Here is a 115,343-nt window from a genome sequence, read left to right on the forward strand (position 1 = left end):
GCTTTTTCTCAAGGCGACTGGAAGACACGTGTCACGGCTTTTCAGAATCGTATCGAGGATATGATCGTTTATACGGGAGCATCTCCTAACGGTACTTATCGAAATATAGATGAGGCTAGAATTCGTGGCCTTGAGCTCAGCGGCGGCTGGCATGGAGAGCGGTTGGTAACACAGCTTTCGATTACGTTTCAGGATCCCGAAGTACGGAGCTGGTCGGATAATTATGCCGGCATTTCAGTAGGGGACCGCTTGCTGAATCGTTCGGAGCACTATGCGCGTTTGGACACGGATTACAAAATTAATAATGAATGGAGTGTTGGCTCCACCCTTTGGGCCTTCAGCGAACGAACTTCTTATGGTGGTCAGGAAGTAGGCGGCTACGGCGTCGTCGATCTGCGTACCGCCTGGCAGGTCACGTCGATGGTCGAGCTGTCAGCCAAGGTCGAGAACGCCTTCGACAAGGAATACCAATTGGTCGACGGCTACAACACCCAGGATCGCTACGTGGAAGGCGGTGTGACGCTGCGCTTCTGATTCGTCTTTCCTACGCTGCACACCGCATGGCGCCCTGCCCCTTTATGGGGTGGGGCGTTATGCTGTATGACCCTTTACAGGAGAACGCCCATGACACTCAGCAAGACGCAAAGCAGCTTCTATCGTCGCTTATACGTCGCACACCTGATCGCCGGTGGCACGGCCAGCATCCCGGCACTGATCGAGGCCACGGGTATGCCACGCCGAACCGCCCAGGATACCGTCAACGCGCTGATCGAGTTGGATATTCACTGCGAATTCGAACAGCAGGCCGGTGCCCGGCATCATATCGGGCGTTACGTCATCCGCGACTGGGGGCCCATCGACCCGACGTGGGTCGCCGCGCATGCCGAACGCTTGCGCGATGCCCTGGGCTATCCGCCAGGCTGACACCTCGCCAGCCGGGTTGAACCCACCTAAATGACGCCTATACTGTTTATATATACAGTCAAGGCATTGCATGATGACGACGCCCAGAGACCGCTCCCTCGCCCGCAAGGGCCGAGGCGCAACCTTCGACCCTCACAATCGTTTTTCACCCACGGTCAGTGAAGCCGTCGACGATGGCTGGTGGCAGGAAGAAACGCCCGCACGGTTGGCGACGCAAGTGCGTGACGAGCCCGCCAAGAGTGCGCTGTCCTGGAACCACTCGCCGGATTTGTCCTTCGATCGCTCGTTGAATCCCTATCGCGGTTGCGAGCACGGCTGCATCTACTGTTACGCACGTCCCAGCCATGCCTACTGGGACATGTCACCGGGGCTCGACTTCGAAACCAAGCTGATCGCGCGCACCGGCATGGTCGAGCGACTGCGCGATGAACTCGACAAACCCGGCTATGTCTGTCGGCCGATCAACCTGTCGGGCAACACCGATTGCTATCAGCCGTTGGAAGCGGAACGCGGCACGACGCGAGCCCTGCTGGAATTGCTGCTGGATACCCGCCATCCCGTCACGCTGGTCACCAAGAGCGCCTTGATCCTGCGTGACAAGGCCTTGCTCGCCGAGATGGCCGAGCACCGGCTGGTGCGTGTGTTCGTCAGCCTGACCAGCCTCGATGATGACCTCAAGCGGACGCTGGAACCACGCACGGCAGCACCGCGCACGCGCCTCAAGGTCATCCGCGAACTCAGCGAAGCCGGCATCCCCGTGGGCACCTTGATTTCGCCGGTGATTCCGGGGCTGACCGATCACGAACTCGAGTCCTTACTAGAGGCCGGACACGGCGCCGGCGCGCGCACCGCCGCCTGGATGCTGCTGCGCCTGCCGCATGAGGTCGCGCCACTTTTCGAAACCTGGCTAAACGAGCACTACCCGTTGCGTGCCGACAAGGTCATGAGCCTGATCCGCCAGTGCCGTGGCGGCGAGGACTACGATGCCCGCTTCGGCCATCGCATGCGCGGCGAAGGTGTGTTCGCGGAACTGCTGGCACAGCGCTTTCGCACGACCTGCCAGCGTTTGGGCATCGGTAACCGTACCGAGATGGGACTCGACACCAGTGCATTTCGCGCGCCCCATGCCCAAGGCGACCTATTCGACTGAGGTGGCCGCCTGCATCGCATCACGCGATTCAGGAAGCCTCGTGGAAGACCATCGCCACTCCGGCGCCGTACAACAGCACCAGCGCCACGCTCTCGAAGCCGATGCGTGCCGGGCCGTGTTTCTCGCGACGCACCAGCCCCAGCAGCAATACTGCCGTCATCAGAACCGATAGCGCGATCCACAGTAATGTCTGATCGGAAACGGCGTGATAGATCGAACCGTCGCGATAGGCGATATCCGAGGCGGCGGCGAACAGCGTGTCGAAGGCGTTACCGCCGATGATCCCGCCTACGGCCAGAGTCAGTGCCCCGCGACGTACGGCCGCCACGGCGGTCACCAGCTCGGGCAAAGAGGTCGCTACCGAGGTCAACAATATGCCTACGGCGGTCTGGCTCATGCCCGTTTCCGTCGCCAGCGTCGTCGCCGCTTTCTCCATCACCCAGCCGGATACGCCCAGCAACAAGGCCAGAGCGGCGAACGCGCCCCACAGCCGGGTCAAGGAATAGCGCTGGGCTTCGTCATCCGGGGCATCCTCGCGGGTCTCACGCGTACGTCGCGGCATCCACATCGGCTGGCTACGCACTTCATCGATGATGCGCAGCCCATACACATAGCCCAGAAACAGAAGCGGCGTGACCGGGTGAATACCCCACAACGTCCATTCCGGCGAATAGCGCGCCACCAGCAACATGCCTAGCAGGCACATCAACAACGTGCCCTGCGCCAGATTGCCGATGGAAGCCGCCGCATGCTCAAGATTGACACGTCGTAGCGCCGCATCGGCGAAGGTGAGAAACAGCGTCTGTGCAGCGATACCGCCCACGGCGTTGCTCATCGCCAGTTCGGGCTGACCCTTCCAGGCCGCCGTCACCGACAGCACGATGCCGGATAACGAGGTCGCCATACCCATCAGCACCGCCCCGGCAATGGCCTCCCCGATACCAGTACGATCGGCCAGCGTGTCCACCACGCCGGTCAGGCGCGTCCCGACCACGCCAATGACCAGTGCGCATCCGGCGAATAGCGCCACGCTCAGCATCAAACTCATATTACTCGTCCTTGAGAGGGGGTTTACAAAATAGGCGAGCGACGTCAAGACAAGGCAAAATCGGACGAAAACACGGAGTTTACGTGGGGTAAATGAGTATTTTAAGGCCGATATTAACGCCGAATTGTCGAGCGCAGTCCTTTTGTAAACACTCTCTGCGACATGTGCGCCCTACCCTAGAGAAGCACCGCCCGGGTTGCGAGCCTGGTTGTCAACGTTTTGGGTGACGTGCCACCACGACGGCAATAACGCCTGAATGCGGGGCTCGGCGAAGCGGTCATCGATCAGATGAATCGTGCCTCGGTCCTCGTGTCCACGAATCACACGCCCGGCCGCCTGAATCACCTTCTGCACGCCAGGATAAACGTAAGCATAGTCGTAGCCAGCGCCGAACATCGCCTGTAGATAGCGTCGACGCTGCTCGTTGACCGGATTGACCTGCGGCAGCCCCAGGGTGGCGATGAAGGCGCCGATCAGTCGCTCCCCTGGAAGATCGATGCCCTCGCCGAAGGCCCCACCGAGTACCGCGAACCCGACTCCGCACCCGTCCGACGTGAAACGCGCCAGGAAATCCGTCCGTGCCTTTTCGTCCATGCCCCGCCCCTGCTGCCATTGCGGCACCTCGGGGTGCGCCTCGCGCAAACGCGTGGCGACATCCTCCAGATAAGCGAAGCTGCTGAAGAAGGCCAGATAATTACCCGGCCTACGCGCATAAGTGGCGGCGATCAAGTCGGCGATAGGTGCCAGCGATGCCTGGCGGTCGCGAAAGCGCGTGGATATGTGCCGGGCGATATGCACGCTGAGCTGTTCCTTGGCGAAGGGCGATGCCACGTCCAGCCACACACTGTCCTCGGGCAGCCCCAGCAGATCGCGCTGATAACGCTCGGGCGTCAGGGTCGCCGAAAACAGCACGCTGGCATGCGCCGCCTTGAAACGCGGGGTCAGCAATGGCGCCGGTACGATGTTGCGTAGACTCAGGCGCGCATGGCGCGTGCCGCGGTGGCCCGGGCGCATGGCGATGTCGCACACGAAGTGACGATCGAAGAGTTCGGCGACGCGTACCATCTTCAAGGCATCGAAATAGAAACGCTGCAAGGCCGGTGACAAGGTATAAGGCGGCTCGGCCGCCACTTGCCCGATCGTTCCTACCAGGCGCTGCAACGCCGCGAGCCACGCCTCGGGCACATTTTCGAGTGCGGTATGCTCGTTGACGCACTCGCGGCCCAGCACGTTCCATTCGCGATTGAGCTGCTTGAGCGCGGCGCTAACGCCGGCAGGTTTCTCGCGTATCAGGGCGCGTAAATCGCCTTGATCGAGGCTCGCGCTGTACATGTCACGCGCGCGTTCGACCAGGTTGTGCGCCTCATCGACCAGCACGCCCAGGCGCCAGTCGTTGGCCTGAGTCAATAAATGCAGCAAGCCGCCGCTGGCGAAGTAATAGTGATAATCGCCCACCGTCACATCGCTCCAGCGCGCCATTTCCTGCCCCAGGTAATACGGGCAGACGCCATGCGCCAAGGCGGCATCGCGCACGTGCGTGCGATCCCAGTCGCCTCCGGCGATCAATGCACGCCGTGCGTCAGGCAGCTTATCGAAAAAGCCCGCCGCCAACGGGCAGGACTCGCCGTGGCAGGCAAGATCGGGATGCTCGCAGGCCTTGTCGCGCGCGGTCAGCTCCAGCACGCGCAGCGGCGTCGTTTCCACCACGGGGCTCAGCGCATCCAGCGCCAGCTGTCGCCCGGGGGTTTTGGCGGCGAGATAGCACAGGCCATCGAGGCGTTGCATGGGCATCGCCTTGAGCATAGGAAAGAGTGTGCCCAGCGTCTTGCCGGTGCCCGTCGGCGCTTGGGCCAGCAACGCGCGCCCGGTACTGGCCGCCTTGTAGACGTTTTCCGCCAGCGTGCGCTGCTCACCCTGCCAGCTCGCATGCGGAAAACGCATCGCGGCAAGCGCCTCATCGCGTGCCGTACGGTGCGCGGTTTCCTGCAATGCCCAATCGAGGAACGCCGCGCATTGCGCTTCGAAGAAATGACGCAAGGTTTCACGGTCCACACGCTCGACGAGCGGCGTCTCGACCTGGCGGGCGATATCGAAATACACCAGCGCCAGCTCGAGTTCGTCGAGGCCTCGCGCCTCGCACAGCAACCAGCCGTAAAGGCGCAGCTGGGCCCAATGCAGATGACGATGATTCTCCGGCTGACGCGTCAGGTCACCGCGATGGGTCTTGATCTCTTCCAAGCGTCCACGTTGCGGATCGAAACCGTCGGCACGCCCACGCACGCGCAAGCCTTGCCCGGCAGCACTCCAGTAGACGCCGCTCAAGGCGACTTCGCGCTCATAATGGGCGTCGCGACGCGAGGCCACTCGGGCATGCCCTTCGATGCCTTCTTCAGCGCTGGGCGACGGCGTGAAACGCAAGTCGAGATCGCCGCGCTTGGCGGTGAAATCGCACAGGCTGCGCACCGCTACCGTATAATCCACTGCCTCGCTCATGACGCCCACGTCACGTGGCAGACATCGAGAGGCATGGCGTGACGCGCGCAAAACGCCAGCCACCGGCGTTGATTGTCCTGCAGACGATCGCCCGGTCCCTTGACCTCGATCATCCGGTAGTCGCCCTGCTCGGGGCGAAATTGGATCAGGTCCGGCATGCCTGCTCGATTGGCACGTACATCGCGCAGCAGACGCTCGAACCACAGCCGCAGATGCGCCGCCGGCAGACACGCCAGCGCCATTTCCAGCAGCGCTTCATCGAGCGCCTCCCACTGCACGAAAGCGGATTCGAGCCCGTGCTTGTCATGATAGGTACGGCGAATCACGGCGCGATAGCCATGCTCGCCCTCGGGCACCTCGAGACGTGCCAAGCACTGTGCGAATAGCGTCTCGCGACGCGACGCGAACTCGGGGCGCAGCAGATCCGCGGGAGCACGCTGGAACGGATGAAAGAAGGCCCCAGCAAGTGGCGCGAACACCGCCTCCCAACACAGCAAACCGAACAGTGCATTGATCAGTGCGTTCTCGACGTAGTAGACCGGCATCGACTCGCACGACAGATGCGCCGCCACGGCGCGTTCCACCGACGCCGTACGGGGTAGCGTCATCTCCAGGCGCGGCGGTACCGGTTCCTCGGTCACGGACGGCGGCGCGAGTGCAAGACGGCGATGCAGACGCGGCAACAGGCGGTCCAACTGCTGACGTTCGGCCTCGCTTTCCGGCGCCGCTGCGGCGTCGTTGGCCAGCGCCAAAGCCTCGGCATGGCAGGTTTGGCGCTCCAGCATGCGCAGGCGGCGCCCACGGGCACCGGGATGAACGCTCTGCGCGTAAAGGCCTGCCGCTGCCTCCAGCGCACCTTCGCGCTCACGCGCCCGAGCCAGCAGAAACAACAGCTTGCCACGCCGGTTTTCCAGCCATGGATTGTCATTCGCCGCCGGCACGTCATGAAGTATGTCGGCAATCGGCTCGCCAGCCTCCAGGCGCTCGCGACAGGCATGCAGATGTACGTAGGTGTGAATGTCTTCGCGGCGCTGAAAGGCCCGCGAGGCAGGACTCAGCGGTACCCGCTCGAAGCGGCGCACGCCAAGATCGGCAAGCACGAACTCGCTCCAGTCCTGATGCAGGTTGCCGAAGAACATCAAGCGCAGCCGCTCACACAGCGCCATGCGCGTCATGCGCACCACCTTGAAGGGAATCTCGGGGCACCATGCGGTCAGCGAATGCTCGCCAAGGTCGGCCTCGGCGAGCACCTCGAGCATGTCCGCCTTGCGCGCGCCACGCGTGAGGCCGTGATCCCGCAACAGCCCGTGCAGATGGCGGCCGATCTCGGCTTTGGTCAGCAAGGACCACAGCGCCGCCAGCGATAGAGGCGGATCGTCCTCCACCCATTCGCATTCGATCAACGCCACCATCGCCGAAGACGACGTTCCGATTTCCGCATAGTCGAGCCGGTCGTCACGAAAAGTATCGCCTTTGCGCATGACCATACGCACCCACAGCGCCTGCGCGGGCTCGGGCAAGGTTTCAAAACGAGTGAGAAAGTCGCGCTCTTCGTCATCGAACAGATCCACGTAGCACGCTTCGATCCAGCGCAAGGCACTGCGGAAGTTATGCAGATAATAAAGCGGATCGTCGAGGGATGCGGGGCGCGGCGGGAGCGGTGTAGCGTTCATGAACGCATGATAGCAACCGCGTCTTGGCGACCCAAGCAGAGCGCACCTAGTCTGGCGATATGTTAGAACGCGACATTGCGCCGCCCCGTATCCGAGCCCTGCTTTGTTATAATCTCGGAACGCATTCAATCGACGAAGAAAGAGCCCGCCGTGAAAGACGCCTCATCCTCGCGCGACACGACGCCGCGACGTGCCAACAAGCTGGGCTGCCTGGGCCTGATCGTCGGCGCTATCGCCTTCATCGTGGCGGTGTACGCCATCATCATCTATTTCATCAGCCAGGGCGCGACCCCGGAAGATGAAGCCGGCGAGGACCGCGGCATCGCGCAATGCTGGCAGTCGATGGCAGCGCCGGAGATGACCGATCGCCAACGGCACACCACCGAGGAACGCTGTCAGGAAATGACCGAGCAGTTCGAGCTCAAGTACGGTCATGCTCCGTCGGTGACTCAGCCGCCATCGTCGTAGCCCCAGCGACGCGTCGCCGTGCACGGCTCGAGGCGCCATTACGCACCGACCAACGCATGATCGGTACCAGCCGATGTACACCCGCCCGCACGGTATGGCGCTGCCAGCGCGGCATGCCGCGGTGAGCCATCTCGGCTGCCCAGGTAGGTAGCAAGTCGACCCCAGCCCGCATCGTCAACGCCACTAGTGGGCGCGCCAACGGGTGGGGGGCCGGCGCCCCGATCAGCAGCCGAAACACCTCTTCAGTACGGTCATCGAAACGAAGCTGCGGACGCATCGCCTCGAGATAGGCATCGGTCTCACCGCGTGTGCGCGGCACATCACGCGCGCCCAACGCCTCGGCGATACGTGCCACTTCAGCGTAGTAACGGTCCTGATCGGCCGCACTCAAGTCAGGGTTGCGATAACGCAGATGCGCGGCGAGAAAGCGACTGACCTCGGCCACATGCACCCAGGTCAGCAAATCCGGATCGTTGGCAGCATAGGGCCGACCGTCGGGGGCGACCCCGATGACATCGTCGTGGATGCGCCGTACCCGGTCGATGAGACGCTCGGCATCCGCCGTGGAGGCGAACGTGGTCGCGGCGATGAACTGGCTGGTGCGCCGTAGCCGACCGAGCATGTCGTCGCGAAAGTTGGAGTGATCCCATACCCCGGCCAGCGCCAGCGGATGCAGCATCTGCAACATCAACGAGCTGATGCCGCCGCAAAGCATCGAGGTGAAATCGCTATGTACGCGCCAGCATACGCTCTGAGGCCCAAACAGGCCGGGGTCGCCCGACGGGTGTTCATAGTCGATATTGCCCAGCGCCATGCCGGTCACGCCCATGATCTGGTTTTCGATACGCCGTCTCAGTATTTCCACCGTCGCCTCCCAAGCGCCACGACTATCCTCCCCTTGATGCCTGACGATCATCACATAATGAAGGGCTATCCATGATACCGCGTTATGTCCTGACGAATCGCTGGCACAATCTTCACTGAAGCGTTTGGCTGACACATGAATGTCACAACTGGCTGTCACCGTGCCCACGCGCCATTGCCCGGGAGAAATCGTGATGAAAATGCTAGCCCTCTACAGTATTAAAGGCGGCGTGGGCAAAACCGCCTCCGCCGTCAACCTGGCCATGCTGGCGAGCGAGGCCGGCTATCGCGTACTGCTCTGGGATCTCGATCCACAAGCGGCTACCACCTTCTATCTACGCGTCAAGCCCAAGGTGCGCGGCGGCGTGGACAAGCTCGTCAAGGGCAAGGCCTCGTTCGACAAGGTCATTCGTACCAGCGAAATCCCCGATCTCGACCTGCTGCCGGCGTCTTTCGGCTCGCGGGAGATGGACCACCTGCTCGAAGGCCGCAAGCTCAGCCGGCTGCGCAAGATACTCAAACCGGTACACGACGATTACGACCTGGTGATACTCGACTGCCCACCGAGCATTTCCACGCTCTCCGAGCATGTTTTCTCGAGCGTCGATGCCCTGTTGGTACCCACCGTGCCGACGACGCTCTCGCTGCGCACCCTGGAGCAACTACGCGAGCATCTCGACGAGGCCGATCATGCCTGCCCGGTGTGGCCTTTCTTTACGCTCGCCGATCGCCGCAAGAAACTCCATCTCGAGGTCATGGCTACCCTCAAACAGGATTGGCCACTGATGCTGACCACGACCATTCCCAACGCCAGTGCGGTCGAACGTATGGGACTTGAGCGCGCGCCGGTCACGCAGTTCGCGCGCTCATCCCCTGCGGCGCGTGCCTATCGTAGCCTGTGGCGAGAACTCGAACAGCGTCTGTAAATCATGCATGTCTACAACGTTGTGGTGCAGGTCCGCGTCGCGTTACGTTGCTTCTTTTACCCGAGAATACGTCATGACCGACCGTCAGTCCCGCCATCGCAACGCCATGCGCAACCTCAAGTCGCATGTCGACGAGAAAGTCGCCGCCGCCACCGAGCAACGCGGCTTGCTGCTCGTCTTCACCGGCAACGGTAAAGGCAAGACCACCGCCGCCTGGGGCACCGTTACCCGCGCCCTCGGCTATGGCTACCGAGCCGGCGTGGTGCAGTTCATCAAGGGCATGTGGGAATGCGGCGAGCGCGAACGCCTCGCAGACGACGCCAACTTGAGCGTGCATATCATGGCCACCGGTTTCACCTGGGAGACGCAGAATCGTGAGTCGGACACCCAGGCCTGCCAAGCCGTATGGGCGGATGCTGCACGCCTGCTGAGCGACCCCGAGGTCTATCTCGTGGTGCTCGACGAAATCACCTATATGCTCAAGTTCGGCTATCTCGACATCGCCACGGTCCGCGAAGCGCTCGCCAACCGACCCGCCGAGCAGACCGTGATCGTCACCGGGCGCAATGCCCATCGTGAACTGCTCGACATGGCCGATACCGTCACCGAGATGCAGGAGGTACGACACGCCTTCAACGCCGGCGTCCAAGCGCGCCGCGGCATTGACTATTGAGTGTCTTGCTCAAGGCGATTGTGACGCCCGCTCGAGGGCCTGGCAGACCTGTTCGATGCCCTCGACGAGGCGTGGACCAGGACGGCTGATGGGATCGGGGTCGAGGGTGTAAAGGTGGCCTTCGCGCACCGCCGGCAACCAGTCTTGGCCTTGCCAAGCGCGCTGCCAATCATCGCTACGCGCGGCCGACAGGATCACCTCGGGACGTGCCTCGATCAACGCTTCGCGCCCGATCTCGGGCACCAGCACCGAGCGATTGGCGAACAGTGGTTTCCCCCCGCAATGGCGGATCGCCTGGGTGATGATATGCTCATCGCCCAGCGTGGTCAGCGGGTTGTGCCCCAATTGATAGAACACGCGCGGCGTCTCTTTGAGCGTTTGCCGCGAGGCAGCGAGGCGCGATTCGAACGCCTCGGCCGCTTGCGCTGACGCCTTCGAGTGGCCGGTTAGGCGCCCCAGGTCACGCAGGTCCTCCGCCACATCGTCGAGATGACGTGGCTCGCTCTCATAGACCGGCACACCGAGAGCGTTGAGACGCTCGACTACGCTGCGTGGCGTGCCGCTGCGCCAGGTCACCACGAGATCTGGCTCACGGGCCATGATGGCCTCCAGCGCGATGCCGCGATAACTGCCCACACGAGATACCTGCTTGGCCGCCTCGGGATAATCGCTGCCCTGCAGCACTCCCACCAGCCGTTCGCCGGCCTCTACCGCATAGAGCATTTCCACGATATGCGGCGCCAGCGCCACGATGCGCTCAGCGGGGGCCTCGAGCGTGACCGTGTTGCCGGCATCATCGGTCACCTCGAGCGCCGCCAGTGCCGTGCCTGGCGATAACAGCGCGACCATCGTCAGCAGATATGCAAGAAACGAGCAAATACGGCGCAACCTCACGACTCCCATAGCCACTTTCGGGCATGCAGGATAGCATGCTCGCATGAGCCGTTGGCTTAGGCGGCGGCTCAGCTTTTCAATGTCGACAGGAGGTTTACATGTTGCGCAAGGATATTCGTCTTCCTTTCATGGCGACGGCGCTGTTCGGCGCCTTGCTGATCGCCGTGCCCCAGGCACAGGCCAAGCCCGGGCCCAAGACCTCGCATGAGCTTCACGTACAGGCACAATCGAGTCTCGACGTGGCGCCTGACATGGCGCGACTCAACGCTCGCTTGTGGGAGCGCACCCCCGCCGTAGCCCGAAGCGAGGCGGACAATGACACTCAGGCCCTCGGCGACGCACGCGACCAACTGGAATCACGTACTGGCGATTTGATTCGCGCCCTGGAAGACGCCGGCGTGGAGAGCCGCGACATTCAAGCCGGCTCACTCAATGTCCGTCCCGAGATCATCTCGCGCTCACAACAGAGCGACGATGCGGAAGATCAGGTGCGGACCCAGGTCGAACGTCCCGTCAGCGTGACGATCCGCGATCTCGAACGTTTGCCGCGCATTCTCGATGCGCTGACCGCCGCTGGCGTGGATGCACTGGATGGCGTCGAATACGACCTGAAGGACCGCGACGCGGCTACCGACAAGGCGCTGTCAAAAGCCCTCGAGCGCGCCAGACACAAGGCAGAACTGATGGCCGACACCCTCGAGGTCAAGCTCGGCGATGTGACCAATGTCGAGGAAACGCAGCCCCCCACCTACACACCGCGTACCATGATGATGCGCGCTGAGTCCGCTGACGCTAAATCAGCGCCGGAATACCGCGCCGGGGAAATCGCCATCGACGCCGGTGTCAACGTCACCTGGGAAATCGTTGACTGACGCTTCACGCTTGTAATCCAAGCGCTTCCCACAACGACGGTGCTCACAACGACAATACCCGGCCAACAAGGCCGGGCATTGTCATCATGCGCCAACGATATGACGTTCGAACGGCGATCAGCCGGTAAACTGGCGTCTCACGCGCGGGCTCAGCATTTCGCCGAGCACGGCAATCACCACCAGCACCGCGAGGAACCACGGCCACTGGCTGCCTATGTCGATGCTCATCACGCCCAGGGCGTCGATGAAGATCAGCACGATCCCCAGCGGACTGACATAACGCACCATCAACAGCCACAAGGCATGCTGACGTTTGGAAAGACGCAGCTCGTCGCGGAAGATCTCATCGCGGAGCAGGAAGCCCGCCATCAGGCAGAGCCCTAGACCGCCTAGCGGCATCATCCAGCGCGAGGTCAGATAATCGAGCCAATCGAAGAAATTCTTGCCGGCGAAGGTCCAATCGGCACCCAGATTGAACGACAGCATGGCCAAGGTGCTCAGCAACCAGAGCACGATGCCACTACTCCAGGCCGCCGCCTTGCGACTCATGCCCTTGCGCTCGGTCAGCCAGGCCACGGTGGCCTCGATCATCGACACTGCCGAGGTCAGTGCCGCCACGCTGAGCATCACGAAGAAGATCACCTGCAGCACGCTACCCAGCGGCATCTGCTGGAAGGCCAGCGGCAGGCTCATGAAGATCAGCCCCGGACCGCTAGCCGGATCCATACCGTTGGCGAAAATCGCCGGAAAGATCGCTAGCCCCGCCATCAACGCGATCAACGTGTCGCAGATCGCCACGGTGAAAGTGGTACGCGCGATGGATTTGTTATCAGGCAGGTAGGCGCCATAGGCCATGATCGCCCCCGCCGACAGCGACAGCGTGAAGAAGGCATGCCCCATCGCCGCCAGCAGGCCCTCACTCGACAGCTTGCCGACCTCGAAGGAAAACAGGAACGTCACCGCCTCGCCGAAGCCGCCAGAGAACATGGCATAGACGATCATCACCAACAGCAACAGCACCATGCCAGGCATCATCCAGCGCATGTTGCGCTCGATGCCTTCCTGCACCCCCTTGCCGACGATGAACATGGTCACCACCGTCACTAGCGTGCTCCACGCCCCCAGCGTCAGCGGGTTGGCGTTATTGGCGCCGAAGATGGCCGCCATGTCGTCGACACTACCGCCTTGCAAGCCACCACTGATCGCCTTCCACAGGTAGGCAAGCGACCAGCCGGCGACGACCACGTAGAAGGACAGGATCATGAAGCCGGCGAGCATCGACATCCAGCCGAAGCCGGACCAGATCTTGCCGCGTCCGGACTCCTGCGCCACGCGCTTGACGGCATCGATGGGACTCCCGCGACCGCGCCGCCCGAATGCGATCTCGGTCATCATCGCGGGGATCCCGATGCACAGAATGCAGGCCAGATAGACGAGCACGAAAGCGCCGCCGCCGTACTCGCCGGTCATGTAGGGAAACTTCCAGATATTGCCAAGGCCCACTGCCGAGCCCGTCGCCGCCAGCACGAAGCCCCAGCGGCCGATCCAAAGATTTTTCGGTTGCTGTCTTGCCGTCATGGTTCACCTGAAGGGTTATTGTTGTGGTTCATGCAGCGCGGCGCGAGCACTTGCCACTGCGTGATTCTACCGTTTTCCACTGGCATTTCGCGAACCGCGTGCCATACCATCGTCGTGCGCTGGAGCCGAGCCTCGGCATATGCGAAGCTGCCCACGAAGCGCCGCCTGCGTGTGGCGGCAATGGGGCGACAGCCAAGGAGGCCGCATGTCACGCCAATTCGCCATTCTCGGGCTCGGCTATTTCGGCAGCACGGTCGCGCGCGAACTCAAGCGCCATGACAATCAGGTACTCGGGGTCGACCGCGATGAGTCACGTGTCGATGCGCTGGCCGAGTGCCTTGATCATGCCGTCATTGCCGATGTCACCGACGAGAAATCCCTCGCCGAGCTTTCCCTCGAGAATTACGACGCCGTGATCATCGACGTCGACGGCAATCTCGAGGCCAGCGTGATCTGCACGGTGCACGCCAAGGAACTCGGAGCACGCGAAATCTGGGCCAAGGCGCATTCCGACGCTCATCACAAACTACTCGACCGCCTCGGCGCAGACCATATCGTCTACCCCGAATACGATAGCGGCATCCGCGTCGCCGAAAGCCTCAATTATCATGCCATGGTCGATTTCATTCGTCTCGGCGAACGCGAATTCATCGTCGAAATCGAAACCACCGAGCGCCTCACCGAGCAGTGCGAGACTGTCGCCAATCTGGGGATCGATGAACGCGCGCTCCAGCTAGTGGCCATCAAGCGAGGCGACGAGGTGATCCGTGCACCGGGGCACGACACCGCCCTCGTCTGCGGCGACCACCTCGTGTTGATGGGCGATCTCGCCGCCCTGCGCGAGCTCGGCAACAAATTATGATGGGCGTACCGTCACAGCGTGCCTGGGCGTTCGGCAACCGAGGAGAACGCTGAGCATGCATCTCTGGAAGCGTCTGACGCGTCCGTTCCGGCATGCGCCGCACGGGCGTGTCCTACGACTCTCCCCGCCGGAATCCTTGCTGCTAGGCTTTACCCTATTGTGTCTGCTGGGAAGCGGTTTATTGATGCTACCCGGGGCCGCGACGCAACCGCTTGCCTGGCATCAGGCGCTGTTCACGGCGACCTCGGCGATCACCGTCACCGGCTTGGCCGTCATGGACACCAGCAGTTTTACGACCTTGGGTCAGGTCATCCTACTGGTGCTGATCCAAATCGGTGGGCTCGGTTTCATGACTTTCGGCGCCTTGACGCTGCTCTTGCTGGGCGCGCGCCTTCCCTTGCAGCAACAAACGCTGGTGCGCGAGGCACTCGGCGAAACCTCGTTCGGTGCGCTCTCGCAACTGGTACGCATGGTGGTCACTTTTGCCCTGGTGGTCGAGGCGCTGGGCACCGTATTGCTGGCGCTGCATTGGGTACCGGAGCTTGGCTGGTCACGAGGGCTTTGGGCGAGCCTGTTTCATGCCGTGTCCGCGTTCAACAACGCCGGCTTCTCGCTGTGGCCCGATAGCTTGACGCGTGACGCCGGTAACCCGCTGGTGACGCTTGTCGTCAGCGGGTTGTTCATCGTCGGCGGGCTGGGGTTCGTGGTCATCAGCGATGTGCGTGAGAAGCGTCGATGGGGCCGGTTTTCGATGCAGACCAAGGTGGTGCTTTGCGCCACGCTGGCCGTCAACCTCGTCGCCATGTTGGCGCTGGGATGCCTTGAGTGGCACAACCCCGCCACACTTGGCGGATTGGAAAGTCTCGGCGACAAACTTCAGGCCGCCTGGTTCCAGGCCGTGACGCCGCGCACGGCAGGCTTCAACAGCGTAGACACCGCCGCCATGACCGATGCCTCGTCGCTGCTCACCATGCTATTGATGTTCATCGGCGGCGGCGCGAGCTCTACCGCCAGCGGCATCAAGCTCACCACCTTCATCGTCCTCATCCTGGTGGCCCGAGCCTTCCTGCGCGGCACGCAACCCGCAGCCTTCGGACGCTCCATTTCTCAGCAGACCGTGATGAAGGCCATCGCCGTGGCACTCTCCGGGGTCGCGCTGGTGTTCGTGACGCTGCTGGTGCTCACTATCACCGATAGCCGCCAGACGTTTCTCGATCTGGCCTTCGAGAGCGTCTCGGCATTCGGCACCGTAGGACTGTCACGTGGCATCACCGAGGAGCTCTCAAGCCCCGGACAATGGATGCTGATCCTGACCATGCTACTGGGTCGTGTCGGACCGCTGTCGTTGGGCTACTTCCTCGCCACACGGCGCACTGGCGGCATGCGCTATGCCGAGGGCCATATTCAGATCGGCTGATGGGGTGACTGAGGCCTCCAGCTTGAAGGCTTGATACATTTCGATAATTATTTAAATATAGAACCATCGTAAGCCACTCATCCGCTTCGGACATAGCATGCTACTTGCCCTGCCCATCTTCATCGCCACGCTCATTCTCGTCATCTGGCAGCCACGTGGCCTGGGGATCGGCTGGAGCGCAAGCGCCGGCGCCTTGGTCGCGCTGCTCACCGGCGTCATCCACCCCGCGGACATTCCCGCCGTGTGGTCGATCGTCTGGAACGCCACCTTCACCTTCATTGCCATCATCATCACCAGCCTGCTGCTCGACGAGGCCGGCTTCTTCGAATGGGCGGCCTTGCATATCGGCCGCTGGGGCAACGGCCGGGGGCGTCGTCTGTTCGTCCTGGTGGTACTGCTCGGAGCCGTGGTCGCGGCGCTGTTTGCCAACGATGGCGCGGCCTTGATCCTCACCCCGATCGTCTTCGAGATGCTCATCGCCCTGGGCTTCAGCGCCGGTGCGACACTGGCGTTCGCGATGGCCGCCGGCTTCATCGCCGATACCGCCAGCCTGCCGCTGGTGATTTCCAACCTGGTCAACATCGTCTCGGCGGACTATTTCGATATCGCCTTCGGCGAGTATGCGGGCGTCATGGTGCTCGTAGATATCGTCTCGGTGCTCGCATCGCTCGGCATGCTGTACCTTTTCTTTCGACGCGCGGTGCCCTCGACCTATGCCCTCGGCGACCTGCGTAAGCCACGTGAGGCGATCCGCGATCCGGCGGTCTTCAAGGCCGGCTGGTGGGTACTGGGGCTCTTGCTGGTGGGATTTTTCGTGGCCGAACCGCTGGGCGTACCGGTCTGCGTGATCGCCGCTCTCGGCACGCTGATCCTGTTCGTGATCGCCCAGCGCGGTCATCACATCCACACCCGCAAGGTGCTCCGCGACGCCCCTTGGAACATTGTGGTGTTTTCACTGGGCATGTATCTGGTGGTGTATGGCCTGCGCAACGCCGGACTCACCGACATGATCGCCGGCGGCCTGGAATGGCTGGGTGGGCATGGCCCGTGGATCGCCACACTGGGCACCGGCTTCATCGCCGCCGGGCTTTCCTCGGTGATGAACAACATGCCAACCGTGCTGGTGGTCGCCTTGTCGATCGACGCCAGTGACGTCACCGACCTGACCCAGCAGGCGATGGTCTACGCCAACGTCATCGGCAGCGACCTGGGACCCAAGATCACGCCCATCGGCAGCCTCGCCACCTTGCTGTGGCTGCACGTCCTGGCACGCAAGGGCATGACCATCAGTTGGGGCTACTATTTCCGCGTGGGCATCGTGCTCACCGTCCCCGTGCTGACGCTCACCTTGCTGGCACTGGCCGCCTGGCTACAGTTGCTCGCGTCCTGAGGCGGCAAGCCCAAGGTCAGCATCGCCCCGCATCGTCCGGCAGACGGCAAAGCTCGGGTTGGTCATCACAACAATGCGCGGTCAGGTAATCCACCAGGCCGCGCATCCGGGAGAAATCGGCGCGGTAATGCACGTGCCGGCCATGTGCCTCGCCATACACCAGACCGGCGTGCGCGAGCTCCTTGAGATGGAAGGAGAGCGTCGAGGGCGAGACCCCGAGGGCCTCGGCGATATCGCCGGCGAAGGCGCCGTCGGGACCGACCCCCACCAGGTGCCGAAAGATCGCCAGTCGCGTGCGCTGCGCCAGCGCCGACAAGGCCTTGAGAGCGTCATTCGTTTCCATATTTGCACAACGATAGAAGTTACGTTGACCCGACTATCCCACACAGGAGTCGTTCATGCACGACCTTCCCAATCTCGACACCACATCTTTCGCCGTTCCCGATGGCGATACGCTGATGGCGCCCCGACTCAGCACGCATCCGCCGCGCATCCTGCTGCTGCATGGCTCGCTGCGTGAACGCTCGTTCAGTCGTCTGGTCAGCGAGGAAGCCGCGCGTTTGCTCGCTGCCATGGGTGCCGAGACACGATGCTTCGATCCGCGTGGCCTGCCCTTGCCGGACAGCGAGGACGCCTCGCACCCCAAGGTCCAAGAGCTCCGCGATCTGGCGCAGTGGGCGGAAGGCATGGTGTGGTGCTCCCCGGAGCGTCACGGCGCGATGACCGGCATCATGAAGGCGCAGATCGACTGGATTCCGCTGGCGCTGGGCGGCGTCCGCCCGACCCAGGGCAAGACCCTGGCGGTCATGCAGGTCTGCGGCGGCTCGCAGTCCTTCAATACGGTCAATCAGCTACGCATTCTCGGTCGCTGGATGCGCATGCTGACCATCCCCAACCAGTCATCGGTGCCCAAGGCGTTCCTGGAGTTCGGCGACGACAACCACATGATGCCCTCGCCGCTCTATGACCGTATCGTCGACGTGATGGAAGAGTTGATGAAATTCACCTTGCTGACGCGCGACCGCAGCGATCTGCTCACCGACCGCTACTCCGAACGCAAAGAGAGTGCCGAAGAGGTATCTCGGCGCGTCAATCAACGTGGCATGTAGAGCCCGGCACGTTCATCGAAATGACATGGATCTCGGGCATATTCGTCTAGCCATATATCCCACGAGGCTGACCCATGAGCAAAAAACGCGTTCTCTTTCTCTGCAATGCCAACTCGGCCCGCTCGTTGATGGCCGAAGCCCTGTTGCGTCACCTGGCCGGACAGCGCTTCGAGGCCTACAGCGCCGGCGTCGAACCCGATGAGCCGCAGCAGGCGGCACTGCAGGCACTCACAGAGTTGGGCATCGATACCACGGGGCTGGCCAGCAAATCGCTGGAGGCCTATGCCGGCGAGCATTTCGACAGTGTGATCATCCTCTGCGAAAAAGCCCAGCAGCGCTGCCGGGACTGGGCAGGCAACACCGACGAGCTGCTGTTCTGGGATATCCTGGATCCGCGCCTCAATCCGCGTGACGGCGCCTATACCCAGACCCTCGAAGAGATTCGTGGCCGTCTGCGGCTATGGTTGAGCGTTCAGTCCCGGGAGGCCTGAGCCAGTGACCACGGCAGTGCTGACCCCGGCGGCCTTGCACCGCTGTCTCGCCGACGAGACGCGCTTGACGCTGACGCTGCTGCTCTGCACCGAACCCGAGCTGTGCGTCTGCGAAATGACCGAGGCCCTGGCGGCCCCGCAGCCCAGGATATCGCGCCATCTGGCCTACCTGCGTCGTGCCGGCCTGCTACGCGGTCGCCGCCGCGGTGCCTGGATCTTCTATCGCCTCGAGCCGACGCTGCCCGAATGGGTCTCGATCATCCTCGAGGCCTCGCGCGACGCCGCGCCAGCGGACTTCGTCGCGGCCCACCGACGACTCGCCGATGCCGGCACCACCCGCCAACGCCAGGCAGCATGCCGCGCCGAGCCCAGGCCGGCCCTCTTTTCCTCCACCTCAGGAGACATCGCATGACATTACGCATCGGCATCAACGGCTTCGGGCGCATCGGCCGTCTTGCCCTGCGCGTCCTGTGGGCGTCGCGCGCGACGCACTCCCTGGAGATCGTTCGCATCAACGATCCCGGCGGCGACGCGGCAACCTTCGCCCATCTGCTGGAATTCGATTCGGTACACGGCCACTGGTCCCCCGGCACGGGCATTCGCGCCGAGGCGGATTCGCTCGTCATTGACGACACCTCGATCATCTTCAGTACCCATCGCGATCTCGCCGACAGCGACTGGTCCCGATGCGACGTGGTGATCGAAGCCTCGGGCGCCATGACCAAGGCCGCCAAGCTGCAGCCCTACCTCGATCAAGGCGTGCCGCGCGTCGTGGTCTCCGCGCCGGTCAAGGACCCCGAGGTGCTCAACGTGGTGATGGGCGTCAACGATGGCGATTTCGCTCCGGAGCGACACCGCATCGTCACCGCGGCCAGTTGCACCACCAACTGTCTGGCACCGGTGGTAAAGGTGATTCACGAAACCTTCGGCATCCGCCATGGCTCGATGACCACGGTGCACGACATCACCAATACCCAGACGATCCTCGATGCGCCGAGCTCTCCCCACAGCCCCGACCTGCGCCGTTCCCGGGCCTGCGGCATGAGCCTGATCCCCACCACCACGGGCTCGGCCAAGGCGATCACGGCGATCTTTCCCGAGCTGGAAGGCAAGCTCAACGGCCACGCCGTGCGCGTGCCGCTGGCCAACGCCTCGCTCACCGACATGGTCTTCGAAGTCGAACGCGCCACCAACGTCGACGAGGTAAACGCCGCCCTGGAACAAGCCGCGAATGGCGATCTGGCCGGCATCCTGGGCTACGAAACCCGCCCGCTTGTCTCCATCGACTATCGCACCGATCCGCGCAGCGCGATCGTCGATGCCCCGTCGACGATGGTAATCAACGAGACCCAAGTAAAACTCTACGCGTGGTACGACAATGAGTGGGGCTATGCCAATCGCACGGTGGAGCTAGCCTTGAAAGTCGGCAACGCTCGGGAACCAGCACGATGACGACCCTGCAACGCCTGCGCGCCCTGCCCTTCGAGATACGCCAGTATCTGCTGGTCACGGGCAACTATTGGGCCTTCACGCTGACCGACGGCGCCTTGCGCATGCTGGTGGTGCTGCATTTCCATCAGCTTGGCTATTCGCCGCTGGAAATCGCCCTGCTGTTTCTGTTCTACGAGGCCTTCGGCGTGGTCACCAACTTCGTCGGTGGCTGGCTCGGCGCCCGCCTGGGGCTCAACCGCACCATGAACCTCGGTCTGGGGCTGCAGCTGGTCGCCCTGGGCATGCTGCTGGTGCCGGCCTCGGCCTTGACGGTGCCCTGGGTCATGGCCGCTCAGGCGCTCTCGGGGGTCGCCAAGGACCTCAACAAGATGAGCGCCAAGAGCGCGGTCAAGGTGCTGGTCCCCAAGGACAGCAGCAATGCCCAGGGCGCGCTGTACCGCTGGGTGGCCATCCTCACGGGGTCCAAGAATGCCCTCAAGGGGGCCGGCTTCTTCGCCGGCGGCCTGTTGCTGACGCTGATCGGTTTCCAGGGCGCGATACTCGCCATGTGGGTGATGCTGGCCGTGGTGCTGGGGCTATCACTATGGCGTTTGCGTGCCGACCTGGGCCGCCAGAAGGCCAAGCCCAGGTTCCGCGAGGTTTTCTCCACGTCGCGTGCGGTCAACGTTCTTGCGGCGGCACGCTTGTGCCTGTTCGCCTCTCGCGACATCTGGTTCGTAGTGGCGCTGCCGGTGTTTCTCTACGATCAACACGGCTGGAACTTCTGGAGCGTCGGCATCCTGATGGCCGTCTGGGTGATCGGCTACGGCGGCGTTCAGACCCAGGCCCCGCGCATCACGCGACATCTGCACGGCGATACGCGCAGCATCACCGTCGTCCTGGCCGCGGTACTCGCCCTGCTCCCGGCCGTGCTCGCCTTCACTCCGCTGGCGACCACCGTCATCTGGCTGATCGTGGGCCTGCTGGCCTTCGGGGCGATCTTTGCCATCAACTCAAGCTGGCATAGCTACTTGATCGTGCGTTTCGCGCGTGCCGAAGGCGTGTCGATGGACGTCGGCTTCTACTACATGGCCAATGCCATGGGGCGCCTTATCGGAACCATTCTATCCGGCTGGGTCTACCAGGTGTACGGCCTGGCAGCATGCCTGGGGCTCTCGGCCGCCCTGGTACTGACGAGCGCTCTGCTCGCGCTAGGCCTGCCGCGGGAGTCTCAATGAACGATATCACGCGCTGAAGCAGCGCAATATGCGGCACATGCGACATCTCGCAGCTACCTTATTTCATAGTTTTGTTTTTATGTGCTTATCCATAAAAACTATCAGCTCGGTAGCGTGCAAACGGTGTCAATGACGTATAATCTTCGTCTAGCCTAAAAGCAGAGCAAAAAGCCCGCATAAGCTTCCCCGCGCACTGGAAGCATGAGCAAGAGGAAGATCAGCAGTGAACGCTCCACTCAAGGAAACCACCACTTCGACCCAGGCGCTTGAACAGCACAAGAGCTATCGATTCGTCGCTGACCTCCTGGCCCGCGCCGACATCCAGATCAACGGCTCGCGCCCTTGGGACATGCAAGTGCATTCGTCCGAAGTCTTCGACCGCGCGCTTGCCGAAGGCAACCTCGGGCTCGGCGAAGCCTACATGGCCGGACAATGGGACGCCGAACGTCTCGACGAGTTCTTCTTTCGCCTACTACGTGCCAAGGTAGACAAGGCCGTACAGCCTTCCAAACTGGTTTTCCATGCCTTGCGCGCCAAATTCACCAACCTGCAAAGCGTGAAACGTGCCTGGAAAGTCGGCGAAGCGCATTACGATCTGGGCAATGACTTCTACGCGACCATGCTCGATAAGCGCATGACCTATACCTGCGGCTACTGGCACGACGCCGAGACCCTGGATGCCGCTCAGGAGGCCAAGCTCGATCTGATCTGCCGCAAGTTGGATCTCAAGCCTGGCATGCGCATTCTGGATATTGGCTGCGGCTGGGGCAGCTTCATGGCCTACGCCGCCGAGCACTATGGCGTGGAATGCGTTGGCCTCACCATCTCGCGCGAGCAGGCCGACTACGGGAAATCCTTGATGAAGAAGGGACTTCCCGTGGAATTTCGGCTTCAGGACTATCGCGAGATCGACGAGCAGTTCGATGCCATCATCAGTATCGGCATGTTCGAGCATGTGGGCCGCAAGAATCACCGCGAGTACATGGAAGTCGCCCATCGCTGCCTCAAGGATGGCGGTCTCTTCATGCTGCACACCATTGGCAAGAATGTCCGGGAAAGCACGCCGGACCCCTGGGTCGATAAGTACATCTTCCCCAACGGTGACCTGCCTTCCATCGGCCAGATCGGTGATGCCGCAGGCGGGCTTTTCGTCACCGAAGACCTACACAACTTCGGCGCCGACTACGACAAGACGTTGATGGCCTGGTGGGAGAACTTCGAAGCCCATTGGCCACAATTCAAGGAACGCTACGGCAACGAGTTCTACCGCATGTGGCGCTATTACTTGCTGTCATGCGCGGCAGCTTTCCGGGCCCGCGATATTCAGCTATGGCAATGGGTACTGGCTAAACCAGGCGTGCTCGGAGGCTATCAACGCATTACGTCGTAACCCCATTCAACTCACCGGAAAAGGAAGCTTAATGGGCTATCGACGCATCATTCTGCAACATTACGGTATCTTGGCCATCGGCTTTCTGGCCGCGTTTTCCGGCAATTTGGGCCAGACCTTTCTGGTGGGGTTCTTCCAACCGGCGATTTCGGCGAGCTTTTCGCTGACCAGCAGCGAATTCGGGATCGCCTATTCGCTGGTTACCCTCATCTCGGGCTGCCTGATCTTCTTCGTCGGCCCCATGCTCGATTGGTGGCCGACTCGTCGTTTCGCGTCCTGCGTCGTCCTCGGTATGGCGCTTGGCATTTTGTTGCTGACGTTATCGCCCTGGGCGATATTGGCCTTGCTCGGCTTCGGCCTGATCCGCTTCTGTGGCCAGGGGTTGTTCGTACACCTTGGCACCACCACGGCTGCGCGACGCATCGTGCAAGCCCGCGGTAGCGCCCTGGCGCTCGTGACACTAGCGATCCCGCTGGGGGAAGCCATTCTTCCCAGCGGGATCGCAAGCGCCCTGCATGTATGGTCATGGCGAGAAATCTGGTGGGGCGCACTGGCGGTTTTATTAATCGTCTGGCTGCCGACGCTCTTGTTCTATCCCGGCTGGCCCCCCGCCACCCGGACACGCACCACGACATCGCGTGATCGAACGCAGCACCAGGCCCCGACACCAACGCCGCGTCCGCTTCGCGAGGCGCGTTTCTGGCGCTTGAGCCTGATGATGCTATCGGTCGCCATCGTCAACACCGGCATCTTCGTGTTTCAGGCCGATATGGTCGACGAATTCAATGCCACATCTGCGACCTTCGCCACCGGTTTCGCCCTGGCGGCAGGGGGGCGCGTCGTGGGGTCTTTGATCGCGGGACGCCTGGTCGACCGCTTGGGCGCGGCCATCATGGGACGATTCTACTTGGTGCCCTTGATCGCCGGACTAGTCATCGCCGTTATCCTGCATAACGCTTGGGGCATCTTGGCCTATATGCTGCTTTCAGGCATCGTGACGGGAATGCAGGAACCAACGGTCACCAGCCTGTTGATCCAGTTCTGGGGCAGCGAGCACCTTGGGCGTCTACGCTCGATCTTCGTGGCGGGCATGGTGTTCGCCTCGGGCTTGGCTCCGGCGACTTTTGGCATCCTGCTCGATCTAGACATCCCCTTCACCAGCATTCTGATCATGATGATCGTCATGGTCTGCATTGGCTTCTTGCTGGCCTGGGGCCCCCTGACACGACAAGTACGCGCACAACGCAAGGAGGCGCGGTCATGAATCACCCTGCTCTCGACATGGCGGTGGTTCGCCATCAGCTAGAAACCAAGCGTCAGCAATTGCTCGATGAAAGCCGGGAAAGCGCGCAAAGCCGGGATGTCGTCGAACTCGATCAGACTACCAATGGACGACTGACGCGCATGGATGCCATGCAGTCCCAAGCCATGGCCAAGGCGACCCAGCAACGCCGCGAGGCAAGCATGCGTTTCATCGATCTCGCCCTCAAACGTATCGACGATGATACGTACGGCGAATGCATAGCATGTGGTGAGCTCATTACACCCAAGCGCCTGACGCTGGATTATGCCACTTTGAAGTGCATCGACTGCGCTCAGTGACAGTCATGCTCATTATCCAAAGCGACCGGTAATGTAGTCTTCGGTCTTGCGTTGGGTAGGCTTGGTGAATATCTGTGTGGTTTCACCATGCTCGACAAGCTCGCCGAGATACATGAAGGCCGTGTAATCTGAAATTCGCGCGGCCTGCTGCATATTGTGGGTCACGATCATCAGCGTGTAATCCTGCTTGAGCTCGTTTACCAAGTCCTCGATATACCCCGTGGAAATCGGGTCGAGCGCCGACGTCGGCTCATCAAGCAAAATGACGTCCGGTTTGGCCGCGATGGTGCGTGCGATGCAAAGCCGTTGTTGCTGCCCCCCCGATAATGCCTGGCCACTGTATTTGAGCTTATCCTTGACCTCGTCCCAAAGGGCCGCCTTGCGCAAGGCCCATTCAACGCGCTCTTGCATCGCATGAGAGGACAAACGTTCATAAAGTTTGACGCCAAATGCGATGTTATCGAACACCGACATGGGAAAAGGTGTCGGCTTCTGAAACACCATACCGATACGTGCTCTTATCAAATTGGCATCAACACTTCGAGCATTGATGTCCTGCCCATCGAGGAATATACGCCCTTCACTGCGCGGGCCGGCGTAAAGGTCGTGAATTCGATTGAAACAACGCAGCAGCGTGGATTTTCCACAGCCCGAGGGCCCAATGAAAGCCGTCACACGGTTAGCAGGCACATCGAGCGAGATATCTTTCAATGCCTGCGTCTTGCCATAGAAGAAATTCAAGTTTTCAACACGCAGCTTGGCCGTCGTGGCGTCGCTCGACGTAGGAGATGTTTTCTCATGTTCTGTGAGCGGGTGCGTGAAACTTTCATTGATTGTCATCGCAATGTCTCTTTGAAAACGGCGTCGAAATTTAGTGCGACTGGCGCGACACGAAGCGCGCGACGATATTGAGTATCAGGATGCCCAGAGTCAGGATCATCGCCCCGGTCCAAGCCAGATTGACGAGGTCGGGAATGAACGAATTTATCGTCATGTTTTGATATAGCGTCATCGGCAGGTTGGGCATCTCTCCCTGCATATCGAAGAAATTCCACTGATTGGAGTTGAGTGACGTGAACAATAACGGCGCCGTTTCACCGCTGATGCGCGCTCCCCCCAGCAGAATACCGGTGACGATGCCCGCCCGTGCGCCGCTATAACAAACCCGACTCACCACCCACCAACGATGCGCTCCTAATGCCGAGGCCGCTTCGCGCAACTCTGTAGGTACCAGATTGAGCATGTCCTCGGTGGAACGAATTACCACCGGTACGATAATGACCGTTAGCGCCGCGATACCAGCCCAGCCAGAGAAATGCCCCATGGGTAGCACCAGCACCGCGTAGACGAAAAGGCCGATGATGATGGAGGGTGCGGAGAGCAGCACGTCATTGATGAAACGCACCGCCCGGGCCAACCGCGACTTGCCGCCATATTCCGCCAGCCACGTACCTGCCGCGACACCGACCAGCGTACCGATTGCCGTGGCCGCAGAGGTGAGTATCAAGGAGCCGAGAATGGCATTGCCCAGGCCACCATCGCGCATACGCGTGCGCTCGAAGAAGACATCCAAGGACAGCGCGGACACCCCCTTGACCATCAAGGTGCCCAGAATCAATACCAACCAAGCGAGCCCGAAAAAAGCGGCCAGTAGGCATAGCACCATGGCACAGCGGTTGACGAAACGTCGGCGCCGATACAGCGCGCTCGTATAGTGACGCAAGATATTCTCCCTGTATCAGGCCGCGCGCCGCTCGATACGATTGAGCATGTATCGCGCGGTTGCCAACACGGCAAAAGTAATCAGAAATAGCACCAGCCCTAGCGCCAGCAAAGCAGAACGCTGTGCGCCATCGGCTTCAGGAAATTGATTGGCGATCAAGGCAGCGATCGAGGTGCCCTGTCCCGTGATGGTGGGATGAAAGAACAAGTTGTTGCCGATGACGAAGGTCACGGCCATGGTCTCGCCCAACGCGCGACCGAGGCCTAAAACGACGCCTCCCATCATGCCGTGACGCACGGTAGGGAAAATCACTCCTCGTACGACTTCCCATGTCGTGCACCCCAGTCCGTAGGCCGACTCCCGCGTTATAGGTGGCACCGTGAGCATCACGTCACGGCTGATGGCGGTAATGAAAGGTATGATCATGATCGCCAGTACCAAGCCGGCTGTGGCCAGCCCCGAGCCAGCCGGAAACAAATCCGGAAAGATGTGGTTGAGAAAAGGCGCCAGCATTTCGACGCCCCACATGCCATAGATGATCGATGGAATTCCCGCCAATAGCTCCACGGTAATGCCCAGCGGACGGCGGAGTATCTCCGGGCACTTTTCGGTCAAAAAGATGGCGATGCCAAACGAGACAGGAACCGCGATCGCCACAGCGATCAAAGATGTCACCAAGGTGCCGTAGATCGCTGGCAAGGCACCGAACATCTCCATGTTGGCAGCCCAACGGTCGCCGGTCAGGAAATCGACCGCATGCGCGGACAACGTATCCCAACTCGAGACGCACAACGAGACAAGTATGGCGCCCAGCAGCAATAACACGGCCAAGGCAAATGCTTGTGTCGAACGCTCGAATGCTCGATCGATCAGCGCATTACGCTTGAGAATGCGTATTTCCTTGTCGCTGGCACCGGGAAACGCAAACCGAGACGAGGCAAGGCGCTTGGTGGAAACGTGCATGATATCTCACCGCGTTGACATAACAGGCACCGGCCGCGGATTGCCCGCGACCGGTTTCGACATGGGAGAGACGGTTCCTGGCTTACGGCCAGATCGACTCACCCTGCGGTCCTTCGATATCACCCCAGCTATCGCGAACCTGATCGGCCACGTTCTCAGGCATGGGGACATAGTCGAGCTCGTTGGCTGCGTCGCCGCCGTTGGCATACGCCCAGTCGAAGAATTCCAGCACGCGCTTGGCTGCGGCCGGATCTTCCACCTGCTTATGCATGAGGATGAAAGACGCGCCGGTAATCGGCCAGCTGTCTGCGCCAACCTGATCGGTCAGCACCAGATAGAACCCGGGCGCGTTGCTCCAATCGGCATTGGCTGCAGCGGCCTTGAAGCTATCGCTGCTGGGCTCGACGTATTCACCGTCATGATTGCGCAAACGGATGTGATCAAGATCGTTCTGCTTGGCATAAGCGAACTCGACATAGCCAATCGCCCCTTCGGTCTCGGCGACTTGCTTGGCGACCCCCGCATTGGCCTTGGCGCCCACGCCAGCCGGCCAAGCCACTGACTTCCCTTCACCGATAGTGTCGGCAAATTCATCGTTCACTTGCGATAAGTAGTGCGTGAACAGGAAGTTGGTACCAGAGCCTTCGGCTCGATACACCGGCGTAATCGCCGTATCGGGTAGATCGACATCGGGATTGAGGTCGGCAATCGCCGCATCGTCCCAATGCGTGATTTTCCCGGCATAGATATCCGCCAGGGTCTCGCCATCGAGTTTCAGTGAATTTTTCTCGGTGCCCGGCAGGTTAAGTACCGGCACGACACCGCCCATGATCATCGGCCACTGCATCAGCCCATGCTCGTCGAGCTCATCTTTCTTGAGGGGGGCATCACTGGCACCGAAGGTCACGGTCTTGGCGGTTATCTGCTTGATGCCACCACCGGAACCGATGGCCTGATAATTGAGGCCGATGCCCTTGGCGTCCTGATAATCGTCCGCCCACTGGGAATATACCGGGTACGGGAACGTAGCGCCGGCGCCCGTCATGGTCTCCTGCGCGCTTGCCTGAATGCCGTGAAGTGCCAATACACCGGCAAGCAATGCTGAACAACTCGTCTTTAACATGGTTACGTCCCATTATTCGTCATGTGAAGGAGTGGTAACGACGTTGCGAAGGTTGCTAACACTCTCAGGGCTTAATGTTAGCCAGGAAATATTTCTCTAAGATGTCATTATTGTGATAACGATCATACGGTCGACCGGTCACATACATGCGCATAAAAAAAGGGCGCCGAAGCGCCCTGCAAAATCACCAGTTTTCAGGCCATTAGCCATAACGACCGGTGATGTAGTCTTCCGCCTTCTTGGTATGTGGGTTGGCGAACATCTGCTTGGTGGCGTTGTATTCGATCATCTCACCAAGGTGGAAAAACGCCGTGTAATCCGCCACGCGCGCCGCCTGCTGCATGTTGTGGGTAACGGTGACGATGGTAAAGTCCTGCTTGAGCTTATCCATCAGGTCTTCAATCGTTGCCGTCGAAATCGGATCGAGCGCCGAGGTCGGTTCGTCCATGAGGATGACGTCAGGACGCACGGCAATCGCACGCGCGATGCATAGACGCTGCTGCTGTCCTCCCGAGAGTGAAGTTCCCGGTTCATATAGCTTGTCCTTGACCTCATTCCATAGACCCGCATCGCGCAACGCGCGCTCCACCAGTTCGTCCTGGTCGGCCTTGCGGCTAACCATGTCGTGCATGCGCGGCGCATACGCGACGTTCTCATAGATCGACTTGGGAAACGGGTTGGGCTTCTGGAACACCATGCCCACACGTCGGCGGAGTGCCACTTCATCCATGCCGCGGGCATTGACGTCGCGGCCATCCATTTCCACCAATCCCTTGATGCTCACGCTGCTGATCAAATCGTTCATGCGATTGAGACAGCGCAGGAAGGTCGACTTGCCGCAGCCCGACGGACCGATCAAGGCCGTGACGGTATTGGCAAATATATCGATGCTGATGTCATCCAGCGCTTGGTGCTCGCCATACCACAGACTGAGATCGCGCACGCGTACGCTCAAATTTTCTTCGACGCTTTCGTTACGTGTTACCGGCTGCCCCTTGTCGGGTGTCGGCGCCTCGCTGTATGGGCCGCGCACGGCACCCTCGGATGCCGTGGACGAGTCTTGCTGGGTCTGAAAGTTTTGCAGGGTCGTATCGTTCATGGCGATGATGTCCTGTCGGAAGTCGCTTACCAGCGACGTTCGAATTTGTTGCGTAACCACACGGCGAGCGCATTGAGAAAGATCAGCACCGCCAGAAGCACCAGAATGCCGCCCGCTGTCTTCTCGGCGAAGGCACTATTCGGCTCACTGGCCCAAGTGAATATCTGCGCCGGCATGACCGTCGAGGCGTTCGTAATCGAGATCGAGGCATCGGGAATGAACGCCACCATACCTACGATGATCAGCGGTGCGGTCTCCCCCATGGCTTGCGCTAGACCAATGATCGAACCGGTCAGTATGCCCGGCAGCGACACCGGCAACACGTGATCGCGCACCACCTGCCAACGTGAACACCCCACGCCAAATGCCGCGTGACGAATACTATCCGGCACACTGCGAAGCGCCGCGCGCGTCGAAATGATAATGACCGGCAGCGTCATCAGTGCCAGGGTCAACCCACCTACCAGCGGCGAGGAGCGAGGCACCCCGAAGAAGCTGATATAAATTGCCAGCCCCAGCAGGCCGAACAGGATGGAAGGGACGGCCGCCAGGTTGTTGATATTGATTTCGATGATCTGAGTCAGCTTGTTGTCGGGGGCGAACTCCTCGAGATACACGGCCGTCATCACGCCGATCGGAAAGCATACCGCCATGGTGACCAGCATGGTCATTACCGTGCCGATAGCCGCCGAAGCAATCCCCGCCAGTTCCGGCATCTTGGAGTCACCGGTGGTAAAGAAGGTGGTATTGAACTTCAGCTCCGCGCGCCCCTCTTCGACCAATGCTTGGAGCGTTTCCTTGTCGGCGGGACGCAAGCGGTCCTCATTGCCCTTGAGATACTGATCGACACGACTATCGGCGATGACCCACTGCGTCTGCGTCGTGCCCATCAGCGCCGGATTGCTTTCCATTTTCCGCGGCAAGGGCCGGAAAAAACCGCGCGAGATCAGCGGGCGCACATCTTCATCGACCGCGGCTAACGGCAACTTCTGGGACTGCTCGTCGTAGCTGACCTCGACCTGTATCTGCGCTTGCTGGAAAGCGGGCCATCCCCGCACCACCATGTCGGAAATGAAGACCACCAGAAACGCCGCCGATAGAATCAAGGCGCCCATGGTCATCCATTTCATGCGCGCCGAACGCCGATGGCGCTTCTTGAGCTGCGCGGAAATTTCTTCGAACGATTGGCTCATGCTCTCGACCTATCGGATTACAGGTTGTTGACGCGATACTTCTCGCGGAAGCGGCGAATCATGAACACCGACACCACATTCAGCGTCAGCGTCACGATGAACAGCACCAGTCCCAGGGCAAAGGCCGAGAGTGTCTGGGCGCTTTCGAATTCTTGATCGCCGGTCAGCGCCGCCACGATACTCACTGTCACGGTCGTCATGTCTTCCAGGGGATTGGCGGTCAGGTTGGGACGCATGCCAGCCGCCATGACCACGATCATGGTTTCCCCCAAGGCCCGAGAGACAGCCAGCAACGAGGCCGATATGATCCCCGGCGCGGCGGCGGGCACGACCACGTTGCGCACCATTTCGGCCTTGGTGATCCCCAGAGCCAAAGCCCCTTCCCGCAGGCTGTTGGGGACCGAGTTGATAACATCGTCGGAAAGCGAGGAGATGAATGGAATGATCATGATGCCCATCACCAAGCCCGGCGCCAGCGCATTGGAATAGGAGGCATCCAGCCCGAACAGCCCTGCGATATCCACCACCAGCGGCGCCACGGTCAAGGCCGCGAAGACGCCATATACCACGGTGGGGATCCCCGCCAGTACTTCGATGACCGGCTTGGCCGCCTTGCGAATGCGCAAGGGCGCGAACTCAACCATGTAGATGGCGGCGCCCAGGCCGAAAGGAATCGCTACCAACATGGCGATCAAGGTGATCATGAAGGTACCGGCAAAGAGCGGAATCGATCCGAACTGCGCGGCACTGCCGCCCTCGTCGCCACGTCCGGCGGCGGATAGGAAACTTGCGCCGGGATTCCAGGTAGTACCAGTTACGAAGTCCCAGAAGCTGTGCATCTGGAAGAAGCGTAGCGCCTCGCTAATGATCGACAGCAAAATGCCCAGCGTAGTGAGAATCGAGATCATCGCCGCGGCGGCCAACAGCTTGCGAATGACGCCCTCGATGGCGCGGCGCGCATGAAAATCGGAGCGCACCTGATTCAGCCCCATAACCAGGCCAATCAAGGCAATGACCAGGCTCGCTGCCAACAGATAAAACGTGGGGATATCCGCCCCCATCAGTAACAGAACAAACGCCCCCAGGGCGCTGACCAAAAGCGCCGGTCCGGCGGTAACGAGTACCGCGAACCACGCATATTGATCCGGCTGTGCATGCATAGTCGTGCCCGTGGCCCGCACGCGCGCGGCCTTGGCGCGACTCAGGGTGAAAGCGATTCCCCCTAGCACCAAGAGTACCGCGCAAAACAGCAGGAAGACGGTATTCGTCGTCATGTCGGTCTCTCAGGATAACGTTGCTCCCAGAGGGAGCCATCAAGCCCGTAGGGCCCGTCATGCAAATGGGCCGGCAGCACTAAGCCGCCGGCCACTTCATCGGTTCGCATGCGGCCTTATTGTAGGTCGCTAAGCTCAAGGCTTGCGCGATCTTCGACATCGCTACGTGCTTGCTCACGTGCATCTTCGGGCAGCGGAATCAGGCCCAGTCCCTTGAGATAGCCCATCGGGCTGATCATCTGTTCACTCATGAACAAATCGACGTACGGATATACGGCCGGCACGCTATCGGCATGCTGATTCTTGACGTAGAAGAACAGCGAACGCGACACCGGATACTCACCGGAGCTGATGGCTTCGGGCTCGGGTGCCACGCCATCGATGCTTGCGGCGGTCAGGACGTCGGCGTTCTCTTCGAGGAAGGAATACCCAAAGATACCGAACGAGGTGGTGTTTTCCTGGAGACGCTGAACGATGAGATTGTCGTTCTCGCCAGCGTCGACATAGGGACCGTCCTGACGGATGTCGGTATAGCCTTCACCATCGTAGGCGTCCATGTCCTCGGAAGCGGCTTCCATCACCAGCTCCTCGAAGGCATCACGGGTGCCGGAGGTGGTCGGCGGACCGTACACCATGATCTCGCGGTCCGGCAGCGAGGAGTCGATTTCGCTCCACTTGGTGTAAGGATTGTCGACCAGCTCGCCGTCCTGGGGCACCTTGGCGGCCAACGCGAGGAAGAGCTGCTCACGCGTGAAATTGACCGGCTCGTTGGCGTTGGACTCGGCGAACGCGATGCCGTCATAACCGATTTTCGCTTCGGTGATGTCGGTCACACCGTTTTCCTGGCAACGCTCGAATTCGGAGGGCTTCATGCGACGCGAGGCGTTGGTGATGTCCGGCGTGTCCAGCCCGACCCCATTACAGAACAAACGCAGACCGCCGCCGGACCCAGTGGATTCGATGACGGGCGTCGGGTAATCGGTGGTCGCGCCGAACTCCTCGACGACGTAGCTGGCGAACGGATAGACGGTGCTGGAACCGACGATGCGTAGCTGCTCGCGTTCCTGCGCCTGGGCGGCACCCGCGACGCTCATCACGGCAGCGGCCAACGCGGTAGTCTTGAGGATACGGTTCATGCGGGTAACTCCTGTCGATGAGAGTGTTCAACCTTCGCGACACCTAAGATGCCCAATGAAGATGACAGCTTCATGACAGAAGTGAGCGATTTTCCCTAACGACTGACGACGGCCTCTTCGCTCTCGTTTCCACGTAGAGCGCGACCGGCCAGCAAGCGCACGCCGATATTGCCCAACAGCGAGGCCCCCAGCATCGTGAGCACCGTCGGCCAGGCACTGGCAATCTCGAAGGCCCCCACCAGCATGCCGGCAAACGCCCCACTGGAAAATTGCAAGCATCCCTGCAGAGCCGTCGCCGTGGCACTCATCTTCGGAAAGTGATCGAGCATCGAGGACATCGCATTCGGCGCGATCAGCCCCTGCATCCCTACGAATACCACCATCAGCGGCGCCACGCTGTAGATAGAATCCATCCCGGACAGGATCAATGCCACTAGCGCCACGCCGGCGCACAATTGGATACCCAGCCCCACCACGAGGTTTTGCTGCGGGGTACGCTTCTTCAACAGGTGGATGTTGAGGCGATTGGAGGACGCCATGACCAGGATATTGGCCCCGAATACGAACGGATAGACAGCCGCCGATAATCCATAATGCTCCATGTACAGATAAGGCGAGCCAGTGATGAACGCGAACATGCCCGCGAATGACATCGACACCGCACAGATATACCCCATCGCCTCGCGATGACGAAGCACGCTGGCATAATTGCCCAGCACTTGGCGTGGCGACGGCGCATCGGGATCGCGCCCGTGGGTCTCAGGTAGCCGTGTGCCCAAGAAGAACAACAGGAATGCCGCGTACAAAGCCAGAAACAGGAAAATCGACTGCCAATTGAAAATCCCCAGCAGCACGCTCCCCACCGTGGGCGCCACGAGCGGCGCCAGCATCAGAATCATTGCCATGGTCGACATCACCTTGGCGGCCTCACGTCCGCTGAAACAGTCGCGCACGATGGCCGCCGAGTTGACCACGCAGGCACCGCCGCCCAGGGCCTGGACGAAGCGCAGTCCCCAAAGCGTTTCCAGCGACGACACCTGCATGATGCCCAGACTGGCGAGTAAGAACACCACCAGACCGGTCAATAGCACCGGGCGTCGACCCAAGCGATCCGACAGCGGCCCACATAACAGCTGTCCGATCGCGAACCCGAAAAGGAACACGCTCAGCGACAGTTCAGTATGGTGAACGCTGGCATTAACCGCCTCGGCAAGCGTGGGCATGGCAGGCAGGTAAGCATCGATGGCAAAAGGCGCCAGAGCGGTGTTGGCCGCCACCAGCAAGGCCAATCGCCGCGCATTGAGTTGAGTCACGAAATCTCCCGAAAACATACGTCGCCGTGCAGGCGCCCTGAAGGGCGGCACGCTCATGTAAAAGGCTAACCGCTAGTGTGCTCATCATAGCCGATTACGGTCGCTCTGAGGACCGAGATTAGCGTCGGCAACTGGAGTCGGTAACGGGAATCACGGCGATAGCATGATGAAACGGTCGCGCCAGCCGTGCGTCAGTGGTGCGCCTTGGAACAATCCTTGTCGGATTTCTGCTCTTCGAGCAGGTCGACCAGCGGCTGGAACTCGTCGCGATTATGATCGCTCATGCGCATGAGGATACGATGTGCTTCGAGGATGCGTTGCTGCATGTCATGCTCATCGGCTCTCACCTGCGGCAACTCATCGAGGCTCGCCGGTTCGGTCAAAGGTGCCTCGAGCAAGGTGAAGTAACGTGAAAATCCCATGACGTCGAGCATACGGCGCACGTCGGGATGCTCAGCGACGATGGTCGGCGGCTGTTCGAGACGCCCCTGGACGGCCATCGCCACTTTGGCCAGAAAACCCAGTGCAGTGGAGTCGACATTCGTCGCCTCGCGCAGGTCGATCATCACCGCGACAAGGCCCGGGCTCTCAGCCACGCGCTGCGCCTGCTGATCGAGCGTCGCGCATAACGTCAGACGCACGTCACCACTGAGCTTGAGAACGAACACACCGGCGTCGAACGCCGCCTGAATACGCCCTTCATGCATGGTCGAATCCACTCAAAGTCATCACGGTGAGATCATCCGGCAGTTCATCGCCTAGCACGAGCCCCTCTTTCAACGCGTCCACCGACGCACAAGACACAATTCGGCGTTTCAGTGCCTCGAGACGCTGATCGAGGGTATCTCCACCCAAGCACTCCAAGATGCCATCGGAGCACAGCCAAAGGCGGAATCGTTGCGGCAATGTACAGCCATAGGTCGGGAACTCGACATGGGGAAACAATCCCACCGGCGGCCCCTCGCCTTCGAGCACGCTGACTTCGCGATCCACTTGCAGAAAGGGCATCGGCATCTGCGCGCCGAGCGAATAGTGGAGATAGCGTTGCTCATGGTCAAGCACCCCGGCAAACACCGTGGCATGCTTGCCAATTCCCGTCTCCAAAAGCTCTCGATTGAGCTCCGTCAGGCAGCGCGCTGGGAAGGTCTCCGCCGCCTGTTGCCGCCACTGCGTCAGCCAGCGATTGCTGAGGTACTTGAGCAGCACAGTCACAAAAGCCGACGACGCTCCGTGCCCCGAGACATCGACGAAATAAAAGAAACTGTAGCGTGCATCGCAACGCTGAAAGTCCAGAAAGTCGCCCGACAGATAAAGAGATGGCGCGAGCCAGTAATCGGCCCGCACGCCATGCAGCGTTATCGGACTAGCAGGCAGCAGCTTGCGCTGGATCTGCCAACCGGCCTGCTGGTCGAGACGCAGCATGGCCAGGTGGGTTTCCAGGCTTTCGTTGAGCTCGGCCAGGCGTTGGCGGTCGCGGGCATGCTCCTGAGTCAATCGATGATGTTCGATGGAGCGATCGATCAAGCGACGCAAGATATCGCCATGGCATTCCGGTTCGACCAGATAATCGACCAACCCAGCGTCCACGGCCTGCAGCAGGTCGCCATCGAGGCGTGTCTCGCTGATGACGATAGTCGGCCAGCGCGCGGCCAATGTGGCCCAGTCATCCCGTGCGACCGCCCGCACATGGGCAACTACCAAGGCCACATCGTCGGGTAACGCGTCTACGGACGTCGTCGCCAGTACGGCGAACTGTCCGCTTCCAATGAGACGTGCCAGCGCATCTCGCGATGCGCCGGGCGTGTCGAGCAGACCGATCAGAGTACGTGCGTTGGCCATGCAGGGGCCTCGGGATCAATCGGCGAAGGCGTCTTCGTCGTATTCGAAATCGTCGCCGAAATCACCGCTGGCGAAGGGATCTTTTCCCGTTTCACCGTCGTTGACCTCATAGCGCCGGTTCTGGAGATACGCATCACGAATGAAGCTGTAACGGTCACCGCTAATCAGCTCTTCGCGGTCAAGGAGTCCCGCTCGGGTATCGATGAGATCGACGAAACGCAAACCATAACGCACCGAATCTTCTTCGACATAGGTCACCGGGTCGGTATACCAATCCACGGGTAATCCCGAGGTATGGCGCAGCGTGCGTCCGCCCAACACCGGCAAGACCACGTAAGGCCCTTCGCCGACGCCCCAAGTGGCCAACGTCTGGCCGAAGTCTTCTTCGCGCTCGACGAGACCCATGCGTGAGGCTGGGTCGAGAATGCCACCGATCCCCAGGATGGAATTGATCACGAAACGCCCGGACGCCACACCGGCATTGGCCCACTTCCACTGCAAGACGCTATTGACCGTGGTGCCAATCTCTCCCAGGTTGCTGAAGAAATTACCGACCCCCGACTGAACCGGCTCGGGAGTTACATAGTCATACCCTTGAGCAACGGGTTTCAACGCATAACGATCCAGTGTGTCGTTGAAAGCGAATACCTTACGGTTATATCCCTCCCAAGGATCGTCGGGATTGGCGTCCGTCTGGCCCTGCGTCGCGCAGCCGCTTACCGCCGTCACTACGCATGCCGCGGCCAGCAACTTGGTCATTTTCATCAAGCCTTCACCTTCCGCAATAATATATTGCCCGCACTGTAGCCCGCTCCGAACGAACAGACCACCCCCACATCCCCCACGGCCAGATTGTCGCGATGCAGATGAAAGGCGATGATCGAACCGGCAGAACTGGTGTTGGCATAACGGTCGAGAATCACCGGTGCCTCGCTTTCGTCAGGGTCGCGCCCCAACACGCGCCGGGCGATCAGATCATTCATATGACGATTGGCCTGATGCAGCCACAACCGCTTGAGATCACGAGGTGCCACATTCTGCGCCTCGAGGTGAGCGCCAATCAACTCGGCCACCAGCGGACACACCTCCTTGAAGACCCGACGACCTTCCTGCACGAATAACTTATCGGCAACGAACGCCGGTTCGGCATCGATCCTGTGCTCCGTCACCCGGTCGAGAAAGCCGAAATTGTTGCGAATCGCGTTCGAGAAACGCGTCACCAGGCGCGTGCTCATGACCTCGAAGCGCTCCTCCGCTCGCGCTACGTCATCGGCCTCCAGTAGCACCGCCGTACACGCATCGCCGAAGATGAAATGACTATCGCGGTCGCGGAAATTGAGATGCGCCGAGCAGATCTCCGGGCTCACCACCAGCACGCGCTTGGCGCTGCCGGCACGAATCGCATTGTTGGCGAGATCGATGGCGAAAGTCGCGCTGGAGCACGCCACATTCATGTCGAAAGCGTACCCGCCAGCGCCCAATGCCGCCTGCAACTCCACGGCGATGGCTGGATACGCACGCTGCAGGTTGGAGCATGCCACGACCACCATATCTAATGCGTCGGGCGTGACCGCAGCATTGGACAGCGCCTGGCGCGCTGCTTCCAAGCCCATCTCGGCCTGCACGCTGAGCTCGTCATTGGCGCGTGGTGCCAATTGCGGACGCATGCGGTCGGGATCGAGGATCCCCGCCGCCTCGACCACGTAGCGGCTATGAATTCCCGAAGCCTTGACGATGAACTCGCTGCTCGAATGTTCGAGTGGCTCGCGATGTCCGTCTCGAATCGCCTCGTGGTGGCGCGCGTTTTCAAGGTCCACCCAGGCGTTGAACGAAGCCACCAACGTCGCGTTGTCGATGGCGTTGGGGGGAGTATAAAGCCCCGTTCCGGTGATGACCGCGTGCGTCATGAGCGTGCTCCCAGGTGCGCTTGTCGTGTGGTCGTTAGAGGGCGCGGTGTCACTGCTGTCGTCCCGTCAGTTCCGCCCAGCGACGTTCGAGGCGCTTGTCCGAGACCGGCGCCAAGGTGCCGAGCTGCTGGGCAAATAACGACACCCGCAACTCCTCGATCCACCAGCCGAACTCGATGAAACGTGGGTCGCGACGCCCCTCGCGCCGATCGGCCTCGAGGCGCGCGTGCAGGCGCTCCTCGAATTCATGCACCTGCTGCATCGCGGCCTGGTCACGGTTGCGTTCACGCGGCGCCTTTTCGAGGCGGATCAGCGCTGCTTGCATGTAGCGCGGATACTGCTCGAGCCAGGCTTCAGCGTCGCTGATGAAGCCGGGATACACCAGACGTCCCATCTGGGCTTTCAAATCACTGTAGACCAAGGCCAAGGACAAATTGAGGTTGCCCTTGAGCGCCTTGGTCACTTCAAGATGCCCCTCCAGGGCCTTCTGGAGGGTCGCGATCAGGGATTCGGCATGCGCGACGAGCTCGCCTCGCGTGACCTCGATGCGCGCCTCCAGGGCCTGGCGATCACGCGGCAACGGATCCACGGCGACAACTTGCAGGAAGACCGCCTCGATCAGGTCGTCGACGAGTTGTTGTTTGCTGCCCACCTTGGCGAACAGCAACGCACAGCGGTCAACGCCCTTGAGCTCGCGGGCAAGATAGCGCACCTGCTCGGGCAGGCGCAGCATCGCTGCGCGCTTGACCCCATGACGATGCACCGCGTGTGCCTTGTCTGGATGATCGAAGGATTCAATAGCCAGACTCTCGCCCTGATCGACCAACGCCGGATAGGCCTCGACGCGAATCCCCGCCTGTTGTGTGGAACGCGATTCGGGGATCGCCTGAGCCGGTAACTCGTCCAGCGCCTCAGCCGTTGGCCCACTCGCCGCCAGGGCCTTCGCGCCTTGACTTGCCGCCTCATCGAAACGCTGCTTGAGGGCGCTCAAGTCACGCCCTTCGCCGAGCACCTTGCCGTCATGATCGACCACGCGCAGATTCATGACCAGATGCGCCTCGAGGGCCTCGGTATGCCAGTCTTCGGGGCCCAAGCGCACGCCGGTGCGTCGACGCAGGAACTCGCCCAGCGCCTCGGTCAACGGACGCTCATCGGGCACCAGCGTCGCCAGGGCGGCATCCACCCAGTCGGGAATCGGCACCACCTGGCGGCGAATCGCCTTGGGCAGCGTCTTGAGCAGCGCGATGCACTTCTCGCGCAAGAGACCCGGCACTAGCCATTCGAGGCGTCCTTCGGGCAGTTGCGACAGCATCGCCGCCGGCACCGTCAGGGTCACACCGTCGTCGGGTTGCCTGGGTGCAAAATGATAGCTGAGCGGGTAACGCACGCCATTGTGTACCAACACATCGGGATAGGCTTCCTGCGTGATTTCATCGGCGTCGCGCGCCATCAGTGTGTCGCGATCGAGCTTGAGTACCTCAGGAGCCTCGCGCTCGGCCTTCTTGCGCCAGCGCTCGAAGCTACGGGCGCCCGCGACATCCGCCGGCAAGCGCGCATCGTAGAAGGCGAACAGCGTCTCCTCGTCGACCAGAATATCGCGTTTGCGGGCGCGGTCCTCGAGTTCCTCGACGTCGTCGATCAAAGCGCGATTATGCTGGAAGAAATCGGCCTGGCTACGATACTCGCCTTCCACCAGAGCGCGGCGGATGAATATTTCGCGCGCCTCTGCCGGCGCCACCTTGGCATAGTCGACGCGCCGCCCGGTGACGATGGGTAGGCCAAACAACGTGACCTGCTCGAAGGCGACGACCTGGCCGCGTTTCATTTCCCAATGCGGCTCGCTATGGCTGCGCTTGATCAGATGCTCGGCCATGGGCTCCACCCAGGCCGGCTGTATGCGCGCCACGTCACGCGCATAGAGTCGCGAGGTTTCCACCAGCTCGCCGGCCATGACCCACTTGGGCGTCTTCTTGGCCAACCCCGAGCCGGGATGAATCATGAACTTGCGATTGCGCGCGCCCAGATACTCGCGATTTTCCTGCAGCGTCCCCAGGTGCGAGAGCAGCCCCGAGAGAAGTGCCTTGTGCAGGCGTTCACCGTCGACACGTGGATGCGCCGTCGCAGGGGCGTCTTCCTTGGGCGGCAGCACCGCACTGGAGGACTCGAGGCCCATGTCGCGGGTCAGCTGCTTGAGTTGTCGGAAGGTATCGTGCCACTCGCGTAGTCGCAGATAACTCAGATAATTGTCGCGGCACCAGCGCCGCAGTTGATTGCCGGATAATGTCTCGCGCGCATGCTCGACGCCATGCCAGAGATTCAGCCAGGCCATGAAGTCGGACTCGGGGTCCTGCCACTGGCGATGCTTCTCGTCCGCCGCCTGGCGCTTGTCGGCCGGACGGTCACGTGGATCCTGGGCAGCCAGCGCGCTGACCACGATCAAGGTCTCGCGCAGGCTACCCTGCTCGGCGCCAGCCAGTACCATGCGCGCCAGGCGTGGGTCGATGGGCAGACGCGCCAGACGCCGCCCCAGCTCGCTCAAGCGATTGTCGGCCCCCACGGCCCCCAGTTCATAGAGCAGGCGGTAACCGTCCTTGACGAAGCGCGAATCCGGCACGTCGACGAAGGGAAACGCCTCGATATCGCCGAGCTTGAGCGCCAGCATCGAGAGAATCACCGAGGCCAGATTGGTGCGCTGAATCTCGGGCTCGGTGTAGGTCGGCCGCGCCAGGAAATCCTCCTCGCTGTAGAGGCGAATACACACGCCCTCGCTGATACGCCCGCAGCGTCCCTTGCGCTGATCGGCACTGGCCTGACTGACCGGCTCGATAGGCAGGCGCTGAACCTTGGCGCGGTAACTGTAACGGCTCATGCGCACCAGGCCGGGGTCGATGACATAGCGGATGCCCGGCACGGTCAGCGAGGTTTCCGCCACGTTGGTGGCCAGCACGATGCGACGCCCGGTGTGCGACTGGAACACGCGATTCTGCTCGGCGTTGGAGAGTCGTGCATAGAGCGGCAGGATCTCGGTGCCCCGCAGATCGGCACGCCGCAGAGTATCCGCCGCCTCGCGGATTTCCCGCTCACCGGGCAGAAAGATCAGCACGTCACGCGGGCCGCTGAACCAGCGCCGTTCGCGCTCGATGGCCTCGATCTCTTCCACCGCATGCAGGATACCCTCCTGCAGGGAGCGATCTTCCTCGTCGTCGGCATCGCGGACCAGCGGCCGATAGAGCACATCCACCGGGTAGGTGCGCCCCGACACCTCGACCACCGGCGCCGGTTTGCCTTCACGCCCGAAGTGTTGGCTGAAGCGCTCGACGTCGATGGTCGCCGAGGTAATGATGATCTTGAGATCCGGGCGCCGTTCGGTCAGACGCTTGAGATAACCGAGCAGGAAGTCGATGTTGAGGCTGCGCTCGTGGGCCTCGTCAATGATGATCGCATCGTAGCGCATCAGATCCGGGTCGTTCTGCGTCTCGGCGAGCAGGATGCCGTCGGTCATCAGTTTGACGAGGGTGCGTTCGTCGGTCTGATCGGTGAAGCGCACCTGGTAGCCGACCTGCGAGCCCAGCGGTACTTCCAGTTCTTCGGCGAGGCGCGTGGCGACGGTTCGCGCCGCCAAACGCCGGGGCTGCGTATGGCCGATCAGGCCACGCCGTCCCAGTCCCAGCTCGAGGCACAATTTGGGCAGCTGGGTAGTCTTGCCCGAGCCGGTCTCACCGGCCACCACGACGATCTGGTGTTCATCGAGCGCCTTCAAGAGGTCGTCGCGCCGCTCGGCCACGGGCAGATGCTCGGGATAATTCAGCGTCAGCGGCTGGGCACGCCGCGCCGCCAAGGCCTCGCGCGAGCGCGCCAGACGCGTCTCGATCTCGCGCAGCGAACGGTCGATGGGTTTGCCGCCGCGCGCGCGTCCTACCAGCTTGTCGAGACGCCTCCCTTGATCGTGGGCATCACGCAGCAGGCAGTCGTCGAGTTGCGCGCGCAGTTGCGCCAATTGATCGTGGGAATCGCTCGTCGGTGTCGTGCTCAAGGGCGCCTCATGAAATCAGCAAAACGGCTCGCCTCCACGTGAAGGCGAGCCGTCAATTGTAACGCCAAGGCCGACCTCGCGCCTATGTTGCCCGATCCCCCGGCACCGATTCTTTGCCGCCCTGGTCATCGCGGAGCTCGCGGCGCAGCACCTTGCCAACGTTGGTCTTGGGCAACTCATCGCGAAACTCGATGAACTTGGGCACCTTGTAGGCAGAGAGCTCCTGCTTGCACCAGGCGCGCAACGTATCGGCATCCAGCGCCTCATTGTGGCTCACCACGAAGAGCTTGATCGCCTCGCCGGTGGCCTCGTCGGACACCCCGATGGCAGCGACCTCGATCACATCCTCGTGCGTGGCGACCACATCCTCGACCTCGTTGGGATAGACGTTGAAGCCGGAGACAATGATCATGTCCTTCTTGCGATCGACGATGCGTACGTAATCGTCGTCCTGAATCACGGCGATATCACCGGTGCGAATCCAGCCCTCGGCGTCCAGCGTCTTGGCGGTATCCTCGGGGCGATTCCAATAGCCCTTCATTACCTGCGGCCCTTGGACACACAACTCGCCGGGCTCGCCCCGCGCAACTTCTTCGCCTTCGGGGCCGACCACCTTGATCGAGGTCCCGGGTACCGGTTTGCCGATGGTACCGAGTTGAATACCGTCCGGCGGATTGACGCATACGATGGGCGAGGTCTCGGTCATGCCATAACCTTCCAGGATTGCGCAGCCCGTGACCTCTTCCCAACGTTTCGCGGCGGCCTTGGTTAGCGCCATACCACCGGAAATGGTCAGCTTGAGACGCGAAAAATCCAGGGCGCGAAAGTCTTCACGTTGGCAGAGCGCATTGAATAACGTATTGAGCCCCACGAAACCGGTGTAATCGGTCTTACGCAACGTCTTGATGAAGCCGTCGATATCGCGTGGATTGGGAATCAGCACAGTGTGATTGCCAGTGACCATGGTGAACAGGCAATTCACCGTGAAGGTATAGATATGATAGACGGGCAGCGGCGCGATGATCGTCTCGCGCCCCTCCTCGATCAGCCCGGCGATCATCTGGCGCGTTTGCAGCATGTTGGCGATCAGGTTGCGATGCGTGAGCATGGTGCCCTTGGCTACGCCGGTGGTGCCGCCGGTGTACTGCAACACGGCCACGTCATCGGTCTGGCATATGGCTGCTTCACTCGACTGCCCTCGCCCACGCGTCAGGGCATCGCGAAAACGTGTCGCCTCGGGCAATGTGTAGCGCGGCACCATCTTCTTGACGTGCTTGACCACGGCATTGATCAGCGTGCGCTTGGGGAAGTCATGCATATCGCCGAGCTCGGTCACCAACACATGACGAATCGCCGTGCGCGGCAGTATTCGCTCGAGCTTGTCGGCCATATTGGCGAGAATCAGGATCGCTTTGACGTCGGCATCCTGAAATTGATGCGCCATCTCGCGCTCGGTATACAGCGGATTGGTATTGACCACCACCAGCCCGGCACGCATAGCGCCGAAGATCGCCACGGGAAATTGCAGCACATTGGGCAACTGGATGGCGATGCGGTCTCCCGGCACGAGATCGGTTTCCTCGCTGAGCCAGCCAGCGAAATCCCGCGAGAGGCGTTCGAGCTCCGCATAGCTCAGCGTTTGCCCCATACAGGTGAATGCCGGCTTGTCGGCGAAACGTCCGCAGGTATGGGCGAATACCTCGTTGACCGAGGCGAACTCTTCCATTCCTTCTAGAGGCGGACCGGAAACGACCGGCGAGGTGGCGTGGCTCATCTTATATCTCCGCTGACCGAATCGACTTAATGGCGCCGACATTTATTATTGAATCTCAAGCCTGGTTCATGCTGAAAAAACACAGGCTTTCCGCAAGATAGCGCGACACAGGCCACTACACCAGCCAGTTCGGCGCGCGTGATGAAACATTGTTCGATATCCATCGGACAACACCATGGACAGTGCCGTTTCCGTTATAACAGGACAGCAGGAATTAAAACAGTCGATTGAAACTAACGTTCAATACCGTCCATCGTCACATATTCACAAAGAACGGTTCACAAAGAACGGTTCACAAAGAACGGTTCACAAGGAGCGGACGACAAAGAGCCCCGGCAATCATGCCGAGGCTCTAAACCTTGCTGGTGGTTATACCTGCGGTTCGTGGCGCCGCCGATGATGACGACGTCGGGAACGCCGGCGCAGCATCCACATGAGGACCAACGCCAATAACAGCGCGGCAAACACCGCCCAGGTCGCGGGACGTTTGGCGTAGGGCTCGACATGCGGTCGCAGTGCTTGCCATTCGTCGCCGGCCTTGTTCCATAGCGCGCCGGCCAGGGCAGTCAAATTGCCCTCTTCACGCGCATCGCTTTCTTCCTCTTGGGTGGCGGCAGTATCGTCGTCCGGCAACGCTTCGGCCCGCGGCCCATCGCTATCGAAATCGGCCCCGGAGACGCCAATACGCGCCTCAGGGTTGAGGCGCAGCGCAGGCAAGGCGATGGACCAGGTGCGATCATCGAGCGTCACCGACACATCGAGATCCAGCGGCACCGATTGCTCAGGGTCGATCTCCGGCAGCGCGACCTGCCATGTCCGCTCGCCATCAGGCACCACGTCGAGCGTTTCGCCCAACAGGCTCGCCGAGATCTGCGTGTTGTCGACGTTCAGACGTGGGTGCTGGGCTTCCAGCGTGACTTGCGTGGCATCGTCGTTCAGCGTTGCGGTCACGGGGGTGACGACATTGACGCCCTGCACGCGCTCGCGCTGCCATGAGTCGCTATCGGCGTTGAGCACCAAGCGGGCATTGCCTGCCTCCTCGGGCGCTGCCAGCGTACCTGTGAAGTGCCCATCGTCGCCGGCTTGCAAGGACGTGGAGGCCAGTGTTTCATCATCGAGCCCGCGCAACGCTCCCCGCAGGCGCACGTCTTCTGGCAACGTATCGCCCTTGAGAACCTCGCCCTCGCGAGCCAACCAGGCATCGATCGGCACATCGAAGCCCAGATACAAGGTCGGCGGCAGCGTGTCGCTGCGCAATTGCAGCGGCGATTCGATGCTCACGCGGCTATCGTGTCCCACCGGCCCCTCGATATGCCACTCGCCCACCTGGGGCTCAGGCACGCGAATCAGGTCATAACGCGGGTTACTCTGCCAAAGCATGTCGTCGGGATGGTCGTCACGCGTGTAACGCTCACCGTCGGGCCCCACCAGGGCTATCTCGGGCGCATCCTCGTCGTGAAACAGCAGCGCATTGAAGCCCTCGACCTCGTCATCGACGTCGAAGCGGCCCTTTTCAAGCGGTAACTGGTCGCTGGGCACGATGCGCTCAAGCACATCGAGAAACGCTCGCAGTAATGCTTCAGGCGTTTCAGCCACCGCTGCCAAGCCACCCGTGGCCTGAGATATCCGCTCGAGCAGCTCGCGATCCACGTTATGCGATAGTGCGATGGTGTGCACCACCACATCGCGCGAGGCGAGCTCAGGCGCCAGCGATGTCAGCAATGTCTCGCGCGATGCTGTATCGCGGGTGCGCTTTTCCTCGCCACTCCCCGGCAGATCGACCATGCCGTCGGTCAACAGCACCACATGCCGTTTACCACCCGGGGCGTCGGTGGCGTCACGCAGAACCCCTTCGATATCCGTGAATTGCTGATAGTCGACCAGCTGCGAGGCCAGCGACCGGGCACGCCGCCGCCATTGGGCATCGACCTTGCCGTCGGGCAGTGGATTGCGTACCTGAGAGCCGAACGTCCACACCGAACCACGCGCCTGCGAGGGCAACAAGGTCGCCGCCAATTGCAGGGCCGAGGCCCTCAAGTTACCGGGATCGTTGGCCTTCATGCTCCCCGAGACATCGAAAATCATGCGGACATCCGGTGTCTGGGATGCGGTAGAGTCCTGTGCCCAGGCGAGGGGCGAGAGCCCTCCGCCTACGCACAACAATAGCAACGCGAACAGCGCTCGCATGACCCTTCCTTCTTTTGTAATACGAATAATCAGAGAGTGTCAGTTGAGCACTGGCTCACGACGCCGAGCGTCGTCGTTACCAGCATTTCCGCTAGACGACTTGCGCTGCTTGCCACCACCGCGTGGTGCGTCGTTATCATCATCACTATTGCGACGCCGGCGCCATATCCACAGCAGCGCCCCCAGTACGCCGCCTACCGCCATGCCGACCAACAACAGCGGCGTAGCCACGGCAAGCTGACCACCATCGCCCTGCAAGACGCCCACCGCAGCGACGACGATAGCCGGCGCGAGGCCGGAATAATGCTCGCCGTCCTCCAACAAGGGCGAGGTAAATGGCGCTACCGCCCATAACATCCCCGCCACTACCCCCGTGACGACCCAACGCGGTAACTTAGGCAAAAAGCGCACCCCGAGGTAGCCGGTGACCAGCACCAACAGCGATAATACAAAGTAACTCAGCCACAACTGTGGCAAGGAATCGGAAATCAGCATCGCGTCCTCTCGCGTTCGATCTTTCTTCGACATGGTACACCGCTGCACATGAAAGCACAGCCGCACATCCCTGCGCTTCACGACGCGACCCAACTCTCGCCGGTCGCACGCTTCAAACGCAAGGACGATCCTCACTGGCATTGGCTGGAGAATCGCGACGACCCCGAGGTGGAGAGCTTTCTCGAGCAGGCCAACGCAGAGTCCACCGCCTGCTTCGCGCCCCTCGAGCCGCTCGTCGAGACGCTCTACGCTGGCCACCTGGCGCGTCGCGAACTGGCCGTCGATGGCCTGCGCACGCCGCTCGATCACCATACCTACTGGAGCGAGACCGCCCACGACGCCGACTATCCGATATGGTGGCGTCACCCCAACCACGACGCGTCTCAGCGTGAATGCGTGCTCGATGTCCAGGCCCGCGCCCAGCACCACGACTTCATGGAAGTCGCCGATATGGCCATCGCCCCCGATGAAAACTGGCTGGCGTGGACCGAGGACACCAACGGCGACGAGAATTTCGATCTCTTCTTGCGCGTCCTCCCAGACGGCGAGCCTCGGCGCCTGCTGACCGATATCGGCCCTGAGCTATGTTGCGCCGAGGACAACCGCAGCCTGCTGTTCACGCGTTACGACGACACGCAGCGCCCGGACAGCGTCTGGCGGCTGGATATCGAAAGCGGCAAAAGCGCGTGCCTGTTCCGTGAAACGGATGCCGAATTCTGGGTGGGGCTAGGCAAGACCCGTTCACGCGCTTGGCTGGTGCTGGAAAGCGCCTCCAAGGACACCTCGGAGTGCCACCTGATCCCTGCGGCAACGCCCGATACCCCGCCGCGCTGCGTACGCGAACGCGTCAAAGGCGTCGAATACGGCCTCGAGCATCGCCCCGGTCACTTTTACATCCTGCATAATCAGGACGCACCGCATTTCCGGCTCGATATCGCAGCCGAGTCCACGCCGGGTGACTGGACACCGCTTCTCGACCACCAGGAGCACCTGACGCTGGAGGGCGTCGATGCCTTTGCCTGGGGGCTCGTCATCACCGAACGCGACCACCGCGAGGCCCAGGTACACCTCAGCGTGGTCACGCTCGACACGCAGACACCGATCAAGCGTCGGCTACCGCTGCCCGAAGCGCCCTGCAGTCTGATCCTGGGCGATACACCCGATTTCGACACCCGCCGCCTGCGTCTACACGAGGAATCGTTCATACTGCCGCCGCGCTGGATCGAGCACGATCTCGATACCGATGAGCGCCGCCTGCTCAAGGCCCAGCCCGTGCACGGCGACCTCGCTCCCGAGCAGCTGGTGTGCCGCCGCCTGTGGGCCGAAGCGCACGACGGCGAACGCATCCCGGTCTCTGTCGTGGCACGCGGCGACCTTATCGAGCAAGGCCCACTGCCGACGTTGCTCTATGGCTATGGCGCCTACGGGGAAGTGCTCGATCCGTGGTTTTCCGTGGCACGGCTCGAACTGCTGTCGCGAGGCGTGGCATTTGCCGTCGCCCATGTGCGTGGTGGCGGGGATCGGGGCGAACCCTGGTACTTGGCCGGCAAGCTGGCGCACAAGGAAAACAGCTTCCGCGACTTTCTCACCGCGCGCCATGCCCTGGTAGCGAATGGCGTGGCGGATGCGCATCGCATCGCCGCCTATGGCGCTAGTGCCGGTGGGCTGCTGGTGGGCGCTAGCCTCAATCTCGAACCGGACGCGTTCTGTGCCGCCGTGCTCGACGTGCCGTTCGTCGATGTACTGCGCACCATGGAAAACCCCGACCTGCCGTTGACGACCGCGGAATACAGCGAATGGGGCAATCCCAATGAGCCCGAAGCGAAACGCCGCATTCGCGACTATTCCCCCCTCGACAACCTCGTCGCGCAGCCCTACCCCACGCTATTCCTGCAAGGCAGCTGGCACGACTCGCGCGTGCCCTACTGGGAACCGGCCAAACTTTACGCGCGGCTGACCGAGATCGTCTCACAACTGCCCGCCGCCGAGCGCCGCCCGGCGGGTGGCCGCCCCATCCTCCTGCGCACTGACATGGCGGCCGGGCATGGCGGTGCCTCGGGACGCTTCAAGGCCTGGCACGACAACGCCCGCCAGGACGCCTTCCTGCTTTGGGCCCTGGGCCTCGCCGACAACGAACTACCCGCTGACCGAGCGGACTGACGCTCCGTAATGAAGAAGGCCCCGTACTGGGGCCTTCTTCGTATCATATCAATCACCGCGCCATGCCACCGAAAACGTCACTGGCACGGAATGATGTCGATGATGTGGTCCTCGAGCGCCTCGGCGGCCACCTCACACTCGCTCACCGCGAAGTGGCGCACGCTCTTCTGCTTGCGATGCATGCGCTGTGCATCGCCCGCGATCAGCGGATGCCAGGCCGCGAGCTTGCGCCCCTCGGCCAATCGACGATAGGCACACGACGCCGGCAGCCAGTGAAACGCCGCCAGGTTGTCTCGGGTCAACTTGGTGCACCCCGGCACGTGCTCGAAGCGATTTTCGTAATCGCTGCAACGGCACGTATCGATATCCAGCAGCTGGCAGGCCACGTTGAGCGTAGCGACATCGCCGCTCTCTTCGTCCTCAAGCTTGAGCAGGCAGCACAGACCGCACCCGTCGCAGAGGGCTTCCCACTCTTCATCGTCGAGCTCTTGGAGAGAAAAGCGTTCCCAGAAACGTTCACGCATGGGTCAGTACCGCGCCTCGGTAGGCGCCTTGTATAAATCCAGCATGTAGGCCTCGCGCGCTGGCGGCATTTGCAGATAGAAGCCTTGTGTCTCGATGGCGGTCAGCACGTCGCTCGCCTTGGCCCGCGCTAGCGACTTGTCGTCACTGAGCATCATCACGGTCACCGGTACCGGTTTGCCGAACCGCTCGAGCAGGGCTTCAGGCACATCCGTCAGCCCTCGTGCACGATCCACGTATAAATACATCTCGTCGCGACGCGGGCTCTTGAAGATTTCACACAGGCGTCTTGTCATCGTCGTAGCCTCTCAGTGGTCCGTCAGGGCCTGGGTGAATGCGTCGCCGAGCAGCGTGCCACGCCATCCCTGGGGCAACGACAGCGGCACTCCGTCCAGGTCCGCCATCACCAGCGCCTCGAGATCACGGCGATTGGCGAGCACTTCCGGAGCGATATCCAGACGCTCGGCCTCGCGGTTGACGACGCTCTTGAGCGCCTTGAGCCGCGACTTGAACGCCGATGAATGCGGCGGCGGAAGCGGTGCCGGCAATGCCTCATCATCGAGGTGAACGGCTTCCTGCACCATCGCCAGCAACGTATCGCCGTCATGTTTGATCAGCTTGGGCCTGACGCCCTCGATCGTCGAGAGCTGATGGCGGTTGCGCGGCATTTCCACCGCGATCGCGAACAGGATCTTATCACTCGCCAGCCAACCCCGTGGCAGATCGCGGCGTCGGACTTCGCCTTCTCGCCAACGCGTGAGCGCTTGATAAAGCGCCAGCTGACGCGGTTCGAGCCGCCACAGCTGGCGATGACGCCGATACCACTGTTCGTCGGCGTCGCGGTTGCGACGATTGGCCTCGCACAGGCGCGTACACTCCTCTTCGAGCCAGGCCAAGCGTCCCTGTTGTACCAACGCGTCGCGCTGCGCCTGCCAGACAAGCGGCAGATAGACCACGTCCAGCGCGGCATAGCGTAGCTGTGAATCGGACAACGGACGCTGCAGCCAATCCGAGCGCGTTTCCTCCTTGGGCAACACGTCGCCGGTCCACTGCTCGACCAACCGCTGATAGCCTAGCGATGCCTGGGTACTCAGCAGACTTTGTGCTACCTGCGTGTCGGCGATCGGCGCGACGGCGACATCCGCCCAGCTCTCCAGCACTTCGAGGTCTTCGCCGCTGGCATGCAGCAACTTGAGCGGTCCATCGGCCCCCAAGAGCGCCTGCAGAGCGCTATCGGCCGCCACGACTTGCGGATCGATCAGGAAGGCCTCATCGCCGCCGGCGTAGAGCTGCACGAGCGCCGCAATGGGAAAGAACGTCGACTCGCGGTGAAACTCGGTGTCCACCGCTAGCCAATCGGCGTCGGCCAGCGCCTCGCACGCCTCAGCCAGCGCGGTGGGCGTTTCCACCCAGCGAATCTCGAAACTCGGGGGCATCCCGTATCCTTGTTGACGATAATGAAGGTCAGCTCGACTCTTGCGCGAACGGCAAACGGCCATTGAAGGCGCGGCTCAGCGTGCCGCCATCCACGTATTCCAGCTCGCCACCCATGGGCACGCCATACGCCAAACGTGACAGACGCACGCCAGTACCGCGCAGTTGCTCGGCGATATAGTGCGCGGTGGCCTCGCCTTCCACGGTGGGATTGGTGGCCAGAATCAATTCCTCGATGGCGCCGTTCGCGAGCCGCTCATCGAGCTGATCGAGCCCAATGTCTTCGGGGCCGATGCCATCCAGCGGCGACAAATGGCCGTGGAGCACGAAATAGTGGCCGCGATAGCCGCCGGCCTGCTCGATCGCCAGCATGTCGGCTGGCGATTCGACCACGCACAGCAGCCCTTCATCGCGCCGTGCATCCTCGCAAATGGTGCATAGCGGCGTCTCTGTCAGCGTGCGGCAACGCTGACAATACCCCACCTGTTCCAGTGCCTCGCCCAATGAGGCGACTAGCCGACGGCCGCCATCGCGGTCGCGCTCCAGCAAATGCAGGGCCATGCGCTGCGCGGTCTTGGGGCCCACGCCCGGCAACACACGCAGCGTCTCCAGCAGTTGATCGACGAGAGGAGAAAACGCCATCGCTTAGAACGGCATCTTGAAGTCCGCCGGCAGGTTCATCCCTGCGGTGACTTCTTCCATACGCTCCTTGGATGTCGTCTCGACCTTGCGCACCGCGTCGTTGACGGCGGCGGCCAGCAAGTCCTCGAGCAATTCCTTGTCTTCTTCCATCACCGAGGGGTCGATATTCACGCTACTCACGTCGTGACGACCGTTCATGGTGACTTTGATCATGCCGGCCCCGGCCTCGCCCGTGACTTCTGTCTCGGCGATTTCCTCCTGGACCTTCTGCATCTTTTCCTGCATTTCCTGGGCCTGTTTCATCATGTTGCCCATTCCGCCCTTCATCATGATCATATCCTCAAGGAGTTCTAAAAAGTCAGAGCCACCAACGACTTATGCATCGGAAGCGGCGCCGTCGGTCGGCGTCACGCTGCGTTCCAGCAAGTGAGCGCCAAAATCGTGTTCTAGCATCTGAATATGCGGGTCGCGGCGCAACGCTTCAACCGCCTGGGCATGACGCTCTCGCGCCAGCCGCTCGCTTTGCGAACGCGGCGTGTCCAGATCCTCGGGCAGGGCCTCGACCGTGACATTCAAGCGCCGCTCGATGCCCTGATCGGCCAAGGCCTTGGTGAGACGCTCGACATGCACATCAGCCAGCATTGCCCCCTGCGAAGGATCCAGCCGCAGTGCCAGCGTCTCGCCGTCGTCGTGCTCGATGATGCAGTGCGCCGCCAGGTTACGCGTTAGCCCACCCAGCGCCAGTGATTCGAAAACCGCCAGCCAACGCGCGTGGTCGAACGTGCCCGTTTCGGGCGTGGCGGCGACGAGTGCCGGCGTCGCGGTCACGGGATCAGGCTCATCCGTCTCTGCGGCGGCATCCATCGCCGGGGCCTCCGGCGCGGCCGCGGATGGCGCGAAGGCGGCAGGCTCGGAGGCGGCAGGCGCCGGGGCATCGTCGAGCGCCCAAGGCGGCGCATCGTCCACATCGGCGACGTCGGCGGCGTCCGCCTGGCGTTGCGCCTCGTCTTCGAGCGCGGCATCGACAGCGTCATCAGGGACGTCAGCCACGGGAGCCGACGCCTCCTCATCTACTGCGGGCGTCTCGACTTCAGGCACTTCGGTCTCCGGCAATTCTTGCGGTACATCTTCACCGCTATCTCCCGCTGCGGGACTGCTATCATCCGCCGCGGGTGCCGGGGTTTCGGGAGGCAACGGCTCGCTAGGTGAAGGCGCCGGCTGACTGGGCGCATGCTCAGCCGCTGCGGGCTGGCCAGGCGCGGAGGCCGCTGGGGTGCTCGCTGCGGCTTCGCCTTCCGCCGCACCGCGAATCGGCAATGGCGTCTGCGGCGGCTTGGGCACGCCCTGGGGCCGGAACGCCAGCATGCGCAGCAGCGTCATCTCCAGCGCGGTGCGCGGGTCCGGCGCGCTCTCCATGTCGCCGCGCCCCTGCAGCGCGATCTGATAATAAAGCTGCACATCCTCGGCGGTGAAGCGCGCGGCCAATGGCAGCAGGGTATCTCGATCGCCGTGGCCGTTATCCAGCGCATCCGGCACCATCTGGGCGATGGTCAGGCGGTGGAAGATGCCGGCCAGATCGTCGAGGATACCGCCGAAATCCGGCCCTTGCTCAGCCAGGCTCGCGACTTCTTGCAGCACCCGCGCGGCATCGACCTCGGCCAGCGCCTCGGCCAATGCCAGCAGATGACGATGATCGAGCGTGCCCAGCATCGCCGCGACATCGGCATGACGCACCTCGCCCTGCCCGAAAGCAATGGCCTGGTCGGTCAGACTCAAGGCGTCGCGCATCGAGCCCTCGGCGGCCTTGCCCAACAGCCACAGCGCCTGCTCGTCGAAGGCCACCGACTCGGCCTCGAGAATCTGCGTCAGATGCCCGACCACGCGCTCCGGCGGCATGTTCTTGAGCGTGAACTGCAGGCAGCGCGAAAGTACCGTGACCGGGAGCTTCTGCGGGTCGGTGGTCGCCAGCAGGAACTTGACGTGGGGCGGCGGCTCCTCGAGCGTCTTGAGCAGCGCATTGAAACTGTGCGTGGAAAGCATGTGCACCTCGTCGATGAGGTACACCTTGTAACGCCCCTGAGTCGGCGCGTACTGCACGTTGTCGAGCAGCTCGCGGGTATCCTCGACCTTGGTACGCGAGGCGGCGTCGACTTCGATCAAGTCGACGAAACGCCCCTCGTCGATCTCACGGCACGTCTCGCATTCACCGCACGGCACGGAGGTCACGCCCTGCCGACAGTTCAGGCACTTGGCGAGAATCCGCGCCAGCGTCGTCTTGCCGACCCCGCGCGTGCCGGTGAACAGATAAGCATGGTGAAGACGCCCCTGATCGAGCGCGTTGACCAGCGCACGCGAGACATGCTCCTGGCCGACCAGTTCATGAAACGTGCGCGGGCGCCATTTGCGGGCCAGAACCTGGTAACTCATACCGTCGGGATGTCCTTGCAGATCGGGCCGATTCCCACCTGGCAGCACCGAGCACTCGACACAGAGGGGAAGATCGTTAAAGCGTCCATTCTAGCGGGTAGCGAGAACTTCGACGAGGGGCGAGTCGACATCGAGGCCGAACAGGAAAACGGGGGGACGAAATGGAGGCGGCCCCATCAGCCACATCCCGGCACACGCAGCCACCACTACCGTTGCTCCCTTCCGGGCCTGGCGGGGTTCGCGGTTTAGCGTTGCGGGAGGACCGACAGGGCCACCACAGTGCATCCGGCTGACGAGCGCTTTTACAGGTCGCCACCGAAACGTTCGAACATGAGGAAAACGCCATGCGCTTTCAATGACTTGCCTCGAACGCCGCAGCACTATAACAGCGCGCTCGCCGGTCGGCAAGACATCAAACAATCCAACGCCCACCCGGCATTATAGGCTAGGCTGGAAAGGCACGGCTCTTTCCCGCGTTCAAGGAGAATGACCATGGAAAAATCCCCCGACAAGGGACATATCGCGCTTCTGGGCTGGAGCCTGAATGCCATCGAGGCCGCCGAAAATTTCGACCGGCGCTATGTCGTGGTGGCACCCGATTGGGCCGAGGAATACTGCAAGGAGCACGCGATTCCCTACGTACTGTGGAACTTCGAGCGCCTCAACGACCGCTCGATGGAAATCGCCGAGACGCTCCAGGAAATGGGCGTCGACGTCGCCATTCCGCTTTATGAAGAAACCGTCGAATGGGCCGGCGCCATCAATTCGGTGCTACTCGACAACCCTCGTCTCTATGGCCAAGCCTTGCTGTTGCGCGACAAGGCACTGATGAAGCGCCGCGCGCAATTGGGCGGGATACGCGTGGGCATTTTCGAGGAAGCACATGACAAGGAAGACGTCATCCGCTTCCTCAAGCGCGTCAACCAGACGCTGCTCAAGCTCGATGGCGATCCCAACGATCCGATCCACCTCAAGGCCTTCGACAAGGCCGGCTGCCTGGGGCACCGGGTGATCCGCACGCCGGACGAGGTCGATACCATCCCCGAGGAAGAATTCCCGGTGCTGATGGAATCGCACCTCGATGGTTGGGAATTCGCCGTCGAGGCATGGATCCACAACGGCAAGATCCGTTTTCTCAACATCTCCGAATACGTGACCCTAGGGTATTCGGTGTTCGTCCCGGCGACACCGGAACTCGAAAGATACCGCGAGTCGATCACCCGCCAGATCGAGAAGCTGATCAAGACCTTCGACATCGATTTCGGCTTCGTCCATCCGGAATACTTCGTCACCAGCGATGGCGAGATGTACTTCGGCGAAGTCGCCTACCGCCCACCCGGTTTCAAGGTCTTCGAGCTGCTCGAGCGGGCCTATGGCTTCAACGCCTATCAGGGGCTGATCCTGTCCTTCGACCCCAAGACCACCGAACAGGAAATCACCGATTTCTTCCCCCGCGAAGTAGTCGATGCCAAGGGCGTCGCCGGCTGTTTCGGTGTCTACCCGCGCCGCCGGGTGGTCAGCCGTTTGGAGATGCCCGAAGAAACCGAAGATCATCCCTACTTCGAGTCTCATGAATTGACCGCGCCGCTCGAGGAAACCGTCACCAAGCGGACGGCTTTCGGTACGCACTGGGGGCTTTTGTATTTCTTCGGTGATGACCCGCACACCATGCGAGATTTGCTCAAGCATCAGGAAGAGCTCGACTTCTATGTATAATCACGCCTGTACTCTTGGGCAAAAGGAGCCCTTGTGACGAGCCACGACGAACAAGCGCCGGATAGCGCCATGTTGGACGCCGCGCTGGCCAAGCTCGACGAAGCGGTCGAGATCCTCGCCAACGCCCGCGATTTCGCCAAACCCGGCAAGCTACGCCGGGTCTTCGACGGCGCCCGCAAGGTGATGCTGCAACCCGGTGGCTGCGCCGCCATCGAAGCGCGCGCCCAAGCGATCGAGGCCGCCGGCATCTTCGACGGCTCCGACTGGGCCCAGCCGCAGATCCTAATACCGTCGCTCACCGTGCACTCTCTCAAGAGCCCCGAGAGCGACACAGTGGTGCTCGAGGCGCTCAGCGAATTGCGCCTACTCGCAGTGGCTCAAGGCCGCTACGAACATGCATTGATCTCCACTGAGCAAGCGCACCACTATCTCACCCAAGTACTGGCGCTCAATCTAGAGCTGTTGTTCAGCGCGCCTAGCGAAGCCGAGCGCGAAACCCAGGGTCGCCTGGCACAGTTGACGCGTGGCCTGTTCGCACACCTGGCCGAAACCATCGGCTACGAACATGTCATCGACCAGATGATCGACGAGATCTGGCGCATCCTTCAGCAGCGCCCCATCCAGGTCGATGCGATCAAGCGCATGATCACCCAGATCGCCATCTGTCAGGCCAATCCCGACATCGATCTGGGCACCAGTGGCCAGGGCGCCGACCGCCTGGTCAGCAGCCTCTTCGGCGCGACCCAGGCATCCCGCGAGGACCCCGGCGTCGAGATCTACCTAGAGCGCCTGCAAGCGATGGATAGCGGAGCCCTGCAGTACGAGGCCACCGGCTTCGCCCGCGCCATGCACGATACCGGGCTGGTCTCGGCCTATCATGCAGTACTACTGCGCTACCTGCTCGACCAGGGCGATCATCTGCTTGCCGAGGCGCTGGGCCTATCAGCCACCGGGCGCGACTGCCTGCTTTGCTACCGCCAACTGGTTCAGGCGCTCATCGAGGAAAGCATCTTTCCCGAAACGCCCCAGGCGGTGTATGGGCTGGCGCTGATGCTCGAGCGCGGTATCCTCTACCAGCCGCCGGTCGCGCCCGCGCTGTGGCGCCAGATCGGCCTGCCGGTCTCGGCCTGGTCGCAGGAACGCATCCGCATGGCCTATGGTGACGCCGTGGCGCCCCGCGCGCGGCTGCTCGAAGGCGTGCTGTGCATGCTTGGTCTGCCGCTGGGCGTTGGCCAGGGCAACAATCCGACCTGCCAGTCGGCCCGAGCGTTATCGATGTGGGCCTATAACGACCCCGACTACCTGCTGCAGATGGTTACCTGGGCAGCCCGCGACGACGAGATCATCATGCATTTCGAGGGCATGCCGCTGTCGTCGATGGCTAGTCTATCTGGCGTGGCCACCGCCCTGCCGTTGGATCTCGACCCGGTATCGCTGATCGTGGTGCCACATCTCGATCGCATTTACGCCGAGATGGGCCGGCGCTGCGTCGGCCGTGAGGGCGACCCTCATCGTTGGGTCAATCCGGAATTCCATGGCTGGTGGGCCGGCCGCGGCTTTCGCATCAATGTCGACGTAAAAACCGGCCAACTCCAGGACCTCGACGCGTTCTTGCGTCACTTCTATGCCAGCTACCACCCGTATTACAACGGCAATCAGCCGCTGATCCACCCGCAGCCTGCCGGCATTGCAGTGACCGATAGCGCGGCACGTTTCATCGGCTGGCACGCCATCACCCTGCTGCGGGTCAACCTGGATCCCCAGGACGTCATGCGCGCCTACTTCTTCAACCCCAACAACGACAGCGGTCAGGATTGGGGAGGCGGCGTCAAAGTCAGCACCGCCGGTTGCGGCGAACGCTTCGGGGAGGCGTCACTCCCCTTCGAGCAATTCGCCTCACGTCTTTATATCTTCCACTACGACCCGCTGGAACACGGCGAACTGGCCCAGATCTCCCAGGCCGAACTCGACCGGGTGACCGATCATATTTACCGCAGCTGGGGCGCCGATCGCGTCCCCGCGACGAAACTACAGGCGCTCTCCTCCCCGCATTGAGGTCATAAACGACACTCGCCCCCACCAGCTTACCGGTAGGGGCGAGACACGTGCATCGTACCTATTAAATCGTACTTAGCAGACGTCGAGGCTCGAATTAATCGACATTCTCCTGCGCGGCACGCATGCGACGTCGCAGGACCGGCCCCACGACCACGGGCAATACCAGTCCAATGATGGCCAGCGCCCATAGCGTTATCGACAGCCCACTACTCCAGAGCACACTCCATTCGCCGTTGGAGATTGTTAGCGCATGGCCCAGGTTCTTTTCCATTTCCGGCCCCAGCAGCAAGCCCAAGATGATCGGTACCAGCGGGATCTCCAACTTGCGCAGGATGTAGCCCGCCACGCCGAAGGCCACCATGAAATAGAGATCGAAGGCGGAATTACTGATCGAGTAGATACCCACAAACGCCACCATGGTGACGATCGGCAGCAAATACTTGGGCGGCACCGAGAGCAGCTTGACGAAGATGCCCACCAACGGAATGTTGAGCAACAGCAACAAGAAGTTACCCACCAACAAGGCAGCGATGACCCCCCAGACGATATCGGCATTCTGGGTGAACATCATCGGCCCGGGGGTAATGTTCATCGAAATCAGCAGCGCAAGCAGCACTGCCGTCGTGCCGCTTCCCGGAACGCCGAGCGTGAGCATGGGGACCAAGGCGCCGGAGGATGCACCGTTATTACCCGCCTCGGGCGCCGCGACACCGCGCGGATCACCCTCGCCGAAACGTCCCTTACTGCCCAGAACCTTCTTCTCGAGGGTGTAGCTGATGAAGCTACCCAGCGAGGCACCGGCCCCCGGCAACACACCGGAGATGAAGCCCAGCACACCGCCACGCAGCGTAGTGGGGAAGATGGAGCCGATCTCTTTCCAGGACAGCGAGAGCTTGTTGACCTTCATGGGCCCCTTACCACCGCCGGCACGACTTTCGATGAAGAACAGCAGCTCGGAAATCGCGAACAAGCCAACGATGGCGATGATGAAGTCGACGCCCTCGTAGAGCTCCAGCACACCGAAGGTATAGCGCTGGGTGCCTGTGCTGTCGATACCCACCGTCGCGATCATCAACCCGATGGCAGCGGCCAGGATCGTCTTGACGGGATTCTTGCCCGTAATGCCTCCCAGAGTCGCGAAGGCCAGTACAAACAATGCGAAATACTCCGCAGGCCCAAACGTCAACGCGAACTTGGCCAGCAACGGCGCCAACAAGATAAGGCCGATAGTGGCGATCAAACTCCCCATGAAGGAAGCAATCGCCGATATCGCCAATGCCTCGGCGGCCTTGCCTTTCTGGGCCATCGGGTAACCGTCGAGACAGGTCATCATCGCCGGTTCATCGCCAGGAATATTGAGCAGTATCGACGAGATGCGCCCACCATACATCGCCCCGGCATAAACGGAGGTCAGCATGATCAGTGCGGTTTCCGGCGGCAGGCCCAGAGTGAAGGCCAGCGGGATCAGGATGGCCACACCATTGGCTGGCCCCAACCCCGGCAGCGCCCCGATCAAGGTACCCAGGAAGGCCCCGATCAAGGCGAACATCAGGTTGTGTGGCGCCAAGGCGACGCCAAACCCATCAATCAGATAGCCCAGGGTTTCCATCAGCTTCCCTCCAGTACACTCAACACGCCCAGCGGCAGGGACAAATCAAGGCCGATCGTGAACAGAAAATACACCACGATGCCCGCGATCAGACCCGTGACGTAGGCGCGAATGGGCGCCGCCCCCATACGCCAGCACAGCGTACCGACAGCCAGAGTCGTGGTGATAATGAAGCCCAGGGGCTGAAGCAACAGCACATAAGCGATCAACACCACCACGGCGATCAGCAGTTCCAGCCCTGTGCGCATCGGTGGCCATTTTGATCCCGGGTCGGGTTTGACGATCAGATACAGACTGCTCAGTGCGAGCACCACGGCCAGCAAGAAGGGAAATGTCTCGGGCCCGATGGCCTCGCCTCCTCCGAATGGTTCGGGAAACTGAGTGGCGCCCCAGCCGTACGCGACGGCCAGGACGAGCATCAGTAGACCGAAGACGCGGTCATTGCATTTCATTTAATTAGCCCGATTTCCTTAGAGAGCTCTTGGATATCCTGGATCTGCTTTTTCACGAATTCGTTGAACTCATCGGCACTCTTATGGAACGGCATCAGTCCGTTCTTCTTCATGAGTTCTTTCCATTCGTCGCTGGCGTAGACGGTGTCCATCGCATCGATCCAGTACTCACGAGCGTCATCGGAAATATCCGCCGGCATGTAAAAACCACGCCAGTTGGGGCCCAGCGCATCGATACCCTGCTCACGTGCGGTAGGAATGTCGCTGAATTCGCCAGGCAAGCGCTCTTCCGAGAGCACGGCCAGGATGCGCAGATCACCGGATTCCATGAAGCCTTTGGCCTCGGAAATGTCACCGGTAAACGCATCAACGTGCCCGCCAACGACTTGAGTCAGTGCCTCGCCGCCGTTGTTGTAGGAGAGGTAAGGAATCTTAGGCAACTTGCCGACATCGGCCGCTTTCGCCGCGATCAGCACCTTGAGATGGTCCCAACCGCCCTTGGCACTACCACCGGCGAATTTCACCGCTCGCGGGTCGTCCTTGAGGGCATCCATCAGATCATTGAGATTCTCGTATTCGGAATCCTTGCTTACCGCAATGACGCCGTAATCGGCACCCAGTGCGCCGATCCAGTTGACCATGTCGGCGTCCATGCCCTGAAACTGGCCCTGGGCCAGACGCGTGGTGGTGGCCGTGGAGGCGGCGACCAGCAACTGCTCGTCTCCGGCCCGCTTGCTCACGGTGTGTGCATAGGCCACCCCACCGCCGGCGCCGGCCATGTTGAGGGTCTGCACGCTGCGCGGCACGAGGTCGAGATCCTCGAGGACATTGCCAATGCTGCGGCAAGTGAAGTCCCAGCCGCCGCCCGGATCGGAGGGCGCGATGCACTCGACCTTGCCGGACGGTTCGAAGGCCATCGCCGTACTGGCACCTAGTGTCAGTACGGCCGCCATGACGATTTTGAGCGGCGTCTTGAAAGCCATTGTTGTTATCCCCTTTGAGCGAGAATTGAAATGGGTTGCAGGTAACCTGACACTTACCTTACAGTTCTGTAAGGCAGAACAACGTTCCCTTGAGCAGAAAACTAGGCTTGTCATACGCAAGCGTCAACGCTCACGCCGTCGTTCAAGACTAAAGTTGAATATCGTCATTGCGGCACGCAAACACCCCTGGAGGCACGCCATGGCGCAAGACCGGGTAGAGGCTGTCGAACGTGCGCTCTCCGTCATGGAAGCCTTCGACACCCAACATGAAAGCCTGTCCTTGGCCGAACTGGCCGAGGCCACCACACTCTATAAAAGCACGCTGTTACGCTTGCTCGGCTCGCTGGAGCGTTACGATTACGTGCAGCGCGATGGACGGGGTCGCTATCGTCTGGGGGCCACGCCGGCACGTCTGGCCCGTCGGCATGTGCCTTCGCGCCAGTTGGCCAGCCTGGTCATGCCGGTTCTCGAACGTTTATGCCACGACACCGGGGAAACTGCCGCGCTGCTTTCATATGAGGAAGGCCAGATGGAATGCCGCTTGAGCACCTTGCCGGACACGGACCTGCGTCATACGTTACGCCCCGGCTACCGCTGGCAGTGGCGAGATGGCGATCCCTCTCTGGCCTTGCCGGGCGGCACGATGACCTGCCAAGCGATCCCCGACACCGCGTTCTGGCTGAGCCTTTCCGGCCCCAAAGGGCGCCTGCCCGCCCGCGAGGCGAGGCGCGCCCTGCAAGAGGCCGCGACACGACTGAGCCAACGCGCATTGCAGGACTATCCGTCATGACCCCCGAGACCATAGCCCCCCTGCTGCTGGTCGAGGACGATGCGTTACTGGCCAGTACGCTATACGACGCACTGAGTCTGGCCGGCTACCGGGTCGATGCCCTCGAGGACGGTGACGCCGCCTTCACGCGTCTCGCCACTCCCGATCATGGCCACGCCTTGGTCCTGCTCGACCTCAACCTACCGGGGCGTGGCGGCCTCGAGATACTCGATGCCATGCGTCGCCACGATCGCGACACGCCGGTGCTGATCCTCACCGCACGCGGCGCCATCGAGGACCGCGTCAAGGGGCTTGACCTGGGCGCCGACGACTACCTGGCCAAGCCCTTCGCCCTGGACGAACTGGAAGCCCGGGTGCGAGCCCTCTTGCGTCGTCGTCAGCACGACGACGGCACGCAGTTGCATGTCGGGGCGCTGCATTTCGATACCCTGACGCAACGCTTTACCCTCGATGACGTCACGCTCGAACTGCCGCCCCGCGAGCAGCGTCTGCTGGCCTACCTGATGCGCCATGCTGGCGAACCGGTGGAAAAAGCCCACCTGCTCGAACATGTCTTCGCCGAGGAAACGCTCGGTGACAATGCCATCGAGGTCTATATCCATCGCCTGCGGCGACGTCTTGCAGATTCGTCGCTGACACTGCGCACCGTGAGGGGGCTGGGTTATCTGTTGGAGAGCGACGCGTGAGCCCAACGGTCAACTCCCCCAGTCTCTACCGGCGACTGCTGATCTGGCTGCTGGTGCCCATGCTGGCCCTGGGCACTTTGATGCTCGTTCAGGCTTACTTCGCCTCGCGCGATACCGCCGACCGGGCGTTCGATCGCCTACTCGAGTCGGCCTCGCTCTCCATCGCCGAGCAGGTCAAACGCCAGCAAGGCCAGCTATGGATGGATCTCCCCCCAGCGGCCCTGAAAATGCTGGCCTCGAACGCCGAAGAGCGCGTTTTCTATGCCCTTTACGATGCCCATGACAACTTCATCAGCGGCAACGCCGAGCTACCGCCCATCGATGACGGGCAAGGCAGCATGCGCTTCACCAACATCCAGTGGCACGATATGTCACTGCGTCTCGGCGTTCGGCACTCTCAACTCGAAGGATGGCGTGACCGCCAGCCTTTCGAGGTCCGCGTGGCGCATACCCGCGAAGGGCGTGAAGCCCTGACACAGACGCTATTCCAAGGCAGCATGCTGCGTTTGATTGCCATGGCGATGTTGGCGATCGGCGTGGTGCTGCTCGGCGTGCGCATGGCGTTGATGCCCCTGACCCAGCTACGCCGGGCGATCCGCGCTCGCGACCCGCGAACCCTGGCACCGCTCGACCTGACCTTGCCTCGCGAACTCGCCGAACTACGCGAAACCCTCAACGATCTGCTGGCGCGCATGCGCCGCGTGCGCGCCAATCAGGAGCGTTTCATCGGCGACGCCTCACACCAGTTGCGTACCCCACTGGCAGGGCTTTCGGCACGCGCCGAGCTCGCCCTGCGCCAGGACGACCCCCGCGCCTGGCACGATGCACTCGGTGTCATGCGCGGCAGTGCCGACAAGACCGCGCGCCTTGCTTCACAACTACTCTCCCTGACACGCCTCAACAACCCCGAGTCGATGCCGGAAGCCCGCGACATCGATCTTTGCGACATCGCGCGGCAAGCCGTACGCGACGCCCTGTCGAGCTGTCATCGCGCAGGGATCGACCTGGGCGTCGAAACCCCACCACATGCCGTCATCCAGCTTGCAGTCCAATGGCAGCTCGCCGAGGCCCTTGCCAACTTGATCGATAACGCCAGCCGCTATGGCGCATCACGCATTACGGTGCGCGTCGGCGAGGCCCCGACGCGGCTCGAGGTCGAAGACGACGGCCCCGGCATCCCCGAAGCGCAACGCCTGCTGGTGCTGCGCCCCTTCCATCGCGGCATGGAAGGCGGCCAAGGCTCGGGGCTTGGCCTGGCGATCGTCGACGGCATCGCCCGAGCCCATGCCGCCAGACTCACCCTGGTGCCGGCACGGCCGAATGCCGAGCCACCAGGTTTGCGCGTGCGTTTGCATTTCCCCGAGGAGTCAACATCATGACCGCGCCATATCGCTCACTCGCATGCTGGGTCCTCGCACTGGCCGGCATGCTGCTATCGGCCATGTCACGGGCCGACGACGCCCATGTGCTGCGTTACGCAGCTCCCCACGAGGCTACCGCGCAGCCACTGGAAATTTACGGTGCACTGGACAACGACCTGATGGCCCCGCTGCTGGCCGATTTTCATGCGCGCTATCCCGACATCGAACTCACCTACCGCAACCTGACCACGCTCACGTTGTACCGGCGCTTTTTAGCGGAAGACGAGGCCTCCGCCGATGTCGTCATGTCCTCGGCGATGCCCTGGCAATATCAACTCGCCAACCGAGGCCATGCACAGGCGTTGACCACCTCCGCAGCCAGGCAGTGGCCCCAGGCGTCTCGCTGGCGCCACGAATTGTTCGGCTTCACCTTCGAGCCCGTAGTCATCGTCTATCGACGCGATGCCCTCGAGGGCGCCACACCACCGGATAGCCACGAAGCCTTGCTGCGCTTGCTCACCCACGAACGCCAGCGCCTAACAGGCCGCGTGGTGACTTACGATCCCTGGCGCAGCGGCGCCGGCTATACCTATGCCACCGAAGACGCACACATGTCACCGCGCTACTGGGAACTGGTGGCCGCCTTGGGCGGCGTGAAAGCGGCGCTGGCCGATACCACCGGCGAAATGCTCGACGGTCTGGCCGACGGACGCTACGCCGTCGGTTATAACTTGCTGGGTTCTTATGCACGCGATTTCGTGGCCGATCACCCGCAACTGGAAATGGTCATTCCCAGCGATTATGCCCTGGTGACACAGCGCCTGGTGCTGATTCCCAATCGCGCGCCCCACCCCGAGACCGCCGAGCGCTTCGTCGATTATCTTCTCAGTCGTCAAGGTCAGCAGGTGATCCGCGACAAGACGCCCCTCGGGGCGGTACACACCGCACTCGAAGGCGAAGGCACTGCCCGTGACTTACGCAAGACCCTTGGCGATGCCCTTCACCCGATCGCCATCGACCCCAGCCTGCTGGCCACGCTCGACACCCTCAAGCGCCACTCGCTGCTCGAGCGTTGGCAGCGCGAGTACACGCGACTCAGCGACAACGGGCCGTGACCGCATGAACGTCACGCGGCCTCGCGCTATACTACACGGCGTTTTATCGACGCCTTTTAATCAATTCCTCCAGCGGTGTGGGCATGCAACGTCTCGACCATCTTCTCGTCGCCCAGGGTTGGGCACGCTCACGCACGCGGGCCCAGCGTCTGATCCGTCATGGGCGCGTCACGCTGGTCTCGACGGAGCCTCCGCGCACGCTGACCAAGCCCAGCGAGAAAGTCGCTGACGACAGCCGTTTCCAGCTCGCCGACGATCCGGAGGAACGCTACGTCTCGCGCGCCGGTCTCAAGCTGGAGGCCGTGCTCGAGACGCTGGGACTTCGCCTCGAAGGCATGACGGTAATCGATGTGGGGCAATCCACCGGCGGGTTCACGGATTGCGCTCTGCGCTACGGCGCCGCGAGCGTAGTGGGGATCGAAGTCGGGCGCGACCAGCTCGACACATCGCTGCGCGAGGATGAGCGCGTTATCTGCCTGGAAGGCGTCAACGCCCGCGCGCTTCCCCAAGAACGGCTCGCAGCCCTGGCGCCGGAAGGACTCCACGTGGCGGTCATGGACGTTTCCTTCATCTCGCAGACCTTGATCCTGCCCCAGCTCGCCGCCGTGCTATCCCCTGGCGCGCACCTGGTATCACTGGTCAAACCGCAATTCGAGGTCGGCCCCCACAAGGTCGACGCCCACGGCATCGTCCGCGATCCGGCGCTTTACGCGACGGTGGAAGCTCGCATCCGCGAGAGTTGCGCCGATGCCGGCTTCGAGATCCGCCACTGGCAGGAAAGCCCGCTGCGCGGCGGCGATGGTAACCGCGAGTTCCTCCTGCATGCGGCCAAGAGCCTCTGACGGCTGCCTCCTTATTCATCGCTGTCAGCCGTACCGTCTCCGCCGTGGCCGCGACCGGTATCGACATCCTCGATTCCCTCGCGTCGCGCCGGCCTCGATGTCGACACCTCGCCGCCCAATGGGGCATCCGCCTGGGGCTGCGAACTTACCCAGGCCTGCCGCCCCGACGCATCGTGCAGCCAGACATCCATCTGATTGAACGCAATGCGGATGCCGTGCTCGTGGAACAAGGCATCGAGGCGTCGATTGATTTCATCACTGGCATACAGGCGATCCATCAAGTCGTTGACGAAGATCCGCAACTCGAAGCTGAACGCCGTCGCGCCGTATTCGAGGCAGAATATCTGCGGCTCGGGCTCCCGCAACACGCGTTGATTTTCTTCAGCGGCCTGGCGCATCAGTCGATGGACCTGCTCCAGGTCGGAGCCGTGTGAGACACCATAGGTCAGCACCACCCGCGTGATGTTGTCGGAAAGCGACCAATTGATCAGTTGATCGGTGACGAAGGTCTTGTTGGGGATGATGATTTCCTTGCGGTCGAAATCCGTCACTGTGGTGGCGCGAATGCGGATGCGGCTGACCGTACCGTGCAGGTTCCCCAAGGTGATGGTATCGCCGATACGCACCGGGCGTTCGAACAGGATGATCAGCCCCGAAATGAAGTTGGCGAAGATCTCCTGTAGCCCGAAGCCCAGCCCCACGCCCAGTGCGGCGACCAGCCATTGCAACTTGTCCCACGACACCCCGAGCGTTCCCAACGACACCACGACCCCCGTCCCCACGATGGTGTAGGAAAGAAGCGAGGAGATAGCATAAGCACTACCCTGCTTGAGGCTCAGGCGCGAGAGCACCATGACCTCCAGAAGCCCGGGCAGGTTGCGCGCCATCATCAAGGTCAAAGCGATCAGCACCAGCGCCGTGAGCACATCGGCCACGGTGATCGGGCTGGTGGTCATCGCCTCTCCCTGGCCGCGCTCGATCTGCCATACGGTGACGTTGTCGAGGTAGGACAACACGCTCAGCAAGTCCGCCCACACCACGTAAAGCAGCAGGGTGAAACCCAGAAACAGAATCAGCTTGGACAGGCGCAGCGACTGCTGGTTGACCTGCTCCATATCCAGCGGCGGCTCTTCGACTACCTCGAGACCGCTTTCGGTGTCCTCCTTGGCCTGCGCACGACGGCGCGTCACCGCACGACGATAAGCCAGACGCCGCGCCGCGACCGCCAGTCCGCGGACGACCGCTGCCTCGACGAGAATCCACAGCCCGAGAATATAGATCGAGGTAATGAAGCGGCCGATCAAACTTAGCGCGGTGTACTCGAAGCCCATGACGATCAGGCCCGCGAGTATCAATGGCACGGCCGATAACGCCAGCCCCAGCAGCAGACGAAAGAGCTTGAGGCCGAAAAACGGTACATGGGCGAGGATCAGACGCACCAATACTACGGTCATCGTCACCAGCCCCAGCAGCAGCAACAGCAGCGACAACGGTCGCTCCGCCAGGCGACCATCGCTGTAGGGCGCCACGTTACTGATCAAGATGACCGGGATTAGCGCGATACCCAGCCATAACAAAAGGCGCCGCAAGCGCAGCACGTACTGCGGTGACCAGTGAAAGTGGCGCGCAGCCACGCCATCGGCGACCAGTAAACGTCGCGACCAGGCGATGACCCCCCATGCCAGTGCCAGTTGTAGCAGCGCATCTCCCAGCACCACGGCGAATCCATGCCCGCCAAGATTGAGCGCTCCACCCACGGCCGCCATCGTCAGGGGACCATGCGCGGCGAGTAACGCATTGAGCGCGATGGCTCGCGGTGTGTGCATCTGGGTGTCGCGCTTGAGGCGTCCGATTTCCTCGTGCAGCCTGAGCAGCGACGCCTTGAGGCGACGCCGCCATAGCAACAGTGCGCCGGACAACAGCAAGAGTGGCACCATGGCGAACGCCTCGGCGTTGGGCCGTTGCCACGCGGACACCACAGCCTCACGCCAACTGCCGTCGGTCATGCTCTTCCACAAAGTGCGAGGAAACTGCCGTAACCATGCCCAGTCCAGCGGGCGCCCATTGGCCACCCAGAAAAGCTGCTCTTCGATGGTCGCGCGCAGCTCGTCACTGATCTTCAGCAACTGCTGCTGATTGAGCTGCTGGTTGATGGCAATCGTCAGCAAGTTGCCATATTCCCCGTCGAGCTGGTCGAGCAACTCGCGGCGCGACTCGAACAACTTGATCAACGCCTCACGCAGCCCCGGGGCGTCATCTATATCCGCCTCGGCCAGGCTTTTATCGGCCAATTGCTGGGGGCGTCGCAAGGCGTCGCGTTGCTGCGACAGATCAAACTGACGCAGGCGCAGGTCGGCGATTTCGTCCTGTAATCCACTCCGTGCATCGACCTCGGGCAACGACTCTCGCTGCTCGCGAAGGATGCGCGATAGCAGCAAGCTCCCGCGAATCGCATCGATCTGTTCATTGAGCGTGCGCTGGACCTGGCGCACACGGTCAAGCTGGGTACGGGTTTCGATACCCTCGCGAACCAGGTCGTTAGCACGGTCGGTCACTTCCAGCAATTCACTGCTCAAGTCGCGATTGACCTGCTGAACTTGGGTCAACACGGGATGGCCAGCAATGGTCTCGGCATCTTCGCGGCCGACATCGGCGATGGCCTTCTCCGACTGCTCACGTCGCGCCCGGTCCAGTGCCGACTGCAACGCCGACAATTGGCTTTCCTGTCGCGCGATGCGCTTTTCCAGCACGTCGCGCTGCTGCATCGCCAACTCTCGCAGGCGGGTGTTGTGGGAAAGTTCGCTTTGATGCCACCGCGCGCGGCGCTCGGCCAATGCCTGTTCGACCCGATAGCGGTCTCGCTTGGCAAGTTCCGCCTCGTTTGATTCTTCGACGTCGTCCAGCTCGGCAAGTTGCGACTGGCGCGTATCGGCACGCTCTCGAGCCTCGGCGATGGCCGTCTGAGCGCGTTCGGGAAGGGTCTGGGCGCTAATCAACTGAGCATTGACGTCCGCCAGACGGCTTTGCAGTTTCTCGAGGTCTGCCAGGGCATCGCCGGTACGTTCGCGCAACTCATCCAGTGACAAATCACCGAGGTCGCTCTCACTCGGTGTCGCCGACGCTTCTTCCAGGCGCTGCAGCTGTTGCGTCAAGGATTGCGATTCCTGAGGCGCGTTCTGCGCACGCTGCTCGAGCGCGTCGAGTTTATCGTCGACCGAGTCCAGTTCTTTCAGCGCCTCCAGCGTCGCGCGAGTATCGTCTATGGCTGTGCGCTGGTCGCTATCGGGCTGCTCGATGGATTGCAACCGATCCAACCGGGTCGTCAGCGCATCGTGCTCAGGTAATGCCGACTGCGCCGAGGCGTCGCCAACCACACACAGCAGGCAAATCGCTACACATGCGATACAATGAGCGGCACGCCACTTGGCGTGCACACGCCCAGGCCAGCATTGCCAAGCGAAAAAATAATGCCAGCGTCGACACGACATGCTCTGTCCTCGTCCTCATGCGTTGCGCCGATTGTCGGTGCGCGGCACGTACATGGCAATCTTGAGCGGGTATTTGCGTTCTACTTCCAGCGTGATAGAAACATTCACAATGACCAATGTTAGCCATCGACAAGGTACTAAATGACATGGAGTCACCACGCCCCTGCTTGCCGATTCTCGTGTTGTTCACGCTCGTGCTGTCCGCCCCTGCGCAGGCCGCTACCCCCCTGAGCGATAGCGAACGCGAGGCCATTGAAGCGCGCGTCCAATCACTGGAAACGGAGCTTCACGAGCTGCGCGAAACATTGGCCGACGATGCCACGGCCACAGAGGCCGACGCCACGCCCGAAGAACGCGAGGCACAGAACGTAGAAACACGCGCCGTCAAACGTCGCGAACTGGAACGAGAGTCGTCACGCAACCCTCTGGCGGTGACCACGTATCGGCGCAACTACCTATTGCCGTGGGCCTACAACGCCAATCCGGATCAAGACCGCTTCCGCCAGGTCAGCGATGCGGCCAGCGCCGATAGCGCCGAGGTCAAGTACCAGTTGAGCTTCAAGGTCAACCTGGTCGAAGACCTGTTCGATGATAATGGCGATGTGTACTTCGCTTACACTCAGCGAAGCTGGTGGCAAGCCTACAATTCCGAAGCGTCGGCGCCATTTCGCGAGACCAACTACGAACCCGAAATGTTCGTCAGTTTCGATAACGACATGAGTGCCCTAGGCTGGACCAATACCATCAATCGTATCGGCTTCGCTCACCAGTCCAACGGTCGCTCCGACCCATTGTCGCGTAGCTGGAATCGTGTCTACGCCGATATGGTGTTCCAACGCGGCGAATGGGCCGTGAGCGTCGCTCCCCACTGGCGCGTCCCCGAGGACGAGGAAGACGACAACAACCCCGACCTTCAGGACTACATCGGCTATGGTGACATCACCATGGTGCGCGCTTTCGGCGATCAGGAAATTTCCCTGCTGATGCGCGGTAACCCCGGCAAGGACCATTACGGCGCCCAGTTGGACTACTCATTCCCGCTCTTCGGCAAGGTTCGCGGTTACGTTCAGTATTATCACGGTTATGGCGAGAGCCTGATCGACTACGACCACATCAACCGACGCCTAGGGCTCGGTTTCAGCATCAACACCTTCCTGGCTGGCATTCCTGGCCTGGAGTAACGATGCAGGCCAGGAAGGGCTATTGATACGGCGGCTTGGCCTGCTATGCTGAAGACGCCATTAACCTGTCAGAGGAAGACACCATGACCATGCAGCCTACCGGCGGCCACCGCGAAAGCGAAGCTTCCACCGAGCAGCTCAAGGATGACCTGCGCCACCTGTCACAGACCGTTGAAGAACTGGTCAAGGCGACAGCTGACGATTCTCGCGGACACATCACCGAGGCGCGCGAGCGTGCTCAACAGCGTCTCAGCGAAACGCGCGCCAAGCTTGAAGCCCGCGGCGAAAAATTCTACGAAAGCGCACGCGACCAGATGGATTGCTGTGATCGTTACGTGCGTGACAATCCCTGGACCAGCATCGGCATCGGCGCTGGTGTCGGGGTCGTCATTGGCTTGCTCATCGGGCGTCGCTAATGGCGGATCGCCAGGGACCGGCGGAGCGCGTCATTACCTCGGCGCGCCGTCTGCTTTCCAATATGATCGCTACAGGCGAGACGCGTTTGCGTCTCGCCGTGCTCGAGCTTGAAGCCGAACGAGATCGCATGCTCAGCCTGCTATTGCTGGCAGGCGCTGCATTGATCACTTTCTCGTTCGCCCTCGGCATGCTGCTTTTAATGCTGGTGGTCTTGTATTGGGAAGATCATCGCCTGCTAGCAATCGGCGTCTGCGCGGCTGTGCTGTTCATCATCACCGCATGCTTTGCGTACAGCGCCAAGCGCATCGCCAAGCGTCGACGCTTGATGCAGTCCACCTTGAGTCATTTGGAACAAGACCGCCAAGCGCTGGGGGGCTCCCGTGAATCGTCGTGAACGCGCCGCGGAGCTCGAATATCTCGAGACACGCATCCTGCAGCAACGTCTCGATATGGGGCATGCGCTGCATGACTGGCGCGATGCCACGGCTCCTATCGATCATGGTTGGCAGCGCTTGATGCAGTGGCGTGCGCCCTTGCTCGGTGGCTTCGGCCTGCTCGCGGCACAGGGTGTGCGACGGCCGAGGTCTACACGCGCCTGGATGCGTCGCGGACTCTCGACCTTCTTATTGTTCAATCGAGCGCGCGCCTTGTATCACCTCGTACGCCGTTAGCCCCATGCTATGGCCATGAAGCCCCCGCTCGGGGGCTTTTTCATTTCAATGTGTCAGCCGACTAGTCAGCACGGCGTCGATATCTTCGTCGTCCGGTGACAGGCGTACACAGGGCACACCCCACGTCGCCAACCGCTCACGTGTTTCTTCGGCGAACACCGCCAGATCGTCCGCATCGCAATAAACCACCGCCGCCACACCATGACGCTCTACCAGTGACGGCACCTCGCTGGGATAGTAGACGCGTATGCCTTCCACTTGCGTGCCGTGATGCCAGGGGTAGTCATCGATCACCGCCAGTGCCTTGTAGCGTGTCGAACATGCGAAATGGGTCAGCAGCCGATAATGCGCGTATTCCAATCCGCACACGACAACCGGTAATCGCTCCCGCATCGCTTTCTCAGCACGACGACCAGGGCGCCACTGGCATAGGGCCTGCCGTAGCCCTCGCAACGCGCGTTGCGACATGGATGCCTCCTCTGCCTTGTGCGTCGATTGCTAAACGGCCTGCCCACAGGCCACACCCGAGGCCCAGGCCCATTGAAAATTAAAGCCACCCAGTTGTCCGGTGACATCCAGCGCCTCGCCGATGAAACGCAGCGCCGGTAGCCCTTCTACCGCAAAGGTCTTGGAAGAAATCGCCTGCGTCTCGACGCCACCCAGCGTCACCTCGGCGGTCCGCCAGCCCTCGGTCCCCGCGGGCTTGAGCTGCCAGCGTTTCAGCTCTTTTTCCAAACGCGCCAACTCTTGGTTGGAAAGCGCGCCCAACGGTTGCTCTGTCACCCCTTGCCATTCGCACCAGGCCTGCGCCAAGCGCTTGGGAAGCCGCTCACCCAGCCACGTGGACACACGACGCTTGGGCGCTTCGTGACGCATGGTGGCCAGTTCCCCAGCAACGTCGGTATCCGGTAGCAAGTCGATGGACAATGCCATACCCGGCTGCCAATGACTGGAAGCCTGCAGCATGGCCGGCCCCGAGACACCGCGATGCGTGAACAGCATGGGTTCACGATAGCGGCCTTCGCCAACCTCGACCGTTACCGGGCAGCTCACCCCCGCCAGCGACGCGGCCCGTTCCCGCCACTGCGAGGTCAGCGTGAACGGCACCAACGCAGCACGCGTCTCGGTGACGCCCAAGCCAAACTGACGGGCGATGTCATACCCGAAACCAGTGGCCCCCATGGTGGGAATCGACAATCCTCCGGTGGCGATGACCACCGCACCGGCATCGATGACGCCACTCGAGGTCTCGAGACGCATGCCTTCGCCGTGTCGTTCAAGGGACGTAACACGCGTCTTGAGGCGTACTTCCGCCCCCGCCCACTCGCATTCGGTGAGCAACATGGATACCACCTGCTTGGCGGAGTCGGAACAGAAGAGCTGCCCCGGCGCTTTTTCGACATGTTCGATGCCATGGCGCTCGACGAGCTCGACGAAATGGCCCGGCGTATAGCGCTTGAGCGCAGAGATACAGAAATGCGGATTGGCAGAGAAGAAATGCTCCGGCCCCGTCGCCAGGTTGGTGAAATTGCAGCGCCCGCCCCCGGACATCAATATTTTCTTGCCCGCCTTGCTGGCATGGTCGAGCACCAACACACGCCGCCCCTCGTAGCCAGCGGTCAGTGCGCACATCAGTCCCGCCGCGCCGGCACCGATCACCACTACATCATAGGTCTGCGCCATCGTCGCGTCTCATTCCAGGCAAAGGCGAACATTCTAAGCGTTATACGAGAAAGCGACGAGCGCGAAGACTCTGCACGCGCCTACCGCATTGAACGCAATGTCGTGGCGCGCCGCGCCAAACGTGTAAAAAGCGTGCATGATGAGCCAAAACGCGTCCTGCACTTTCATCCATGCCTCGGGTCGGATACAACGACACTCTTCCGGCACGTATTATCCGGTGTCACAGGACCGACAACACGAACGCAGGGGCGTGCCCGCGCTCATCGTCAACGAGTAGCATAATAACGAGACACTATGCCCGTATTTCCTCTCCCGGCCGTGTGCGCGCTCGGTCGGTACACTCTCGGGCTGGCGGCATTGAGCCTGCTGGCACTAACAGGCGCACAGGCACAGGAAGACACCGAGCGTACGCAGGTCATCGCTGTGAAGGCCGCCACTGCCAAGTGGAGCGACCCACTGGAAGCGTTGGGCACGCTGCGTGCCGACGAGAGCGTGACGCTTTCCGCCACCGTGACCGAGACCGTGGCCGAACTCAATTTCGATGACGCCCAGCGCGTCGCCGAGGGCGAGTTACTGATTCGCCTCGATGATAGTGCGGAGCAGGCCGAACTGCGTGCCGCTCGCGCATTGCGCCAAGAACGCGAGAATGCCGTGCGGCGCGCTCGGCAACTGCAGGACCGCAAAGTCGGCACTCGCGCCGACTTTGAGGATGCCCAGGCCCAACTTGCCCAGGTCGACGCCCAGATCGACGAGATCCAATCACGCCTCGCCGACCACCGCTTGCGCGCGCCATTCGACGGCACCGTCGGCCAGCGCAATCTCAGTATCGGTGCGCTGGTCACACCCGGAACCGAGCTGGTAACGCTCGACAAGCTCGATTACATGAAGCTCGATTTCACCGTCCCTGCAACGGTGCTCGACATGCTCGCACCGGGGCTGTCGCTCAGCGCTACAACCCCCAGCTACCCCTCCCGCACTTTTCGGGGTGAGGTGAGCAGTATCGGCACGCGGATCGATCCCGTCTCGCGCAGCGTCAGCGTACGCGCTCGTCTGCCCAACCCCGAGCGCACGCTGCGCCCCGGCATGCTGATGGTGGTCACGCTGGAACGCAATCCACGCCAGACGCTAGTGGTGCCGGAGTCCGCTCTCGTGCCCAGCGGCGAACGCCAATACGTCATGCGCATCCTGCGTGATGCGGACAACCGTATCCAACGCCACCAAGTCGAGATCGGCAAACGCCGCGTCGGGACCGTCGAAATCCTCGACGGCCTCGCGCCGGGCGACTGGATCGTCAGCCATGGCATGAACAAGGTTCGCGATGGCGATCACGTAGATATCCTGGCGCTCGACGATGGCAGCCGCACCATCAGCGAAATCCTCGAGACCGCGCGCGACGGAGAAGACGGCTGATGCGCCTTTCCGATACCGCCATTCAGCGCCCGGTGCTGGCAACCGTCTTCGCCTTGTTGTTGATCGCCTTCGGCATCCTCGCGCTCGAACGCTTGCCGGTACAGGAATACCCCGCCATCGACCCGCCGGTAGTCAGCATCGAGACACGTTATCCGGGTGCCTCGGCGGATGTCGTGGAAACCCGCATCACACAGGTACTCGAAGATCGTATCGCCGGCATCGAGGGCATCGATCTCATCGAGTCGACCAGCAGCGATGGTGAGTCCGAGATCGACATCACGTTCAATCTCGACCGCGACATCGAAGCAGCGGCCAATGATATTCGCGACCGGGTGTCCGGGGTCAGCGATAACCTGCCCGAGGAAGCCGACCCACCGGAAGTGGAAAAATCCGATAGCAGCGACGACGTCATCATGTGGCTGAGCCTCACGGCGGAGGGCTACTCGGTATCCGAACTGACCGATTACGCCAATCGCTACCTGGTCGACCGTTTCTCCACGCAAACCGGCGTCTCACGCGTACGCGTCGGCGGTGGCAAGGAATACGCCATGCGTGTGTGGCTAAAGCGCAATGCACTGGCCGCTCGCGACCTGACCGTCAGCGACGTGGAAGGCGCATTGCGCGCCGAAAACGTCGAACTCCCGGCGGGCTTTCTGGAGTCCGACTCGCGCCAGTTCACCCTGCGACTGCCGCGCAGCTTCGAGACCGCCGCCGACTTCCGCGAGCTGGTCATCGACCAGGGAAATGACGGCTATCTCACGCGGCTGAGCGACGTGGCGCGTGTCGAAGTGGGCTCGGTGGAGGAACGCTCGCTGTTTCGCGGCAACGGCGTTCCCATGGTCGGCCTGGGCATCATGAAGCAATCAACCGCCAACATTCTCGAAGTCTCCCAGGGCGTCAAGGCAGAGATGGAGCGCCTGGAATCGACACTGCCCGATGGCATGCAACTGCGACTTAACTTCGATTCCTCGGTGTTCGTCTCCGGCGCCCTGAAGGAAGTCGTCGCCACGCTGTTCATCGCCATGGGTCTGGTCGTCATCGTGATCTTCCTGTTCCTGGGCAATGTGCGGACTACCCTGGTGCCCGCGGTTACCGTGCCGATCTCGATCATCGGTACCTTCATCGCCCTGAACGCCTTCGGCTTCACGCTTAATCTGCTCACGTTGCTTGCCCTGGTACTCGCCATCGGCCTGGTCGTCGACGACGCCATCGTGGTACTCGAAAACGTCCACCGCCGCATGCAGCTCTATGGTGAAACACCGCTGGTGGCCGCCTTTCATGGCACACGCCAGATCGGCTTTGCGGTCATCGCCACCACCCTGGTGCTGATCGCAGTGTTCGTGCCATTGAGCTTTCTGCGCGGTGACATCGGCCGCTTGTTTTCCGAATTCGCATTGACCCTGGCCGCCGCCGTGGCGATCTCCTGTCTGCTGGCGCTGTCGCTGGCTCCCATGATGTGCTCCAAGATCCTCGACCCACGGATGCACGAAAGCCGCATCAGCCATGCGGTGCATACCTTACTCGACGCCACTCAGCGACTCTATCGCTATGTCCTCTTCACTTTGTTACGCGCACGCTGGCTGTGCCTGGTCGTGTTCGTCGCATTGCTCGGCGCCACGGCATGGCTGTTCACCGAGCTACCCAACGAGTACACCCCAAAGGAGGATCGCGGTAATTTCTTCATCCTCGTCAACGGCCCCGAAGGGGCCACCTTCGACTACATGCAGGACTATATGGACGAGATAGAAGCGCGCCTGCTGCCACTGGTCGACGAAGGCGAAATTCGCAACATATCGGTACGCGCACCTCGCGGTTACGGCAACATCGAGAACTTCAACGACGGCATGGTGGTGGTCAGCCTGAGCGAATGGGGCGAGCGACGTTCGGCCTGGGACATCATGGCCGACGTGCGACAGCGCCTCGCGGACCTTCCCGGCGTCGAGGCCGCCCCGGTGATGCGACAAGGCTTCGGCGGGCGCATTCAAAAGCCGGTGCAATTCGTGATCGGCGGCGGCACCTACGAGTCGCTGGTCGTCTGGCGCGACCGTCTGTTCGAGCGCATTCGTGAGGACGATTCGGGACTTACTGCCGTGGAGAGCGACTACAAGGAAACCCAGCCCCAACTGCGCATCGAGATCGACTACCAGCGCGCCGCCGCCCTCGGCGTGACCGTCGACACCATCGGCCGCACCCTGCAAACGCTACTCGGCGGGCGCAGCGTGACCAGCTACGTGGATGACGGCGAGGAATACGATGTGATGCTCGAAGGCGAGCGCGATACACAGCGTAGCCCCGGTGCACTGGACAACATCCAGGTGCGCTCCGAGCGCAGCGGTAAATTGATTCCGCTGGCGAGCCTGGTCACTCTCAGCAACTATGCCGACGCCAGCGAGCTCAACCGCTTCAACCGCATGCGTGCGATCACCCTGGAAGCCAACCTCGAGGACGGCACTTCCATGGGCGAGGCACTGGGGTATCTCAACGCCATCGCCGACGAGGAACTGCCCGCCGACGCCATGATCGACTACAAGGGGCCATCGCGGGACTATCAGGAAGCCAGTGGTGCTACCGCTTTCTTGATGCTGATGGGCCTGCTGGTCGTCTTCCTCGTCCTCGCGGCGCAGTTCGAGAGCTTCGTGCATCCGCTGGTCATCATGCTGACCGTGCCCCTGGCAATCAGCGGCGCCCTGCTCGGCCTGTGGCTGACCGGTCAGTCGCTGAACATCTACAGTCAGGTGGGCATGGTGATGTTGGTGGGGCTGGCCGCCAAGAACGGCATCCTCATCGTCGAGTTCGCCAATCAGCTCCGCGACGAAGGGCGTGCCTTCCGTGACGCGCTGATTGACGCGTCGGTGACGCGCCTGCGCCCGATCCTGATGACCGCCGTGACCACCATGGCCGGCGCCGTGCCGTTGATCCTCGCTAGCGGCCCCGGCGCGGAAACACGCCTGGTCATCGGTACGGTCATCTTCAGTGGTGTGGCCGCCGCCACGCTTTTCACATTGCTCGTCGTGCCCGTCGCCTACGACATCCTGGCCCGGCGTACCGGCTCGCCCAGCGATGTCAGCCGGCAACTCGAACGCGAAATGGGCGGAACGTCATGATGAGAGGCACGTCGTGATAAAAAAGCGCCGCCGGCAGCGTCGGCGGCATGAACGGCAGGCACGGAAGAAACCAGAACACGGCGGGGAAATAAAACCCCGGCCATCCTAGCCGGGAGTTTGCACGGCGCGTCCTTCGCCGCACTTTCATCCTAGAGCCTGCTCGGTCATTTGCCTGTCAGAGATCGCCGACACGCACTGTGCGCGAAACGCGGCGCACGCAGGATGGCCGTCAGGCGAATTCTTCGGTATCGATGTCCGCCTGCTGAGCATCACTGTAACGTCCGCCGCGGACTTGATCGGGCGTCATCATTGCGTTCAACTTTTCGAGCGAGGCAGCATCCAATAGCAATGTCTCCGCTGTCAGATTCTCGCGCATGTGCGCGATATCACGCGTGCCGGGGATGGGCACGATATCGGCCCCCTGCGCCTTCACCCACGCCAGCGCCAGTTGCCCCGGCGTCATCTCCAGCGCCTCGGCAAGCGCTGTGAAATCTGTCAGCAAACGCCGGTTATGCGGGTAATGTTCGTCACTGAAACGCGGCATACCGCGCCGCATGTCGCTTTCTTCCAGACGCGCCGGGTCCGGGACCGCATCCGCGAGAAAGCCTCGGCCCAGCGGGCTGAACGCCACCAGCGTAGTGCCCAGTTCACGGCATGCCGCAAGCAAGGCGATCTCGGGATTGCGCGTCCACAGCGAGTATTCCGACTGCACCGCTGCCACCGGATATTCGGCATGGGCACGACGCAGCGTCTCGGCGGAGACCTCGGACAACCCCACGGCTCGAAGCTTGCCCTCTTCGACCAGCCGTCCCAGCGCCCCGACGCTCTCCTCGATGGGGACCTGGCGGTCCATGCGATGCAGGTAATAGAGATCCAGTCGATCGGTCCGCAGACGCTGCAGGCTCGCCTCGCATTGGCGACGCAGTGTCTCGGGGCGCCCGTCGATCACCTTGCGGCCGAGCGCCGGGTCGATCGCCATGCCACACTTGCTGGCCAGCAGCAACTGATCACGTCGTCCCTCGAGCGCCTTGCCCACCAGCGACTCGTTGGCGGTCGCGCCATAGAGGGTCGCGGTGTCGAAATGCCGATAGCCCATCTCGAACGCCGCCTGCAACGCTCGCACGCCCTCGGCCTCCGGCACCGGCGTCCCGTAGCCATGGGACAGGTTCATGCAACCGAGCCCGATGGTCGGCGACGCGACTTCCTCGAGAAGAGACAACACATTCGGCATGGGGGAATCCTTGTAAGACGGATGAAAAGACTGGGTAGCAACCAAGATGACAGACACAGCTTAGCAAGAGAACGGCTTTCCGGGCTGCGGTGACACGCCACTCGGGAGCGTTTCACACTTTCCTGGCGCCAAATCACAGGCTGACTCGCCATGACCTTGAGGCCGAAGCCCCTTAGAAGCGGACCCTGTCTTAGCAACATCTCACGAGTCAGAGACGCCCATGCAATTGTCGCGATACAGATCGGCATTCGCGTCCAACGCCAAGCGCTTGGTGGCACTGTTGTAATAGAAGGAGCCGGATTCGCCATTAGCAAGCGTGTAGTCACCGCATACTCCATAACCCTTGTTGACGCGAATCAAGTGTGAAATCTCGGCAGGCGTCTGACTCTGGTGTCCTTCCGCTAGGGCCGTGGCGATGTGTGCATCACGCTGTGCCTCGGAATAGGCTTGACCACCGAAGATCAAGCCGGCAACGGCGAGAATGGCGACAAAAGGAATCCATAGATTGTGCATAGCAGTGTCCGTTAAAGGCGATAGACCTGACGTCATGACATAGCTTTTCGACCACAGAGGCAGAGTGACGGAGGACAAACGCGGCCTTGCTAGAAACTCGAGGATCAGGTCGAGGAACTTTTTTCGTCTTCCTGCAGCTGCGAGCCGTACTCCACACCATGCTTATGTAGATAGTCACGTATCAGCTGTCGCACGACTTGCGATGGCGTCAGGTCCTGTAAGGCACACAGCTCCTCGAAGGCGCGTTTCTTTTGTGGATCTATCAGCAACGTGAGACGAGCCGTTTTCTTTTCCATGAGCATTCTCCTCTTTTATTAACATTAAATGTTAATGCTATGACCTTCACGTCGCAATGCCCTGCTCTTTCCCAAGAGCAGCTGGGCGCTCACATTTGCACATGATTATAACTGCATGCTAATGTCATTAACATAATCTTCATTCCTCACACCCAATGCTCCGCTCGACACCAGCATGGCGAGGGGCATGACAGCGAGGGTCATCGTATGTCACGCCACAGGTTTTCCGTTGACTTGCCCAGCATCTCTTCAGGACTTCGCACGGCATGGCAAAGCGGGTACGGCCTCGCCGATTTACGCAAAGATGTGATGGCTGGCCTCACCATCGGCACCGTGGCCGTGCCACTCTCGATGGCGCTGGCGATCGCTACAGGCGTTCCTCCTCAGCAAGGGCTTTACACGGCGATTGTGGCCGGGGCCATCATCGCGTTAACCGGCGGCTCGCGTTTCAATGTGTCAGGCCCGACCGCCGCTTTCGTCGTCATCCTGTTCCCGATTGTCCAGCAATACGGTCTCGGCGGATTGCTCATCGCCTCGATGATGGCCGGCATCATCCTCGTGGCCCTGGGGATTACCCGAATGGGTCGCCTGATCGAGTTCGTGCCTTACCCTGTGGTTCTAGGCTTCACGGCAGGGATTGCAGTCGTCATCGCGGTCCTGCAGATTCCCGATTTCCTGGGACTGAGCGTCGGTCAACTTGGTGAGCATTTCGTCGAAAACCTGGGACGAATCATCGCCTCACTGCCCACAATCGATCCTCTCGAGTTCGGCATTGGGACATTGGCTCTGGTTGTCATGTTGCTATGGCCACGCTTGCATGTCCCCATTCCCGCGCCTCTTGTCGGGTTGATCGTCGGCGCTATCGCGGCTTACGCGGCCAATCAGTGGTTCGGAAGCACAAGCGCACCGGCCGTCGAGACGATTGACTCTCGTTTTACCTGGGAAGCCAATGGCGAGACTGGGACGGGAATTCCCCCGATCGCGCCTTCCTTCATGGCTCCCTGGCTTCTGCCAGGTCCCGATGGCGCTCCATTGGAGCTGAATTTCGAACTGATTCGTGCACTGCTAGGACCCGCCTTCGCCATCGCCATGCTCGGGGCCATCGAATCACTGCTGTGCGCGGTGGTATCGGATGGGCTGACCAAGACCAAGCATGACCCCAACGCCGAGCTGGTTGGCCAAGGGCTGGGCAACATCGTGGCGCCACTCTTCGGTGGCATCACCGCCACGGCAGCTATTGCCCGGACGGCGACCAACATCCGCAGCGGCGGGCGCTCCCCCATCGCCGCGGTGGTGCACTCCGTCGTGGTGCTGTTGGCCGTCATCGCGCTCGCAGGATTGCTGGGCCTCGTTCCCATGGCCGCCCTGGCGGCGCTGCTGTTCATCATTGCCTGGAACATGAGCGAAGCGCGTCATTTCCTGCATACCTTGCGCTCGGCGCCTCCCGGCGACGTCGCCATCCTGGTCACCTGTTTCGGCCTGACCGTTCTGTTTGACATGGTCCTGGCCGTCGCAGTCGGCATGGGATTAGCCGCAGCACTCTTTATCCGACGCATGGCCTTGCTGACCACGACCGATCGCCTCGAGACCGAACGGCACCCTGCCGTCACCGGGCTGCCTCCGGAAATGGCGGTGTACGAAATCAATGGGCCTTTGTTCTTCGGAGTGGCCGAGAAGGCCCTCACATCCCTTCATCGGGTGGACCGTCACGTCCAGACCATATTGATAGACATGCACAAGGTTCCCAGCATGGATGGCACGGCCATCGTCGCCCTCCAGTCGCTCATCGGCGAAATGCATCGCGAGGGAGTGGCTCTGATCCTGGTAGGGTTACCCACACGCATTATCGTCAAGCTTCGCCGTGCAGGTATTCGAAAAGTCGCTGGAATGCTGACCTACCGTAGCGACTTGCACTCGGCCAGAACCGTCGCGCTACGTTGGCATCACGAGCGAAACGACATGGATCGCAACACCTACTGAGGCATGACAATGAGTCAGACGATTGCAGTACTGAAGGGTGATGGTATAGGGCCCGAAATCATGGAAGCGACACTCAGCGTCCTGAATGCACTGGACTGTGGCCTGCAATATGAATTTCTGGATGCCGGGCTGACTGCGCAGGAAACGCATGGACAGCCGATGCCCGCTGAGACGATCGCGGCGATAAGAAAGCACCGCATAGCACTGAAAGGCCCCTTGACGACACCGATCGGTAGCGGAATATCGTCCCTGAATGTCCAGCTGCGCCGTGAATTCGATCTTTATGCCAATGTTCGCCCTGCGATCAGCTTCCCCGGTACTCGCTCACGCTATGACAATATTGACCTGATCACGGTACGCGAGAATACCGAGGGTGCGTATCTCTCCGACGGGCAGAGCCTCTCCGATGATGGCGAGACGGCACTCTCCAGCATCCGAGTGACTCGCCGGGGATCGGAGCGCATCGTGCGCCATGCCTTCGAACTGGCACATCAACGCAATCGAAAAAAAGTCACCGCCGTTCACAAGGCCAACATCATCAAGACCAGTTCCGGACTTTTCCTCGATGTCGCCCGTGAGGTAGCGAAAGAATATCCGGACATCGAGTTCCAGGAAATGATTGTCGATAACGCCTGTATGCAACTGGTGATGAACCCTCACCAGTTCGACGTTATCGTCACGACCAATCTGTTTGGTGACATCCTCTCGGATCTCTGTGCCGGACTGATCGGTGGCCTGGGGCTGGCACCGGGCGCGAACATTGGCACAGAAGCCGCTATTTTCGAGGCAGTGCATGGCTCGGCGCCGGATATCGCCGGGCAAAAGCTCGCCAATCCATGTGCACTACTATTGGCCGCCGCGGATATGCTCGATCACTTAGGCATGGTGGATAAAGGAGCCCGGATTCGTCGAACGATCCGGACGGTGCTAGAAACGGCTCGAGATCGAGTAACACCTGACATGGGCGGAACCGGGACCACCGATACCTTTGCCGAGGCTTTAGTCGCCCACCTGCATGACCGATAAGCCGCATGACTCTGAGAGCAGCTCCTGAGACATCCATTAGCCAAGGCTACTGGCATTCGGAGCCTGCATATAGCCTCGTTTATTCAATCTAATCAGCATCATACTTGCCGCGTCCGAGCCTTTCTCGAACTCAATGAGCGACAGCATGAAGCGGATGAGCAGCGAGCGAGTAATGGATGGCGAGGAGCGGTATCGCCGCGATTGAAGCTGCTGGCGCGACTTCACCGCTACGACACTCACCAGCACCGAGCCCCAGCTTAGCAAGAGAACTGGGGCATTAATGTGCTTGAGGCAATCGTAGTTTTGGAGGTCAACACTAATCAGAAACAGTGCGCAGATGTTGTGTGGCCTGGGATTTGTCGAAACGTAGGCACATCACTACCAAACCCAAAAAAATGGCTCCCAGTAAGAGCCATGCTTGTTCGAAACCGCCCATGAGATCTTTCAATAAACCAGCAACCACTGGTGAGGCTGACGCAATGAGATAACCGATCCCCTGCACCCAAGCCGCCAACTGACCAGCGAGCGTCGGCTCATCCGCATGGTCCATGGTGATAATCAAGCTCAATGGAAATAACCCGCCGATTCCCAGACCCAAGAGTGCCGTGGCTAACCAAGCCGTCGTAGCAGGCGCCATGCCCAGTAGTACGAAGCCGCCGACTGAAAGCAAGAGGACAAGGGTTAAAACGGGCCGGCGATCTCCCATACGCTGAGCCAAAGCAGGAAAGACAAGCCCTGCGATGACCTGAATAGCTGTAAGCCAACTAAGTGCCAAGCCAGCATGCGTTTCAGTCCAACCAAGATTCGTAAACGTCGGCGGTATCCATGCCAGCAAACAGGTATACCCCGCCGTCCCCAATCCAAAGAAGATCGCCAGCGACCAGAAACGGGGTAGCCGCGCCATGTCAGAAAAATTAACGTGCGCCCCACGGCTCTGACTGGGGGGAGGAAGTACACGAGTACGCATGCCCCACACGACTACGCCTGAAAAAGCCAATATCCCCCATATGGCTAACGCACTTTCCCAACCAAGGTAGTGGCTCACCATTGGTGAGATAGCTGAGGAAAGCGCTGCCCCACCCATGATGGCCGCGATATAAAATCCCATGAGTAGAGGTGTTTTCTCTCCCGCAGAATGCTTTATGAACGCGGGCAACACCGCTTGTATCAATGCTATTCCGATACCAGCCCCCAGCGCTGCCACCAATAAACCTATAAACCCTAGATCAAACCAATGAAGCGCATCCGACAGGGCAATCACGACTAATGCGATAGTCACAACCCCATTGAAACCAATTCGCTTTGTCATGGTTGCGCTTACAAAGCACCCTAAGCCCATGGCGATAACAGGTAATGTCGTCAATAGAGATACTTGCGTGAACGACAATCCAACGTCTCGCCGAATCGACTCAACTAGTGGCCCGATAGCCGCCATCGACGGCCTCAGGTTGAGTCCTACCAACACAATCAAGCATATGGTTCTTATCAGCGGTATCGGTGTCGTTTGCTGCATTGCGATGGCCTCGTTATCCATATCAATCATTGCTTTAAAAGAAGAACGAGGCTTACCCTACGACCTCAAGTTAACTTGAGGTCAAGGCATAATGGTAGATAAACGCATTGATCCTGAAAAAACGGCATTGAGCGTGGGAGACGTCGCCAAGCGAAGTGGGATTAAAGTCTCCACGGTGCACTACTACGATGCCGAGGGACTCATCACAAGTTGGCGCAACCACGGCAACCAGAGGCGTTTTTCTCGAGACGTTCTACGGCGCGTTGCATTAATCAAAATTGCACAACGTGTGGGCATCTCCCTCGAAGAGATACGGCAAGCACTAAGTGTGTTGCCGCACCACCGCACACCTTCCAAGAGCGATTGGCAGGCACTTTCCAACCAATGGCGCATATCACTCGACGATCAGATCGGCCGCTTGATGAAGCTCAGAAACCAGATGGATGAGTGTATCGGCTGCGGCTGCTTATCGTTGGGCCAGTGTCCATTGCGGAACCCCGGGGATATTCAGGCGCATGATTGAGGCACATATCCCGCCGGGCGCTGAAATTGGGCTGAACGAAGTCGAACAACGCAGCAAAATTGCTCTGGGGATACATCGCTGGCTACGGAGAGGCACCGGCCCCGAAGCTACTGAGCGGTATGTTCTACTCTAAAATTACCAACTGGTGGAAAACCCCATTTTCACGGAGCTCTCTGGCACCTGGGTGCCATCTTTAGAAAATGCATGATTCTCCATGACAACGGAGGTTACACCGACTCGAAACACCGCCGTCGTACGTTCAATCAAGAGACGCCGTCGCCTAATACGATAGGCGTAGAGCGCAGAGACACCGGATGATCGACGGTGAGCCGAGAGTACTGCTAAAACGGGAAGGACTAAAAAAGGAACATGACTGGATGTCGGCCTACTCGCCAACGCCAGCCTGTCACGCACCAGCCAACGATAAAGTGATAAATCGAATGGATGCTCTAATATCGCTCGCTCCCCCTATCGCCGCCGTCGTGCTGGCGCTGCTCACGCGCCGGGTCAACATTTCACTCTTCTTGAGCATTTTGCTGGGTGCCTGGATCGTTGCAGGCAATCCGATTGCCGCCGTCGGTCAGACGTTCGACTGGTTCGCGGAGGTGATGACCGATGAATGGAATGCGCGCTTTCTCGTGCTTGTCTCTTTGCTCGGCGCCGGCGCTGCCTTCATGCATACCACCGGTGGCTCTCAGGCCTTGGCCCAGTGGCTTTCCGGCAAGGTTTCCTCCTCGAGAGGTTCTCTACTTCTCACTTGGCTGCTCGGCGTCGTTATCTTTTTCAACGACTACGTCAATTCCGTCATCGTGGGGAATGCCTCGCGAGACCTGACGGCCAGGCACAACGTCTCGCGGGAAAAGCTAGCCTGGACCATCGACGCGACATCCGCGCCGATGGCGACGCTAGGCCCCGTCTCTGACTGGATCGGTTATCAGGTCTCGCTCATCGCCGGCGCGTTCGCCGTGCTCAGCTTGACCGGCGAACAACCTTACTGGGCCTTTCTGCAATCGATACCCTGGAATTTTTATGCCCTGCTGTGCCTCGCCTCGGTGCCCATGATCATCGTCATGGGCGACTTCGGCCCCATGAAACGCGCCGAGGGTCGCGCGCAAGAAACCGGCGAACTCGTCGCCCCTGGCGACAATCCGTTATCCAGCGTCGAAGAAGACCTGGGAGAGGTCCCTGAAGGCAGAGGACGCGTCTGGAACTTCTTGATCCCACTTGTGGTACTCATCGGTGTCGCTTGCTGGGCACTCTGGTTCACGGGCGGCGGCAGCGAAGGCAAGCCGCTGATGGAGGCCATCGCAGACACCGATGTCAGTGTCTCGCTGAGTTGGGCGGCGTTCGCGATGGTCTTCGTCGGGATCGTCATGGCGCTGCTTCAGCGCCAATCGCTGGAAGCTTGCGAGAACACCCTGCTGGCTGGCTTCAAGACCATGCTGCCGGCACTGGTCATCATGGTACTGGCCTGGTCGATCGGCACCGTCACCGGCGCGCTCGAAACCGGCGATCACGTCATCGCAGCGACGGAGAGCTGGCTATCGCCGACGCTCTTACCGATCCTCATTTTCGCCATCGCCATGGTGATATCCTTCTCGACCGGCAGTTCCTGGGGCGCCATGGCGATCCTGACGCCGATCGGGGTCCCCCTGGCATACAACATCGGCGACATGACGCTCGTGAGCATGGCAATCGGCGCCATCTTCTCCGGTTCGATTTTTGGCGATCACTGCTCGCCCATCTCGGACACGACAGTCATGGCCTCGATCTTCTCCGGCTCCGACCACGTCGCACACGTCAAAACCCAAATCCCCTATGCGCTCGTTCCGGCGTCCGTAAGCGCCCTGCTCTATCTGGGGACGATCGTCATTGCGTCTCCCTATATCTTGCTGGCTATCGGCCTGGTCCTGCAGGCCGTTGTCATCAAGCTCTTGGCCTCGAGACGCGCCTAGCGCGCAGAAGCAGACGTTGGGTTAACCAAAGTCGCATCCAGACGCTCTCTGATATGCCGATATGACAATGGCATGAAGCATTCACGCTGAGTACAGGAGGTCGTCTGGATGGCCACGACAAAACACGGGGCGCACCGCGGTAGTTCGTTAAGCCTGCAGGGCAAGGTCCTGCTGCTGGTACTCGTTCCACTGTTGTTTATGACTATGACGCTGATCGGGGTGGTCACCTACGATCTTGTCCAGGCATCACGCACCGCCCTGGCCGAGCAACGCGACATGTTGGTCGAGTCGCGTAAAGCCGCCGTACAGAACGTTATCGAGACTGCCAAGTCTGCCATTGCGCTGATCGTCGCCGAGGCCGGTCCCAACGATGCCGAAGCCAAGGCCCGCGCCAAGGAGATCCTCAGTAGCATGCGTTTCGACGGCAACAACTACGTCTTCGTCTACGACTACCAGGGGACCACGCTGGTGCAGCCGTTGAAGCCGGAGAGCATCGGCAAGAACGCCATCGAGACCCAGGACAAGCATGGCAATCTGTTGATTAGCGACATGATCGAACTCGCCAAGCAGGGTGGCGGTCATTATCAGTATGCCTGGCCACATCCGGACAGCGGCGAGATCGAAACCAAGTATTCCTACGCTACCGGGATCGACAAGTGGAACTGGATGCTGGGCGCCGGCACTTATGTAACCGGAATCGACGAGGCCATGGTCGCTGTCGAGGCTACTCAAGCAGCCGAACTGCGCAGAGTTTTGATCGCTACCGTACTGATCGGCGCAGCCATTTTCGTCATCGTTGCCCTCATCGCCTATTGGCTGATCCGGCGCACCATCCAGCCCATCCGTCGCACCGCTCATGCTATGCGAGACATCGCCCAAGGCAAGGGTGACCTGACCCGGCGACTCGAAATTGAAAGTCGCGACGAAGTCGGCGAACTGGCGACCCAATTCAATGCCTTCGTGGCACGCATGCAAGAGACCCTTCGCGAGGTGCGCGCCAGTACCGCACAGGTCTCTCACTCCTCGGACGAGATCGCCCGCAGTAGCGAAGAATTGGCAACACGTACCGACCAGGCTGCCGCCAACCTGCAGGAAACCTCGGCGTCGATGGAAGAGATTACCTCCACCGTCACGCATAGCGCCGAATCGGCCCAGCAGGCCAATCAGCTGGCCCAAACCACGGCCGACGTGGCGCGCCGCGGCGAAGCCTCGATGAGCCAGGTCGAGCGCACCATGAGCGACATCAACGACTCGGCGACCAAGATCGGCGAGATCATCACCATGATCGACTCGATCGCCTTCCAGACCAATATTCTGGCACTCAACGCCTCGGTAGAAGCGGCCCGCGCCGGCGAGCACGGCCGCGGCTTTGCCGTAGTCGCAGAAGAAGTACGCACCCTCGCCAGCCGCTCCAGCGAGGCCTCACGGGAGATACGCGAATTGATCGACACCTCCGTGACATACACCCGCTCGGGCACCGAACTAGTTCGTAATGCGGGCGAAACCATGCAAGAGATCGTCACCAGCGTAGCCCGCGTCACCGATGTGATCGGTGAGATCAGTGCGGGCGCGCGGGAGCAAAGCAGTGGCATCAGCCAAGTCAATGTCGCGGTGACGGAAATGGATACCATGACCCAGCAGAACGCCAGCATGGTCCAGCATACCTCCGCCAGCGCCGACGCCATGCGCGAACACGCCCAGCGTCTGAGCCGGTTGATCAACGGCTTCGTACTCGGCGAAGACGAGGAATCGGCGACATCCCGCCCATCTGATTCACAGCCGGCGGGATACTCGGCACCGGAACGACGCGAGCGAAGCAAGTCGCCGGTACCCAGCGAGGGGGATGACTGGGAAGCGTTCTAGATGCTTGAGCTGAATATCGGATAAACCGCCTGTCAACGGCCCGGGGTACCCTCGATGCATTCGGGCGGGTAATTTTGTGGCCTCGTTGTGGCTCCTCTACGGTGGACCAGTACCGGCACGATGCAGGCATGACGTCGATATCAAGAGCCTGATAGACTCGATTGTATCACTGCGTGACAAAAATCATTGCGTGATGCTTTGGCCGACGCCCCTGTGCGTCGCGCTGTAAGGTATGGCGACGACCCACGTCGCACTATCGATCCGTGAAAAGCGTTGCCGGTCAAGGCAGGCGAAGTGCACTGCCCGCCCGCTGATGTCCGCGCGCACACAACCACAACAAAACGCTTACGAGGCATTCTTCCTTGATTCGAATCGACAACGTCTCCAAGGCGTTCGGCGGCTTGCAGGCGGTACGGAGCGTTTCCTTCGAGGTTACGCAGGGCAGCATCACCGGTCTGATCGGCCCTAACGGGGCCGGCAAGAGCACGCTGTTCAATATCGTCGCCGGACTCTTCCCCCCTTCCAGCGGTCATGTGCTACTCGATGGCCAAGACATCACCGGGCTGCCGCCACACAAACTCTTCCATCGCGGCCTGGTGCGCACGTTTCAGATTCCGCATGAATTCTCACGCATGACGGTACGCGAGAACCTGATGGTGGTGCCGCCCGACCAGAGCGGCGAGAACCTGTTCAAGACCTGGCTGCGCTGGGGACGGGTCAAGCAGCAGGACAGCGAGGTGCTGGACCGCGTCGACGACGTGCTCAAGTTCCTAGAGATCACCCACGTCGCCGACGAGCTGGCCGGCAACCTCTCGGGCGGGCAGAAGAAGCTGCTCGACCTGGGCCGCACGATGATGACCGACGCCAAGGTGGTACTGCTTGATGAACCCGGCGCCGGCGTCAATCGCACCCTACTCGGCAAGATCCGCGAAGCGATCCTGCGACTCAATCGCGAACGCGGCTACACCTTCTGCGTCATCGAGCACGACATGGACCTGATCTCGGCACTCTGCGAGCCGGTCCATGTGATGGCCAACGGCGAGCTCATCGCCTCCGGCTCGATGGAAACGCTGCGTCAGAACGAAGAGGTCCGCGAGGCTTATCTGGGCGGCGGTGCCAGCGGCCAGATGGGCGACAAGACCCGTCAACCTGCCAAGGACGAAGGAGAGCCATCATGAGTAGCCTGCTCGAAGCCAAGGGCCTCTATGGCGGCTATGGCGGCGCCGACATCCTTCAGGGCACCAACCTGCGCGTGGAGGCCGACGAGATCGTGGTCATCGTCGGCCCCAACGGCGCCGGTAAGTCCACCGCCATGAAGGCAGTGTTCGGTCTGCTGCGCATACGCGAAGGCGAAGTTCGCTACCGCAATGAGACGATCACCAACGCCAAACCCGAACAGATGGTTCGCCGCGGCATCGCCTATGTACCTCAGGAAAAGAACGTCTTTCCGTCGCTGACGGTGCGCGAGAATCTCGAGATGGGCGCCTATCTGATGAAGGGCGACCTGTCCCAGCGCCTCGACAAGGTCTACACGCTGTTTCCCAAGCTTGCCGAGCGGCGCCGCCAGCAGGCCGGACTGATGTCCGGCGGCGAGCGCCAGATGGTCGCCATGGGCCGCGCGCTGATGATCGACCCGCAGTTGTTGATGCTCGACGAACCCACCGCCGGCCTCTCGCCGCTGCTGATCGATGAAACCTTCGAGCGCATTCAGGAAATAAATGCCCAGGGCATCGGCGTACTGATGGTCGAGCAGAACGCCAAGCAGGCACTCGCCATCGCCAACCGGGGCTACGTGCTGGCCACAGGTAGCAACCGCCACGAAGACACCGGCCCCAATCTGTTGGCCAACCCGGAAGTCGCCGAAATGTTCCTGGGAGGCTGAACCATGACCGATATCTTGCAACTTCTCATCTACGGCCTGGTATTGGGCAGCGTCCTGACCATGGGTGCGATCGGCGTGTCGATGATCTTCGGCATCCTGCGCTTCGCGCACTTCGCGCATGGCGACTTCATGACCCTGGGCGCCTACCTCGGCTTGTCCTTCATCTCGGCCTTCGGCCTGAGTTCGTGGTGGGCGCTGCCCGCGGCGATGGTCGGCATGGCGGTGATCGCGGTATTCATCGACCAGGTGCTTTATCGACGCATCCGGCGTACCCAGCCAGTGATTCTGCTGATCGCCTCGTTCGGCATGGCGTTGATCCTGCGTAGCCTAGTGCAGCTGATCTGGGGGTCCGACAACCAGACCTACACCTCGGGCATCCAGTTTCCGTGGCAACTCGACTGGCTGGGCGGCATGCGGCTCAAGCCCGATCATCTATGGATCATGCTGATCTCGCTGGGTCTGGTCGCCGGCGTGCATCTGTTCCTGACGCGCACCCGGCTGGGCAAGGCGATGCGCGCGATGTCCGACAACATGGACCTGGCACTGATCTCGGGGATTCCCGCCGAGCGCGTGATCATGGTCACCTGGGTGATCGGCGGTGCGCTAGCAGGCGCGGCCGGCGTGTTCCTGGGCATCGACACGCGCCTGCATCCGGTGATGGGCTGGACCACTCTACTGCCGGTGTTCGCGGCAGCGATTCTCGGCGGCATCGGCCGACCCTACGGCGCCATTGCCGGCGGCATGATCATCGGCGTGTCGATGGAGATGTCGACGCTGCTGATTCCCGCCGCCTACAAGCCCGCCGTGGCCTTCGCGATCATGGTCGGCATGCTCATCCTGCGTCCGCAGGGCATCTTCAAGGGGACTGTGTGATGGAACTCTCCGGCATCGCCTCGTACCTGATCTCGTTTCTGACCTTCGCCGGCGTCTACGCCGTCCTCGCGCTGGGCCTCAACATGCAGTGGGGCTTCACCGGTCAGTTCAACATCGGCATCGCCGGCTTCTTCGCGGTCGGCGCCTACACCAGCGCGATCCTCACCACGCCGTCGAGCCCTGCCTACCTGGGCGGCTTCGGCATGCCATTCCTGGTTGGCCTGGCCGGCGCAGTCATCGCCTCGACGCTGCTCGGCCTGGTCGTCGGCCTGATCACCGCGCGGCTGCGCACCGACTACCTCGCCATCGCCTCGATCGGCATCGCCGAGATGGTCCGCCTGTTCGTCAAGAACGAGGATTGGTTGACCAACGGCGTACGCGGCATCGCCGGTATCGAGCGACCGTTCGCCGACACCGTGCTGGATAGCCCGTTCGTTTATCTAGTGATCGTGGCACTATTCGTCGCCGGGGTATATTTCCTGGTCGAGCGCGCCTACGCCTCGCCCTGGGGCCGCGTGCTGCGCGCCATCCGCGAGAATGAGCCGGCCACCGCGGCGGCCGGCAAGTCGATAGCCGGCTTCCGGCTGCAGGCATTCGTGCTGGGTTCGGCGATCATGGGCCTGGGTGGCGGGCTCTATGCCCACTTCTTCGGCTTTCTCAGCCCCGAGGCGTTCATGCCGCTATACGGCACCTTCCTGGTCTGGGTGATGCTGATCGCCGGTGGCAGCGGCAACAATCGCGGCGCGATTCTCGGCGCCGTCCTGGTATGGGGCGTATGGTCAGGCACCGAGTTGCTCACCGGCTTGTTACCCACCGAGCATGCTACCCAGGGCGCGGCCCTGCGCGTGTTGCTGATCGGGGTACTGCTGCAGGTGATCCTGGTCACTCGGCCCGAAGGGGTATTCCCCGAGAAACCACCCAAGCTGATCACCAGAAAGCGCTAAGCACCCGCGCCGGTGACGCTCTACCGGCTTCACCCTATACTTTCCACTGTAATGTCAGTAACGACAACGCCCGGCCTAGGCCGGGCGTTGCGTGAGTAGAGCTGAAAAGGTCGTCGCGTCGGCCAGATACTTCCCGACCGCCTGACGAGCGATTACTTCTTGGGCTCGAAGATCCGCTCGGTCACCACTTCACCATCCTTGAACGTCCACTCGCCGAAGGTCCCCGGCACGTCACCGTTATCGTCGAAGTTGACCGAACCGGACGCACCTTCGTAATCGATTTCCTTGCCTTCCTCGAGCAGCTTGGCGGCTTTCTCGAACTCACCCGGACCGACCTGCTCGCCCGGCGGATTGGCCACCGAGCGCAGTTGGTCGCGAATCGTCACGCTATCGGTGGAACCCGCTGCCTGAGCCGCCAGCGACAGCAGATAGAAGGCGTCGTAGGCGGTATCCAAATAGGGCTTGGGAGGCAGCGAGCCGTATTCGCTCTCATAGGCACTGCTGAAATGCTGGGCGCCCGGGGAGTCGTCGCGGGCCTGCGGCACGGTACCCACCGAGCCTTCGAGGTATTGAGCGCCCAGGTTCTCGACCAGTTCAGGGGCCTTCATGCCATCGGTGAACACGAAATTCTGGAAGAAACCGCCCTCCAGAGACTGACGCAAGATGGTCTGGCCGTTTTCCGGATACCCGACCAGGACCAGCGCCTCCGCATCGTCGCTGGCAGCCTGCTGCAGTTCGCCGCGATAAGCCGCCTGGCCCTGCTCGTAGGCTACCGTTGAGGAGACCGTGCCACCCGCTTTTTCGAAGGCCTGGGTGAAAGCCTCAGCCAGCCCTTTGCCGTAGTCGTTGTTGATATAGATGATGCTGACATTGTCGTAGCCCTTCTCCTGAGTCACCTCGGAGAGCGCTATACCCTGAAAGGCGTCCGACGGCACAGTCCGGAACAGGAAGTCGTCGTCATCCAGCGAGGTAATGACCGGCGAAGTCGAGGCGCTGCTGATCTGGGGTATCTGCTCGCCCTTGGAAACGCTCTGCGCCACGGGGATGGTCACCCCACTGGAGAGCGCGCCCATGATCGCGTTGACGCCCTCGACGTTGACCAGCTTCTGGGCCGCGGCAACACCCGGCTGCGGCGAGGTCTGAGTATCACCACTGCTGATCGCGACATCTTCGCCGAGTACGCCGCCGGCGGCATTGATCTCCTTGGCTGCGAGTTGCGTAGCCTTGAGCGCGGGTTCGCCATAGCTTTGCAGGTCGCCGGTCAGCGGCACCAGCACACCGATCTTGAGCGGCTCGGCCATGGCAGAAAGACTGGTGGCCAAGGCCACCGCGGAAATAGCACCGATAAGCGGTTTCTTGACGGTCATTGCAGAAGACTCCTTGTGCAGACCTTAATTGTTGATTGATCGGCGGGTATGACCCTTCATTTTGCTATCAACCCGACGTCCAGCATAAGCGGATCGCTGACATTAGACAAAGCACTGCGAAGAGAGAACATCGATGAGGAAATTTTAATCCAAAGATGAGAATATGAAATATTCTCGTTTATGCGGATCTACGTCATGTTGCGTGACTCACCCGGCCACTACGGCAGCATCACACGATGCCTGCACTGGCTCATCGCGATTCTGGTCATCCTTCAGCTGACCAGCTCGTTTCTCAACATCCTGTGGGAGGGAAACGTCTACAGTCAGGCTGTCGTGCAGTGGCACACGACCATCGGCGTCGGCATTCTCGCTTTGATGGCCATACGCACGCTGTGGGCTATCTCGCAACTCAGGCACCGGCCGGAGCACCGTGGCGCACTTCAAAAGGCGGCGATATGGGGGCACGCGCTGATGTATCTGGTGCTGTTGCTGATGCCGCTCTCGGGCATGGCATTCACTTGGGGGCTAGGCTACGGCGTGTATGTCTTCGGCACGGCATATTGGACCGATGCCGATGTGCCCTGGGCCGCCGCGTTCGGCCAACTCCATGCACCACTTTCCTGGCTCCTCTCTGCGTTGGTGACCGGGCATATCGTCATGGCTGGCTATCACCGGTTGATTCGGCGTGACGACACGCTACATCGGATGCTCGGGCGCTAGGCGTTCACGGTGTCGTACCATCTAGCGCCCCTTGACGGCCCACTTCCCTGCCGCTGCTCGATCACCGGCCGGGCTTGGCCGCCTGAATAGAACAGCAAGGGAGTCGATAGGACGAAGTCTCATTTGACTTTGGTCTTTTGGTAAACTCAGGAAACTTCGCGTAATGTAAGTTTACCTATACACCAAAAACTAAACACAGGGGGCATCATGGACTTGAGCGAGAAGCTTTATGGCATCGCACGTCGTGGTGAAGAACAGGTCGAACACATCAAGAACGAGGAAGCGACCAAGACGGCTTTAGTACTCCCCTTCATCAACTCGCTTGGATACGATCCCTTCGATACCCGAGAGGTAGTACCAGAATTCACGGAGGATGTAGGCACCAAGAAGGGTGAAAAGGTCGATTACGCCATTCGTGCAGATGGCAACATTTCGATCCTCATGGAATGCAAACCCTTGGGCACCAATCTCGCCAACGTCCAGTACAACCAGCTCTATCGTTACTTTTCTTGCACGGATGCCAAATTCGCCATCTTGACGAACGGCTTTGAATACCGCTTCTATTCTGACCTGGACTCCGAGAACAAGCTGGACACGCGCCCCTTTTTCACTTTCGACCTAGAAGACTTTAACGAACAGGATATCGACGAGCTTCAGAAATTTACCAAGCCCAATTTTGATGTTGATGCCATTCTCAGTACGGCCAACCGGCTCAAGTACACCAACCTTGCCAAACAGGCCATTGGTGAGGTCTTCTGAGACACACCGGAAGAATTCGTCAAGTTCGTAGTGGGCAAGATCTACGAGGGTCGCCAGACACGGCAAGTGGTCGAAGAATTCACGCCGATCATCAAGGAAGCAGGCAAGCTCTATATCAAAGAGCAAGTCGCCCAGCGACTACGTGGCGCTCTGGCCAGCAACGATATCGATGCGCCCCACCCTACCTCGACTCCCGAAAGTTCGTCGCAAGAGCCCGAGCCTGATGATGATGGAATCATCACTACCCAAGAAGAAATCGATGCCTATAACATCGTACGATCACTGCTCGCAGAACAGGTCGATGTCAGCCGTATAGCCATGCGCGATGCGAAGTCCTACTGCGCAGTGCTCCTCGACGACAACAACCGCAAGCCCATTTGCCGCTTCCACTTCAACGCGAAATCAGTCAAACGGGTAGGCTTCTTCAACGACAAACAAGAAAGCCGCATCGATATAGACTCCGTCAGCGACCTCTTTCAGCACAAAGATCAACTGAAAACGACTGTGAGCGAATATCTCGACTAACAGGCCCGTAGCCCTGAATCATCTGGGGACCGTGAAGCCTCCATTGTCATGCGCGGGCCGATCGTCTCGCGGATTATGCTGACCTCCTGCTCAGGAGGTCAGCATAATCCATGTCATATGTCTCCCTACTCAACTGCACTGAAATTAAAATCTATGACAGTCAATCTGGAAAATTACTAATAAGTCGATAAGTTTCGTCGAGCTGCACGAGCGGAAGGCCAGCGCGAACGCGACCACAAGCTGATGGCCGCCCTAGACTAGCTCAATGGGAAGATGGACAAAGGCACTGGCGCCTGGGCGTGCCGCTCGCCGCGGTGGACCACTCAATGGAAGGAGATCAGAAAGGTCAGAATTTGAATGCTCTTCCCTGCCTACAGAACCGTAATCTTTATAGATAAAGGCCGAGGGTCGACTCAAACAAGACTGACTATAGACTTCATCGCAACGAATAAAAACCTTATCAACCCAAAACGGCTTTACGGTATTCTGAAAGACTGTAAAAAAAATTCATCATATCATTAGACCCAACTTCTTCATAAGAAATCTCCTCGGTCCTAACAACAATTTTTCCTGAGGACACAGGAAAAAACTCTATGTGACTAGACAAGTACCTTTTACCAAGCTTAACCTGATATGGAGTGCTCAGGAAAAACAAAAAATCTTCTACACTAGGCGTATTTGACGACCACTGAGAGTAGACTTCCACATCACCGACCGCAAAATTACCACTTACACCCCTGCCATTAAAAAACCTAATTATGGCTGGCATATCTATAACATAAGTATCATCAAGCGGTTCATCGAGAGCAAAAGGCATACCATTAACAATACAAGGAATAATCTCCTGCACGTCACTCACACTACCAAAATTCTTCTCAATAATATCGGGATACTTCTTCAAAGCACCACACAATCTAGCAACCTGTTCCTGATGCTCAAAAAAATCATCTCGCATATTTCTAGATAAAATCGGGTCATTCGCCACAGACCTATTCTTGCACTCAAAAACAAATACCTTATCACCCCACTTCACAACCACATCATATTCATAAATCTCCCCTTTCCTTTTTTCTTTTATTTTTTTCGGACCAAGACCCATTCTAGAAAAAACAGAAAACAAATTTTCCTCAAGGGCATCCCCTTTCCTTGAGAGCCTCTCCTTATTTCTTGTTACATTCGATACTACTAATTCATGCAAGATTGCATCTTTCAGAGAGGGAACGTAAACCAAGTAATCATCCCCGAACTTTATAACAGGAGTATCATAGAGATCGATTGACCCCTTTCCAAAGAGCACATTATCTAAAAACGTTTCAGCAACCCCTTTCAACATCCCCTTTCTTGTAAAAACATCTAAAAGATCGCGTTTTTTCAACATAGGGAAGAGTGACTCAGAATCCCCGTCCACAAAAGAATTTTTGGCAAAATCCTGTAATGCAGCATACCCATCCAGCCACTGCCGAAGAGTCAAGCCTAGACATTTATTCCTTTCATCATCGACAGCTAGAGACAAAACCCTCTCAATAACCAACTTATTAGAGAGAACGCCTATCTCATACTCACTGAGATTCTTATTATTGTTGCGAAAAAACTCAAGCGCCCCAAAATATATTTCTTTTGTCAGCTGCCTCAGCCTATTCCTTGCTATAACTTCATACTCCCTCCAACCATACGGCGCATATACATCTAAATGCTCATCAACTTTATCTTTATGTTCATCAGGAACATCTTTGTTATCCGGGCTATAAACCCATTCCCGATCACAGTGCCTGATATCTTTTTGCACATCATCAAAACGCTTCCAAGCCATTGCATTTAAATTCAACGCACTTATTTTAAAAAGAGAATCTTCTCCAGGGCAAACAAAATCACCAAAATCAAAACACTCTCCGACCAACTTTTTCTCCAGATGGCCGGTGCTTTTTAAAACCAGAAAAACTGATTCAAGCAAGGCCCATATAGCCGCATCAGGGTCAACTCTATTTCCAACAGAGTCCTCAATTAAATACGACCTCTGAGTATCTATAAAACCATCCTCTGTTCTTCCTTTGAGAACCTCCTCCCTTGCTCTTCGAGTGATTTCGAGATAATCCTCACCACCTCTAACCAAAGAAGAGGATACAATCTCTTCGACGCTCATCTCCTTCGCAGCTTCGGTCTGGTATCTCCACTCTTTTAATTTAATAAAGTACCTATTCACCAACCTCAATATCCCAGCTCGGTTTGTAAAAACTCCCGACCAAAAATCCCCGGCCTCTTCACAAAGAAAACGACCCAACTCATTAATAAAATCCACAACCCAAGAAAACTTATCGGAGTCACCATCTTTTACAACCAATGACTCATTGCGCAAAACTCCGTCCAAAAAGGCGTCAAAACCTTTGGCATGGTAATATTTTTTGGCCGCATCCAAAGAAGCACTCAAACTACAAGAGGGAGATATTTTCTCAAACTTTAAAGACTTAGACTTCCCCACAAAAAACTCCAAAACTTAATAAAAAATCACTCCGGCATTTCTCCAGTTTCCAACAACCACACCAGGTCAGCCTCATCCAATACAGCGACACCCTGACCCTGCGCCTTGCGTAACTTAGTTGGGCCAGCATTGGGACCGGCACACACAAAGCTCAGCTCTTTGCTGACTGTTTTGCGTAAACGCATGCCTGCCTCACTGGCATACCCTTCCAACGCTGTACGGCGAGCCTTGGGAAAGCCAGTGAAGAGGATTTCCAGCGAGGGAGACAAAGTAATCGTTGAAGGATCTTGCTGGGGAGCTAGATGAGTTGGGCGCTGCATGTCGACGAGTGGATCAGGATCGGTGAGAACCTCGACGATGCGGTCTCGGCGAAACGTTTTAAACCGGCTATCGGATGAGCATATACCTTTGAGTTGCCAACCATCGTCTGCCCACTGAGCCACTTCACGCGTCGAGACATTGCCCTTCGCGTCCTCATAGACGAAGCGCACGACATCCATAGCTTTCCCTTACAGTACCTAGGCCCTCTTAAGGGGCTTTTACACTGGCTTACTGTAAGACTGTATAACAGCAAATGCAGAAATGCAGTTATGCCTTCAAAAAAATTTTGCCAATCCTGACCCGACACCGGCCCAGGATCTCCACGTCCTGCATCTCGTCGGGCTTGATCATCTCTTTACCGTAAGCGTGGTTGTCGCTGATCAGCAGCCAGGCGCCACCGGCAACGCACTGTATGATTAACACTAGGCTAGCCCTGAAGAGCCAGATGCACGCATCCACCTACCACTACCCAGCACTCAAAACACTTAGGAAACACTACCGAAAGCCACAGTCGCTGTCATTCCTAAATGAGCGGGTATGCGACCAAACGGGGATGGGTAAGACGAGGTTAGGAACTCAAGAAGTGCGGGGTGGCCCTTCCGAAAGACAGGCACAAAAAAGCCGCTGATGGCTCAGCGGCTTTTTTAAATTCTGGCGGAGGGGGAGGGATTCGAACCCTCGAAGCCTTTCGACTTACGCGCTTTCCAGGCGCGCTCCTTCGACCACTCGGACACCCCTCCGCAAATTTTCGTCCCGTCGGGCGGCGTTGCATGTCCGTCAGAACGGCGCACATACTATCGAGCTAAGTGCTGTTTTGCAAGCGATTTTCCGTTTCGGCGAGGAATCACTTGAGTACCGCGTAACTGCCTTGAGCTTCCATGCAGAGGGTGTCGCCACAGTAGACGCGCTGAACGAGTTTGATGCGCCCTCTCCCCTTCTCCGCCAGCGAGGCCTCTAGCCGGTCAATGCCGTCCGCTTCGAGAGGGAAACACTGCATGTGATAGTCCGTGGTGACGGGGGCGAGAAAACGCTGCTGGCCTTCGGCGATCACCACGTCTTGCGCCCTGCCCCGGGCGCGTAGCCATAGCGTCGTCCAGCACCAGCCGAGCAAGGTGGTTTCGCCGGCGAGCGCGCCGCCGAAGCCGGTGCCCTTGTCATTGAGGTTGGCATCCAGCGCGATTTGCCAGTGGAGCGTCGTCGCGTCCCAGGCGGGCGAGTGAATACCGTAATGCGCGACCTGCGGGATCGCCTCGCGCAACCAGGCGAGAAAGCTCTCGAGGTCATCTCCGTCGCTCGCCTCGGGCAACGGCAAGCGGGGGTGCATCACCCCCGGACGGCGTGGCGTAGCGTTCACGACCAGCGCTCGACGAAGTCACTCGGATCGCGTTCGGGCAGCGGCTTGTGGCGCCCGCCCATCTGACCGAGGTACAGAAAGCCGACCAGTTCGTCGTCTTCGGCGAGGCCAAGGCCTTCACGCACCGTGGGGTCGAAGGCGTAGTGGCCGGTGCGCCACATGGCGCCCAGGCCTTGCGCCTGCGCCGCGAGCAGGATGCCATGCGCCGCGCAGCCGGCGGAAAGCAGCTGTTCGATACGCGGCACCTTGGGATGATCGGGCGTGACCTTGGCGATCACCGCAATGAGCATCGGTGCACGCTTAGGCTTCTTGCGCGCGGCATCCAGGTGGCCGTCGTCGATGTGCGGATTGAGACGCTGCTCGGCCTTGGCGTACAGCTCGCCCAGCCGGTCGAGCCCTTCCCCGGAGAACTCGATGAACCGCCATGGCGTCAGGGCGTCGTGATCGGGCGCGCGCAAGGCGGCACGATACAGCGCGTCCAGTTGATCGCGGTCGGGGGCGGGCGCGGCCAGTTTCCCCATCGAGCTGCGCTCATGCAGTAAGGTCATGGCATCCATGAACATCTCCTTGGCCGTCTGAATAGGGTAATGATGTGCGGCCGAAGCCGCCTGCATTCAATGCATGGCGTCGAGTTACACGCTCACTGACGCGCCAGGCGGAGTGGCGTGGGCGGCCGCTCGCCGGGCGTACCCCGCCAGGGGCTGATATCCAGCCCGCCCCGCCTCACGTAGCGCGCCATGACCAGCAGCCGCTCGGGCTTGGCACGCGCCATGAGGTCAACGAACAGGTGCTCGACGCAGTGCTCGTGAAAGTCCTGATACTGCCGGTAGGAGATCAGGTACTTCAGCAAGGCCTCGCGCGCAAGCCGAGGGCCGCGATAGCGAATCAGCACGCTGCCCCAGTCGGGCTGGCCGGTCACCGGGCAGTTGGACTTGAGCAGGTGCGAGTACAGCATTTCGTCGACGATCTCTTCGCCGACTTCGATCAGGTCGGGGGTTGGCGTGTAGTGCTCGATGCTCACGTCGAGATCGTCCAGGCACTCGCCGGGCAGCGCTCGGGGCATCAGGGCATCGTCCTCGACGCCGAACAGGGCCACCGCTACCGGCGCGCCCGCCGCCTGGGCCAGGTCACGCTCGAGTGTCTCGGCCACCGCCTCGCGGCTGTCGAAGCGCGTCTGATTGAAGCTGTTGAGGTACAGCTTCCAGGACTTCGACTCGATCAGCGAGGGCGAGTCGGCGGGCAGCCGGAACCGGGCCACGGCGACGATCGGCTTCCCCTTTGCGTCGAGCCAGGAAAGCTCGAAGGCGTGCCACTCGTCCTCGCCCTCGAACGGCAGCGCGGCATCATCGAGCCCCAGCGGCGCGCGGTTGGCCTGCCGGGGAATGGGAAACAGCAGGCCGGCGTCGTAGTGCTCGGGATACGCAGACTCACGCCCCAGCGGCGCATGCGCGAGGGTCTCGTCACGTTCGCTCATGTCAGCTTCGGATCCCCTTGCCACGGTCGAGCATCCACAGTCCCACCGCGAAGAACACAACGATGAATACGGCGATGGCCACCAGCGCTCCGCCGACCGGGATGTCCGAAACGCCGAGAATGCCGTAACGGAAGGCGTTCACCATGTACAGGATGGGATTGACCATCGACACGCCCTGCCAGAAAGCCGGCAGCATGTGGATCGAGTAGAACACCCCGCCCAGATACGTCAGCGGCGTCAGCACGAAGATCGGCACGATCGAGATGTCGTCGAACTTGTGCGCCACCAGCGCGTTGATGAAACCGCCGATGGAGAACAGCAACGCCGTCATGATCACCACCCCGATGGTCACCCAGGGATGGTGAATCGAGAGGTCGGTGAAGAACATCGATACCACGGTGACGATCAAGCCCACGGCCAGGCCGCGCGATGCACCGCCGACTACGAAACCGGCAAGAATCACCCAGTTGGGCATCGGCGAGACCATCATCTCCTCGACGCTGCGCTGGAACTTGTTGGAGAAGAAACTCGAGGCCACGTTGGAATAGCTGTTGGTGATCACCGCCATCATGATCAGGCCGGGCACGATGTAATCGATGTAGTCGATATCGTCCATGGGCCCGATGCGCGAGCCGATCAGGTTACCGAAGATGATGAAGTACATGGTCATGGTGATCGAAGGCGGCAGCAGCGTCTGCGGCCAGATGCGCATGTAGCGGCGCACCTCCTTGGTCACCAGGGTCCAAAGCGCGATCCAGGTCTGCCAGGCATTCATGAGCGCACCTCCACCTTGTCGGTGGATCGGCCGCTTTCGGCGTTGGCGTGTTCGACCATCGACACGAACATTTCCTCCAGGCGGTTGGCGCGGTTGCGCATCGAGACGATTTCGAAGCCCTGCGCAGAGAATTGCTCGAAAGCATCGTTGAGCCGCTGTCCTCGCTCGACCGACAGCGCCAATTGCGTGGCGTCGACACGTTCCACGCTGAAGCCTTCCAGTTCTGGCGCGGTCTCGACCGGCCGGGCCAGATCGAGCAGGAAGGTCTCGGTGTTGAGCTGGGCCAGCAGGTCACGCACGCTGGTGTTCTGGACGATATCGCCGTGATTGATGATGGCGATGTTACGGCACAGGCTCTCGGCTTCTTCCAGATAATGCGTGGTGAGGATGATGGTGGTGCCTTCACGATTGATGCGCTTCATGAATTCCCACATGCTACGGCGCAACTCGATATCCACCCCGGCGGTCGGCTCGTCGAGAATTAGAAGCCGAGGGCGGTGGATCAAGGCACGCGCGATCATCAGGCGGCGCTTCATGCCACCGGAGAGCATGCGCGCACTCCCCTTGCGCTTGTCCCACAGGCCGAGATCACGCAGCAGCTGTTCGGCGCGGGGCTTGGCCTCGCGCATCGGCATGCCGTAATAGCCCGCCTGGGTCAGGACGATGTCCTCGACCTTCTCGAACTGGTTGAAGTTGAATTCCTGCGGCACCACACCGAGGTGATACTTGGCCTTGGCGAAGTCGCGGTCGATATCGATACCGAACACGCTCACGCTGCCACCAGTCTTCTGTACCAGGGATGATACGACCCCTAGCGTGGTGGACTTGCCCGCCCCGTTGGGACCGAGAAGCGCAAAAAAGTCGCCTTCGGCGACGTCGAGATCGATGCCCTTGAGGGCATGGAAGCCATTACCGTAGACCTTGGTCAGCCCGCGGATGGACAGTGCTGGTTCTGCCATCTGGCGCACCCAATTCTTGATATTCGAAAGAAACCTTGCAAAGACAGCAGACAATGCGGGCAAATCGAGAAAAATCAATGTCTCGAACGCCGCACTAAGTGGCAAGGCATATTATAAGCAAACGAAGTGGCGTCCCATAGGGGGTTCGAACCCCTGTTACTGCCGTGAAAGGGCAGTGTCCTAGACCACTAGACGAATGGGACGTATCGAGATAGGAGGAGTTGTATCTTGCTACCAAACTTGGAGCGGGAAAGGAGATCGACGGGGCTGCCGTCAGCCGGGCTGGCGTTCCATTGGACCGGCACACCGGATCACGACCCATGCTACCTATCGGATACAACCAAATTTGGAGCGGGAAAGGAGATTCGAACTCCCGACCCTCGCCTTGGCAAGGCGATGCTCTACCGCTGAGCTATTCCCGCATCACAAAACACTGGTACTACGACCACAAGCTGGAAGTGGCGTCCCATAGGGGGTTTGAACCCCTGTTACTGCCGTGAAAGGGCAGTGTCCTAGACCGCTAGACGAATGGGACGCATTTTGGAGCGAGGAAGGAGATCGATCGGACTGGCGTTCTAGCTCCCGACCCATACTGCCTATCCAATACTACCAAATTTGGAGCGGGAAAGGAGATTCGAACTCCCGACCCTCGCCTTGGCAAGGCGATGCTCTACCGCTGAGCTATTCCCGCATTTCCAGCCACACGAGGTGAGTTGGCGTCCCATAGGGGGTTCGAACCCCTGTTACTGCCGTGAAAGGGCAGTGTCCTAGGCCACTAGACGAATGGGACGTGTCGTCACTCGCCTCGTCGAGGTGCGGCGTATATTACTGGGCACCCTCGCGGGTGTCAACCCTCTGTCTGAACACCCTTTTCTTGTCGCTGCCATGCCCCCATATTGTGGACCAAGTCGCGCCCACTGTAGTAAACGCCGTGACATCCCTCATGCGTTACAAGGACTCTCGGCATCGGCATGGCGCATCACAGTATCTTCAAAGCAGGAGGCGGCAATGAGCGAGAAAACGCATAAAAGCGAGCAAGAGTGGCGGCAGCAGTTAACGCCCGAGCAGTACCGCGTGACGCGCGAGAAAGGCACCGAGCGCCCTTTCACCGGCGATCACCAGGTCTCCGCCGAACAAGGCATTTACCACTGCATCTGTTGCGGCGCCCCGCTCTTCGAAAACGAGCATAAGTTCGATTCCGGATGCGGCTGGCCAAGCTTCGACCGACCGCTGGCCGATGCTGGCGTCGAGGAGCATTTGGACACCTCTCACGGCATGCGCCGCGTCGAGGTCACGTGCCGGCGCTGCGACGCACATCTGGGACACGTATTCCCCGACGGTCCGCAGGAGACCACCGGGCAACGTTATTGCATCAACTCGGTATCGCTCGACTTCCACCCCGGCGAGTAATTTATCGCAAGAGAGTCATTCACCTGGAGAGTCCTTCACCTGGAGAGTGATTCATCACGGCCGCCGCTCTGCTAGCGGGCTTCGCTCTGCTACCATAGGCGGCCGTTTGTTCGAGCTGGAGTAAAGACGATGCTGGGTTGGTATCCCGGACACATGCACAAGGCCCGCCGTCAGATAACGGAGGCGCTACCGGAAATCGACGTGGTACTCGAAGTTCTCGATGCCCGCCTGCCCTACTCCAGCGCCAACCCCATGCTGGCCGAGTTGACCGAGCACAAACCAGTGCTCAAGGTACTCTCGCGCGCCGACTTGGCCGACCCCGAGCAGACTGAGCGCTGGGTAGAACACTTCAACGCCCAGCCCGATATCCGCGCTCTGGCGGTCACCACCACCCAATCGCGAGAGTTGAAGCGCATCCCCGCGCTGTGCCACGAGCTCGCCGGTCATGTGCGCGCCGATCGCGATGTGCGCGTGATGGTGATGGGCATCCCCAATGTCGGCAAATCGACGCTGATCAACGGCCTGGCCGGCAAGAAGCTCGCCAAGACCGGCAACGAGCCGGCCGTTACCAAGCGCCAGCAGAAGATACGCCTGGATGGCCGCGTCGCGCTGATCGACACCCCCGGCGTGCTATGGCCGAAGATCGAAGACCAGGCCAGCGCCTATCGCCTGGCAGCCAGCGGCGCGATTCGCGATACCGCCATGGAATATAGCGATGTCGCCATCGTCGCCGCCGCCGAGCTGGCCAAGCGCTACCCGGATGCCCTCAAGGCGCGTTACAAGCTCAAAACGTTGCCTGCCTACACCCCCAATCCGGATGCCGGCAGCGTCGAAGCCGACGGGCCACCGCATCGCGACCTGCTGGCGCTGGCTGGCTTCGATGGCCAAGCCATCGTCGAGGCCATCGCCGGCAAACGGGGCGGCTTGCGCGCCGGCGGCGTCGTCGACATGCACCGCGGTGCCGAAGTGCTGCTGCACGAGCTGCGCGATGGCAAGCTCGGGCGTCTGACGCTAGAAACACCGGACGACATCCCTGTGCCCGAGGAAAACGATCCCTCCCTGGACGAGTCACCCTCCTCGGCCTGAACAGCCAAGCTTTTACCCTTCTACTTCAATCGCCTATTCCGATGCGGGCCATTTGCGTGGCCCGCGCGCCACGGTATGCTAGGAAACGGCGCGGCAGCCCGCCCCGAACGGTACGGAAACACCGCCTCCACCCCACCGGCTGCGCAGCAAACGGAAGCCTCATGGATACCGACACGCCCATTCGGAAATCGCACAAGCTCGATAACGTCTGTTACGACATTCGCGGCCCGGTACTCGACCACGCCAAGCGGCTCGAAGACGAAGGCCAGCGCATCCTCAAGCTCAACATCGGCAATCCCGCATCCTTCGGTTTCGAAGCCCCTGAAGAGATTCTTCAGGATGTGATGCGCAACCTGCCGACGGCCCAGGGCTACTGCGATTCCAAGGGACTTTATTCGGCGCGCAAGGCGATCATGCAGGAATGCCAGCGCAAGAACATTCCCGATGTCAGCGTCGAAGATGTGTTCGTCGGTAACGGCGTCTCCGAGCTGATCGCCATGGCCATGCAGGCACTGCTCGACGACGGCGACGAGGTACTGATCCCCGCGCCCGACTATCCACTGTGGACGGCGTCGGCCAACCTCTCTGGCGGGCGGCCGGTGCATTACCTGTGCGATGAACAGGCCGACTGGGCGCCGGACTTGAACGATGTACGCGACAAGATCACCGCACGCACCAAGGCCATCGTCATCATCAATCCTAACAACCCCACCGGCGCCGTCTATCCGCCGGAAGTGGTCAAGGAACTGTTGGCGATCGCGCGGCGCCACGGCCTGGTAGTGTTCTCCGACGAGATCTACGACAAGATCCTCTACGACGACGCCGAGCATGTCTCCACCGGCGCACTGGCCGACGACGACCAACTCGTGGTGACGCTCAATGGGCTGTCCAAGAGCTATCGCTGCGCCGGGTTTCGCAGCGGCTGGATGATTCTCTCCGGGAATCGCGGCAAGCAGCGCGCCGACGACTTCATTCAGGGCCTCAACATGCTGGCCTCCATGCGTCTGTGCGCCAACGTACCCGCGCAACACGCCATCCAGACAGCACTCGGCGGCTATCAATCGATCAACGACCTGGTGCTACCCGGTGGGCGTCTGCTTGCCCAGCGCGACATTACCTATGACAAGCTCAACGCCATTCCCGGCGTCAGTTGCGTCAAGCCCAAGGGGGCGCTGTACGCCTTTCCGCGCCTCGACCCCGAGGTCTTCAACATTCAGGACGATCAGAAGTTGGTGCTCGACCTGCTCTTGCAGGAAAAAATCCTGCTGGTCCAGGGCACGGCCTTCAACTGGCCGTCCCCCGATCATGTGCGCATCGTTACCCTGCCCTGGGCCGACCAGCTCGATGATGCCCTGGACCGCTTCGCCAACTTCCTGTCACGTTACCGCCAATAACACGCTATCGCCAATGACCTAGCGCTTCGCCCGAGCCATGCCGGCTCGGGCCGACTCATCGCTCTTTCAACGATTCTCGACGTTGCGGCTTGAAACCCGGGGCAAGACGCCGTATCTAATGCTCAACAAGAATCGATATGCCTATTGCTGTCTCACTGATTGAGGGAACCGACCGATGATGCGAATCCTGCTGTTTCTGGCGACCAACCTGGCCGTGGTGATCGTGGCCAGCATCACCCTGCGAATACTCGGGGTGGAGCCCTATCTCAACGCCAACGGGCTCAACATGAACAGCCTGTTGATCTTCTGCTTCGTGATCGGCATGGCCGGCTCGCTGGTATCGCTGTTCATCTCCAAGTGGATGGCGAAGATGAGCACCAAGGCCAAGGTGATCGAGCAGCCCAGCAACTCGACCGAGCAGTGGCTACTCGACACCGTCGGCGAGCTGGCCCGGGATGCGGGTATCAAGATGCCCGAAGTGGCGATCTTTCCCGCGCAGCAGTCCAACGCGTTCGCGACGGGCTGGAACAAGAACGATGCGCTGGTCGCCGTTTCCTCCGGGCTGCTCGAGCGCATGCGCCCCGAGGAAACGCGCGCAGTGCTGGCGCACGAGATCGGTCACGTCGCCAATGGCGACATGGTGACGCTGGCGCTCATTCAGGGCGTGCTCAACACCTTCGTGATGTTCTTCGCGCGCATCGTCGCGCAACTGGTGGATAGCTTCCTGCGCCGCGACGACGATGGCGGCGGCTTGGGCTTTTTCGGCTACATGGCGGTCGTGATCGTGGCCGAAATCGTCTTCGGCCTGGTGGCCTCGATGGTGGTGGCCTGGTTCTCGCGTTTTCGCGAATACCGCGCCGATGCCGCCGGTGCCAAGCTCGCCGGCAGCGGCGCGATGATCAATGCCCTGGGACGTCTCAAGGCCGAAACGCAGATGCCGGATCAGATGCCGGATACGCTGACGGCCTTCGCCATCACCTCCGGGCAGACGCGCAAACTCATGGAGCGCCTGTTTTCCAGCCATCCGCCGCTGGATGACCGCATCCGTGCTCTCAAGGAAAGCGCCTACCGCGAATAATCGCGGCATATAGCGGCACAACGTAAAACACCCACCGGCCCTGAATTTCATCAAAAGGTCGGTGGGTGTTTTCGTTTTGGCGCGCCGTATGATGCCACGCCTCTTAAACTTGCTACTCAGGACTTGCTACTTGTTAGAAAGCTTGACCTTGAAACCGAAACCTTCGAGGGCATCACGCAAACCGCCCTTGTTCTGCTTTAGCTCGACGCGCAGGGTGGAAAACTCACGCCGCAGTGGATACTCGGCGCGGAAGGCATCGAAACCCGTCGCCATCCCCATGCGCCGACGATAGCGATCGAACGCCAGCATGTCGCGGCGCACGTCGTAACAGGCTCGCGTGCATAGCGATAGCGCTTCCAGCGGCGGCGACCAAGGCGTCAGCACGATCTTGCGCAACCATGGGTCGGGCTTGAGCTGACCGAGCTTCTTGCGCGCCGGCAAGCCAAAATGGCGCATCGCCGCCTGATAGACCAGCTCGGTGCCGCGCATCTTGCCGTCGATGCTGTGCCCGGCGATATGGGGCGTGGCGATATCGACGAGATCGTAGAGACCATGATCGATGCCCGGCTCGTTTTCCCACACGTCGAGCACCACGCGTAGATCATTGACGCGCTGGAGACGCTCGCGCAGCGCCTGATTGTCGAGACAGGCGCCACGTCCGGCGTTGATCAGCACGGTACCCGGCGCCAGGGCCTCGATACGCGCCGCATTCAGCAGATGCTGAGTTGCGTGCTCCCCGTCCGTGACCAGGGGCGTGTGCAAGCAGACGATTTCGGCCCGTTCGAGCAGGGCATCGATATCCAGAAAGTCCTCGCGCCCTTCTTCCTCGGCGCGCGGCGGATCACAGATCAGGCACGTCACGTCGAGATCGTCCAGGCGCTCCGCCAGGCGGCTACCCACGTTGCCAGCCCCGACGATGCCGATGGTCTTGCCGGCTAGATGAAAGCCATCTTCCTCAGCCAGCAATAGGAGGCTCGATAGCACGTAGTCGACCACTGAATCGGCATTGCAGCCCGGTGCGTTGGCGAATCCGATGCCCGCTTCTCGCAGGTAGTCGAGGTCGACATGGTCGGTACCGATGGTGCAGGTGCCCACGAAACGCACGCGGGAGCCATCGAGCAGCGCCGCATTCACCGGTGTAATCGAACGCACGACCAACAGGTCCTGATCGCGGACCGCCGCCGCATCGATGTCGCGCCCGGGCAAGCGGGTGATATCGCCCAGCTCGCCGAAGAACTCGTCGGCCAGAGGAATGTTTTCATCGACCAGGATGCGCATGACCTTCTCTTTTCTCCCTTGTTCACGTCCGACGGCCGGTTACAATACGCACGGGGCGCACTTGCCTGTCCACGGCCACGCCGGAGACGGCGCTCGCCGGGATTCGATACCCGCCGGGAATGTCGATAGTAGGCCCGCGAAAGACACGTCACAAGCCCATTGCCAACCACAACGGCGCCACCAGGAGTTCTCGTGATCGTCCGCTGGGAAAGTGAACACGACTACGTTCTCGTGCATGTCCACCAGGATATGTTCGGTGACTGGATATTCAGCCGCGCCTGGGGCCAGATCGGCACCCAGTTCGGCGGCCTCAAGCATCAACTGGCCGACAGCTATGCGCAGGCCACGACATGGCTGGAGGATGTCGCGCATATCCAGTCCTCGCGCGGCTTCGCCAAGGTCTTCGAGGCCAGCGATGACACCAGCCCCGAGGCCCAGGAGGCGATGCGTCAGCTGTCACTGCTCGACGGCGTCTGATCCCATGCACTCCCGCTGGTCTCAGCGGTGACGGATCAGGAAGCAATGATGCAGATCCGGGCGCCGCGCGAAATCCGGATCGAACGTCCGCGCCGAAATGTCTTCCACCGCGAAACGCTCGCCCATGGCGGCGTCGAGCGTGAAACGCCGCTGATTGTTGGAGAACACCAAAGTACCGTCCGCTGACAGACGCGCCATCGCCAGTTCGATGAGCCGGGCGTGATCGCGCTGCACGTCGAGTACGTCATCCATCTTCTTGGAATTGGAGAACGTCGGCGGGTCCATGAAGATCAGGTCGAACTCGCTACCCGCGGTTTCCAGCCACCGCAGGCAGTCGTCACGGATCACCCGATGCCGGCTGGGATCGAGGCGGTTGAGCGCGAAGTTATCGCGTGCCCAGGTCAGGTAGGTATTGGAAAGATCGACGCTGACACTGTCGCTGGCGCCCCCCAGTGCCGCCTGAACCGTCGCCGTTCCCGTGTAGCAGAACAGGTTGAGAAAACGCTTGCCGTCAGCCATGTCACGCAACATTCGGCGCACGGGGCGATGATCCAAAAACAAACCGGTATCCAGGTAGTCGCGCAGATTGACCCACAACCGCGCCGGCCCTTCGCTGACTTCGAAACGTTCGCCGCTGGCCTCCTGCTTGGTATATTGCGCCTTGCCCGACTGTCGCGTGCGCTGTTTGTAATGCACGTCCTCCGCCCGCACGCCCAGCACCTGGGGAATGACTTCCAAGGCATCGAACAAGCGACGTTGCGCCTGGCGCGGGTCTACTGAACGCGGTGGCGCGTATTCCTGCACATGTACGTGGTCGCCGTAGACATCCACCGCCAGGGCATATTCCGGCATGTCCGCATCGTAAAGCCGATAACAGCTCTCGCCGGACTTTTTGAGCCACTTCTTCAGTCGCTTACGATTCTTCTCCAGCCGGTTGGCGAACATCTGCGCGCCCTCATTGCGCGGGGCACGGCCCGGCGCCTCCTGGGTGCCCTGCTCACCTGTCGAGTCGCTCTTGGCCGAGTCCTGGACAGAAGCACCGCGCGAGCCACTCTCCGCCATGACCGGGATCAGCAGCAACTTGCAATCCAGCGGTCCGTTCTTGAACGCATACTGTTTGGTGGCCCGCAGCCCAGTGCGGTGGCCCAAGTCAGGGTTGCCGGTAAACAGCGCCAATTGCCAGCCTTCGAACTCGGCGCGCAGACGCTCGCCAAGGGCGGTATAGATGGGCACCACCTCGGGCAGCTCGCCCAGGCGCTCGCCGTACGGCGGATTGGTGATGACCAGCCCCGGCCCATCGATGCCTTCAGGACGCGTCAGTTGCGCCACCTCGGCACCTTGCAACTCGATCAAGGAGGGGATTCCCGCGCGCATAGCATTGGCCTTGGCGGCGGCGATGGCCGGTGGGCTCTGATCGCGCCCGAACAGCTTTGACTTGACGCGGCGGCGCCCCACGCTGGCACGGGCGTCCGCCTCGCGCTTGAGCTCTTGCCATACGCCGGGGTCGTGCTCCGCCCAGGCCTCGAAGGCGAAATAGTGCCGGGCCAACTGGGGGGCGATGTCCGCCGCCATCAAGGCCGCCTCGATGAGCAACGTACCCGCCCCGCACATGGGATCGAGCAAGGGTTCCCCACGCCGTGCCCGCGCCGGCCAGTCGGCACGCATCAGCAAGGCGGCGGCGAGGTTTTCCTTGAGCGGTGCATGGCCGGCATCGCGGCGATAGCCACGCTGATGCAGGCTACCACCGACCAGATCGAGTCCTAGCAGCAAACGTCCACGATGCAGGTGCGCGTAAATACGCGTATCGGGGTTTTTGAGCTCGATCACAGGGCGCTCATGGCCAGCCGCCCGCATCGAATCGACGATGCCATCCTTGACGCTCTGAGCCCCGAAGCGCGTATGGCGAATATGCTCGGATTGACCATGAAAATCCACGGCCAGGCTGCTTCCAGTACGCAGGTGTGCGCGCCAGTCGACCCGGCGGGCGGCCTCGACCAGCGACTCGGGACGTTCTATGTCCTGCTCGCGCAGAAGGCAAAGCACCACGCGATTCGCCAGGCGCGACCACAGGCAGATGCGATAGGCCATCGCGACATCGGCCTGAACGTGGACACCCGCCACGGTCGTCCCGGTCACCTCCGCGCCGAAGCCCGCGAGTTCGTCGGCCAGCAAGCCCTCGAGGCCCTTGGGACAGGTGACGTAGAGCGTCAAGGATTGGGATTGCACATCGGTCATAAAGTCGTCATCCCGGCGCCACGCGCCGGTCATATTCCTGTGGTTTACATGGAACGTTTGGCTTATGCCAAATCGCTGGTCGACAAATCCGCACCAAAGCACTAAAACTTAAAAGTAGTAGCTACTGAAAACGCATGCGTTTCGTGTCCGGACGTTCCGGTTCATGGCGGTGATGGGTGCCCCATTGTCGGCATGTACTGTCAGATCTCAACAATCGGTTCTTGATAAGAGGCCATCCGATGAAACGACAGAAACGTGATCGCTTTCAGCGTGCATATGTCCACGGATACAAAGCCGGCATGACGGGGCGCTCTCGCGATGATTGCCCCAGCCAGAACATCAACCTCCGTGAATACTGGATGAGCGGTTGGCGTGAAGGTCGTGGGGACCAATGGGCCGGCATGACGGGGATTTCCGGCATCCATCGAAACCCCATGGTACTGTGATGGTAGAACCCTTCGTGGCACCTGGATCGACGCCCCATTGACAGGTCCATGACAAGGCCCGCAACGCGGGCCTTTTTGCGTCTAAGCACATTACGTCAGCGCCCGAGCACATTCGCCCACCAGCGCCGGTCCCCGATAGATGAAGCCAGTATAAAGCTGTACGAGATCGGCCCCCGCCTTGCATTTGGCACGCGCTGCGTCACCACTGTCGATACCGCCGACGCCAATGATCGGCAGCGTCGGTAGGTGGCGGCGCAACTCCTGGATCACCGCATTGGAAGGCTCGAATACCGGGCGGCCGGAAAGCCCGCCCTGCTCCTCGGCATGTGCAAGCCCCGCCACCGCCTCGCGCGACACCGTGGTATTGGTAGCAATAACGGCATCGACGCCGTTGGCCGCCAGCGCCTGTGCAACTAACGCGACCTCATCGGCATCCATATCGGGAGCGATCTTCACGACCAGAGGCACGCTCCGGCCACTAGCGGCATCGAGGCGGTGTTTTTCCTCGACCAGCGTGCCCAGTAACGCCTCCAGATGCTCGCCGAACTGTAAGTTGCGCAGCCCCGGTGTGTTCGGCGACGACAGGTTCACCGTGACATAATCCGCGTGCGCGTGAACTTTGCGCAGACACGTCAGGTAATCATCCACCGCGTGCTCGACTGGCGTACTCAAATTCTTGCCAATGTTGATGCCGATCACGCCGCGGTAACGACTCTTGCGTACATTGGCGACAAGCGCGTCGACGCCGGCATTGTTGAACCCCATGCGATTGATGATCGCGCCGCATTCCGGCACGCGAAACAGACGTGGCCTGGGGTTGCCCGGCTGCGGCTTGGGCGTCACCGTGCCTACTTCGACGAAGCCAAAACCCAGTGCCCCGAGCGCATCGAGGTGCTCGGCATTCTTATCGAGCCCCGCTGCCAACCCCACGCGATTGGGGAACGTCAGCCCCATCAGCGTGACGGGCGCCTCGACATGCGCGCCCATCCACCTGCTCAGCCCCAGGCGATGGCCGGCATCGAGTGATGTCAGGGCAACGCCATGAGCGGTTTCAGGATCGAGTCGGAACAGTAGCGAACGGGCCAGGGCGTACATGAATCCTCGGACAATGTAATAAGCGGCAAGACATGAAATGGGCGCGCAGTATAGCGTAGCCATGCCCAAAAGCGCAGAGCCCCGCATTCGCACATGGCGAAGCGGGGCTCGCGTCGGGATGCGTCAGCCCCCGACAATGCATCGAACCTTACGGCTGAGTATCGAGCTGCTGCACGCGTAGCGTGTAGTTGTTGACGCCGCTCATCGCACTGCCGAACTTCTGGCCTTTCACCCAAACGGTGTAACGCCCCGGTTGCAATGTGGTTTCGATATCGAAATCGCTCTCGAAACCTTCGCCCGCGTCACTCGCCACGACATCACCGTTTTCGTCGAGAATCCGCGCTTCGAGACGATAGGTTCCCTCGTTGCCAGGGAAGGTCGAGCTTGTCACCGACACGGTGCCCGCTTCCACCACGTCGAAACTCAACACCTTGCCCTGCTCACGAATGGCCAAATCGGTCACAATCTCGTCGAAGGCATCCGGCAAGGCGTCTTCGTCATTGGCGGACGCGGCTTCATCGTCGGAAGAACCAACGGCCTGGTCACCGGCCGATGCGGTGGACGTCTCCGACGAGGACGCAGAAGAAGCTGTCCCGCTGGCTTCGGGACGCGGCGCAGCGATGGCCGCCACCGCATCATCATCATCGACGAACGCCGTCGTATGGCCATCTTTACCCGGGCCACCGAACATGATGCCGCCACCAGCATCGACACCACTTTCATCGTTTGAAAGCCGGTTGCCCTGGGCATCCAAGCCATTGACGGAGATAACGAAGCTATTGCCGCCCGTCTTGGTAGTACCGAACTTCTGACCGGATACACGCAACACGTAATCGCCGGGCTCCAGACGTTGCTCCATGGTCAAGCCATCGTTCTGGCCCAGCCCCGACGCCGAAGCGATCTCCTTGCCCTGCTCATCGAGCAAGGTTGCTTCGATCCGGTAATCGTCGGAGTCGCCCGGCAAGGTCGAGCTCTGGAATTGATAGCGTCCTGCCTTTTCAACGGTAAAGGGATGCGTTTGCGTCCCGCCGAAGAAAAAACTCTGGCTACGTGCATCGGAGCTCGACTGCAAGAAATCGGTAAGATCGATTTTAGCCGCCGCTTCGTGCGCCTTCTGCTGTGCAGCGCTCTGGGCCATGGCCAGCGATGACGTGCTGGCCAGTCCCAGGGCCACGAGCATTGTGGTAATAACGCGATGATTCATGGGGCTTCTCTACTTGGCTTCGAACCTGAGTCGAGCACAGCATATCAGAGACATAAGCGCCAATGCTTCACTTGCGGGTTCGAAGAGGAAGGAAAATCGACAATGCCCCAAGCCTCGTGCTCGGGGCATTATGTGCGGACTTATCCCTCGCCGTTGCTCTCGGCGAGATCGACCAGCTCGCGAATGGCCACCGCGAATAGCGGGAAACCACCCTGGGAACCCGAACGCACCTCATTGAGCAGGCCGCACCAGCGTTCGACCAAGCCCGCGTGGCGTTCCAGCCACTGCTCGACACGAGGCTCCACGCCACTCGGCGCGCCGTCCATCTTGAGCACGCTGACGGTCAGTGCCAATTGCTGGCGATCGAGATCGTCGCGGAAGGTTTCGCGCGCCTGCGCCTGCCAGCTATCGCGTACCTTTAGTGCGTTGATCTGGCCATTCATCCACGGCAGCTCCAGACGATGGCCAATGTCGTAATAGACCTCGGCGACACGCTGGATCTTCTCGTCGGTGGCACGCGCCGCTTCGATGATGCCCAGACCGGCATATAGGCTGTTGGCCGCCGCGACAACGCTCGCCAGAGAGGTTGGCACGCCGGCTTTTTCCAGCTCATCGCGACGCGCATCCCACGTTTCGTGATCCTCTCCGCGCAGGCGCTTGCCGACGCTCTCTTGCAATTGGGTGATACGCGGCGCGAAATACTCCACCGCTTCCTGAATGCTCTGATTGGTACGATGACGCAGGAACCAGCGCGTGGCCCGACGCAGCAGTCGCATCAGATCGAGCATCATGCCGTACTGAACGCGGCTTTCGACCTGATAATCGAGCGCCTCGATCTGCTCCCAGAGGCCTTCGAGATTGAAGCAATCGCGCGCGATGAGATAGGCGCGCGTCACTTCCGCTCGTGTGGCACCAGTGGAGTCACGTAGACGCCGCACGAAGGTGACCCCCATATGATCGACCAGATCATTGGCGATCTGCGTCGCGGTGATCTCGCGCTTCAAGCGA

General features: G+C 60.7%; 103 protein-coding genes, 6 tRNA genes and 1 other RNA gene (2 of these 110 running past the window's edge). 50 read left to right on the forward strand and 60 right to left on the reverse strand.

Annotated elements, in window-relative coordinates; genetic code table 11:
- The 3 genes from L1075_RS00760 to L1075_RS00770 all read left to right on the forward strand — a co-directional run.
- A protein-coding gene (locus L1075_RS00760; protein WP_246894834.1) for a TonB-dependent receptor domain-containing protein crosses the window boundary here: on the forward strand, positions 1 to 534 show its 3' portion. It extends 1,311 nt beyond the left edge of the window; only the last 534 of its 1,845 coding nucleotides appear in the window; its start codon lies beyond the left edge, outside the window; the stop codon is at positions 532 to 534.
- A gap of 90 nt (positions 535 to 624) precedes the next feature.
- Positions 625 to 924 carry a winged helix-turn-helix domain-containing protein gene (locus L1075_RS00765; protein WP_246894833.1) on the forward strand — a complete coding sequence of 100 codons (300 nt, stop codon included), beginning with the start codon at positions 625 to 627 and terminating at the stop codon, positions 922 to 924.
- Between the two features lie 73 nt (positions 925 to 997).
- Positions 998 to 2,074 (forward strand): PA0069 family radical SAM protein, encoded by a 1,077-nt coding sequence (locus tag L1075_RS00770; protein WP_246939157.1) that lies wholly within the window; start codon positions 998 to 1,000, stop codon positions 2,072 to 2,074.
- Positions 2,075 to 2,102: 28 nt separating this feature from the next.
- On the opposite strand, the gene L1075_RS00775 is transcribed toward L1075_RS00770, so the two are convergent.
- From L1075_RS00775 to L1075_RS00785, 3 genes are all read right to left on the reverse strand, one after another.
- Positions 2,103 to 3,122 carry a sodium:calcium antiporter gene (locus L1075_RS00775; protein ID WP_040243796.1) on the reverse strand — a complete coding sequence of 340 codons (1,020 nt, stop codon included), beginning with the start codon at positions 3,120 to 3,122 and terminating at the stop codon, positions 2,103 to 2,105.
- A 171-nt stretch (positions 3,123 to 3,293) separates the two neighbouring features.
- Positions 3,294 to 5,615 (reverse strand): ATP-dependent DNA helicase, encoded by a 2,322-nt coding sequence (locus L1075_RS00780; RefSeq protein ID WP_082021360.1) that lies wholly within the window; start codon positions 5,613 to 5,615, stop codon positions 3,294 to 3,296.
- Positions 5,612 to 7,288 carry a VRR-NUC domain-containing protein gene (locus tag L1075_RS00785; RefSeq protein WP_246939160.1) on the reverse strand — a complete coding sequence of 559 codons (1,677 nt, stop codon included), beginning with the start codon at positions 7,286 to 7,288 and terminating at the stop codon, positions 5,612 to 5,614. The genes L1075_RS00780 and L1075_RS00785 overlap by 4 nt, the downstream gene beginning before the upstream one ends.
- Positions 7,289 to 7,438: 150 nt before the next feature.
- Between L1075_RS00785 and L1075_RS00790 the strand changes: the two genes are divergently transcribed.
- Positions 7,439 to 7,756: a hypothetical protein gene (locus L1075_RS00790; protein WP_052445088.1), complete on the forward strand. Its 318-nt coding sequence runs from the start codon at positions 7,439 to 7,441 to the stop codon at positions 7,754 to 7,756.
- Here L1075_RS00790 and L1075_RS00795 read toward each other — a convergent pair.
- On the reverse strand, positions 7,710 to 8,621 hold the full coding sequence (locus L1075_RS00795) for an oxygenase MpaB family protein (RefSeq protein ID WP_246939163.1): 912 nt from the start codon (positions 8,619 to 8,621) through the stop codon (positions 7,710 to 7,712). The two genes, L1075_RS00790 and L1075_RS00795, sit on opposite strands and share 47 nt — an antisense overlap.
- Positions 8,622 to 8,814: 193 nt before the next feature.
- On the opposite strand from L1075_RS00795, the gene L1075_RS00800 reads away from it, so the two are divergent.
- Both L1075_RS00800 and cobO read left to right on the forward strand, forming a co-directional pair.
- Positions 8,815 to 9,546, forward strand: coding sequence for a ParA family protein (locus L1075_RS00800; protein WP_246939166.1), 732 nt, complete (start codon positions 8,815 to 8,817; stop codon positions 9,544 to 9,546).
- A gap of 73 nt (positions 9,547 to 9,619) precedes the next feature.
- A complete protein-coding gene (cobO, locus tag L1075_RS00805; RefSeq protein ID WP_246895204.1) occupies positions 9,620 to 10,219 on the forward strand; it encodes a cob(I)yrinic acid a,c-diamide adenosyltransferase in 600 nt (199 codons plus the stop codon).
- A gap of 9 nt (positions 10,220 to 10,228) precedes the next feature.
- On the opposite strand, the gene L1075_RS00810 is transcribed toward cobO, so the two are convergent.
- Positions 10,229 to 11,122, reverse strand: a complete 894-nt coding sequence (locus L1075_RS00810) for a cobalamin-binding protein (RefSeq protein WP_246939170.1) — start codon at positions 11,120 to 11,122, stop codon at positions 10,229 to 10,231.
- Positions 11,123 to 11,211: 89 nt separating this feature from the next.
- Here L1075_RS00810 and L1075_RS00815 point away from each other — a divergent pair, with 89 nt between their 5' ends.
- A complete protein-coding gene (locus L1075_RS00815) occupies positions 11,212 to 11,985 on the forward strand; it encodes an SIMPL domain-containing protein (protein WP_246939173.1) in 774 nt (257 codons plus the stop codon).
- 117 nt (positions 11,986 to 12,102) lie between these two features.
- Here the strand turns inward: L1075_RS00815 and L1075_RS00820 are convergent, their stop codons facing one another.
- Complete coding sequence (locus tag L1075_RS00820; RefSeq protein ID WP_246939175.1) at positions 12,103 to 13,563, reverse strand: sodium-dependent transporter; 1,461 nt, start codon at positions 13,561 to 13,563, stop codon at positions 12,103 to 12,105.
- Between the two features lie 205 nt (positions 13,564 to 13,768).
- Here L1075_RS00820 and L1075_RS00825 point away from each other — a divergent pair, with 205 nt between their 5' ends.
- The 3 genes from L1075_RS00825 to L1075_RS00835 all read left to right on the forward strand — a co-directional run bounded on the left by L1075_RS00825 (position 13,769) and on the right by L1075_RS00835 (position 17,232).
- The gene (locus tag L1075_RS00825) at positions 13,769 to 14,425 is read left to right on the forward strand and encodes a potassium channel family protein (protein WP_246939177.1); all 657 of its coding nucleotides are present in this window, start codon (positions 13,769 to 13,771) and stop codon (positions 14,423 to 14,425) included.
- Between the two features lie 55 nt (positions 14,426 to 14,480).
- Entirely contained in the window at positions 14,481 to 15,842 is a 1,362-nt protein-coding gene (locus L1075_RS00830; RefSeq protein ID WP_075369149.1) for a TrkH family potassium uptake protein, read from the forward strand.
- 97 nt (positions 15,843 to 15,939) lie between these two features.
- On the forward strand, positions 15,940 to 17,232 hold the full coding sequence (locus L1075_RS00835) for an arsenic transporter (protein WP_246895200.1): 1,293 nt from the start codon (positions 15,940 to 15,942) through the stop codon (positions 17,230 to 17,232).
- A gap of 16 nt (positions 17,233 to 17,248) precedes the next feature.
- Here L1075_RS00835 and L1075_RS00840 read toward each other — a convergent pair whose 3' ends face one another.
- Entirely contained in the window at positions 17,249 to 17,575 is a 327-nt protein-coding gene (locus L1075_RS00840) for an ArsR/SmtB family transcription factor (RefSeq protein ID WP_246939179.1), read from the reverse strand.
- A 55-nt stretch (positions 17,576 to 17,630) separates the two neighbouring features.
- On the opposite strand from L1075_RS00840, the gene arsH reads away from it, so the two are divergent.
- From arsH to L1075_RS00880, 8 genes are all read left to right on the forward strand, one after another.
- A complete protein-coding gene (gene arsH / locus L1075_RS00845; protein ID WP_281504029.1) occupies positions 17,631 to 18,341 on the forward strand; it encodes an arsenical resistance protein ArsH in 711 nt (236 codons plus the stop codon).
- 74 nt (positions 18,342 to 18,415) lie between these two features.
- Positions 18,416 to 18,832: an arsenate reductase ArsC gene (locus L1075_RS00850; RefSeq protein ID WP_246939181.1), complete on the forward strand. Its 417-nt coding sequence runs from the start codon at positions 18,416 to 18,418 to the stop codon at positions 18,830 to 18,832.
- Between the two features lie 4 nt (positions 18,833 to 18,836).
- Positions 18,837 to 19,244: a metalloregulator ArsR/SmtB family transcription factor gene (locus L1075_RS00855; protein ID WP_246939184.1), complete on the forward strand. Its 408-nt coding sequence runs from the start codon at positions 18,837 to 18,839 to the stop codon at positions 19,242 to 19,244.
- Positions 19,241 to 20,284, forward strand: a complete 1,044-nt coding sequence (locus tag L1075_RS00860; protein ID WP_246939187.1) for an ArsJ-associated glyceraldehyde-3-phosphate dehydrogenase — start codon at positions 19,241 to 19,243, stop codon at positions 20,282 to 20,284. Before L1075_RS00855 ends, L1075_RS00860 begins: the two co-directional genes overlap by 4 nt.
- Positions 20,281 to 21,501, forward strand: a complete 1,221-nt coding sequence (arsJ, locus tag L1075_RS00865; RefSeq protein ID WP_040243814.1) for an organoarsenical effux MFS transporter ArsJ — start codon at positions 20,281 to 20,283, stop codon at positions 21,499 to 21,501. The genes L1075_RS00860 and arsJ overlap by 4 nt, the downstream gene beginning before the upstream one ends.
- 223 nt (positions 21,502 to 21,724) lie before the next feature.
- Positions 21,725 to 22,891, forward strand: a complete 1,167-nt coding sequence (gene cfa / locus L1075_RS00870; protein WP_246939190.1) for a cyclopropane fatty acyl phospholipid synthase — start codon at positions 21,725 to 21,727, stop codon at positions 22,889 to 22,891.
- 31 nt (positions 22,892 to 22,922) lie between these two features.
- On the forward strand, positions 22,923 to 24,155 hold the full coding sequence (locus L1075_RS00875) for an MFS transporter (RefSeq protein WP_246895196.1): 1,233 nt from the start codon (positions 22,923 to 22,925) through the stop codon (positions 24,153 to 24,155).
- Complete coding sequence (locus L1075_RS00880; RefSeq protein WP_246895195.1) at positions 24,152 to 24,493, forward strand: TraR/DksA family transcriptional regulator; 342 nt, start codon at positions 24,152 to 24,154, stop codon at positions 24,491 to 24,493. Before L1075_RS00875 ends, L1075_RS00880 begins: the two co-directional genes overlap by 4 nt.
- A gap of 12 nt (positions 24,494 to 24,505) precedes the next feature.
- Here L1075_RS00880 and pstB (L1075_RS00885) read toward each other — a convergent pair whose 3' ends face one another.
- From pstB (L1075_RS00885) to L1075_RS00965, 17 genes are all read right to left on the reverse strand, one after another.
- Positions 24,506 to 25,333 (reverse strand): phosphate ABC transporter ATP-binding protein PstB, encoded by an 828-nt coding sequence (pstB, locus tag L1075_RS00885; RefSeq protein WP_246939193.1) that lies wholly within the window; start codon positions 25,331 to 25,333, stop codon positions 24,506 to 24,508.
- A gap of 31 nt (positions 25,334 to 25,364) precedes the next feature.
- On the reverse strand, positions 25,365 to 26,216 hold the full coding sequence (gene pstA, locus L1075_RS00890; RefSeq protein WP_040243815.1) for a phosphate ABC transporter permease PstA: 852 nt from the start codon (positions 26,214 to 26,216) through the stop codon (positions 25,365 to 25,367).
- A 15-nt stretch (positions 26,217 to 26,231) separates the two neighbouring features.
- Positions 26,232 to 27,179 carry a phosphate ABC transporter permease subunit PstC gene (pstC, locus tag L1075_RS00895; RefSeq protein ID WP_040243817.1) on the reverse strand — a complete coding sequence of 316 codons (948 nt, stop codon included), beginning with the start codon at positions 27,177 to 27,179 and terminating at the stop codon, positions 26,232 to 26,234.
- A gap of 82 nt (positions 27,180 to 27,261) precedes the next feature.
- Complete coding sequence (pstS, locus tag L1075_RS00900; RefSeq protein ID WP_246895194.1) at positions 27,262 to 28,302, reverse strand: phosphate ABC transporter substrate-binding protein PstS; 1,041 nt, start codon at positions 28,300 to 28,302, stop codon at positions 27,262 to 27,264.
- Positions 28,303 to 28,504: 202 nt separating this feature from the next.
- Complete coding sequence (gene pstB / locus L1075_RS00905; protein ID WP_246895193.1) at positions 28,505 to 29,401, reverse strand: phosphate ABC transporter ATP-binding protein PstB; 897 nt, start codon at positions 29,399 to 29,401, stop codon at positions 28,505 to 28,507.
- A gap of 26 nt (positions 29,402 to 29,427) precedes the next feature.
- The gene (gene pstA / locus L1075_RS00910; RefSeq protein ID WP_040243822.1) at positions 29,428 to 30,594 is read right to left on the reverse strand and encodes a phosphate ABC transporter permease PstA; all 1,167 of its coding nucleotides are present in this window, start codon (positions 30,592 to 30,594) and stop codon (positions 29,428 to 29,430) included.
- A gap of 17 nt (positions 30,595 to 30,611) precedes the next feature.
- Positions 30,612 to 31,868: a phosphate ABC transporter permease subunit PstC gene (pstC, locus tag L1075_RS00915; RefSeq protein ID WP_246939196.1), complete on the reverse strand. Its 1,257-nt coding sequence runs from the start codon at positions 31,866 to 31,868 to the stop codon at positions 30,612 to 30,614.
- Between the two features lie 116 nt (positions 31,869 to 31,984).
- Positions 31,985 to 33,004 carry a PstS family phosphate ABC transporter substrate-binding protein gene (locus L1075_RS00920; protein ID WP_246939199.1) on the reverse strand — a complete coding sequence of 340 codons (1,020 nt, stop codon included), beginning with the start codon at positions 33,002 to 33,004 and terminating at the stop codon, positions 31,985 to 31,987.
- A 95-nt stretch (positions 33,005 to 33,099) separates the two neighbouring features.
- On the reverse strand, positions 33,100 to 34,317 hold the full coding sequence (locus L1075_RS00925; protein WP_178998088.1) for a Bcr/CflA family multidrug efflux MFS transporter: 1,218 nt from the start codon (positions 34,315 to 34,317) through the stop codon (positions 33,100 to 33,102).
- A 191-nt stretch (positions 34,318 to 34,508) separates the two neighbouring features.
- Positions 34,509 to 35,024, reverse strand: a complete 516-nt coding sequence (locus L1075_RS00930; protein WP_075369136.1) for an STAS domain-containing protein — start codon at positions 35,022 to 35,024, stop codon at positions 34,509 to 34,511.
- On the reverse strand, positions 35,017 to 36,156 hold the full coding sequence (locus L1075_RS00935; protein WP_246939202.1) for a PP2C family protein-serine/threonine phosphatase: 1,140 nt from the start codon (positions 36,154 to 36,156) through the stop codon (positions 35,017 to 35,019). The genes L1075_RS00930 and L1075_RS00935 overlap by 8 nt, the downstream gene beginning before the upstream one ends.
- A gap of 15 nt (positions 36,157 to 36,171) precedes the next feature.
- The gene (locus tag L1075_RS00940; protein WP_075369134.1) at positions 36,172 to 36,921 is read right to left on the reverse strand and encodes an MlaA family lipoprotein; all 750 of its coding nucleotides are present in this window, start codon (positions 36,919 to 36,921) and stop codon (positions 36,172 to 36,174) included.
- The gene (locus L1075_RS00945; protein ID WP_040243834.1) at positions 36,921 to 38,063 is read right to left on the reverse strand and encodes a beta-ketoacyl-ACP synthase III; all 1,143 of its coding nucleotides are present in this window, start codon (positions 38,061 to 38,063) and stop codon (positions 36,921 to 36,923) included. The genes L1075_RS00940 and L1075_RS00945 overlap by 1 nt, the downstream gene beginning before the upstream one ends.
- Positions 38,064 to 38,112: 49 nt before the next feature.
- Entirely contained in the window at positions 38,113 to 42,096 is a 3,984-nt protein-coding gene (gene hrpA / locus L1075_RS00950) for an ATP-dependent RNA helicase HrpA (protein ID WP_246939207.1), read from the reverse strand.
- An 82-nt stretch (positions 42,097 to 42,178) separates the two neighbouring features.
- Positions 42,179 to 43,870, reverse strand: a complete 1,692-nt coding sequence (locus L1075_RS00955) for an AMP-binding protein (RefSeq protein WP_246939209.1) — start codon at positions 43,868 to 43,870, stop codon at positions 42,179 to 42,181.
- A 369-nt stretch (positions 43,871 to 44,239) separates the two neighbouring features.
- The gene (locus L1075_RS00960) at positions 44,240 to 46,057 is read right to left on the reverse strand and encodes a vWA domain-containing protein (protein WP_246939214.1); all 1,818 of its coding nucleotides are present in this window, start codon (positions 46,055 to 46,057) and stop codon (positions 44,240 to 44,242) included.
- 39 nt (positions 46,058 to 46,096) lie between these two features.
- The gene (locus L1075_RS00965; protein WP_040243840.1) at positions 46,097 to 46,552 is read right to left on the reverse strand and encodes a hypothetical protein; all 456 of its coding nucleotides are present in this window, start codon (positions 46,550 to 46,552) and stop codon (positions 46,097 to 46,099) included.
- Between the two features lie 48 nt (positions 46,553 to 46,600).
- Between L1075_RS00965 and L1075_RS00970 the strand changes: the two genes are divergently transcribed.
- Positions 46,601 to 48,712, forward strand: a complete 2,112-nt coding sequence (locus L1075_RS00970) for a S9 family peptidase (RefSeq protein ID WP_246939218.1) — start codon at positions 46,601 to 46,603, stop codon at positions 48,710 to 48,712.
- Between the two features lie 77 nt (positions 48,713 to 48,789).
- On the opposite strand, the gene L1075_RS00975 is transcribed toward L1075_RS00970, so the two are convergent.
- From L1075_RS00975 to ffs, 7 genes are all read right to left on the reverse strand, one after another.
- Complete coding sequence (locus tag L1075_RS00975; RefSeq protein ID WP_040243842.1) at positions 48,790 to 49,236, reverse strand: YcgN family cysteine cluster protein; 447 nt, start codon at positions 49,234 to 49,236, stop codon at positions 48,790 to 48,792.
- 3 nt (positions 49,237 to 49,239) lie between these two features.
- Positions 49,240 to 49,530: a YcgL domain-containing protein gene (locus L1075_RS00980; RefSeq protein WP_075368918.1), complete on the reverse strand. Its 291-nt coding sequence runs from the start codon at positions 49,528 to 49,530 to the stop codon at positions 49,240 to 49,242.
- 12 nt (positions 49,531 to 49,542) lie between these two features.
- Positions 49,543 to 50,670, reverse strand: a complete 1,128-nt coding sequence (gene rnd, locus L1075_RS00985; protein WP_246939221.1) for a ribonuclease D — start codon at positions 50,668 to 50,670, stop codon at positions 49,543 to 49,545.
- 28 nt (positions 50,671 to 50,698) lie between these two features.
- Positions 50,699 to 51,310: a recombination mediator RecR gene (gene recR, locus L1075_RS00990; protein ID WP_040243845.1), complete on the reverse strand. Its 612-nt coding sequence runs from the start codon at positions 51,308 to 51,310 to the stop codon at positions 50,699 to 50,701.
- A gap of 3 nt (positions 51,311 to 51,313) precedes the next feature.
- Complete coding sequence (locus tag L1075_RS00995) at positions 51,314 to 51,640, reverse strand: YbaB/EbfC family nucleoid-associated protein (protein ID WP_040243846.1); 327 nt, start codon at positions 51,638 to 51,640, stop codon at positions 51,314 to 51,316.
- A gap of 45 nt (positions 51,641 to 51,685) precedes the next feature.
- Entirely contained in the window at positions 51,686 to 53,737 is a 2,052-nt protein-coding gene (dnaX, locus tag L1075_RS01000; RefSeq protein WP_246939225.1) for a DNA polymerase III subunit gamma/tau, read from the reverse strand.
- A 171-nt stretch (positions 53,738 to 53,908) separates the two neighbouring features.
- An RNA gene (gene ffs / locus L1075_RS01005) (signal recognition particle sRNA small type) lies at positions 53,909 to 54,005 on the reverse strand.
- Positions 54,006 to 54,229: 224 nt separating this feature from the next.
- On the opposite strand from ffs, the gene L1075_RS01010 reads away from it, so the two are divergent.
- Both L1075_RS01010 and L1075_RS01015 read left to right on the forward strand, forming a co-directional pair.
- The gene (locus L1075_RS01010; protein ID WP_075368921.1) at positions 54,230 to 55,453 is read left to right on the forward strand and encodes an ATP-grasp domain-containing protein; all 1,224 of its coding nucleotides are present in this window, start codon (positions 54,230 to 54,232) and stop codon (positions 55,451 to 55,453) included.
- Between the two features lie 69 nt (positions 55,454 to 55,522).
- Entirely contained in the window at positions 55,523 to 57,508 is a 1,986-nt protein-coding gene (locus L1075_RS01015; RefSeq protein ID WP_246895208.1) for a hypothetical protein, read from the forward strand.
- Between the two features lie 97 nt (positions 57,509 to 57,605).
- Here the strand turns inward: L1075_RS01015 and L1075_RS01020 are convergent, their stop codons facing one another.
- The 3 genes from L1075_RS01020 to L1075_RS01030 are packed head-to-tail and all read right to left on the reverse strand — an operon-like array spanning position 57,606 to position 60,555.
- Positions 57,606 to 59,120 carry a tripartite tricarboxylate transporter permease gene (locus L1075_RS01020; RefSeq protein ID WP_246939230.1) on the reverse strand — a complete coding sequence of 505 codons (1,515 nt, stop codon included), beginning with the start codon at positions 59,118 to 59,120 and terminating at the stop codon, positions 57,606 to 57,608.
- Positions 59,120 to 59,572 carry a tripartite tricarboxylate transporter TctB family protein gene (locus tag L1075_RS01025; RefSeq protein ID WP_040243853.1) on the reverse strand — a complete coding sequence of 151 codons (453 nt, stop codon included), beginning with the start codon at positions 59,570 to 59,572 and terminating at the stop codon, positions 59,120 to 59,122. Before L1075_RS01025 ends, L1075_RS01020 begins: the two co-directional genes overlap by 1 nt.
- On the reverse strand, positions 59,569 to 60,555 hold the full coding sequence (locus L1075_RS01030) for a Bug family tripartite tricarboxylate transporter substrate binding protein (protein WP_246939233.1): 987 nt from the start codon (positions 60,553 to 60,555) through the stop codon (positions 59,569 to 59,571). Before L1075_RS01030 ends, L1075_RS01025 begins: the two co-directional genes overlap by 4 nt.
- Before the next feature lie 199 nt (positions 60,556 to 60,754).
- Between L1075_RS01030 and L1075_RS01035 the strand changes: the two genes are divergently transcribed.
- From L1075_RS01035 to L1075_RS01055, 5 genes are all read left to right on the forward strand, one after another.
- Entirely contained in the window at positions 60,755 to 61,345 is a 591-nt protein-coding gene (locus L1075_RS01035; RefSeq protein WP_246939236.1) for an IclR family transcriptional regulator, read from the forward strand.
- On the forward strand, positions 61,342 to 62,031 hold the full coding sequence (locus L1075_RS01040) for a response regulator transcription factor (RefSeq protein ID WP_246939239.1): 690 nt from the start codon (positions 61,342 to 61,344) through the stop codon (positions 62,029 to 62,031). Before L1075_RS01035 ends, L1075_RS01040 begins: the two co-directional genes overlap by 4 nt.
- Positions 62,028 to 63,410, forward strand: coding sequence for a sensor histidine kinase (locus tag L1075_RS01045; RefSeq protein WP_246939242.1), 1,383 nt, complete (start codon positions 62,028 to 62,030; stop codon positions 63,408 to 63,410). The genes L1075_RS01040 and L1075_RS01045 overlap by 4 nt, the downstream gene beginning before the upstream one ends.
- Positions 63,407 to 64,507, forward strand: a complete 1,101-nt coding sequence (locus L1075_RS01050) for an ABC transporter substrate-binding protein (protein WP_246939245.1) — start codon at positions 63,407 to 63,409, stop codon at positions 64,505 to 64,507. The genes L1075_RS01045 and L1075_RS01050 overlap by 4 nt, the downstream gene beginning before the upstream one ends.
- 83 nt (positions 64,508 to 64,590) lie before the next feature.
- Positions 64,591 to 65,349, forward strand: a complete 759-nt coding sequence (locus L1075_RS01055) for a TlyA family RNA methyltransferase (protein WP_246939248.1) — start codon at positions 64,591 to 64,593, stop codon at positions 65,347 to 65,349.
- 11 nt (positions 65,350 to 65,360) lie between these two features.
- Here L1075_RS01055 and mscK read toward each other — a convergent pair whose 3' ends face one another.
- Positions 65,361 to 68,837 carry a mechanosensitive channel MscK gene (mscK, locus tag L1075_RS01060; RefSeq protein WP_246939251.1) on the reverse strand — a complete coding sequence of 1,159 codons (3,477 nt, stop codon included), beginning with the start codon at positions 68,835 to 68,837 and terminating at the stop codon, positions 65,361 to 65,363.
- 146 nt (positions 68,838 to 68,983) lie between these two features.
- On the opposite strand from mscK, the gene L1075_RS01065 reads away from it, so the two are divergent.
- The 4 genes from L1075_RS01065 to L1075_RS01080 all read left to right on the forward strand — a co-directional run bounded on the left by L1075_RS01065 (position 68,984) and on the right by L1075_RS01080 (position 71,106).
- Positions 68,984 to 70,018, forward strand: coding sequence for a phospholipase A (locus L1075_RS01065; protein WP_246939254.1), 1,035 nt, complete (start codon positions 68,984 to 68,986; stop codon positions 70,016 to 70,018).
- Positions 70,019 to 70,101: 83 nt separating this feature from the next.
- The gene (locus tag L1075_RS01070) at positions 70,102 to 70,434 is read left to right on the forward strand and encodes an ElaB/YgaM/YqjD family protein (RefSeq protein WP_082021365.1); all 333 of its coding nucleotides are present in this window, start codon (positions 70,102 to 70,104) and stop codon (positions 70,432 to 70,434) included.
- Complete coding sequence (locus L1075_RS01075; protein WP_040243865.1) at positions 70,434 to 70,829, forward strand: phage holin family protein; 396 nt, start codon at positions 70,434 to 70,436, stop codon at positions 70,827 to 70,829. Before L1075_RS01070 ends, L1075_RS01075 begins: the two co-directional genes overlap by 1 nt.
- On the forward strand, positions 70,816 to 71,106 hold the full coding sequence (locus tag L1075_RS01080) for a YqjK-like family protein (RefSeq protein ID WP_246939257.1): 291 nt from the start codon (positions 70,816 to 70,818) through the stop codon (positions 71,104 to 71,106). The genes L1075_RS01075 and L1075_RS01080 overlap by 14 nt, the downstream gene beginning before the upstream one ends.
- 45 nt (positions 71,107 to 71,151) lie before the next feature.
- On the opposite strand, the gene L1075_RS01085 is transcribed toward L1075_RS01080, so the two are convergent.
- Positions 71,152 to 71,574 carry a nucleoside-diphosphate sugar epimerase/dehydratase gene (locus tag L1075_RS01085; RefSeq protein WP_246939260.1) on the reverse strand — a complete coding sequence of 141 codons (423 nt, stop codon included), beginning with the start codon at positions 71,572 to 71,574 and terminating at the stop codon, positions 71,152 to 71,154.
- 30 nt (positions 71,575 to 71,604) lie between these two features.
- On the reverse strand, positions 71,605 to 72,789 hold the full coding sequence (locus L1075_RS01090; RefSeq protein WP_246939263.1) for a BaiN/RdsA family NAD(P)/FAD-dependent oxidoreductase: 1,185 nt from the start codon (positions 72,787 to 72,789) through the stop codon (positions 71,605 to 71,607).
- A gap of 294 nt (positions 72,790 to 73,083) precedes the next feature.
- On the opposite strand from L1075_RS01090, the gene L1075_RS01095 reads away from it, so the two are divergent.
- Both L1075_RS01095 and L1075_RS01100 read left to right on the forward strand, forming a co-directional pair.
- Positions 73,084 to 74,199 (forward strand): efflux RND transporter periplasmic adaptor subunit, encoded by a 1,116-nt coding sequence (locus tag L1075_RS01095; protein ID WP_246939266.1) that lies wholly within the window; start codon positions 73,084 to 73,086, stop codon positions 74,197 to 74,199.
- Positions 74,199 to 77,303 carry an efflux RND transporter permease subunit gene (locus L1075_RS01100; RefSeq protein ID WP_246939269.1) on the forward strand — a complete coding sequence of 1,035 codons (3,105 nt, stop codon included), beginning with the start codon at positions 74,199 to 74,201 and terminating at the stop codon, positions 77,301 to 77,303. Before L1075_RS01095 ends, L1075_RS01100 begins: the two co-directional genes overlap by 1 nt.
- Before the next feature lie 229 nt (positions 77,304 to 77,532).
- Here L1075_RS01100 and L1075_RS01105 read toward each other — a convergent pair whose 3' ends face one another.
- The 3 genes from L1075_RS01105 to L1075_RS01115 form a co-directional block, all read right to left on the reverse strand.
- Positions 77,533 to 78,534 (reverse strand): aldo/keto reductase, encoded by a 1,002-nt coding sequence (locus tag L1075_RS01105; RefSeq protein ID WP_246939272.1) that lies wholly within the window; start codon positions 78,532 to 78,534, stop codon positions 77,533 to 77,535.
- Positions 78,535 to 78,735: 201 nt separating this feature from the next.
- Positions 78,736 to 79,047, reverse strand: coding sequence for a hypothetical protein (locus L1075_RS01110; protein ID WP_246895616.1), 312 nt, complete (start codon positions 79,045 to 79,047; stop codon positions 78,736 to 78,738).
- 104 nt (positions 79,048 to 79,151) lie between these two features.
- Complete coding sequence (locus L1075_RS01115) at positions 79,152 to 79,343, reverse strand: CopG family transcriptional regulator (RefSeq protein ID WP_178998057.1); 192 nt, start codon at positions 79,341 to 79,343, stop codon at positions 79,152 to 79,154.
- A 207-nt stretch (positions 79,344 to 79,550) separates the two neighbouring features.
- Here L1075_RS01115 and dauA point away from each other — a divergent pair, with 207 nt between their 5' ends.
- Positions 79,551 to 81,323 carry a C4-dicarboxylic acid transporter DauA gene (gene dauA, locus L1075_RS01120; protein ID WP_246939274.1) on the forward strand — a complete coding sequence of 591 codons (1,773 nt, stop codon included), beginning with the start codon at positions 79,551 to 79,553 and terminating at the stop codon, positions 81,321 to 81,323.
- A gap of 9 nt (positions 81,324 to 81,332) precedes the next feature.
- On the forward strand, positions 81,333 to 82,349 hold the full coding sequence (locus L1075_RS01125; RefSeq protein ID WP_246939276.1) for an isocitrate dehydrogenase: 1,017 nt from the start codon (positions 81,333 to 81,335) through the stop codon (positions 82,347 to 82,349).
- Between the two features lie 316 nt (positions 82,350 to 82,665).
- On the opposite strand, the gene L1075_RS01130 is transcribed toward L1075_RS01125, so the two are convergent.
- Complete coding sequence (locus L1075_RS01130; RefSeq protein WP_246939278.1) at positions 82,666 to 83,862, reverse strand: MFS transporter; 1,197 nt, start codon at positions 83,860 to 83,862, stop codon at positions 82,666 to 82,668.
- A 91-nt stretch (positions 83,863 to 83,953) separates the two neighbouring features.
- On the opposite strand from L1075_RS01130, the gene soxR reads away from it, so the two are divergent.
- The 7 genes from soxR (at position 83,954) to L1075_RS01165 (ending at position 91,902) form a co-directional block, all read left to right on the forward strand.
- Positions 83,954 to 84,385, forward strand: coding sequence for a redox-sensitive transcriptional activator SoxR (soxR, locus tag L1075_RS01135; RefSeq protein ID WP_246939280.1), 432 nt, complete (start codon positions 83,954 to 83,956; stop codon positions 84,383 to 84,385).
- A gap of 440 nt (positions 84,386 to 84,825) precedes the next feature.
- Complete coding sequence (locus L1075_RS01140) at positions 84,826 to 86,340, forward strand: Na+/H+ antiporter NhaC family protein (RefSeq protein ID WP_246939281.1); 1,515 nt, start codon at positions 84,826 to 84,828, stop codon at positions 86,338 to 86,340.
- Between the two features lie 108 nt (positions 86,341 to 86,448).
- Positions 86,449 to 88,203, forward strand: a complete 1,755-nt coding sequence (locus L1075_RS01145; protein WP_246939283.1) for a methyl-accepting chemotaxis protein — start codon at positions 86,449 to 86,451, stop codon at positions 88,201 to 88,203.
- Between the two features lie 362 nt (positions 88,204 to 88,565).
- Positions 88,566 to 89,381: an ABC transporter ATP-binding protein gene (locus L1075_RS01150; protein ID WP_246939286.1), complete on the forward strand. Its 816-nt coding sequence runs from the start codon at positions 88,566 to 88,568 to the stop codon at positions 89,379 to 89,381.
- Complete coding sequence (locus L1075_RS01155) at positions 89,378 to 90,085, forward strand: ABC transporter ATP-binding protein (protein ID WP_246939289.1); 708 nt, start codon at positions 89,378 to 89,380, stop codon at positions 90,083 to 90,085. Before L1075_RS01150 ends, L1075_RS01155 begins: the two co-directional genes overlap by 4 nt.
- A 3-nt stretch (positions 90,086 to 90,088) precedes the next feature.
- Positions 90,089 to 90,958, forward strand: coding sequence for a branched-chain amino acid ABC transporter permease (locus L1075_RS01160; RefSeq protein ID WP_075368947.1), 870 nt, complete (start codon positions 90,089 to 90,091; stop codon positions 90,956 to 90,958).
- Positions 90,958 to 91,902, forward strand: coding sequence for a branched-chain amino acid ABC transporter permease (locus L1075_RS01165; protein ID WP_246939292.1), 945 nt, complete (start codon positions 90,958 to 90,960; stop codon positions 91,900 to 91,902). Before L1075_RS01160 ends, L1075_RS01165 begins: the two co-directional genes overlap by 1 nt.
- A 152-nt stretch (positions 91,903 to 92,054) precedes the next feature.
- Here L1075_RS01165 and L1075_RS01170 read toward each other — a convergent pair whose 3' ends face one another.
- Positions 92,055 to 93,269, reverse strand: coding sequence for an ABC transporter substrate-binding protein (locus L1075_RS01170; RefSeq protein ID WP_246939295.1), 1,215 nt, complete (start codon positions 93,267 to 93,269; stop codon positions 92,055 to 92,057).
- 195 nt (positions 93,270 to 93,464) lie between these two features.
- Here L1075_RS01170 and L1075_RS01175 point away from each other — a divergent pair, with 195 nt between their 5' ends.
- The 3 genes from L1075_RS01175 to L1075_RS01185 all read left to right on the forward strand — a co-directional run bounded on the left by L1075_RS01175 (position 93,465) and on the right by L1075_RS01185 (position 95,273).
- Positions 93,465 to 93,989 carry a cytochrome b gene (locus L1075_RS01175; RefSeq protein ID WP_246939298.1) on the forward strand — a complete coding sequence of 175 codons (525 nt, stop codon included), beginning with the start codon at positions 93,465 to 93,467 and terminating at the stop codon, positions 93,987 to 93,989.
- A gap of 207 nt (positions 93,990 to 94,196) precedes the next feature.
- The gene (locus tag L1075_RS01180; protein WP_246939301.1) at positions 94,197 to 94,748 is read left to right on the forward strand and encodes a type I restriction endonuclease; all 552 of its coding nucleotides are present in this window, start codon (positions 94,197 to 94,199) and stop codon (positions 94,746 to 94,748) included.
- A 30-nt stretch (positions 94,749 to 94,778) separates the two neighbouring features.
- Positions 94,779 to 95,273, forward strand: a complete 495-nt coding sequence (locus L1075_RS01185; protein WP_246939304.1) for a hypothetical protein — start codon at positions 94,779 to 94,781, stop codon at positions 95,271 to 95,273.
- A 460-nt stretch (positions 95,274 to 95,733) separates the two neighbouring features.
- Here L1075_RS01185 and L1075_RS01190 read toward each other — a convergent pair whose 3' ends face one another.
- The 13 genes from L1075_RS01190 to L1075_RS01250 all read right to left on the reverse strand — a co-directional run bounded on the left by L1075_RS01190 (position 95,734) and on the right by L1075_RS01250 (position 103,422).
- The gene (locus L1075_RS01190; protein WP_246939306.1) at positions 95,734 to 97,749 is read right to left on the reverse strand and encodes a hypothetical protein; all 2,016 of its coding nucleotides are present in this window, start codon (positions 97,747 to 97,749) and stop codon (positions 95,734 to 95,736) included.
- Between the two features lie 26 nt (positions 97,750 to 97,775).
- Complete coding sequence (locus L1075_RS01195; RefSeq protein ID WP_246939309.1) at positions 97,776 to 98,249, reverse strand: BRCT domain-containing protein; 474 nt, start codon at positions 98,247 to 98,249, stop codon at positions 97,776 to 97,778.
- Positions 98,250 to 98,722: 473 nt separating this feature from the next.
- A tRNA-Ser gene (locus tag L1075_RS01200) sits at positions 98,723 to 98,810 on the reverse strand.
- A gap of 104 nt (positions 98,811 to 98,914) precedes the next feature.
- Entirely contained in the window at positions 98,915 to 99,394 is a 480-nt protein-coding gene (locus L1075_RS01205; protein ID WP_246939502.1) for a YiiD C-terminal domain-containing protein, read from the reverse strand.
- A 26-nt stretch (positions 99,395 to 99,420) separates the two neighbouring features.
- Positions 99,421 to 99,981: a nitroreductase family protein gene (locus tag L1075_RS01210; protein ID WP_246939312.1), complete on the reverse strand. Its 561-nt coding sequence runs from the start codon at positions 99,979 to 99,981 to the stop codon at positions 99,421 to 99,423.
- A gap of 83 nt (positions 99,982 to 100,064) precedes the next feature.
- On the reverse strand, positions 100,065 to 100,898 hold the full coding sequence (queF, locus tag L1075_RS01215; RefSeq protein ID WP_246939315.1) for an NADPH-dependent 7-cyano-7-deazaguanine reductase QueF: 834 nt from the start codon (positions 100,896 to 100,898) through the stop codon (positions 100,065 to 100,067).
- Between the two features lies 1 nt (position 100,899).
- The gene (locus L1075_RS01220; RefSeq protein ID WP_040243884.1) at positions 100,900 to 101,673 is read right to left on the reverse strand and encodes an ABC transporter permease; all 774 of its coding nucleotides are present in this window, start codon (positions 101,671 to 101,673) and stop codon (positions 100,900 to 100,902) included.
- Complete coding sequence (locus L1075_RS01225) at positions 101,670 to 102,632, reverse strand: ABC transporter ATP-binding protein (RefSeq protein WP_075370525.1); 963 nt, start codon at positions 102,630 to 102,632, stop codon at positions 101,670 to 101,672. The genes L1075_RS01220 and L1075_RS01225 overlap by 4 nt, the downstream gene beginning before the upstream one ends.
- Positions 102,633 to 102,759: 127 nt before the next feature.
- A tRNA-Glu gene (locus tag L1075_RS01230) sits at positions 102,760 to 102,835 on the reverse strand.
- 144 nt (positions 102,836 to 102,979) lie between these two features.
- Positions 102,980 to 103,054: transfer RNA gene (locus L1075_RS01235), tRNA-Gly, on the reverse strand.
- Positions 103,055 to 103,091: 37 nt separating this feature from the next.
- Positions 103,092 to 103,167 (reverse strand) — tRNA-Glu (locus tag L1075_RS01240).
- Between the two features lie 81 nt (positions 103,168 to 103,248).
- A tRNA-Gly gene (locus L1075_RS01245) sits at positions 103,249 to 103,323 on the reverse strand.
- Between the two features lie 23 nt (positions 103,324 to 103,346).
- Positions 103,347 to 103,422: transfer RNA gene (locus L1075_RS01250), tRNA-Glu, on the reverse strand.
- Between the two features lie 218 nt (positions 103,423 to 103,640).
- Between L1075_RS01250 and msrB the strand changes: the two genes are divergently transcribed.
- The 4 genes from msrB (at position 103,641) to htpX (ending at position 107,600) form a co-directional block, all read left to right on the forward strand.
- On the forward strand, positions 103,641 to 104,042 hold the full coding sequence (gene msrB / locus L1075_RS01255) for a peptide-methionine (R)-S-oxide reductase MsrB (protein ID WP_179000042.1): 402 nt from the start codon (positions 103,641 to 103,643) through the stop codon (positions 104,040 to 104,042).
- 129 nt (positions 104,043 to 104,171) lie between these two features.
- Positions 104,172 to 105,128, forward strand: coding sequence for a ribosome biogenesis GTPase YlqF (ylqF, locus tag L1075_RS01260; RefSeq protein WP_040243889.1), 957 nt, complete (start codon positions 104,172 to 104,174; stop codon positions 105,126 to 105,128).
- 161 nt (positions 105,129 to 105,289) lie between these two features.
- Positions 105,290 to 106,522 carry a pyridoxal phosphate-dependent aminotransferase gene (locus tag L1075_RS01265; RefSeq protein WP_040243891.1) on the forward strand — a complete coding sequence of 411 codons (1,233 nt, stop codon included), beginning with the start codon at positions 105,290 to 105,292 and terminating at the stop codon, positions 106,520 to 106,522.
- Between the two features lie 175 nt (positions 106,523 to 106,697).
- On the forward strand, positions 106,698 to 107,600 hold the full coding sequence (gene htpX, locus L1075_RS01270) for a protease HtpX (RefSeq protein WP_246939317.1): 903 nt from the start codon (positions 106,698 to 106,700) through the stop codon (positions 107,598 to 107,600).
- A gap of 126 nt (positions 107,601 to 107,726) precedes the next feature.
- Here htpX and pdxB read toward each other — a convergent pair whose 3' ends face one another.
- Entirely contained in the window at positions 107,727 to 108,878 is a 1,152-nt protein-coding gene (gene pdxB / locus L1075_RS01275; RefSeq protein ID WP_246939320.1) for a 4-phosphoerythronate dehydrogenase PdxB, read from the reverse strand.
- A gap of 192 nt (positions 108,879 to 109,070) precedes the next feature.
- Here pdxB and L1075_RS01280 point away from each other — a divergent pair, with 192 nt between their 5' ends.
- Entirely contained in the window at positions 109,071 to 109,355 is a 285-nt protein-coding gene (locus tag L1075_RS01280; protein ID WP_040243898.1) for a hypothetical protein, read from the forward strand.
- A 21-nt stretch (positions 109,356 to 109,376) separates the two neighbouring features.
- Here the strand turns inward: L1075_RS01280 and rlmKL are convergent, their stop codons facing one another.
- A complete protein-coding gene (rlmKL, locus tag L1075_RS01285; protein ID WP_246939323.1) occupies positions 109,377 to 111,590 on the reverse strand; it encodes a bifunctional 23S rRNA (guanine(2069)-N(7))-methyltransferase RlmK/23S rRNA (guanine(2445)-N(2))-methyltransferase RlmL in 2,214 nt (737 codons plus the stop codon).
- Between the two features lie 239 nt (positions 111,591 to 111,829).
- On the opposite strand from rlmKL, the gene rmf reads away from it, so the two are divergent.
- On the forward strand, positions 111,830 to 112,036 hold the full coding sequence (gene rmf / locus L1075_RS01290) for a ribosome modulation factor (RefSeq protein WP_097022303.1): 207 nt from the start codon (positions 111,830 to 111,832) through the stop codon (positions 112,034 to 112,036).
- A 90-nt stretch (positions 112,037 to 112,126) separates the two neighbouring features.
- Here rmf and L1075_RS01295 read toward each other — a convergent pair whose 3' ends face one another.
- From L1075_RS01295 to L1075_RS01305, 3 genes are all read right to left on the reverse strand, one after another.
- A complete protein-coding gene (locus tag L1075_RS01295; protein WP_040243902.1) occupies positions 112,127 to 113,131 on the reverse strand; it encodes a quinone-dependent dihydroorotate dehydrogenase in 1,005 nt (334 codons plus the stop codon).
- Positions 113,132 to 113,279: 148 nt separating this feature from the next.
- Positions 113,280 to 114,335 (reverse strand): hypothetical protein, encoded by a 1,056-nt coding sequence (locus L1075_RS01300; protein ID WP_040243904.1) that lies wholly within the window; start codon positions 114,333 to 114,335, stop codon positions 113,280 to 113,282.
- A gap of 140 nt (positions 114,336 to 114,475) precedes the next feature.
- Positions 114,476 to 115,343, reverse strand: the 3' end of a protein-coding gene (locus L1075_RS01305; RefSeq protein WP_246939326.1) for an NAD-glutamate dehydrogenase. 3,971 nt of this gene lie beyond the right edge of the window; the window shows 868 of its 4,839 coding nt (coding positions 3,972-4,839); its start codon lies beyond the right edge, outside the window; it ends in the stop codon at positions 114,476 to 114,478.

The sequence above is a fragment of the Chromohalobacter beijerinckii genome (assembly GCF_023061185.1).
Taxonomy (GTDB): domain Bacteria; phylum Pseudomonadota; class Gammaproteobacteria; order Pseudomonadales; family Halomonadaceae; genus Chromohalobacter; species Chromohalobacter beijerinckii.

Bases quoted from the DNA above. Each gene is read 5' to 3' on its own strand.
- L1075_RS00765 (WP_246894833.1), top strand. From the start codon at position 625: ATGACACTCAGCAAGACGCAAAGCAGCTTCTATCGTCGCTTATACGTC.
- L1075_RS00770 (WP_246939157.1), top strand. From the start codon at position 998: ATGACGACGCCCAGAGACCGCTCCCTCGCCCGCAAGGGCCGAGGCGCA.
- L1075_RS00775 (WP_040243796.1), bottom strand. From the start codon at position 3,122: ATGAGTTTGATGCTGAGCGTGGCGCTATTCGCCGGATGCGCACTGGTC.
- L1075_RS00780 (WP_082021360.1), bottom strand. From the start codon at position 5,615: ATGAGCGAGGCAGTGGATTATACGGTAGCGGTGCGCAGCCTGTGCGAT.
- L1075_RS00785 (WP_246939160.1), bottom strand. From the start codon at position 7,288: ATGAACGCTACACCGCTCCCGCCGCGCCCCGCATCCCTCGACGATCCG.
- L1075_RS00800 (WP_246939166.1), top strand. From the start codon at position 8,815: ATGAAAATGCTAGCCCTCTACAGTATTAAAGGCGGCGTGGGCAAAACC.
- cobO (WP_246895204.1), top strand. From the start codon at position 9,620: ATGACCGACCGTCAGTCCCGCCATCGCAACGCCATGCGCAACCTCAAG.
- L1075_RS00810 (WP_246939170.1), bottom strand. From the start codon at position 11,122: ATGGGAGTCGTGAGGTTGCGCCGTATTTGCTCGTTTCTTGCATATCTG.
- L1075_RS00815 (WP_246939173.1), top strand. From the start codon at position 11,212: ATGTTGCGCAAGGATATTCGTCTTCCTTTCATGGCGACGGCGCTGTTC.
- L1075_RS00820 (WP_246939175.1), bottom strand. From the start codon at position 13,563: ATGACGGCAAGACAGCAACCGAAAAATCTTTGGATCGGCCGCTGGGGC.
- L1075_RS00825 (WP_246939177.1), top strand. From the start codon at position 13,769: ATGTCACGCCAATTCGCCATTCTCGGGCTCGGCTATTTCGGCAGCACG.
- L1075_RS00830 (WP_075369149.1), top strand. From the start codon at position 14,481: ATGCATCTCTGGAAGCGTCTGACGCGTCCGTTCCGGCATGCGCCGCAC.
- L1075_RS00835 (WP_246895200.1), top strand. From the start codon at position 15,940: ATGCTACTTGCCCTGCCCATCTTCATCGCCACGCTCATTCTCGTCATC.
- L1075_RS00840 (WP_246939179.1), bottom strand. From the start codon at position 17,575: ATGGAAACGAATGACGCTCTCAAGGCCTTGTCGGCGCTGGCGCAGCGC.
- arsH (WP_281504029.1), top strand. From the start codon at position 17,631: ATGCACGACCTTCCCAATCTCGACACCACATCTTTCGCCGTTCCCGAT.
- L1075_RS00850 (WP_246939181.1), top strand. From the start codon at position 18,416: ATGAGCAAAAAACGCGTTCTCTTTCTCTGCAATGCCAACTCGGCCCGC.
- L1075_RS00860 (WP_246939187.1), top strand. From the start codon at position 19,241: ATGACATTACGCATCGGCATCAACGGCTTCGGGCGCATCGGCCGTCTT.
- arsJ (WP_040243814.1), top strand. From the start codon at position 20,281: ATGACGACCCTGCAACGCCTGCGCGCCCTGCCCTTCGAGATACGCCAG.
- L1075_RS00875 (WP_246895196.1), top strand. From the start codon at position 22,923: ATGGGCTATCGACGCATCATTCTGCAACATTACGGTATCTTGGCCATC.
- L1075_RS00880 (WP_246895195.1), top strand. From the start codon at position 24,152: ATGAATCACCCTGCTCTCGACATGGCGGTGGTTCGCCATCAGCTAGAA.
- pstB (WP_246939193.1), bottom strand. From the start codon at position 25,333: ATGACAATCAATGAAAGTTTCACGCACCCGCTCACAGAACATGAGAAA.
- pstC (WP_040243817.1), bottom strand. From the start codon at position 27,179: ATGCACGTTTCCACCAAGCGCCTTGCCTCGTCTCGGTTTGCGTTTCCC.
- pstS (WP_246895194.1), bottom strand. From the start codon at position 28,302: ATGTTAAAGACGAGTTGTTCAGCATTGCTTGCCGGTGTATTGGCACTT.
- pstB (WP_246895193.1), bottom strand. From the start codon at position 29,401: ATGAACGATACGACCCTGCAAAACTTTCAGACCCAGCAAGACTCGTCC.
- pstA (WP_040243822.1), bottom strand. From the start codon at position 30,594: ATGAGCCAATCGTTCGAAGAAATTTCCGCGCAGCTCAAGAAGCGCCAT.
- pstC (WP_246939196.1), bottom strand. From the start codon at position 31,868: ATGACGACGAATACCGTCTTCCTGCTGTTTTGCGCGGTACTCTTGGTG.
- L1075_RS00920 (WP_246939199.1), bottom strand. From the start codon at position 33,004: ATGAACCGTATCCTCAAGACTACCGCGTTGGCCGCTGCCGTGATGAGC.
- L1075_RS00930 (WP_075369136.1), bottom strand. From the start codon at position 35,024: ATGCATGAAGGGCGTATTCAGGCGGCGTTCGACGCCGGTGTGTTCGTT.
- L1075_RS00935 (WP_246939202.1), bottom strand. From the start codon at position 36,156: ATGGCCAACGCACGTACTCTGATCGGTCTGCTCGACACGCCCGGCGCA.
- L1075_RS00940 (WP_075369134.1), bottom strand. From the start codon at position 36,921: ATGAAAATGACCAAGTTGCTGGCCGCGGCATGCGTAGTGACGGCGGTA.
- L1075_RS00945 (WP_040243834.1), bottom strand. From the start codon at position 38,063: ATGACGCACGCGGTCATCACCGGAACGGGGCTTTATACTCCCCCCAAC.
- L1075_RS00955 (WP_246939209.1), bottom strand. From the start codon at position 43,870: ATGAGCCACGCCACCTCGCCGGTCGTTTCCGGTCCGCCTCTAGAAGGA.
- L1075_RS00960 (WP_246939214.1), bottom strand. From the start codon at position 46,057: ATGCGAGCGCTGTTCGCGTTGCTATTGTTGTGCGTAGGCGGAGGGCTC.
- L1075_RS00965 (WP_040243840.1), bottom strand. From the start codon at position 46,552: ATGCTGATTTCCGATTCCTTGCCACAGTTGTGGCTGAGTTACTTTGTA.
- L1075_RS00970 (WP_246939218.1), top strand. From the start codon at position 46,601: ATGAAAGCACAGCCGCACATCCCTGCGCTTCACGACGCGACCCAACTC.
- L1075_RS00975 (WP_040243842.1), bottom strand. From the start codon at position 49,236: ATGCGTGAACGTTTCTGGGAACGCTTTTCTCTCCAAGAGCTCGACGAT.
- L1075_RS00980 (WP_075368918.1), bottom strand. From the start codon at position 49,530: ATGACAAGACGCCTGTGTGAAATCTTCAAGAGCCCGCGTCGCGACGAG.
- rnd (WP_246939221.1), bottom strand. From the start codon at position 50,670: ATGCCCCCGAGTTTCGAGATTCGCTGGGTGGAAACGCCCACCGCGCTG.
- recR (WP_040243845.1), bottom strand. From the start codon at position 51,310: ATGGCGTTTTCTCCTCTCGTCGATCAACTGCTGGAGACGCTGCGTGTG.
- L1075_RS00995 (WP_040243846.1), bottom strand. From the start codon at position 51,640: ATGATGAAGGGCGGAATGGGCAACATGATGAAACAGGCCCAGGAAATG.
- dnaX (WP_246939225.1), bottom strand. From the start codon at position 53,737: ATGAGTTACCAGGTTCTGGCCCGCAAATGGCGCCCGCGCACGTTTCAT.
- L1075_RS01010 (WP_075368921.1), top strand. From the start codon at position 54,230: ATGGAAAAATCCCCCGACAAGGGACATATCGCGCTTCTGGGCTGGAGC.
- L1075_RS01015 (WP_246895208.1), top strand. From the start codon at position 55,523: ATGTTGGACGCCGCGCTGGCCAAGCTCGACGAAGCGGTCGAGATCCTC.
- L1075_RS01020 (WP_246939230.1), bottom strand. From the start codon at position 59,120: ATGGAAACCCTGGGCTATCTGATTGATGGGTTTGGCGTCGCCTTGGCG.
- L1075_RS01025 (WP_040243853.1), bottom strand. From the start codon at position 59,572: ATGAAATGCAATGACCGCGTCTTCGGTCTACTGATGCTCGTCCTGGCC.
- L1075_RS01030 (WP_246939233.1), bottom strand. From the start codon at position 60,555: ATGGCTTTCAAGACGCCGCTCAAAATCGTCATGGCGGCCGTACTGACA.
- L1075_RS01035 (WP_246939236.1), top strand. From the start codon at position 60,755: ATGGCGCAAGACCGGGTAGAGGCTGTCGAACGTGCGCTCTCCGTCATG.
- L1075_RS01040 (WP_246939239.1), top strand. From the start codon at position 61,342: ATGACCCCCGAGACCATAGCCCCCCTGCTGCTGGTCGAGGACGATGCG.
- L1075_RS01050 (WP_246939245.1), top strand. From the start codon at position 63,407: ATGACCGCGCCATATCGCTCACTCGCATGCTGGGTCCTCGCACTGGCC.
- L1075_RS01055 (WP_246939248.1), top strand. From the start codon at position 64,591: ATGCAACGTCTCGACCATCTTCTCGTCGCCCAGGGTTGGGCACGCTCA.
- mscK (WP_246939251.1), bottom strand. From the start codon at position 68,837: ATGTCGTGTCGACGCTGGCATTATTTTTTCGCTTGGCAATGCTGGCCT.
- L1075_RS01065 (WP_246939254.1), top strand. From the start codon at position 68,984: ATGGAGTCACCACGCCCCTGCTTGCCGATTCTCGTGTTGTTCACGCTC.
- L1075_RS01070 (WP_082021365.1), top strand. From the start codon at position 70,102: ATGACCATGCAGCCTACCGGCGGCCACCGCGAAAGCGAAGCTTCCACC.
- L1075_RS01075 (WP_040243865.1), top strand. From the start codon at position 70,434: ATGGCGGATCGCCAGGGACCGGCGGAGCGCGTCATTACCTCGGCGCGC.
- L1075_RS01085 (WP_246939260.1), bottom strand. From the start codon at position 71,574: ATGTCGCAACGCGCGTTGCGAGGGCTACGGCAGGCCCTATGCCAGTGG.
- L1075_RS01090 (WP_246939263.1), bottom strand. From the start codon at position 72,789: ATGGCGCAGACCTATGATGTAGTGGTGATCGGTGCCGGCGCGGCGGGA.
- L1075_RS01095 (WP_246939266.1), top strand. From the start codon at position 73,084: ATGCCCGTATTTCCTCTCCCGGCCGTGTGCGCGCTCGGTCGGTACACT.
- L1075_RS01100 (WP_246939269.1), top strand. From the start codon at position 74,199: ATGCGCCTTTCCGATACCGCCATTCAGCGCCCGGTGCTGGCAACCGTC.
- L1075_RS01105 (WP_246939272.1), bottom strand. From the start codon at position 78,534: ATGCCGAATGTGTTGTCTCTTCTCGAGGAAGTCGCGTCGCCGACCATC.
- L1075_RS01110 (WP_246895616.1), bottom strand. From the start codon at position 79,047: ATGCACAATCTATGGATTCCTTTTGTCGCCATTCTCGCCGTTGCCGGC.
- L1075_RS01115 (WP_178998057.1), bottom strand. From the start codon at position 79,343: ATGGAAAAGAAAACGGCTCGTCTCACGTTGCTGATAGATCCACAAAAG.
- dauA (WP_246939274.1), top strand. From the start codon at position 79,551: ATGTCACGCCACAGGTTTTCCGTTGACTTGCCCAGCATCTCTTCAGGA.
- L1075_RS01125 (WP_246939276.1), top strand. From the start codon at position 81,333: ATGAGTCAGACGATTGCAGTACTGAAGGGTGATGGTATAGGGCCCGAA.
- L1075_RS01130 (WP_246939278.1), bottom strand. From the start codon at position 83,862: ATGCAGCAAACGACACCGATACCGCTGATAAGAACCATATGCTTGATT.
- soxR (WP_246939280.1), top strand. From the start codon at position 83,954: ATGGTAGATAAACGCATTGATCCTGAAAAAACGGCATTGAGCGTGGGA.
- L1075_RS01140 (WP_246939281.1), top strand. From the start codon at position 84,826: ATGGATGCTCTAATATCGCTCGCTCCCCCTATCGCCGCCGTCGTGCTG.
- L1075_RS01145 (WP_246939283.1), top strand. From the start codon at position 86,449: ATGGCCACGACAAAACACGGGGCGCACCGCGGTAGTTCGTTAAGCCTG.
- L1075_RS01155 (WP_246939289.1), top strand. From the start codon at position 89,378: ATGAGTAGCCTGCTCGAAGCCAAGGGCCTCTATGGCGGCTATGGCGGC.
- L1075_RS01160 (WP_075368947.1), top strand. From the start codon at position 90,089: ATGACCGATATCTTGCAACTTCTCATCTACGGCCTGGTATTGGGCAGC.
- L1075_RS01165 (WP_246939292.1), top strand. From the start codon at position 90,958: ATGGAACTCTCCGGCATCGCCTCGTACCTGATCTCGTTTCTGACCTTC.
- L1075_RS01170 (WP_246939295.1), bottom strand. From the start codon at position 93,269: ATGACCGTCAAGAAACCGCTTATCGGTGCTATTTCCGCGGTGGCCTTG.
- L1075_RS01175 (WP_246939298.1), top strand. From the start codon at position 93,465: ATGTTGCGTGACTCACCCGGCCACTACGGCAGCATCACACGATGCCTG.
- L1075_RS01180 (WP_246939301.1), top strand. From the start codon at position 94,197: ATGGACTTGAGCGAGAAGCTTTATGGCATCGCACGTCGTGGTGAAGAA.
- L1075_RS01195 (WP_246939309.1), bottom strand. From the start codon at position 98,249: ATGGATGTCGTGCGCTTCGTCTATGAGGACGCGAAGGGCAATGTCTCG.
- L1075_RS01205 (WP_246939502.1), bottom strand. From the start codon at position 99,394: ATGCACCCCCGCTTGCCGTTGCCCGAGGCGAGCGACGGAGATGACCTC.
- L1075_RS01210 (WP_246939312.1), bottom strand. From the start codon at position 99,981: ATGGATGCCATGACCTTACTGCATGAGCGCAGCTCGATGGGGAAACTG.
- queF (WP_246939315.1), bottom strand. From the start codon at position 100,898: ATGAGCGAACGTGACGAGACCCTCGCGCATGCGCCGCTGGGGCGTGAG.
- L1075_RS01220 (WP_040243884.1), bottom strand. From the start codon at position 101,673: ATGAATGCCTGGCAGACCTGGATCGCGCTTTGGACCCTGGTGACCAAG.
- L1075_RS01225 (WP_075370525.1), bottom strand. From the start codon at position 102,632: ATGGCAGAACCAGCACTGTCCATCCGCGGGCTGACCAAGGTCTACGGT.
- msrB (WP_179000042.1), top strand. From the start codon at position 103,641: ATGAGCGAGAAAACGCATAAAAGCGAGCAAGAGTGGCGGCAGCAGTTA.
- ylqF (WP_040243889.1), top strand. From the start codon at position 104,172: ATGCTGGGTTGGTATCCCGGACACATGCACAAGGCCCGCCGTCAGATA.
- L1075_RS01265 (WP_040243891.1), top strand. From the start codon at position 105,290: ATGGATACCGACACGCCCATTCGGAAATCGCACAAGCTCGATAACGTC.
- htpX (WP_246939317.1), top strand. From the start codon at position 106,698: ATGATGCGAATCCTGCTGTTTCTGGCGACCAACCTGGCCGTGGTGATC.
- pdxB (WP_246939320.1), bottom strand. From the start codon at position 108,878: ATGCGCATCCTGGTCGATGAAAACATTCCTCTGGCCGACGAGTTCTTC.
- rlmKL (WP_246939323.1), bottom strand. From the start codon at position 111,590: ATGACCGATGTGCAATCCCAATCCTTGACGCTCTACGTCACCTGTCCC.
- rmf (WP_097022303.1), top strand. From the start codon at position 111,830: ATGAAACGACAGAAACGTGATCGCTTTCAGCGTGCATATGTCCACGGA.
- L1075_RS01295 (WP_040243902.1), bottom strand. From the start codon at position 113,131: ATGTACGCCCTGGCCCGTTCGCTACTGTTCCGACTCGATCCTGAAACC.
- L1075_RS01300 (WP_040243904.1), bottom strand. From the start codon at position 114,335: ATGAATCATCGCGTTATTACCACAATGCTCGTGGCCCTGGGACTGGCC.